General features: G+C 72.8%; 99 protein-coding genes and 1 pseudogene (1 of these 100 cut by a window edge). 37 read left to right on the forward strand and 63 right to left on the reverse strand.

The window, feature by feature from the left end:
- The 3 genes in view from P2F65_RS16735 to P2F65_RS16745 are tightly spaced (each overlapping or abutting the next) and all read right to left on the reverse strand, a layout consistent with a single transcriptional unit that may run on beyond the window.
- Positions 1–206 carry the 5' end (the start) of an alpha-ketoacid dehydrogenase subunit beta gene (locus P2F65_RS16735; protein WP_275810339.1) on the reverse strand. It extends 802 nt beyond the left edge of the window, so only the first 206 of its 1,008 coding nucleotides appear in the window; it begins with the start codon at positions 204–206; the stop codon falls past the left edge of the window.
- A complete protein-coding gene (locus P2F65_RS16740; protein WP_275810341.1) occupies positions 194–1,195 on the reverse strand; it encodes a thiamine pyrophosphate-dependent dehydrogenase E1 component subunit alpha in 1,002 nt (333 codons plus the stop codon). The genes P2F65_RS16735 and P2F65_RS16740 overlap by 13 nt, the downstream gene beginning before the upstream one ends.
- Positions 1,192–2,508: a Xaa-Pro peptidase family protein gene (locus tag P2F65_RS16745; RefSeq protein WP_275810344.1), complete on the reverse strand. Its 1,317-nt coding sequence runs from the start codon at positions 2,506–2,508 to the stop codon at positions 1,192–1,194. The genes P2F65_RS16740 and P2F65_RS16745 overlap by 4 nt, the downstream gene beginning before the upstream one ends.
- Positions 2,509–2,692: 184 nt before the next feature.
- Here P2F65_RS16745 and P2F65_RS16750 point away from each other — a divergent pair, with 184 nt between their 5' ends.
- The 3 genes from P2F65_RS16750 to P2F65_RS16760 all read left to right on the forward strand — a co-directional run bounded on the left by P2F65_RS16750 (position 2,693) and on the right by P2F65_RS16760 (position 5,442).
- Positions 2,693–3,394, forward strand: coding sequence for an XRE family transcriptional regulator (locus P2F65_RS16750; protein WP_275810347.1), 702 nt, complete (start codon positions 2,693–2,695; stop codon positions 3,392–3,394).
- Positions 3,395–3,518: 124 nt separating this feature from the next.
- Positions 3,519–4,025, forward strand: coding sequence for a SigE family RNA polymerase sigma factor (locus tag P2F65_RS16755; RefSeq protein WP_275810350.1), 507 nt, complete (start codon positions 3,519–3,521; stop codon positions 4,023–4,025).
- Positions 4,018–5,442, forward strand: coding sequence for a hypothetical protein (locus P2F65_RS16760; protein WP_275810353.1), 1,425 nt, complete (start codon positions 4,018–4,020; stop codon positions 5,440–5,442). Before P2F65_RS16755 ends, P2F65_RS16760 begins: the two co-directional genes overlap by 8 nt.
- A gap of 96 nt (positions 5,443–5,538) precedes the next feature.
- On the opposite strand, the gene sucD is transcribed toward P2F65_RS16760, so the two are convergent.
- From sucD to P2F65_RS16785, 5 genes are all read right to left on the reverse strand, one after another.
- Positions 5,539–6,432 carry a succinate--CoA ligase subunit alpha gene (gene sucD / locus P2F65_RS16765; protein WP_275810356.1) on the reverse strand — a complete coding sequence of 298 codons (894 nt, stop codon included), beginning with the start codon at positions 6,430–6,432 and terminating at the stop codon, positions 5,539–5,541.
- A gap of 13 nt (positions 6,433–6,445) precedes the next feature.
- Positions 6,446–7,621 (reverse strand): ADP-forming succinate--CoA ligase subunit beta, encoded by a 1,176-nt coding sequence (sucC, locus tag P2F65_RS16770; RefSeq protein ID WP_275810359.1) that lies wholly within the window; start codon positions 7,619–7,621, stop codon positions 6,446–6,448.
- A 134-nt stretch (positions 7,622–7,755) separates the two neighbouring features.
- A complete protein-coding gene (locus P2F65_RS16775; RefSeq protein ID WP_275810362.1) occupies positions 7,756–8,724 on the reverse strand; it encodes a DUF3048 domain-containing protein in 969 nt (322 codons plus the stop codon).
- 35 nt (positions 8,725–8,759) lie between these two features.
- Positions 8,760–9,803, reverse strand: coding sequence for a DUF3048 domain-containing protein (locus P2F65_RS16780; RefSeq protein WP_275810365.1), 1,044 nt, complete (start codon positions 9,801–9,803; stop codon positions 8,760–8,762).
- A 157-nt stretch (positions 9,804–9,960) separates the two neighbouring features.
- A complete protein-coding gene (locus P2F65_RS16785) occupies positions 9,961–12,021 on the reverse strand; it encodes a M4 family metallopeptidase (protein WP_275810367.1) in 2,061 nt (686 codons plus the stop codon).
- 391 nt (positions 12,022–12,412) lie between these two features.
- Between P2F65_RS16785 and P2F65_RS16790 the strand changes: the two genes are divergently transcribed.
- Positions 12,413–14,305, forward strand: a complete 1,893-nt coding sequence (locus P2F65_RS16790; RefSeq protein ID WP_275810370.1) for an alpha/beta fold hydrolase — start codon at positions 12,413–12,415, stop codon at positions 14,303–14,305.
- Between the two features lie 81 nt (positions 14,306–14,386).
- Here P2F65_RS16790 and P2F65_RS16795 read toward each other — a convergent pair whose 3' ends face one another.
- A complete protein-coding gene (locus P2F65_RS16795) occupies positions 14,387–14,788 on the reverse strand; it encodes a cobalamin B12-binding domain-containing protein (protein ID WP_275810373.1) in 402 nt (133 codons plus the stop codon).
- A gap of 151 nt (positions 14,789–14,939) precedes the next feature.
- On the opposite strand from P2F65_RS16795, the gene P2F65_RS16800 reads away from it, so the two are divergent.
- Entirely contained in the window at positions 14,940–15,980 is a 1,041-nt protein-coding gene (locus P2F65_RS16800; RefSeq protein ID WP_275810376.1) for an alpha/beta fold hydrolase, read from the forward strand.
- Positions 15,981–16,161: 181 nt separating this feature from the next.
- Positions 16,162–16,965 carry a M23 family metallopeptidase gene (locus tag P2F65_RS16805; protein ID WP_275810379.1) on the forward strand — a complete coding sequence of 268 codons (804 nt, stop codon included), beginning with the start codon at positions 16,162–16,164 and terminating at the stop codon, positions 16,963–16,965.
- Between the two features lie 114 nt (positions 16,966–17,079).
- Here the strand turns inward: P2F65_RS16805 and pcrA are convergent, their stop codons facing one another.
- A complete protein-coding gene (pcrA, locus tag P2F65_RS16810) occupies positions 17,080–19,503 on the reverse strand; it encodes a DNA helicase PcrA (protein ID WP_275810382.1) in 2,424 nt (807 codons plus the stop codon).
- A 45-nt stretch (positions 19,504–19,548) separates the two neighbouring features.
- Positions 19,549–20,835, reverse strand: a complete 1,287-nt coding sequence (locus P2F65_RS16815; protein ID WP_275810385.1) for an FUSC family protein — start codon at positions 20,833–20,835, stop codon at positions 19,549–19,551.
- A 102-nt stretch (positions 20,836–20,937) separates the two neighbouring features.
- Here P2F65_RS16815 and P2F65_RS16820 point away from each other — a divergent pair, with 102 nt between their 5' ends.
- Genes P2F65_RS16820 through P2F65_RS16840 form a run of 5 tightly spaced genes read left to right on the forward strand, consistent with a single transcriptional unit; the run spans position 20,938 to position 25,790 of the window.
- A complete protein-coding gene (locus P2F65_RS16820; RefSeq protein ID WP_275810388.1) occupies positions 20,938–22,239 on the forward strand; it encodes an MFS transporter in 1,302 nt (433 codons plus the stop codon).
- The gene (locus P2F65_RS16825; protein ID WP_275810391.1) at positions 22,236–23,063 is read left to right on the forward strand and encodes a uracil-DNA glycosylase; all 828 of its coding nucleotides are present in this window, start codon (positions 22,236–22,238) and stop codon (positions 23,061–23,063) included. The genes P2F65_RS16820 and P2F65_RS16825 overlap by 4 nt, the downstream gene beginning before the upstream one ends.
- Before the next feature lie 26 nt (positions 23,064–23,089).
- The gene (locus P2F65_RS16830; RefSeq protein WP_275810394.1) at positions 23,090–23,647 is read left to right on the forward strand and encodes a GNAT family N-acetyltransferase; all 558 of its coding nucleotides are present in this window, start codon (positions 23,090–23,092) and stop codon (positions 23,645–23,647) included.
- A gap of 43 nt (positions 23,648–23,690) precedes the next feature.
- Positions 23,691–24,674 (forward strand): quinone oxidoreductase, encoded by a 984-nt coding sequence (locus P2F65_RS16835; protein ID WP_275810397.1) that lies wholly within the window; start codon positions 23,691–23,693, stop codon positions 24,672–24,674.
- A gap of 30 nt (positions 24,675–24,704) precedes the next feature.
- Positions 24,705–25,790, forward strand: a complete 1,086-nt coding sequence (locus P2F65_RS16840; RefSeq protein WP_275810400.1) for a DNA polymerase IV — start codon at positions 24,705–24,707, stop codon at positions 25,788–25,790.
- Between the two features lie 13 nt (positions 25,791–25,803).
- On the opposite strand, the gene P2F65_RS16845 is transcribed toward P2F65_RS16840, so the two are convergent.
- From P2F65_RS16845 to P2F65_RS16855, 3 genes are read right to left on the reverse strand one after another with little or no spacing between them, the layout of a single operon-like run.
- Positions 25,804–26,148, reverse strand: a complete 345-nt coding sequence (locus P2F65_RS16845; protein WP_275810403.1) for a hypothetical protein — start codon at positions 26,146–26,148, stop codon at positions 25,804–25,806.
- Positions 26,149–26,163: 15 nt separating this feature from the next.
- Positions 26,164–26,841 (reverse strand): response regulator transcription factor, encoded by a 678-nt coding sequence (locus P2F65_RS16850; protein ID WP_275810405.1) that lies wholly within the window; start codon positions 26,839–26,841, stop codon positions 26,164–26,166.
- Entirely contained in the window at positions 26,828–28,219 is a 1,392-nt protein-coding gene (locus tag P2F65_RS16855) for an ATP-binding protein (RefSeq protein ID WP_275810408.1), read from the reverse strand. Before P2F65_RS16855 ends, P2F65_RS16850 begins: the two co-directional genes overlap by 14 nt.
- A 125-nt stretch (positions 28,220–28,344) precedes the next feature.
- Between P2F65_RS16855 and P2F65_RS16860 the strand changes: the two genes are divergently transcribed.
- Together P2F65_RS16860 and P2F65_RS16865 are read left to right on the forward strand one after the other, a co-directional pair.
- Positions 28,345–29,850 carry a PspC domain-containing protein gene (locus P2F65_RS16860; protein ID WP_275810411.1) on the forward strand — a complete coding sequence of 502 codons (1,506 nt, stop codon included), beginning with the start codon at positions 28,345–28,347 and terminating at the stop codon, positions 29,848–29,850.
- Positions 29,851–29,854: 4 nt separating this feature from the next.
- Entirely contained in the window at positions 29,855–30,244 is a 390-nt protein-coding gene (locus P2F65_RS16865; RefSeq protein ID WP_275810414.1) for a hypothetical protein, read from the forward strand.
- 64 nt (positions 30,245–30,308) lie between these two features.
- Here the strand turns inward: P2F65_RS16865 and P2F65_RS16870 are convergent, their stop codons facing one another.
- Together P2F65_RS16870 and P2F65_RS16875 are read right to left on the reverse strand one after the other, a co-directional pair.
- Complete coding sequence (locus P2F65_RS16870; protein WP_275810417.1) at positions 30,309–31,031, reverse strand: NUDIX domain-containing protein; 723 nt, start codon at positions 31,029–31,031, stop codon at positions 30,309–30,311.
- The gene (locus P2F65_RS16875) at positions 31,028–32,158 is read right to left on the reverse strand and encodes a glycosyltransferase family 4 protein (protein WP_275810420.1); all 1,131 of its coding nucleotides are present in this window, start codon (positions 32,156–32,158) and stop codon (positions 31,028–31,030) included. The genes P2F65_RS16870 and P2F65_RS16875 overlap by 4 nt, the downstream gene beginning before the upstream one ends.
- A gap of 35 nt (positions 32,159–32,193) precedes the next feature.
- Between P2F65_RS16875 and P2F65_RS16880 the strand changes: the two genes are divergently transcribed.
- Together P2F65_RS16880 and P2F65_RS16885 are read left to right on the forward strand one after the other, a co-directional pair.
- Positions 32,194–33,015: a PIG-L family deacetylase gene (locus P2F65_RS16880; RefSeq protein WP_275810423.1), complete on the forward strand. Its 822-nt coding sequence runs from the start codon at positions 32,194–32,196 to the stop codon at positions 33,013–33,015.
- On the forward strand, positions 33,012–34,121 hold the full coding sequence (locus tag P2F65_RS16885) for a lysylphosphatidylglycerol synthase transmembrane domain-containing protein (protein WP_275810425.1): 1,110 nt from the start codon (positions 33,012–33,014) through the stop codon (positions 34,119–34,121). Before P2F65_RS16880 ends, P2F65_RS16885 begins: the two co-directional genes overlap by 4 nt.
- Here P2F65_RS16885 and P2F65_RS16890 read toward each other — a convergent pair.
- The gene (locus tag P2F65_RS16890) at positions 34,054–34,878 is read right to left on the reverse strand and encodes a cobalamin biosynthesis protein CobB (RefSeq protein WP_345803709.1); all 825 of its coding nucleotides are present in this window, start codon (positions 34,876–34,878) and stop codon (positions 34,054–34,056) included. The genes P2F65_RS16885 and P2F65_RS16890 overlap by 68 nt on opposite strands.
- A complete protein-coding gene (locus P2F65_RS16895) occupies positions 34,875–36,203 on the reverse strand; it encodes a Mur ligase family protein (RefSeq protein WP_275810428.1) in 1,329 nt (442 codons plus the stop codon). The genes P2F65_RS16890 and P2F65_RS16895 overlap by 4 nt, the downstream gene beginning before the upstream one ends.
- A gap of 208 nt (positions 36,204–36,411) precedes the next feature.
- Here P2F65_RS16895 and P2F65_RS16900 point away from each other — a divergent pair, with 208 nt between their 5' ends.
- The gene (locus P2F65_RS16900) at positions 36,412–36,684 is read left to right on the forward strand and encodes a serine hydrolase (protein ID WP_275810431.1); all 273 of its coding nucleotides are present in this window, start codon (positions 36,412–36,414) and stop codon (positions 36,682–36,684) included.
- Here the strand turns inward: P2F65_RS16900 and P2F65_RS16905 are convergent.
- Together P2F65_RS16905 and P2F65_RS16910 are read right to left on the reverse strand one after the other, a co-directional pair.
- The gene (locus tag P2F65_RS16905) at positions 36,681–38,096 is read right to left on the reverse strand and encodes an HNH endonuclease signature motif containing protein (protein WP_275810434.1); all 1,416 of its coding nucleotides are present in this window, start codon (positions 38,094–38,096) and stop codon (positions 36,681–36,683) included. The genes P2F65_RS16900 and P2F65_RS16905 overlap by 4 nt on opposite strands.
- A gap of 102 nt (positions 38,097–38,198) precedes the next feature.
- The gene (locus P2F65_RS16910; protein WP_275810437.1) at positions 38,199–39,128 is read right to left on the reverse strand and encodes a hypothetical protein; all 930 of its coding nucleotides are present in this window, start codon (positions 39,126–39,128) and stop codon (positions 38,199–38,201) included.
- Positions 39,129–39,262: 134 nt separating this feature from the next.
- Between P2F65_RS16910 and P2F65_RS16915 the strand changes: the two genes are divergently transcribed.
- The gene (locus P2F65_RS16915) at positions 39,263–40,081 is read left to right on the forward strand and encodes a hypothetical protein (protein WP_275810440.1); all 819 of its coding nucleotides are present in this window, start codon (positions 39,263–39,265) and stop codon (positions 40,079–40,081) included.
- 44 nt (positions 40,082–40,125) lie between these two features.
- Positions 40,126–40,653, forward strand: coding sequence for a cupin domain-containing protein (locus tag P2F65_RS16920; protein WP_275810442.1), 528 nt, complete (start codon positions 40,126–40,128; stop codon positions 40,651–40,653).
- A 16-nt stretch (positions 40,654–40,669) separates the two neighbouring features.
- On the opposite strand, the gene P2F65_RS16925 is transcribed toward P2F65_RS16920, so the two are convergent.
- The 5 genes from P2F65_RS16925 to P2F65_RS16945 all read right to left on the reverse strand — a co-directional run bounded on the left by P2F65_RS16925 (position 40,670) and on the right by P2F65_RS16945 (position 44,940).
- Complete coding sequence (locus P2F65_RS16925; RefSeq protein WP_275810445.1) at positions 40,670–41,380, reverse strand: hypothetical protein; 711 nt, start codon at positions 41,378–41,380, stop codon at positions 40,670–40,672.
- 9 nt (positions 41,381–41,389) lie between these two features.
- A complete protein-coding gene (locus P2F65_RS16930) occupies positions 41,390–42,139 on the reverse strand; it encodes a lysophospholipid acyltransferase family protein (RefSeq protein ID WP_275810448.1) in 750 nt (249 codons plus the stop codon).
- Positions 42,140–42,143: 4 nt separating this feature from the next.
- Positions 42,144–43,727 (reverse strand): glutamine-hydrolyzing GMP synthase, encoded by a 1,584-nt coding sequence (guaA, locus tag P2F65_RS16935; protein WP_275810705.1) that lies wholly within the window; start codon positions 43,725–43,727, stop codon positions 42,144–42,146.
- A gap of 77 nt (positions 43,728–43,804) precedes the next feature.
- A complete protein-coding gene (locus P2F65_RS16940; RefSeq protein ID WP_275810451.1) occupies positions 43,805–44,143 on the reverse strand; it encodes a DUF3817 domain-containing protein in 339 nt (112 codons plus the stop codon).
- The gene (locus P2F65_RS16945; RefSeq protein ID WP_275810454.1) at positions 44,140–44,940 is read right to left on the reverse strand and encodes an SURF1 family protein; all 801 of its coding nucleotides are present in this window, start codon (positions 44,938–44,940) and stop codon (positions 44,140–44,142) included. Before P2F65_RS16945 ends, P2F65_RS16940 begins: the two co-directional genes overlap by 4 nt.
- Before the next feature lie 70 nt (positions 44,941–45,010).
- On the opposite strand from P2F65_RS16945, the gene P2F65_RS16950 reads away from it, so the two are divergent.
- The 3 genes from P2F65_RS16950 to P2F65_RS16960 all read left to right on the forward strand — a co-directional run bounded on the left by P2F65_RS16950 (position 45,011) and on the right by P2F65_RS16960 (position 49,288).
- Positions 45,011–46,729: an ABC transporter ATP-binding protein gene (locus P2F65_RS16950; RefSeq protein WP_275810457.1), complete on the forward strand. Its 1,719-nt coding sequence runs from the start codon at positions 45,011–45,013 to the stop codon at positions 46,727–46,729.
- 1 nt (position 46,730) lies between these two features.
- Positions 46,731–48,539: an ABC transporter ATP-binding protein gene (locus P2F65_RS16955; protein ID WP_275810460.1), complete on the forward strand. Its 1,809-nt coding sequence runs from the start codon at positions 46,731–46,733 to the stop codon at positions 48,537–48,539.
- A gap of 266 nt (positions 48,540–48,805) precedes the next feature.
- Positions 48,806–49,288 carry an Hsp20/alpha crystallin family protein gene (locus P2F65_RS16960; RefSeq protein WP_275810463.1) on the forward strand — a complete coding sequence of 161 codons (483 nt, stop codon included), beginning with the start codon at positions 48,806–48,808 and terminating at the stop codon, positions 49,286–49,288.
- Between the two features lie 73 nt (positions 49,289–49,361).
- Here the strand turns inward: P2F65_RS16960 and P2F65_RS16965 are convergent, their stop codons facing one another.
- The 3 genes from P2F65_RS16965 to ppk2 all read right to left on the reverse strand — a co-directional run bounded on the left by P2F65_RS16965 (position 49,362) and on the right by ppk2 (position 53,530).
- Positions 49,362–51,059, reverse strand: coding sequence for a GMC family oxidoreductase (locus tag P2F65_RS16965; RefSeq protein WP_275810465.1), 1,698 nt, complete (start codon positions 51,057–51,059; stop codon positions 49,362–49,364).
- Positions 51,056–52,648, reverse strand: a complete 1,593-nt coding sequence (locus P2F65_RS16970; protein ID WP_275810468.1) for a succinic semialdehyde dehydrogenase — start codon at positions 52,646–52,648, stop codon at positions 51,056–51,058. Before P2F65_RS16970 ends, P2F65_RS16965 begins: the two co-directional genes overlap by 4 nt.
- A gap of 81 nt (positions 52,649–52,729) precedes the next feature.
- Entirely contained in the window at positions 52,730–53,530 is an 801-nt protein-coding gene (ppk2, locus tag P2F65_RS16975) for a polyphosphate kinase 2 (protein ID WP_275810471.1), read from the reverse strand.
- Between the two features lie 151 nt (positions 53,531–53,681).
- Between ppk2 and P2F65_RS16980 the strand changes: the two genes are divergently transcribed.
- The gene (locus P2F65_RS16980) at positions 53,682–54,791 is read left to right on the forward strand and encodes a ScyD/ScyE family protein (RefSeq protein WP_275810474.1); all 1,110 of its coding nucleotides are present in this window, start codon (positions 53,682–53,684) and stop codon (positions 54,789–54,791) included.
- Positions 54,792–54,877: 86 nt separating this feature from the next.
- Here P2F65_RS16980 and P2F65_RS16985 read toward each other — a convergent pair whose 3' ends face one another.
- Entirely contained in the window at positions 54,878–55,999 is a 1,122-nt protein-coding gene (locus tag P2F65_RS16985) for a GuaB3 family IMP dehydrogenase-related protein (protein ID WP_275810477.1), read from the reverse strand.
- A gap of 339 nt (positions 56,000–56,338) precedes the next feature.
- Positions 56,339–57,856: an IMP dehydrogenase gene (gene guaB / locus P2F65_RS16990; RefSeq protein WP_275810481.1), complete on the reverse strand. Its 1,518-nt coding sequence runs from the start codon at positions 57,854–57,856 to the stop codon at positions 56,339–56,341.
- Positions 57,857–58,077: 221 nt separating this feature from the next.
- Between guaB and P2F65_RS16995 the strand changes: the two genes are divergently transcribed.
- Complete coding sequence (locus P2F65_RS16995) at positions 58,078–58,374, forward strand: WhiB family transcriptional regulator (RefSeq protein WP_275810483.1); 297 nt, start codon at positions 58,078–58,080, stop codon at positions 58,372–58,374.
- A gap of 16 nt (positions 58,375–58,390) precedes the next feature.
- Positions 58,391–58,615: an RNA-binding S4 domain-containing protein gene (locus P2F65_RS17000; protein WP_275810486.1), complete on the forward strand. Its 225-nt coding sequence runs from the start codon at positions 58,391–58,393 to the stop codon at positions 58,613–58,615.
- Positions 58,616–58,631: 16 nt separating this feature from the next.
- Here the strand turns inward: P2F65_RS17000 and P2F65_RS17005 are convergent, their stop codons facing one another.
- From P2F65_RS17005 to P2F65_RS17015, 3 genes are read right to left on the reverse strand one after another with little or no spacing between them, the layout of a single operon-like run.
- Positions 58,632–60,041: an FtsX-like permease family protein gene (locus tag P2F65_RS17005; RefSeq protein WP_275810489.1), complete on the reverse strand. Its 1,410-nt coding sequence runs from the start codon at positions 60,039–60,041 to the stop codon at positions 58,632–58,634.
- Positions 60,038–60,748 (reverse strand): ABC transporter ATP-binding protein, encoded by a 711-nt coding sequence (locus P2F65_RS17010; protein ID WP_275810492.1) that lies wholly within the window; start codon positions 60,746–60,748, stop codon positions 60,038–60,040. The genes P2F65_RS17005 and P2F65_RS17010 overlap by 4 nt, the downstream gene beginning before the upstream one ends.
- Positions 60,745–61,281, reverse strand: coding sequence for a PadR family transcriptional regulator (locus P2F65_RS17015; RefSeq protein ID WP_275810495.1), 537 nt, complete (start codon positions 61,279–61,281; stop codon positions 60,745–60,747). The genes P2F65_RS17010 and P2F65_RS17015 overlap by 4 nt, the downstream gene beginning before the upstream one ends.
- Before the next feature lie 76 nt (positions 61,282–61,357).
- Between P2F65_RS17015 and P2F65_RS17020 the strand changes: the two genes are divergently transcribed.
- Entirely contained in the window at positions 61,358–61,834 is a 477-nt protein-coding gene (locus P2F65_RS17020; RefSeq protein ID WP_275810498.1) for a hypothetical protein, read from the forward strand.
- Between the two features lie 93 nt (positions 61,835–61,927).
- On the opposite strand, the gene groL is transcribed toward P2F65_RS17020, so the two are convergent.
- On the reverse strand, positions 61,928–63,544 hold the full coding sequence (groL, locus tag P2F65_RS17025; RefSeq protein WP_275810512.1) for a chaperonin GroEL: 1,617 nt from the start codon (positions 63,542–63,544) through the stop codon (positions 61,928–61,930).
- 128 nt (positions 63,545–63,672) lie between these two features.
- Entirely contained in the window at positions 63,673–63,969 is a 297-nt protein-coding gene (gene groES / locus P2F65_RS17030) for a co-chaperone GroES (RefSeq protein WP_275810514.1), read from the reverse strand.
- A 225-nt stretch (positions 63,970–64,194) separates the two neighbouring features.
- On the opposite strand from groES, the gene P2F65_RS17035 reads away from it, so the two are divergent.
- Together P2F65_RS17035 and P2F65_RS17040 are read left to right on the forward strand one after the other, a co-directional pair.
- Positions 64,195–65,427: a class I SAM-dependent methyltransferase gene (locus P2F65_RS17035; protein ID WP_275810515.1), complete on the forward strand. Its 1,233-nt coding sequence runs from the start codon at positions 64,195–64,197 to the stop codon at positions 65,425–65,427.
- Between the two features lie 165 nt (positions 65,428–65,592).
- Positions 65,593–66,309: a hypothetical protein gene (locus P2F65_RS17040; protein ID WP_275810517.1), complete on the forward strand. Its 717-nt coding sequence runs from the start codon at positions 65,593–65,595 to the stop codon at positions 66,307–66,309.
- A gap of 42 nt (positions 66,310–66,351) precedes the next feature.
- Here P2F65_RS17040 and P2F65_RS17045 read toward each other — a convergent pair whose 3' ends face one another.
- On the reverse strand, positions 66,352–67,185 hold the full coding sequence (locus P2F65_RS17045; RefSeq protein ID WP_275810519.1) for a PfkB family carbohydrate kinase: 834 nt from the start codon (positions 67,183–67,185) through the stop codon (positions 66,352–66,354).
- Entirely contained in the window at positions 67,185–68,171 is a 987-nt protein-coding gene (locus P2F65_RS17050; protein ID WP_275810521.1) for a nucleoside hydrolase, read from the reverse strand. Before P2F65_RS17050 ends, P2F65_RS17045 begins: the two co-directional genes overlap by 1 nt.
- A gap of 57 nt (positions 68,172–68,228) precedes the next feature.
- On the opposite strand from P2F65_RS17050, the gene P2F65_RS17055 reads away from it, so the two are divergent.
- On the forward strand, positions 68,229–69,536 hold the full coding sequence (locus P2F65_RS17055) for a glycoside hydrolase family 3 N-terminal domain-containing protein (protein ID WP_275810523.1): 1,308 nt from the start codon (positions 68,229–68,231) through the stop codon (positions 69,534–69,536).
- Positions 69,537–69,556: 20 nt separating this feature from the next.
- Here the strand turns inward: P2F65_RS17055 and tsaD are convergent, their stop codons facing one another.
- Genes tsaD through glmS form a run of 9 tightly spaced genes read right to left on the reverse strand, consistent with a single transcriptional unit; the run spans position 69,557 to position 78,374 of the window.
- Complete coding sequence (tsaD, locus tag P2F65_RS17060; protein ID WP_275810525.1) at positions 69,557–70,606, reverse strand: tRNA (adenosine(37)-N6)-threonylcarbamoyltransferase complex transferase subunit TsaD; 1,050 nt, start codon at positions 70,604–70,606, stop codon at positions 69,557–69,559.
- Positions 70,603–71,073, reverse strand: a complete 471-nt coding sequence (gene rimI / locus P2F65_RS17065) for a ribosomal protein S18-alanine N-acetyltransferase (protein ID WP_275810527.1) — start codon at positions 71,071–71,073, stop codon at positions 70,603–70,605. The genes tsaD and rimI overlap by 4 nt, the downstream gene beginning before the upstream one ends.
- Position 71,074: 1 nt before the next feature.
- Positions 71,075–71,776, reverse strand: a complete 702-nt coding sequence (gene tsaB, locus P2F65_RS17070; protein ID WP_275810528.1) for a tRNA (adenosine(37)-N6)-threonylcarbamoyltransferase complex dimerization subunit type 1 TsaB — start codon at positions 71,774–71,776, stop codon at positions 71,075–71,077.
- A 5-nt stretch (positions 71,777–71,781) separates the two neighbouring features.
- Complete coding sequence (tsaE, locus tag P2F65_RS17075) at positions 71,782–72,264, reverse strand: tRNA (adenosine(37)-N6)-threonylcarbamoyltransferase complex ATPase subunit type 1 TsaE (protein WP_275810530.1); 483 nt, start codon at positions 72,262–72,264, stop codon at positions 71,782–71,784.
- The gene (locus P2F65_RS17080; protein WP_275810532.1) at positions 72,251–73,432 is read right to left on the reverse strand and encodes an alpha/beta hydrolase; all 1,182 of its coding nucleotides are present in this window, start codon (positions 73,430–73,432) and stop codon (positions 72,251–72,253) included. The genes tsaE and P2F65_RS17080 overlap by 14 nt, the downstream gene beginning before the upstream one ends.
- Complete coding sequence (alr, locus tag P2F65_RS17085; protein WP_275810534.1) at positions 73,429–74,610, reverse strand: alanine racemase; 1,182 nt, start codon at positions 74,608–74,610, stop codon at positions 73,429–73,431. The genes P2F65_RS17080 and alr overlap by 4 nt, the downstream gene beginning before the upstream one ends.
- 54 nt (positions 74,611–74,664) lie before the next feature.
- Positions 74,665–76,134: a bifunctional ADP-dependent NAD(P)H-hydrate dehydratase/NAD(P)H-hydrate epimerase gene (locus tag P2F65_RS17090; RefSeq protein ID WP_275810536.1), complete on the reverse strand. Its 1,470-nt coding sequence runs from the start codon at positions 76,132–76,134 to the stop codon at positions 74,665–74,667.
- Between the two features lie 13 nt (positions 76,135–76,147).
- Positions 76,148–76,498 carry a holo-ACP synthase gene (locus tag P2F65_RS17095; protein WP_275810539.1) on the reverse strand — a complete coding sequence of 117 codons (351 nt, stop codon included), beginning with the start codon at positions 76,496–76,498 and terminating at the stop codon, positions 76,148–76,150.
- A 16-nt stretch (positions 76,499–76,514) separates the two neighbouring features.
- Complete coding sequence (gene glmS / locus P2F65_RS17100; protein ID WP_275810542.1) at positions 76,515–78,374, reverse strand: glutamine--fructose-6-phosphate transaminase (isomerizing); 1,860 nt, start codon at positions 78,372–78,374, stop codon at positions 76,515–76,517.
- Between the two features lie 68 nt (positions 78,375–78,442).
- Here glmS and coaA point away from each other — a divergent pair, with 68 nt between their 5' ends.
- Positions 78,443–79,402, forward strand: a complete 960-nt coding sequence (gene coaA / locus P2F65_RS17105; protein WP_275810545.1) for a type I pantothenate kinase — start codon at positions 78,443–78,445, stop codon at positions 79,400–79,402.
- A 20-nt stretch (positions 79,403–79,422) separates the two neighbouring features.
- Entirely contained in the window at positions 79,423–80,844 is a 1,422-nt protein-coding gene (locus P2F65_RS17110; protein WP_275810548.1) for a class II fumarate hydratase, read from the forward strand.
- A 9-nt stretch (positions 80,845–80,853) separates the two neighbouring features.
- Here P2F65_RS17110 and P2F65_RS17115 read toward each other — a convergent pair whose 3' ends face one another.
- From P2F65_RS17115 to P2F65_RS17125, 3 genes are all read right to left on the reverse strand, one after another.
- The gene (locus tag P2F65_RS17115; protein WP_275810551.1) at positions 80,854–81,615 is read right to left on the reverse strand and encodes a hypothetical protein; all 762 of its coding nucleotides are present in this window, start codon (positions 81,613–81,615) and stop codon (positions 80,854–80,856) included.
- Positions 81,616–81,848: 233 nt separating this feature from the next.
- Positions 81,849–83,222 (reverse strand): PhoH family protein, encoded by a 1,374-nt coding sequence (locus tag P2F65_RS17120; protein ID WP_275810553.1) that lies wholly within the window; start codon positions 83,220–83,222, stop codon positions 81,849–81,851.
- 250 nt (positions 83,223–83,472) lie between these two features.
- A complete protein-coding gene (locus tag P2F65_RS17125; RefSeq protein WP_275810556.1) occupies positions 83,473–84,234 on the reverse strand; it encodes an isoprenyl transferase in 762 nt (253 codons plus the stop codon).
- A gap of 160 nt (positions 84,235–84,394) precedes the next feature.
- Between P2F65_RS17125 and P2F65_RS17130 the strand changes: the two genes are divergently transcribed.
- The gene (locus tag P2F65_RS17130) at positions 84,395–85,084 is read left to right on the forward strand and encodes a hemolysin III family protein (protein WP_275810559.1); all 690 of its coding nucleotides are present in this window, start codon (positions 84,395–84,397) and stop codon (positions 85,082–85,084) included.
- A 1-nt stretch (position 85,085) separates the two neighbouring features.
- Here P2F65_RS17130 and P2F65_RS17135 read toward each other — a convergent pair whose 3' ends face one another.
- From P2F65_RS17135 to mca, 3 genes are read right to left on the reverse strand one after another with little or no spacing between them, the layout of a single operon-like run.
- Positions 85,086–85,514, reverse strand: coding sequence for a VOC family protein (locus tag P2F65_RS17135; RefSeq protein ID WP_275810562.1), 429 nt, complete (start codon positions 85,512–85,514; stop codon positions 85,086–85,088).
- A 13-nt stretch (positions 85,515–85,527) separates the two neighbouring features.
- Positions 85,528–85,851: a hypothetical protein gene (locus P2F65_RS17140; RefSeq protein ID WP_275810565.1), complete on the reverse strand. Its 324-nt coding sequence runs from the start codon at positions 85,849–85,851 to the stop codon at positions 85,528–85,530.
- A complete protein-coding gene (gene mca, locus P2F65_RS17145) occupies positions 85,848–86,780 on the reverse strand; it encodes a mycothiol conjugate amidase Mca (protein ID WP_275810568.1) in 933 nt (310 codons plus the stop codon). Before mca ends, P2F65_RS17140 begins: the two co-directional genes overlap by 4 nt.
- A gap of 136 nt (positions 86,781–86,916) precedes the next feature.
- On the opposite strand from mca, the gene P2F65_RS17150 reads away from it, so the two are divergent.
- Together P2F65_RS17150 and greA are read left to right on the forward strand one after the other, a co-directional pair.
- Positions 86,917–87,282 (forward strand): DUF4307 domain-containing protein, encoded by a 366-nt coding sequence (locus tag P2F65_RS17150; protein ID WP_275810572.1) that lies wholly within the window; start codon positions 86,917–86,919, stop codon positions 87,280–87,282.
- A 201-nt stretch (positions 87,283–87,483) separates the two neighbouring features.
- Positions 87,484–87,975: a transcription elongation factor GreA gene (gene greA / locus P2F65_RS17155; protein WP_275810575.1), complete on the forward strand. Its 492-nt coding sequence runs from the start codon at positions 87,484–87,486 to the stop codon at positions 87,973–87,975.
- A gap of 72 nt (positions 87,976–88,047) precedes the next feature.
- Here the strand turns inward: greA and P2F65_RS17160 are convergent, their stop codons facing one another.
- From P2F65_RS17160 to P2F65_RS17200, 9 genes are all read right to left on the reverse strand, one after another.
- Positions 88,048–88,590 (reverse strand): GNAT family N-acetyltransferase, encoded by a 543-nt coding sequence (locus P2F65_RS17160; RefSeq protein ID WP_275810578.1) that lies wholly within the window; start codon positions 88,588–88,590, stop codon positions 88,048–88,050.
- Complete coding sequence (gene ilvA / locus P2F65_RS17165; protein WP_275810581.1) at positions 88,590–89,810, reverse strand: threonine ammonia-lyase; 1,221 nt, start codon at positions 89,808–89,810, stop codon at positions 88,590–88,592. The genes P2F65_RS17160 and ilvA overlap by 1 nt, the downstream gene beginning before the upstream one ends.
- A 41-nt stretch (positions 89,811–89,851) precedes the next feature.
- On the reverse strand, positions 89,852–90,703 hold the full coding sequence (locus P2F65_RS17170) for an ABC transporter permease (protein ID WP_275810584.1): 852 nt from the start codon (positions 90,701–90,703) through the stop codon (positions 89,852–89,854).
- Complete coding sequence (locus tag P2F65_RS17175; protein ID WP_275810587.1) at positions 90,700–91,677, reverse strand: ATP-binding cassette domain-containing protein; 978 nt, start codon at positions 91,675–91,677, stop codon at positions 90,700–90,702. The genes P2F65_RS17170 and P2F65_RS17175 overlap by 4 nt, the downstream gene beginning before the upstream one ends.
- A 66-nt stretch (positions 91,678–91,743) precedes the next feature.
- A complete protein-coding gene (locus P2F65_RS17180) occupies positions 91,744–92,160 on the reverse strand; it encodes a VOC family protein (RefSeq protein ID WP_275810590.1) in 417 nt (138 codons plus the stop codon).
- Positions 92,161–92,169: 9 nt separating this feature from the next.
- Positions 92,170–93,498, reverse strand: a complete 1,329-nt coding sequence (locus tag P2F65_RS17185) for a glutamate mutase L (protein WP_275810593.1) — start codon at positions 93,496–93,498, stop codon at positions 92,170–92,172.
- Between the two features lie 6 nt (positions 93,499–93,504).
- A complete protein-coding gene (locus P2F65_RS17190) occupies positions 93,505–94,695 on the reverse strand; it encodes a cystathionine gamma-synthase (RefSeq protein ID WP_275810595.1) in 1,191 nt (396 codons plus the stop codon).
- A gap of 31 nt (positions 94,696–94,726) precedes the next feature.
- Entirely contained in the window at positions 94,727–95,731 is a 1,005-nt protein-coding gene (locus P2F65_RS17195; RefSeq protein ID WP_275810598.1) for a GNAT family N-acetyltransferase, read from the reverse strand.
- A 17-nt stretch (positions 95,732–95,748) separates the two neighbouring features.
- The gene (locus P2F65_RS17200) at positions 95,749–96,387 is read right to left on the reverse strand and encodes a hypothetical protein (RefSeq protein WP_275810600.1); all 639 of its coding nucleotides are present in this window, start codon (positions 96,385–96,387) and stop codon (positions 95,749–95,751) included.
- Positions 96,388–96,452: 65 nt separating this feature from the next.
- Here P2F65_RS17200 and msrA point away from each other — a divergent pair, with 65 nt between their 5' ends.
- From msrA to P2F65_RS17220, 4 genes are all read left to right on the forward strand, one after another.
- Positions 96,453–97,130 carry a peptide-methionine (S)-S-oxide reductase MsrA gene (gene msrA, locus P2F65_RS17205; RefSeq protein ID WP_275810603.1) on the forward strand — a complete coding sequence of 226 codons (678 nt, stop codon included), beginning with the start codon at positions 96,453–96,455 and terminating at the stop codon, positions 97,128–97,130.
- A 45-nt stretch (positions 97,131–97,175) separates the two neighbouring features.
- Complete coding sequence (locus P2F65_RS17210; RefSeq protein ID WP_275810606.1) at positions 97,176–97,646, forward strand: GNAT family N-acetyltransferase; 471 nt, start codon at positions 97,176–97,178, stop codon at positions 97,644–97,646.
- A gap of 79 nt (positions 97,647–97,725) precedes the next feature.
- Positions 97,726–98,148, forward strand: coding sequence for a hypothetical protein (locus tag P2F65_RS17215; RefSeq protein WP_275810609.1), 423 nt, complete (start codon positions 97,726–97,728; stop codon positions 98,146–98,148).
- 62 nt (positions 98,149–98,210) lie between these two features.
- Positions 98,211–98,702: a GNAT family N-acetyltransferase gene (locus P2F65_RS17220; RefSeq protein ID WP_275810612.1), complete on the forward strand. Its 492-nt coding sequence runs from the start codon at positions 98,211–98,213 to the stop codon at positions 98,700–98,702.
- Positions 98,703–98,718: 16 nt separating this feature from the next.
- Here the strand turns inward: P2F65_RS17220 and P2F65_RS18480 are convergent, their stop codons facing one another.
- A complete protein-coding gene (locus P2F65_RS18480) occupies positions 98,719–98,976 on the reverse strand; it encodes a hypothetical protein (RefSeq protein WP_345803710.1) in 258 nt (85 codons plus the stop codon).
- Between the two features lie 26 nt (positions 98,977–99,002).
- A pseudogene (locus tag P2F65_RS18485) lies at positions 99,003–99,149 on the reverse strand (HNH endonuclease); the annotation flags it as partial.
- Position 99,150 lies beyond the last annotated feature (1 nt).

Below are 99,150 nucleotides of genomic sequence, written 5' to 3' on the forward strand. Positions count from 1 at the left end.
GAGATCGGGGTGTCCCAGACCCGCTCGGGGCCGAACTCGTCGAACAGCCCGACGGTCGTCTTGAACACGCCACCCGCCGCGCCGATGTCCTCGCCGAGGCAGACGACCCGCTCGTCGCGCCGCATCTCGCGGGCGATGCCCTCGGCGACCGCGTCGCGGTAGGTCGTCACGTCGGAGTCCCCGGCGCCGGTTCTCACGTTCGCCATGCCGCACCTCCGTCAGCCCACACGTCGGTGTACGCGTCGGCGGGGTCCGCCGGCGGGGCCGCCTGGGCCGCCCGGACCGCGGCCGTGACCTCGGCGGCGGCGCGCTCGGCGGCCGCGTCGAGCTGCGCCTCGGTCGCCCCCTCCCCGAGGAGACGGCTGCGGGCCACCAGCAGCGGGTCGCGGGCCATCCACTCCTCGACCTCCTCGACGGGCCGGTAGGTCGCCGGGTCGGTGCGGCTGTGGCCGAAGTGCCGGTAGGTCAGAGCCTCGACGACCGTCGGGCCCGCACCGCTGCGTGCCCTCTCGACAGCCCGGGCCACCGCGTCGTGCACGGCCACCACGTCGTTGCCGTCGACGACGACCCCCGGCATGCCGTTGGCGGCCGCCCGGTCGGCAGCGGGGTTGGGCACCGCCGTGACCGTGTGGATCGCGGTGTACTCCATGTAGCGGTTGTTCTCGCAGACGAAGAGCACCGGCAGCTTCCACACCGCCGCGAGGTTGAGCGCCTCGTGGAAGGCCCCGATGTTGGTGGCACCGTCACCGAAGAACGCCACCGCGACCTGGCCGCTGCCCCGCAGCTTCGCCGACCAGGCCGCCCCGGCGGCCATCGGCAGGTGTGCACCCACGATCGCGTAGGAGCCCATCATCCCGTGGTCCGCCTGCGTGAGGTGCATCGAGCCGCCCTTGGCCCGGCACACCCCCGTATGCCGTTGCATCAGCTCGGCGAGGCAGCCCTCGGGCGTCGCGCCGCGGGCGATCGCGTGGTGGTGGCCCCGGTAGGTGGCGAACACGTAGTCGTCGGGCCGCAGCGCGGCACTCGCGCCCACCGCGACCGCCTCGTGCCCGGCCGCGAGGTGCGTCGTGCCCTTGACGAGCCCGCGCAGGAACAGGTCGTGCGCGGCCTTCTCGGTGCCGCGGATGACGGCCATCTGCTCGTACCAGCCGAGCAGCGTGGCGGCGTCGACCGGGGCGGCGGCCTCGGTGCTCACGACTCCCCCCGTCCCTGGGCGGTGTTGAGGTGCGACTGCGACTCGCGGACCGGCGCCAGCGGGCCGGCGACGGTCCAGTACCGCTGCCCGGCGATGAGCAGGTCCTCGGCCGGGAACTTGGTGATGACCTCGCAGCCGTCAGCGGTCACCACGACCTCCTCCTCGATGCGGGCGGCCGACCAGCCGTCGCCGGCGGGCCAGTAGGTCTCGAGCGCGAAGACCATGCCCTCCTCGAGGGTCTCCGGGTGCTCGAGCGAGACCAGGCGGCTGAAGATCGGCTTCTCCCAGATGCTCAGGCCCACGCCGTGGCCGTACTGCAGCGCGAACGCCGCCTCCTCGCTGGCGAAGCCGAACTCCTGCGCGGTGGGCCAGACCTCGACGATGTCGGCGGTGGTCGCGCCGGGCCGCACGCGGGCGATGGCCAGGTCCATGTACTCCCGGCACCGGGTGTAGGCGTCGCGCATGGCCGGCGACGCGCTGCCGACGGCGAAGCAGCGGTAGTAGCAGGTCCGGTAGCCCAGGTGGCTGTGCAGGATGTCGAAGAACGCCGGGTCGCCGGGCCGCACGATGCGGTCGCTGTAGACGTGCGGGTGCGGCGCGCAGCGCTCCCCCGAGATGGCGTTGACCCCCTCGACGAACTCGCTGCCGAGGTCGTAGAGCACCTTGCTCACCAGGCCCACGCACTCGTTCTCGCGCACGCCCGGCCGCAGGAAGCCGTAGAGCTCCTCGTAGGCGGCGTCGACCATGGAACAGGCCTGGGTCAGCAGCCCGATCTCGTCGGCGGTCTTGATGCGGCGGGCCTCGAGGAACACCTGCTGGCCGTCGACCACGTCGATCCCCTCGGCCCGCAGCGCCGCCAGGATCGGCATCTCGACGAGGTCGACGCCGAGGGGCTCGCCGTCCATGCCGTGCTCGCGCAGCACCGTGGCGACCTTGCGGGCCACCTCCTCGGCGGTGCCCGAGTCCGGGTGGAAGGCGCCGCGCAGGGTGGAGATGCCGGCGCGGGCACGCTTCTCGCCGTCGAGCCACGGGTTGAACAGCTGGTGGTGGCGCGCGGCCGAGCCGAAGTCCCACAGCACCGGCTGGCCGCCACGCGGCAGGACGGCGAACCGGATCAGCTTGTCGAGCGCCCAGGTGCCGATGTGGGTGGAGGTGAGGTAGCGGATGTTGGAGAAGTCGAAGCACAGCAGCCCGCCGAGCGATGAGGCCTCGAGCCCGGCCGTGATCCGCGCCAGGCGGTCGTGGCGCAACCGGTCGAGGTCGATGCGCTGCTCCCAGTCGACCGCATTGGGGCCGTAGGTCCGCACTGCCATGGTGACCCGCCTCACACTCGTCTCGGCTACCTGCGATTACGCCACCGGACCGAGCGGGGTGTCAAGTATTACTTCACAATACGTATGCCGTCGGGCACGCGCTCCGGCACACCGCGCGGCGGGTGTACAGTCACACTGCACGCGGGCCGCCCGCGCACCCGGCTGCGGAAGGGACTCGAACCCGATGCCCGAACCCACTCCCCCGTCGGCCCCCTCCGGCCCCGAGCCCACAGCCGAGAACCTCGGCGCCGCCCTCCGCGCGGCCCGGGAGGCACGCGGCCTGTCCCTGCGCGAGGTGGCTCGCCAGGTCGAGGTCTCGCCGAGCTTCGTCTCCCAGGTCGAGCTCGGCAAGGCCAAGCCGTCGGTGGGCACCCTCTACGCGCTGGTGTCGGTGCTCGGCATCTCGCTGAACGAGCTGCTCGGTGCCGGCCCGGCCGATGGCCCCGCCCCCGACGCCCCCACGCCCACCCCCGCCGCCTGGCCGCGGATCGACGCGCCGGTCGTGCGCGCCGGCGAGCGGCGGCGGGTGCAGATGTCGGGGGTCGTGTGGGAGCGGCTCACCGCCGACGACCCGCTCGTCGACTTCCTGCACGTGGAGTACAGCCCCGGCAGCGCCTCCTGCCCCGAGGACGACATGGTCCGGCACGGCGGGCGCGAGTACGGCGTCATCGTCACCGGCCGGCTCGAGGTGCAGGTCGGCTTCGAGACCTACTCGCTCGGGCCGGGTGACTCGATCCACTTCGACTCCTCGACCCCGCACCGGCTCAGCAACCCGCACGGGCAACCCTGCACCGCGGTGTGGTTCGTCCTCGCCCGTCGCGACGACGCGCGCGTCCCGCCGACCGCGACCCCCGCCGCCTGGGCGCACCTGCCGGGGCTGCTCTGACCGCCGGCGAGAAACTGCGGGCGGACCGCAACCCTCGCGGTGGGGCCGCGCGTCTGGTGGGGTGAGGGGGGGCGAGCAGCCCGACCAGATCCGACTGCACCAGGAGAGGGCGGCGAGGACAGCGATGCCGACGCAGGGCACCGAGGCCGACTTCGACGCGTTCTACCGCGGCACCGCACGACGCGTCGTCCACCTCGTCTACGCCACGACCGGTGACCTGACCCTCGCCCATGACTGCACGCAGGAGGCCTACGCCCGGGCCTGGCAGCAGTGGGGGCACGTGCACACCTACGACGACCCGCTCGCCTGGGTGCGCACCGTGGCCCGGCGGTTGGCGATCTCGGCCTGGCGCAAGCAGTCGAGCCAGGACCGCGCCTACGAGCGGCACGGCGAGAGCACGGCGGCGGCCACCGGCCCACCCACCGAGGACCGGGTGGCGGTCATCGCCGCCCTGCGCACCCTGGCCGAGCCCGTGCGCGAGGCCGTCACGCTCCACTACATCGGCGACCTGAGCATCGAGCAGATCGCCCACGAGACCAACACTCCCGCAGGAACCATCAAGGCCCGCCTGCACCGAGGCCGCGCCCAGCTGGCGGCGGCCCTGCGCCACGAGGAGTCCCACCATGGCTGAGACCGACACCTGGACTCCGGCCGACGACGAGTACGTCCGGCGGTCGCTGGGCACGCTGAAGGCCGACGTCGACACGCTGCCGCTGGCGGACGTGCGGTTCGTCAAGGCCCGGGGCAGCGCCCGCCGGCGGCGCACCATGCTGGGCTGGACCGCGGGTGCCGCGGCCGGGGCCCTGGTGGCTGCCGTGGTCGGCTTCTCGGCCCTCGGCGGTGACAACGCCAGCCAGCCCGTCCCGCCCGCGACCAGCACGACCACCACCGCGGCTCCCACCACCCCGGTTGACCGCGAGGCCGTCTCCCCGTTCCTGCGCGAGCCCGGCGCGCTGCCGCTGGCCAAGGAGTGGAAGCTGGCCCTCGGGTGGTCGAGCGACTTCGACACCGAGGCGGTCACCAGCTACGAGGCGGACCCCTGCCTCGGCTCCACCCAGCTGGGCAGGCCCGTCCAGGCGGAGACCCTGCTCTCGGCGCAGGGCAACATCCAGGGCGGCCAGACCCGGTGGGCGGCGACGTCGGGCTCGGCGTCGGGCGCTGCTGCCGCGGTCGCGCGCGCGATCGGCTCCTGCCAGCAGGGCGAGTTCGCGGTGACGCCCGTGCAGACCGACTCCTGGCCGCGGCTCTACTCCTACAAGGCCGGCGGCGCCGGATCAGGCTGGTATGCCGTGGCCACGGCCGGGAAGCACCTCGCCGTGGTCACCGTGACCGAACCCGACCACCCATCGAGCGAGTTCTCCCGCGAGCAGGTAGAGCGCCTCGCGGCCATCGCCACCGAGCGGCTGGAGCAGTACGGCGACACCAGCCCCACGACCGCGGGACCGTCACCGACGACCACTTCCGGCGAGGACCTGCCCGTGGTGGGATCCGAGCCGCTCCCGCCGTCGAGACTCTTCCTACCGGCGTCGCAGTGGTCGTCGAAGCTCCTGGGCAAGGGCCAGCGCACGTATGCCGGCCCCGGCGACCAGGAGGGCTCGGCGTCGATCGTGCAGTGCGAGACCGACGAGTTCCTGGCCGGCATCGGGGGCCGGTGGGGCGTCGTGTCGATCCGCGCGGGCAGCGGCGACGCCAACTACATCGGCAAGCAGCGGGTGCGGCTGTTCGAGGACATCCAGGGCTACGAGCTCGTGCAGGCCGACATCAAGCGCCTCGACACCCTGGTCATGAAGGGCTGCGGCACGGCGGAGGCGCGCACCACCGCCGAGCGCGGACCCGTGCCCCAGACGTGGCTGCTGACCACCCGGGTGAGCGGACCGGACGCGAGCGGCACGATGTACCAGTGGGTCGGGATGACGGGAATGCAGACCGAGGGGGCCGTCAGCACCCTCGTCTTCCACGGCACCGACGACGGCCGGGGCTTCACCGGCACCAAGGCGCAGGGCTTTGCCGAGCTCGAGCGCCTCATGGACCTGGCCCGCCTGCCCTAGGCGCGCCCGCGGCATACGCGTTGTGCCACAGCGACGAGCGGCCGGCCACCTCATCGAGGTGACCGGCCGCCGTCGTGGAAGGCCTTGCGGCAGAACCTACTTCTGCAGGCCCTGCATGATCTCGCGCATGAGCTGGGCGGTCTCGGACGGCGTCTTGCCGACCTTGACCCCGGCGGCCTCGAGGGCCTCCTTCTTGGCCTGTGCGGTGCCCGAGGAGCCGGAGACGATGGCGCCGGCGTGGCCCATCGTCTTGCCCTCCGGGGCGGTGAAGCCCGCGACGTAGCCGACGACCGGCTTGGTCACGTTCTCCTTGATGTAGGCCGCGGCCCGCTCCTCGGCGTCGCCGCCGATCTCGCCGATCATGACGATCGCGTCGGTCTCGGGGTCGTTCTGGAACGCCTCGAGGCAGTCGATGTGGGTGGTGCCGATGATCGGGTCACCGCCGATGCCGACGGCCGAGGAGAAGCCGAACTCCTTGAGCTCGTACATCATCTGGTAGGTCAGCGTGCCCGACTTGGAGACCAGGCCGATGCGTCCGCCGCCGGCGATGTCGGCGGGGATGATGCCGGCGTTGGACTTGCCGGGGCTGATGAGGCCGGGGCAGTTCGGGCCGACGATGCGGGTGGTGCCCTTGTCCTGCGCGTAGGCGAAGAACTCGGCGGTGTCCTTGACGGCGATGCCCTCGGTGATGACGACCGCGAGCGGCATCTCGGCGTCGATCGCCTCGACCACGGCCGACTTGGCGAACGCCGGCGGCACGAAGATGACCGACACGTTGGCGCCGGTCTCCTTCATCGCCTCGGCGACGGTGCCGAAGACGGGCACCGTGGTGCCGCCCTCGAAGTCGACACTGGTGCCGGCCTTGCGCGGGTTCACGCCGCCGACGATGGCGGTGCCGGACTTGAGCATGCGCTGGGTGTGCTTCATGCCCTCGGAGCCGGTCATGCCCTGGACGATGACCTTGGAGTTCTCGTCGAGAAAGATTGCCATTGGTGTGTATCCCTTACTTCGACGCCAGCTCGGCGGCCTTGCGGGCGGCGCCGTCCATGGTCTCTTCGATGATCACGTGCGGGTGGTTGAACTCGGCGAGGATGCGCCGGCCCTCCTCGACGTTGTTGCCGTCGAGCCGGACGACGAGCGGCTTGTTCTCCTCGTCGCCGAGCTTCTTGAGGGCGCCGACGATGCCGTTGGCCACCGCGTCGCAGGCGGTGATGCCGCCGAAGACGTTGACGAACACCGACTTCACCTGCGGGTCGCCGAGGATGATGTGCAGGCCGTCGGCCATGACCTCGGCCGAGGCGCCACCACCGATGTCGAGGAAGTTCGCGGGCTTCTGCCCGCCGAACTCCTCACCGGCGTAGGCCACGACGTCGAGGGTGGACATGACCAGCCCCGCGCCGTTGCCGATGATGCCGACGGAGCCGTCGAGCTTGACGTAGTTGAGGTCCTTCTCCTTCGCGGCGGCCTCGAGCGGGTCGGCCGCGGCCTTGTCCTCGAGCGCGGCGTGGCCGGGCTGGCGGAAGTCGGCGTTCGCGTCGAGGGTGACCTTGCCGTCGAGGGCGATGATCTCGCCGTCCTCGGTCTTCACCAGCGGGTTGACCTCCACCAGGGTGGCGTCCTCGTCGCGGTAGACCTCCCAGAGGGACTTCAGCACCGGGACGATCCTGGCGCCCGTCTCGGCGTCGAAGCCCGCCGCGTCGACGATCTCCTGGGCCTTGGCGTCGTCGATGCCGGTGTTGGGGTCGACCGCGACCTTGGCGAGCGCCTCGGGGCGCTCCACCGCGAGCTGCTCGATCTCCATGCCGCCCTCCTTGCTGCACATGGCGAGGTAGGAGCGGTTGGCGCGGTCGAGCAGGAGCGAGAAGTAGTACTCCTCGGCGATGCGGGCGCCCTGGGCGATCATCACGGTGCCGACGGTGTGGCCCTTGATGTCCATGCCGAGGATGGCGCGGGCGTGCTGCTCGGCCTCGTCCGCGGTCTTGGCGACCTTGACGCCGCCGGCCTTGCCGCGACCGCCGGTCTTGACCTGGGCCTTGACGACGGTGACGCCGCCGCTCCTGGGGCCGATCTCCTCGGCGGCCGCGCGGGCCTCCTCGGGAGTGGTCGCGGTCTTGCCGGCAAGCACCGGCACTCCGTGCGCCTCGAACATGTCGCGCGCCTGGTACTCGAAGAGATCCACGGGTGAATCCGTCCTCATCTGCGAAGGGGGTGGTCCGCGCCCGAGACTAGCCCTGTGCCGGACGAGGGCGCCTCTCCGGGTCGTGGGAAGGGACCAATCTCACGCTACCGGCGGGTATGCCGCCGGTAGCGGGCTCAGCGGACCGTGACCGCCTGCCCCGGCGCCACGAGCAGCACCCACACGGTGCCGGCAGGGTCCATCGTGAGAGCCGTGCCGCCGGAGGCGAACGAGGTCGGGGCGGCGTTGCCCTCGCGCGACCAGGTGCCCGGCCACGCCCTGCCGCCGCGCAGGACCGTGGCCTTGCCCTCACCGGTGAGCTGCACCACGGGGGTGGCGGCCCCGGTCACGTCCTTGTTCTTCGAGGCCGTCGTCCTGACGACCTGCACCACCACGGTCGCCGCTCCGTGCTGCTTCCCCTCCGGGTCGACGTCGGGCTTGCCGTCCGTGGAGAGCAGGTACTCCTTGCGCCCGGCGTCCCAGGCGAACGCCACCTGCGTCGCGGGCCACCGCACGGACACGGAGGTGGCCGGGGCGCCTCCCTCCGGCGCCGGCCCGAACGTCAGGCCCGGATCGGCGGGACGGGCACTGCCCTTCGCACGGGCGAGGAGCGCCTCGGGGTCGCCGATGACGTTGTAGGGCGCCGGCCTGGACCTCTCGCGGCGGTAGCCCTGGCCCGACTCGGCGTAGCTGAGGTTGACCTGCTCCCCCTTGTCGAGGAGGCGGTTCGTGTAGGACGAGGCCCCCGAGTACGCGAAGGCGATGGGCCCGTAGTTCCCGAGGATCGCCAGGTCGGACTCGCGGGCGCTGCGCACCGGGCCGACCTCCTTCGGCATGGTGCTGGAGTAGACAGCCAGCAGCCTCGTCAGCCCGCCCTCCACGGGCTCGACGTAGACGACGTCGGCCTCCGCCTTGCCGAGGTGGGGGTGCGCCTTGGTCGTGTTGTCGATCTTGACCGCGAGGGCCGGCCCGCTCAGCGGCCCGGTCGGGGTGGGCGTGGAGGTGGCCGGGCTCGGGGTGCGGCTCGGCTCGCCGCCATCGGAGCAGGCTGCGGCGCCGAGGGCGACCAGGACCGTGAGGCCGGCAGCGACCGCACGCGCGCTCATGGTCGAAGGATAGGCCGCCACTGCCGGGCCCTCCCTCAGCCGACCGTCATGCCCTGGCCCGGGGGGACGAGCAGCACCCAGACCGGCCCGCCAGGGGCCAGGGTGATGGGCTTGCCGCCCGCCGTGAGGCTGGTCGGCGCCGTGGCGCTCGCACGCTTCCACGTGCCGGACCACGCCTTCCCGTCGCGCAGGACGACGACCTTGCCCTTGCCGGTCAGGTCCACGAGCGGTGTGGGCATCCCGTTGACGTCGCGGTTGCCCGACAGGTGGCTCCCGACGTACTGGACCACCACCGTCGAGGCCCCGTGCTGGCGGCCGTCAGGCCCGACGTCTGCCTTGCCGTCCGTGGTGACGAGGTACTGCCGCCGCTTGGCGTTCCAGGCCAGGCTCACCCGGCTGGCGGGCCACCGTGCGGTCACCGACGCCGCCGCGGTGCCGCCCTTGGCGGCAGGGCCGAAACGGAAGCCGATGTCTTTCGGCGTGACGCTGCCTCCGGCCCGGGCGAGGAGGGCCGCCGGGTCGCCGATGACGTTGTAGGGCGCGGGTCGCGAGCGTTCGCGGCGGAAGCCCTGGCCCGACGCGTCGTAGCTGAGGTTGACCTGGCGGCCCCTGGCCAGCGCCCGCACCGTGTAGGCCGAGCCGCCCGAGTAGGCGAACGCGACCCGGCCGTAGTTGGCGACCAGGTCGATGTCGGACTCACGGGCGCTGCGCACCGGGCCGACCTCCTTGGGCAGGCGGCTGGAGAACACCGCCAGCAACCGGGTCAGTCCGCCCTCGACCGGCTCGACGTAGACGACGTCCGCGACGTCGAGGCCGACCCGCGGCCGGGCGCTGGGCGTGTTGTCGATCTTCACCGCGAGCACGGGGCCGCCCCGCAGCGGCACCAGTGCCGGCGTCGGGGTCGGCCTGGCCGTCCGGGTGGGGGCGGCAGTGGTCGAGGGCGATGTGGGGGCGGCAACTCGGGCCGGCTCCTCGCCACCACAGGCGGCGAGGGCCACCGCACCCGTCAACACGGTGGTGACTGCAGCAGCGGCGGCGCGGCGCCGGGCGTTCCTTCGGCGCCCGCGGTCAGACGTCATGGCCCCGCAGGGTAGGGCGCGCTGCCCCGGATCCCGGTGAGGCACGACGGAGGCGGTTCGCGATCCGGCCGAAGGGACCGGGTGCGGAGCCTCCAGCACGCGCGAGGAACCCCGCCCCACGTCGGGCGACGTGGGGCGGGGTCCCTCCTGACGAGCGTCAGCCGACCGTCAGTGCGGTGTCGTCGACGACGAAGGACGTCTGGAGCGAGGAGTCCTCGTTCATGAGGAACTTCACCGAGATCGTCCTGCCCTTGTAGGCGATGACGTTGAACGACTTCTGCGTGTAGGTCGAGTTGGTGCCCACGTTGGAGTAGGTCGCCAGCGTCGACGTCGTGGAGCCGTCGACGACCTGCACCTTCATGGTGTCGTAGACCGTGCTGCCGGACTCGGCGGTGTCGGTGCGGAGCCAGAAGCTCAGGGTGGCCGACGTCGCCGTGGACGGGATGGTGACGCTCTGCTGCTCGGTCTCGGTGCTCGTCGAGCCGTTGCCCCCGAGCCACATCTTCCACGAGCCGGTGCGTGCCGGGCGCCCGGTGTTGCTGGTGATCGGGCCGGCGGTGCCGGTCCAGCTCACCGCTCCCGACTCGAAACCGGGGTTCTGCAGCAGGTTGCTGCCCGAGGGCGGCGGGGTCGAGCCGCCGCAGGTCTCGGCGCCGGCCGGTACGGAGATCGCGGTGAACGCCTTCTCCACCGCGGCGCAGGTCGCGCTCGTCGCGCCGTAGAGCTCCTTGGCCGAGGCGATGGCGCCCTCGCGGGCGGCGGAGTAGGTGCTGCCCGACGTGAGCTTCGTGGCCAGCGTCCGGTACCAGACCTTGGCGACGTTGTCCCTGCCGGCTCCGGTGACGGCCGGGGCGCCGCCGCACGTCGTGCTGGTGTAGCTGACGCCGTTGATGGTCTTCGAACCCGAGCCCTCCGAGGCCAGGTAGAACCAGTGGTTCAGGGGCCCCGACGAGTAGTGCGGGTCGAGGTTCTTGGTGTTGGTGGTCCAGCAGTCCTGGCTCTGGCCGTCCCGGCTCGGGCGGTCCATGTAGCGCAGGGGCGTGCCGTTGCCGTTGATGTCGATCTTCTCGCCGATGAGGTAGTCGCCCACGTCCGCGCCGTTGCTGGCGTAGAACTCCACCGAGGCGCCGAAGATGTCCGAGCTCGCCTCGTTGAGGCCGCCGGCGTCGCCGGAGTAGTTGAGGTTCGCCGTGTTCTCGGTGACGCCGTGGGCCATCTCGTGGGCAGCCACGTCGATCGAGGTGAGCGGCTTGGTGTTGCCCGACCCGTCGCCGTAGGTCATCTGGGTGCCGTCCCAGAACGCGTTGACGTAGGCGTTGCCGTAGTGGACGCGGCTGCGGGCACCGGTGCCGTTGTTCCAGATGCCGTTGCGGCCCTGCACGTTCTTGAAGTAGGCGAAGGTCTTCTCCGCGCCGTACTGCGCGTCGACGCCGGCGGTCTGCCGGTTGCTCGGCGAGCCGGTGCCCCACGTGTTGTCGGCGTCGGTGAACTGGGTGCCCGTGCCGGACGTGGCACCGTTCAGGTCGGTCGTGTAGTTCCCGACGCTGTCGCGCAGCTGCCAGGTCGAGCCGGACGAGATGGTGTTCAGGGTGACGGTGCCGGAGTACTGCGAGTTTCCGGTGCCGTTCTTCACCTCGTCGTATGCCGTGATGACGACGCCGCTGTCCGCGTCGACGATGGTGTGCAGCCGGCTGGGCGTCTGGTCGGCCCGCACACCCTCGGTGAGGACGTCCCAGGCCAGGCGGGGTGCCTTGTCGTTCGCCCAGACGACCAGCTCGCCGTCGTTGCTCCTCGGTGAGTAGCCCGCCCGGCGCGCAGCGGAGCGCTCCGCCTCGGACTCGGCGACCGCCGGTGCGGTGGAGGCGACTGTGGCCTTGCCGCTGGCGTTCCACCACACGCGCTCGGTCGAGCCGGCCGCGCTCTTGCGCACGACGAAGTCGCCGCCGAGGACCCGCAGCCCCCGGTACGTGCGGTCGTAGCGCACGTGGCGGGTGCCGTCGGCGTCGACGACCACGTCGCGCACGGTCAGCTTCTCGTCGCTGGACAGGCCCATGGACTGGCGCTGGCGGTCGGCCTGGGCCTGCTCGGCGGCGACGGCCGGCCGGGTGTCGGGCGAGGGGGTCGCGGCGGGGGTTGCTGCGGCGCCCGCAACGGGCGCGGCGGCCACAGCCGCGGCGACGGCGACGCCGAAGGCGGCACCGGTGGACAGTCGGATCACGGGTGGGTCTCCTCGATGGATGGGTCCGGCCTTGGGTGTCGCGGACCTGAAGGAACGTCGCGCCCCCTCCTGACTCGGCGTCGTTCACCGCGGGGTTCGGCGTGGTGGTGACCCAATCGACCCGCCCATGCGGAGGTCAATGCTCCTTGCGAAGACTTTGCCAAACACGTGGGAAGGCAAGGCAGACAACGGTTTTCGGCCCCGGATCGTCAGCACCGGGCAAAGGCCCGGTCACCTCTCCGCGCCGACCACGCGAGCAGCGTCCACGTCGTGGTCGCCACATCTCAGGAACCGGACGGCTCGGGCCGGCCCGTAACCGACCGCGCCGCGACGTCGTTGTCCGACCAGAGGGCAGCGCCAGCGTCGGCCCGCCCCTGTCCGGGAGGTACCCATGCCGCATCGCCCGAAGACCGTCCGCACAGCTCTGGCCGTGCTCACCGCCGTGGCCTCGGCCGCGGTCGTGGCCACGCAGCCGGTGACGGCGGCACCCCGGGAGCGACAGCAGGCACTCGACGCGGTCGACACCTTCACCGGCCTGTCCTTCACCGTGCCCGCCGGCAGGGACGACCTCGGCCGGCCGCAGAGCTGCACCATCGACGCCGACCTCTACCGGCCGCACTCCGCCGGTCCAGACCACCGGGTGCCCGCGATCCTCACCACCAACGGCTTCGGCGGGAGCAAGGCCGACCAGGCCGGCATCGGCCGGGCGTTCGCCCAGCGCGGCTACACCGTGCTCTCCTACACCGGCCTCGGCTTCCCCGACAGCGGCTGCAAGATCTCGCTCGACGACCCCGGCGTCGACGGTGTGGCCGCGAAGTCCCTGGTGACGTTCCTCGGCGGCGGCTCGTCCGCGGCATACGACTCGGCGAACCTCGGTGGCGTGCCCGCCGGGCCGGGCACCCTGACCGTCGACTTCACGACGCTCGACGACGCCGCCACCCACGACCCGCGGGTCGGGATGATCGGCGGCTCGTACGGCGGACAGATCCAGTTCGCCACCGCGGCCGTCGACGACCGGGTGGACACCCTGGTGCCCCTGATCACGTGGAACGACCTGCGCTACTCGCTGGCCCCCAACAACACGAGCTTCACGGCGGGCACGACCTACGCCGGCTCCAACCCCGGCACCCAGAAGGTCGGATGGGTCTCGCTGTTCTTCGGCGTCGGCATCGCCGACGGCATCACCGGGGCGAGCATCGACCCCACCCGCAACGTCGGGTGCCCCAACTTCGTCCTCGAGGCGTGCCGGGCCAAGGCCACCCTCGACACCCTCGGCTTCCCCACCGACGACACCTACCGCCTGACCGACCGGGTGTCCGTGGCGCACTACCTCGACGACGTGGAGGTCCCCACCTTCCTCATCCAGGGGCAGAACGACACCCTCTTCAACCTGCAGGAGGCGGTGGCGACCTACCGCGGGCTCAAGGAGCGGGGCGTGGAGGTCTCGATGGCGTGGCAGTCGTGGGGCCACTCGGGCGGGGCGAACGGCAACAGCGGCGCCGCCCCCGGCGAGCTCGACCTGAGCGGCGCCGACATCGAGGGCACCTACCTCGGCCGGCGGATCAAGGACTGGTTCGACCACCACCTCAAGGGCACCACGGCCGACGCGGGCCCGGAGTTCGCCTACTTCCGCGACTGGGTCGACTACAGCGGGAGCGCGGAGCCGGCCTACGGCACGGCGGACTCCTACCCGGTCGGCACGCGGCAGACGTGGTACCTCTCGGCGGCGGACGAGCTCGTGCCCTCCCGGGCCGCGGTGCTGCCCGGCTCGAAGAGCTGGTCCAACCCCGGGGGCGGCGCGTTCGCGTCCTACTCGGAGGTCTCCGCCCTCGAGGGTGCCGTCGACCTCCCGGACGACGTGACCACGCCGAGCGACGCCCCCGGCACCTTTGGCGCCTGGACCACCCCCGCCCTCTCCGCGCCCACGACCATCGTCGGCGCGCCGACCCTCGACGTCCGCTTCGAGTCGCCGGTCGTCGCGGCCACCCAGGCGACGGGACCGGCCGGGCAGCTGCAGGTGTTCGCCAAGATGTACGACGTCGCGCCTGACGGCACCCAGACCCTCGTGCACAAGCTCATCAGCCCGGTGCGGGTCGCCGACGTGACCCAGCCCCTGCGCATCGAGCTGCCGGCCATCGTGCACCGGGTCGAGGCGGGTCACCGCGTCCGCCTCGTCCTCGCGAGCACCGACGCCGCCTACAAGAACGCGTATGCCGTGCAGCCGGTGACCGTCCGCGCGAACCCCCTCGAGCCGGCCCGCTTCACGCTGCCGGTGGTGCCCTGACCGGCCCGCCCAAAGCACCGGTGGACGGCGAAGGGGCCCGGCAACGTGCCGGGCCCCTTGCGCTGCGCGGGGTGGGAACGCTCAGTCGGTGGTGACGGTGGAGCGCACCCAGTCGACGATCTCGGTGGTGGTGGCGCCGGGCGTGAAGACCTTGGCGACGCCGAGCTTCTCCAGCTCGGGGATGTCGTCCTCGGGGATGATGCCGCCGCCGAAGACGACGATGTCGCTGGCGTCACGCTGCTTGAGCAGCTCGACGACCTTGGCGAAGAGGGTCATGTGGGCGCCCGAGAGCACCGACAGGCCGACGGCGTCGGCGTCCTCCTGGATGGCGGCCTCGACGATCTGCTCGGGCGTCTGGTGGAGGCCGGTGTAGACGACCTCCATGCCCGCGTCGCGAAGTGCGCGGGCGACAACCTTGGCGCCACGGTCATGGCCATCGAGGCCGGGCTTGGCCACCACGACACGCACTGGGGTCTCAGTCATGGGCCGCAGACTAGCCGTCCCGGCAACCCCCCGGCAGCCGGGGTGAGGGCCGCCACCGCCGCGTGGCACCGGCTGCTCCGCCGCGACACGTCCGAATCGTGACCTTTTGCCCGCGCGCAGTGGCCCGGCAGGGGCTACCGTCGGCGGAGCCATGTCGCAGAACATCTGCAGCTCCCGCCCTCGCCGGAGGGCCGCCGCACCGAAGCGGCCCGCACGGGCCGCGCACGCACGCGGCGCGTCCCTGTGGGGCCGGGCCCTCTCCGGTGCCGGTGACGCCGTCCGGGCCGTCGGCAGCACCGCTGCCGCCGCCAACGACATCGTCGGAGGCGCGGTGCGGGCCCTGGCGACGCCGACCGGGGTGGTCGGCGCTGCGGTCGAGGCCGCCTGGCTCACCACCCACCTCGCGCTCTACCCGTCGGGCCTGCTGTTCCGCCACGGCGCCGACAGCCAGCACGGCTACCGCGTCGAGCACCTGCCGCCGGTGCAGCGCGGACTGGTCATCTCGGACGTCGAGGCGGCCGGGACGCCGATCCTGCTCGTGCACGGCATGGTCGACAACCGCTCCATCTTCACCCTGCTGCGCCTGGGCCTGCGGCGGCGCGGGTTCGGCCGCGTCACGACGATGAACTACTCGCCGCTCACCACGGACGTGCGGGCCGCGGCGGCACGCCTCGCCGAGGAGGTGGAGGCGCTGGTGGCCGAGACCGGCTACGAGCGGATCCACGTGGTCGGGCACAGCATGGGCGGCCTGATCGCCCGCTACTACGTCACCCGGCTCGGCGGCGACGAGCGGGTGCACACCCTCGTCACCCTGGGCACGCCCCACCAGGGCACCTACACGGCATACGGCTGGCACAACCAGCTCACCCGGCAGCTCCGCCCCGGCAGCGGTCTCATGCGCGAGCTCGACCAGCCGGTGCCCCACTGCCGGACCCGCTTCGTGGCCTACTGGTCCGACCTCGACCAGATGATCTTCCCGCAGCGCAACGCCGCCCTCGAGCACCCCGACCTCAGCGTGCGCAACATCGACCTGCACGGCGTGGGCCACATGTCGCTGCCCATCCTCGGCAGCGTGGTGCACGGGATCTCCACGACCTTGGCCCACCTCGACTCCGAGGGCCACACCGTCACGTCGGGGGTCACGCCCCTGCCGCTGCGCCGCGCGGCAGTCGGTGACCAGGCCGTCCGGTAGCCCGATCGGACCATGACGCTCGTCACCCGTTCGGAGGAGGGGAAGACCTCGATCGGGTGAGGTGAACCCACCGAAAAGGGACAAAAGGAAGGGGAAACCCCGGGGGGCTCTTTGCGTAACGACTAGGTAACGCACTAGTCTCGCAGTTCCCGTGTCCCCTGCACGTGAAGGTAAACCCTCTGTGAGTTCTCGTTACCAGGGCCGCCACCGCGGCTCGAGCAACGGACGACGCCGAATCCCCCAGAGTTTCAGTTCCGGCTTCGCCCTGCCCACCGCCGCGGCGGCCACCTTGGTGCTGACCGCCACCGGGGCCTCGGTCGCCGAGTCCGCCCCCATCCAGCTGGACCTGACCGGCGCCGAGGCCCGCGCCAGGGCCGACGCGGCCGCCTTGGAGCGCGCCGAGGCCACCGAGGAGCGCCAGGCCTTCGAGCTGAAGATGGCTGCCGCCCAGGCCCGCGTGGCCGAGGAGCAGCGAGCCTCCCGCGAGCGCGCCCGCACCGCCCTGCTCAAGAAGCAGAAGGATGCCGCCGCCAAGAAGGCTGCCGCCGAGGCCAAGGCCAAGGCCCTGGCGGCCGCCGAGGCCAAGCGCAAGGCCGAGCGCAAGTGGATCTCGCCCATCGCCGGCGCCACCTTCACCTCGGGCTTCGGCATGCGCTGGGGACGCATGCACAACGGCAACGACTTCGCCTGCCCCGTGGGCACCCCGCTCATGGCCATGTCGCAGGGCACCGTCATCTTCGCGGGCCAGGAGGGCGGCTACGGCAACAAGGTCGAGATCGAGTACTGGGACGGCACCGTCTCGTACTACGCCCACATGGACACCATCAGCGTCACCGTCGGCCAGCAGGTCGCCGTGGGCGACCAGGTGGGCACGAGCGGCAACACCGGCCACTCCACCGGCCCGCACCTGCACCTCGAGATCCACCCCGGCGGCGGCGGCGCGGTCGACCCCGAGCCGTGGCTGCGCGAGCGCGGCGTGCAGTAGCAGCACCGCAGATATGTGAAGCGCCCCCTCGGACCCGGTCCGAGGGGGCGCTCGCGTGTCAGCTGCGGGCCGTGTCAGTTCCGGGCCGTGTCGCCCCGGGCCCGGCCGGCGACGTCAGAGCTTCTCGAGCGGGGCGTAGCGCAGGAGCAGCCGCTTGACGCCGGTGTCGGCGCCGAAGTCGACGTGGGCCATCGCCTTGTCCCCCTCGCCCTCGACCCGCACGACGGTGCCCAGGCCGAACGAGTCGTGGGTGACGCGGTCGCCGGCGTCGAGGCTGATGACCTTGCGGTTGCCCGGCGAGCGCACCCCGGGGCGCGCGGCGAGCCTGGCCACGGCGGGGGCCGAGCCGCGGGAGGCCAGCTGGGTGTCGCCGGTGCGCTGCCAGTCGACGAGGTGCTCGGGGATCTCGTCGAGGAACCGGCTGGCCGGGTTGTACTGCGGGGCGCCCCACGCGGAGCGGACCGCCGCCCGCGAGATGTGCAGCCGCTCCCTGGCCCGGGTGATGCCGACGTAGGCGAGCCGGCGCTCCTCCTCGAGCTCGCGGTTGTCAGCGAGCGCCCGCATGTGCGGGAACGTGCCGTCCTCCATGCCTGTGAGGAACACGACCGGGAACTCGAGGCCCTTGGCGGTGTGCAGCGTCATCAGCGTGACCACGCCTTGGTCCTCGGCCTCCTCGCTGTCGGGGATCTCGTCGGCGTCGGCCACGAGGGAGACCTGCTCGAGGAAGTCCTCGAGGGTGGCGACCTCACCGGTCTCGGCGCGGTTCTCGTCGAACTCCCGGGCGACGGCGACGAGCTCGGCGAGGTTCTCGATGCGGGTCTCGTCCTGCGGGTCGTGGCTGGCCCTCAGCTCGGCGAGGTAGCCCGTCTTCTCGACGATCGCCTCGAGCAGGTCGCCCACTCCGGTGTCGTCGCGCTCGGCCACCTCCCGCAGCTCCTCGAGCAGGGTGGTGAAGCCCTTGATGGCGGTGACGGACCGCGTCGCGATGGCCGGGGCGTCCTCCGGACGGCCCAGCGCGGCGATGAACGGGATCCGCTCCCGCTCCGCGAGGGCGGCGATGCAGGCCTCCGCCCGGTCACCGATGCCGCGCTTGGGCACGTTGAGGATGCGGCGCAGGTTGACCGTGTCGGTCGGGTTGGAGATCACCCGCAGGTAGGCGAGCGCGTCCTTGACCTCGCGGCGCTCGTAGAACCGGGTGCCACCGACCACCTTGTAGGGCAGGCCGACCCGGACGAAGACCTCCTCCAGCGCACGGGACTGCGCGTTGGTGCGGTAGAAGACCGCCACGTCCTTGGGCTTGACGCCGTACTGGTCGCCGAGCTGGTCGATCTGCCGCGCCACGAAGGATGCCTCGTCGTGCTCGTTGTCACCGACGTAGCCGACGATGCGGGCGCCGGCGCCGGAGTCGCTCCACAGGTTCTTCTTGCGGCGCTCGGGGTTCTTGGCGATGACCGAGTTCGCCGCCTGCAGGATGGTCTGCGTCGAGCGGTAGTTCTGCTCGAGCAGGATGGTCCGGGCGTCCGGGTAGTCCTCCTCGAACTCGACGATGTTGCGGATGGTCGCGCCACGGAAGGCGTAGATCGACTGGTCGGCGTCACCGACCACGACGAGCTCGGCCGGCGGGACGCTGGGCCCGTCGGCCGGCACCCGCGCGTCAGCGGTGCCGCCCACCAGCTCGCGGACGAGCTGGTACTGCGCGTGGTTGGTGTCCTGGTACTCGTCGACGAGCACGTGGCGGAAACGGCGGCGGTAGTGCTCGGCCACCTCGGGGAAGGCCTGGAGGATGTTGACCGTCGTCATGATGAGGTCGTCGAAGTCGAGCGCGTTGGCCTGGCGCAGGCGGCGCTGGTAGCCCGTGTAGGCCTCGGCGAGGGTGCGCTCCTGGTGGGTGCCCTCGGCGACCCGGGAGGCGTAGGTCTCCTCGTCGACGAGCTCGTTCTTGAGGTTGCTGACCTGGTGACTGAACGAGCGCGGCGGGTAGCGCTTGGGGTCGAGGTCGAGGTCGCGCATCACCATCGACATCAGCCGCTGGCTGTCGGCGGCGTCGTAGATGGAGAAGGTCGACTTCATGCCGACCTTGGCGGCCTCGCGGCGCAGGATGCGCACGCACGCGGAGTGGAAGGTCATCACCCACATCGAGCGGGCGCGCGGGCCGACGAGGGCGGCGACCCGCTCGCGCATCTCGGCGGCCGCCTTGTTGGTGAACGTGATCGCCAGCACCTGGCCGGGCTGCACGCCGCGGGCGCCGAGCAGGTAGGCGATCCGGTTGGTGAGCACCCGGGTCTTGCCGGAGCCTGCTCCGGCGACGATGAGCAGCGGCGTGGCCTCGTGGAGCACCGCCTCCCGCTGCTGCGGGTTGAGTCCCGCCAGCAGCTCCTCGGGGTCGGTGTGCCGTGCGCCCGGGCCGTCGGGCCCCCCACCTGCCGCCGCGGCAGCAGCCCAGGTGGGGACGCCTGCGGCGTCCACCTCGGTGTCGCGGGCAGCCTCCGTGGTGGAGGTCGGGCGGGGGAAGGGCAGGTCGTCGAAGAGCGTGCTCATGTTGCTGCCCAGCCTACGGTGCGGCGGCGACACCGACCTCATCGCTCACCGGGCGCGGCGGCCCCGAGGCAGGCGCACCTCCAGACCCGTCAGCAGGGGCAGGGTCAGGGCCGAGCGGCGCTGCCACTCCTCGCGCTGGCGCACCCGGCGCTCGAGGTCGAGCTCGACGAGCACCTGCTCGACCGCGGCCAGGATCGTGCCGCGCAGCAGCCAGAGGCCGGCGTCGCTGCTCGGCCGGCTGATGAGCAGCTCGGAGAGGATGGCGCGGGTCTCGCGCAGGATCTCGAGGCTGCTGGCGAGCGCGCGCTCGGCCTCCTCGAGGTTGCCCTCCGCCTCGGCCCGCACGAGCTCGCCGAAGCCGCGCAGGCAGTCGGCGACGTCGCTGAGCACGACGGCGAACGCCTGGCGGGCGTCCTCGTCGTAGGCCGGTGAGCCGGGCCGGTCGGGACGCTGCTCGGCCGCCGGTGGCTCGTCGGGCAGCTCCTGCAGCAGCACGGCGAACAGGGCGCGGACCGCCAGCACGCAGCCCTCGAGGCGGTCGAGCCCGCTGCGCAGCACCGGGGCCACGCTCTGGGTGCCGAGCGCCCGGGGGTTGAGCTTGCGGGACTCCTCCACCTGGCTGACCGCGCGCGACGCCGTGGCCAGCGGCCCGGAGACGGCCCTCGCCTGCTCGGCCCACTGGGCGAGGTCGGCCCGCCTGACCTGCCCCTCCGCGAGCGTGCGTGAGGCGCCCTCGAGGCAGTCGGCAGCCGCGTAGGCGACCCGCAGCACCTCGGAGCCGGCCCGGCGGTTCGGCACCGCGGCCGGCAGGAGGAGGTTGAAGGCCACGCCGACCGCGGCCCCGACGAGGGTGTGCGCCACCCGTGCCTCCGCCACGAGGTCGGGCGAGGTCACCCCGAGGATCAGCATGGCGCTGATCGGCACCTCGAGGGCCTGGGCGCCGAGCCGGAAGACCTTGGCCAGCAGCAGCGAGGCGGCGATGACGAGGGCGAGGCTCCACCAGGTCAGGCCCGCCAGCGTCGAGATGGCGACGGCCACGAGCACGCCGGTCAGCACCGCCCCGACCCGCAGCAGACCCATCCGCACGGTGGAGAAGGCGGAGGCCTGCAGGACCAGCAGGGCCGTCAGCGCGCTCGTCAGGTCATACTTCGCGCCGGTCACCTGCCACGCGAGCAGCCACGCGAGCACCGCCGCCGTGGTCAGCCGCAGCACCTCCGAGAGGGTGCCGCGCAGCCGGCCCGGCAGGTCGCGCCAGGCACGCGGGCGGGTCGGCCAGGCGACGTCGGCGGCACGCTCCGCCGCCTGCTGCCACCGCTGCCGCCGGTCCGCCACGGGCACGAGCGTGGCACGCGGGGCGGCGCTGCGCACGGTTGTCGTGGCCGAAGCCCGTGCGCGTGCCGAATTCCGGTTGCGGCCGCCCGTAGCGTGGGGACCGTGCACGACTACCGCAGCGACGTGGCGATCCTCCGCGACCGCCGTTTCGCGTTCCTGTTCGCCGCACGCACCCTCTCGATGCTCGGGATCGCCTTCGCCCCGGTGGCCCTGGCGTTCGGCATCCTCGACCTGCCCGGTGCCACGCCCACGACCCTGTCGCTGGTGCTCGCGGCCGAGTCGGTCGCCATCGTGGTGCTCACGCTCGCCGGCGGGGTCATCGCCGACCGGTACCCGCGTCACCGCGTGCTGCAGGCTGCGGAGTGGGTCAACGCCCTGGCCCACGTGGGCCTGGGCCTGATGATCCTGGGCGAGCAGGCGCCGACGTGGGCCCTGGCCACCGCCGCTGCGGTCTCGGGCACCGCGACCGCAATGGTCTGGCCGGCCCTCACCGGCATCGTGCCCGACGTCGTGCCGGCCGCCCACCTCCAGCAGGGCAACGCCCTGTTGGGGCTCGGCGGCAACGTCGCCCGCGTGGCCGGTCTCGTGGCTGGCGGTGTGGTCGTCGTTGCGGTGGGTGGTGGCTGGGCGCTGCTCATCGCCGCTGCGCTGTTCGGCGCGGGCGGCCTGCTGATCTCCCTCCTCGCCCTGCCGCGAGCCCGGGCCCACGAGGAGGTCTCCGGCACGATCCTCGGCGACCTGCGAGACGGCTGGCAGGAGTTCCGCAGCCGGCAGTGGCTCTGGGTCGTCGTCGTGCAGTTCTCGGTGCTCGTGATGGTGTGGCAGGCCGCCCACCTCGTGCTCGGCCCGGTCGTCGCGAGGCAGGAGCTCGGCGGGCCCAAGGCGTGGACCGCGGTCCTCACCGGCGAGGCCATCGGGCTGATCGTGGGGGTGCTCATCGCGATGCGGATCCGGCCCCGCCGCCCCATCCTCGCGGTGACGCTCCTGAGCTTCGGGGCGGCCCCGCCCTACCTCCTCCTCGGCGGCAGCGCGCCCCTGTGGCTGGTCGTCGCGAGCGCGTTCGTGCTCGGCGTGTGCTTCGACCTCTTCACCGTGCTCTGGCAGACCACCATGCAGCGGGAGATCCCGCCCGCAGCGCTGTCCCGGGTGAGCTCCTACGACGCCCTGGGCTCGCTGATGCTGGGCCCGCTCGGGCTCATCCTGGCCGGCCCGGCCGCCGAGTCCTTCGGTCCGCACCCGGCGCTGATCGGCTGCGGGGTCGTCATGGTGCTCACCACCCTGTTCGCCCTCAGCTTCCCCGGTGTCCGCAGCCTGACGGCGCCGCCCGCCGCGCCTGCGGGCGCAGCGCTGTCGCCCGACCTCCCCGCGGCCGGGCCATCCGGAGCGCCGGGGGTCCGTCCGTGAGCGTGCCGCTGCCCCACCCGGTCACCGGGCAGGTGTTCCCCTCCCCCGTGCCACCGGGCACCGGCTGGCCTGGCGACCCCGCCGGCGCCGACACCCCCGTCGCCCGCACCCCTGCCCAGGTGGCCCGGCTGGCGTCCAGCGCGCCGACCACGGCCGAGCTCGACGCGCGGGTCTCGGTGTGCCGCGCCTGCCCTCGCCTCGTGGCCTGGCGCGAGGAGGTCGCCGTGAGCGGTCGCCGCGCGTCGTTCGCCGACCAGCCCTACTGGGGCCGCCCCGGTCCGGGTTTCGGAGACCCCGACGGCGAGGTGCTCGTCGTGGGCCTCGCACCGGCGGCCAACGGCACCAACCGCACCGGGCGCATGTTCACCGGCGACCGCAGCGGCGACTGGCTCTACGCCGCGCTCCACCGCGGCGGCTACGCGAGCCAGCCGCGCTCCTGGGCGAGCGGCGACGGGCTGGCGCTGCACGGCATGCGGATCGTCGCGGCGGTGCGCTGCGCGCCGCCGGCCAACAAGCCGACCACCACCGAGCGACAGACGTGCGGCCACTGGCTCGACCGCGAGCTGGAGCTGGCCGCCCCGCGGCTGCGGGCGATGCTGGCCCTCGGCTCCATCGGCTGGGACGCCGCGCTCGCGAGCGCCCGCCGGGTGGGCTGGGACGTGCCGCGCCCCAAGCCGCGGTTCGGCCACGGCGCCGAGACCCTGCTCACCACGGGCGACGGCCGACCGGTGCGGCTCGTCGGCAGCTACCACGTCAGCCAGCAGAACACCTTCACGGGCAAGCTCACCGAGGCGATGCTCGACGAGGTCATCGCGCGCCTCTGACGTCCGATGCCCCCTACCGTCGTGCCATGACCGAGCTCGCCACCCCGCACGTGCGCTTCCACCGCTCCTTCCTCGCCGCCATCGACGAGTTCCTCGACGCGGGCGAGGAGGCCTACAGCGGCGTGCTGGTGTGGCCCGCCGACGAGCGCTTCCCCGGCATCACGTTCACGCGCGAGGGCCTGGATGACCCCGCCGAGTTCGCCCGGCTGGTGCGGCTGAAGGTCGACGACGCAGAGCCCCACAGCCCCCGTCCGACCGGCTGGGTCCCCGCCACGCACCTGTGGATGGCTGACGGCGACGAGTACCTCGGCCAGATCTCGTTGCGGCACAGCCTCGACAACCCGTTCCTCGCCGAGCTCGGCGGGCACATCGGGTATGCCGTGCGCCCGGGCGCGCGTCGGCGCGGGCACGCCACCGACGCGCTGCGCGCGGTGCTGCCGGTCGCCGCGCGCAGGGGCCTCGACCGGGTGCTCGTGACCTGCGACCTCGGCAACACCGCCTCGGCGCGCACCATCGAGGCGTGCGGGGGCGTCCTCGAGGACGAGCGCTCCGGCAAGCGGCGCTACTGGGTCACAACGGGCTGAACCGGCCGAGCGGCGGCCGGCCGCGCGGCCTACAGTCAGGCAGGTGAGCACGACAGCGCGCGCCCTGGTGGTCCCCCGCAACGGCGACTCCTCGGTCCTGGAGGTCCGTGACGTCGAGGTGCCGGATCCGGGGCCCGGCGAGGTGCAGGTCGAGGTGGCTGCGGTGGGCGTCAACTTCATCGACGTCTACCAGCGCGAGGGCGTCTACCCGATCGCCACGCCGTTCGTCTCCTGCTCCGAGGGCTCCGGCACCGTCACCGCCGTCGGCGACGGCGTGGCGGACGTCTCGGTCGGCGACCGCGTCGCGTGGGGGCAGGGGCTGGGCAGCGCCGCCACCACCGTCAACCGCCGCGTCGACGACCTGGTGCCCGTGCCCGACGGGCTCGGCCTCGACATCGCCGCCGCGGCGATGCTGCAGGGCATGACCGCGCACTACCTGGTCAACAGCACGTATGCCGTGGGGCCGGGGACCGTGGCCCTGGTCCACGCCGCGGCCGGCGGGGTCGGGCAGCTGCTCGTGCAGTTGGTCACGGCCAAGGGCGGGCGGGTCATCGCCACCGCCGGGTCGCCGCAGAAGCTCGAGATCGCCCGCCGGCTCGGTGCCGCGACGGTCATCGACTACTCGCAGACCGACGACCTGGCCGCGGCAGTGCGGGCCGCCAACGGAGGAGCCGGGGTCGACGTCGCCTACGACGGTGTCGGCAGGGCGACCTTCGACGCCTCGCTCGCCTCGCTGCGACCCCGGGGGATGATGGTGCTCTTCGGCGCCTCGAGCGGCCAGGTGCCACCCTTCGACATCCAGCGGCTCAACCGGGGCGGCTCGCTGTTCCTCACCCGTCCGACGCTCGGGCACTACGTGGCGACCCGCGCGGAGCTGCTCGAGCGGGCCGGCTCGGTGCTGGGCGACCTGGCTGCGGGGCGGCTGCACCTCGAGGTCGGTGGCCGGCACCCGCTGGAGGACGCGGCGCGGGCCTACGACGAGCTCGAGGGCCGGCGCACCACCGGAAAGCTGCTGATCGTGCCCTGAGCCGTCGGCGCGACCGGGCAGACTGTCGCCATGGCGCCCTGGGTGCTGCACGTCGACCTCGACCAGTTCATCGCGGCGGTCGAGCTGCTGCGGCGCCCCGAGCTGCGGGGCCGGCCGGTCATCGTCGGCGGCCGCGGCGACCCGGCGGAGCGCGCGGTGGTCTCGACCGCCTCCTACGAAGCCCGCGAGTTCGGGGTCAGCTCGGGCATGCCGCTCAAGGTGGCGGTCCGCAGGTGCCCGCAGGCCGTGCTGCTGCCCGTCGACGCGCCCCTCTACGAGGCGGCCTCGCAGCAGGTGATGGACACCCTCCGCGGCATCGAGGGCGCCGTGGTGGAGGTGCTCGGCTGGGACGAGGCGTTCGTCGGCGTCGACACCGACGACCCCGAGGCCTTCGCGCGGCGCATCCAGTCACAGGTGCTGGCAGCCACCGACCTGCACTGCTCGGTCGGCGTCGGCGACACGAAGATCCGGGCCAAGATCGCCACGGACTTCGGCAAGCCGCAAGGGGTGTTCCGGCTGACCCGCGACAACTGGTTCGAGGTGATGGGTGAGCGGCCGACCAGCGCCCTGTGGGGCGTCGGGAAGCGCATCTCGACCCGGCTGGCCGGCCTGGGCATCGCCACCGTGGCCGACCTCGCGGCAGCGGAGCCTGAGCGCCTGGCAGCAGAGTTCGGCCCGGCCATGGGCCCCTACTACGGGCGCCTCGGGCGCGGAGTCAGCAGCGCCCACGTCGACGACACGCCCTACATCCCGCGCGCGCACGGCCGCGAGGTCACCTACCAGCAGAACCTCAGCGACGCCGACGAGATCGCCTCAGCCGTGGCCACCCTCGCCGAGCAGGTCGTGAAGGACATTGCGGCGGAAGGGCGGCCGTGCATGCGCGTGCACCTCAAGGTGCGCTTCGCGCCGTTCTTCACGGTCGCCCGCAGCCGCAAGCTCGCGGAGCCGACCTTCGACGCGACCCTGATCGGCGACACCGCCCTCGACCTGCTGCGCGGCCTCGCCGACGAGCGCCCCATCCGCCTGCTCGGCGTGCGAGCCGAGATGGTCCCGCCCGAGGGCGGCTACGACGACGAGGGCCGGCGCGCCGCACGCGACCCGCGGGCGGCCGGCTGAGGTCCCCGCCCGCCTACCAGAGCACCGCGATCGCCGTGTTGAGGACGGCGAGCGCGCCCGCGGCGCCCACCAGGGTGGGGTTCGGCTCACCACGCTTCTGGCGGGCGTTGGCGATCTCGGCGCACGCCGCCACGGCCAGGGCGACGAGCAGCTTCACGCCGACCTTGCCGTTGTTCACGGGGTCGTCGTTCATCTCGAGGACGCCGACGAGCAGCAGGCCGGTGAGCACCTGCGCGCGGGCGCCCCACAGGATGGCGGGGATGACCTTCGGGGCGCGAACCACGGCGAGCCAGCCACCGACGACCGCAGCCATGCCGAGCAGGTGCACGAGGACGAGCAGGTGCTTGAGGAAGTCCATGGCCCGGAGCCTAGTTCACAGCAGCCGGCGCCCCATCGCCCAGGCCGTCAGCTCGTGGCGGGACGACAGCTGCAGCTTGCGCAGCACCGAGGAAACGTGTGTCTCAACGGTTTTCACCGAGATGAACAGCTCCTTGGCCACTTCCTTGTACTGGTAGCCGCGCGCGATCAGCCGCATGACCTCACGCTCACGCGCACTGAGCCGGTCGAGCTCCTCGTCGACCTCCGCGATCTCTCCCGCGGCCGCGCCGAAGGCATCGAGCACGAAGCCCGCCAGCCGCGGCGAGAAGACCGCGTCACCATCGGCGACCCGCCGGATCGCCGAGGTCAGGTCGGTCGCGCTGATGGTCTTGGTGACGTAGCCCCGAGCCCCGGCGCGGATCACCGCGATGACGTCCTCCGCCGCGTCCGACACCGAGAGCGCGAGGAACCGCACGGGCTGGCCACTGGCCGTCTCGAGGCCGCGGCAGCCGTGCAGCACGTCGACACCCCCGTGGCCGGTGCCGCCCGGCAGGTGCACGTCGAGCAGCACCACCGCGGGGCGGGTCTGCGTGATGACGTCGACGGCAGCCTCGACGTTCGAGGCCTCCCCCACGATGTCGACCCTGTCACCGATCTCGGCGCGCACGCCGGAGCGGAACATCCGGTGGTCGTCGACGAGCACGACCTCGACGTGGGGCTCACGGGGTTGCATGGGAGGCCTCCGCAGGGGGTTGGGGCTGAGTCCGGACGGGTTCGGCGGGGCCGCCGTTGGTCGTGAGCGGTGGCAGGGTCAGGCACACCTCGGTGCCGTTCTCGAGCCGGCGCACCCGAGCGCTGCCGCCGTGGCGCTGCATCCTGCCGAGGATGGACTGCCGCACCCCGAGCCGGTCGTCGGGCACGTCGTCGAGCTCGAAGCCGTCACCGTGGTCGCGCACGAAGGCCTCGACCCCGGCGGTGCCGATCTCGACGTACACCGACACCGGCGGCCTGCCGTGCCGCACCGCGTTGAGCAGCGCCTCCCGCACCGCGCGCACCAGGGCGGTGCCGCCGTCGTCCAGCGGACGGTCGCCGGTGGCGACGAGCTCGATGGGCGTGCCGTGCACGTCCTCGACCTCGTGCGCCACCCCTGCGACCGCGGAGGCGAGCGTGGAGTCGGAACCGGCCTGGCCGGCATACAGCCAGGAGCGCAGCTCGCGCTCCTGGGCGCGGGCCAGCTGCGCCACGGCGGTGGGGTCGTCGGCGCGGCGCTGGATGAGGGCGAGGGTCTGGAGCACCGAGTCGTGCAGGTGCGCGGCGATGTCGGCGCGCTCGGTGGCGCGGGCCCGCTCGGCCTGCTCGCGCCGCAGGTCTCCCCACAGGCGCAGGCCCCAGGGGGCGGCGATGAGCACGAACCCGGCCACGACGGCCAGGGAGGCCAGGGCGATGTCCCAGATCGCCGAGAGGGAGCGGCCACGAGTCGCCACGATCACCAGGCCCGTCAGGGCCAGGAGGGCACCGAACACCAACCGTGCCACGCTGAACCGCCGAGGCCCCTCCGAGGAGCCGAGCCAGCGCCCGCGCTGGGCGTCGTCGAGCTGGGACCACGCGATCACCGCTCCGACGGCGACGATGAGCAACGGCACCAGGAAGCCCAGGCGGAGGTTGAAGCCGGCACTCTGCGCCACGGCCACGAGACCTGCCACCAGGAGGATGCCACCCGCGAGCAGGGCACGCGTCGCCGAGCGCTCCTGCTCGTCGGTGGCGGCGCCCACCGCCGAGGCGGCCTCCCCCACCGGCACTGCCGGACCCGACGGGCGGGCCGGGTCGACGGGCACCCGGCCGTCATCGCCCTCGACCACGCCCTGCACCGACTGCGGCGTCAGCGCCCAGAGGAACAGGTAGGCCGCGAGGCCCGCACCGCCGGGCAGTGCCAGCAGCACGAACACGATGCGGACCAGCCGCACCGGCGCACCGAGGTGCTCGGCCAGACCGGCGCACACCCCGGCGACGACCCTGCCCTCGACGGGGCGGTGGAGGGTGCGCCGCGGCGGGCGCTGCTCCGCGGCCCCTGCCTCAAGGGCAGTGGCGGGCCGCTCGTACGGGGTGGGCATGTGCCCATCTTGGACCACCCCGACTGGCGCAAACACCGTATTCAGGGGCGGAGGGCTCTACTTCAGGGTCCCGTCAGGGTCGACCCTCATGGCGAGGGACCCAGCCCACAGGAAGCATGGTTGGCATGACGCAGAACCCTGGCCAGACCGCTGGCACTCCGCAACAGAGCTCGGGGATGGACCGCTTCTTCGGGTGGCTCCGAGAGCTCGACCTCCGCCGGGACACCGAGGACAAGTGGCTGGCCGGCGTGTGCTCCGGCATCGCCAACCGCCTCGGCGTCGACCCCCTCGTCATCCGGGCGGTCCTCGTGGTCCTCATCCTCCTCGGAGGCCTGGGGGTCACGCTCTACCTCATCGCGTGGGCGTTCGTGCCCAACGACAAGGAGGAGATCGTGGCGGAGCGCGGCCTGCGCCACGGCGACTTCTGGGGCATCGCGCTCCTCGTGCTGATCGCCCTGTCGCTGGTCGGCGGGTCCGGGTTCGTCGACGGCAACGGCTGGGGCCTGTGGTGGCTCTGGTGGGTCGCGATCCCGGTCGGCATCGTCATCTGGCTCGTGACCCGCAACCGCGGCGACGACGAGGCTCGCCGCCAGCAGGTCGCCCAGTGGGGGCAGCAGGCGGGCCAGTGGGGCCAGCAGGCCGGCGCGCAGGGAGCGGCCTGGGGCGAGAGCGTGGGCCAGAAGGCCACGGCCTGGGGTCGTGGTGAGGGCGGCGCGCCGGAGGCAGGACAGCAACCGCCCGGGACTGCCCAGCAGCCGCCCGTCGCCGGACAGCGGTCACCCGGCGCCCCCGGTGCTGCGCAGCTGCCGCCCGGCGCCCCCGGTGCTGCGCAGCTGCCGCCCGGCGCCCCCGGTGCTGCGCAGCTGCCGCCCGGCGCCCCCGGTGCTGCGCAGCTGCCGCCCGGCGCCGTGGTGCCCGGTGGCCCGGGCAGGTACGCACCTCCTCCCCCACAGCCCCCGCTGCCGCCCCGCCCGCCGCGACCCCGTCACCGCACCGCCGGCTTCCTCGCCGCCGTGGTCGTGTCGGGCCTGGCGCTGGCCACCTACGGCCTCACCCTGTGGATGCACGCCGAGTATGCCTGGTCGGGCGACGACCACGTCGTCAGCCTGGCTGCCGCCCTGACCGTCGTCGGCGTCGCTGTCCTGGGCATGGGCCTGGCCGGCTTCCGCTCCGGCCTGACCGGTGTGCTCGCGGTGCTCCTGGCCATCACCACCTGGTTCGCCTCGATCGTGCCCGGTCTGCAGATCAGCGGCGGCGTGGGCGACCGGGAGTGGCGCCCGACCGAGGCGTCCTCCTCGCAGGAGTACTCCTTGGGCATCGGGTCCGCGAACCTGCACCTCGGCGACTACCCGACCGACCCGGCCACGCCCGGCGAGATCGATGCCAGCGTCGGCGTCGGTGAGCTGCGGATCTACGTGCCCGACGACCTCACGGTCGAGGTCCGCAGCGACGTGAACGTCGGCGAGGTCAAGGAGGCCGGCGGTTGGGGCCTGGACGAGAACAACCAGTGGTCCCAGGAAGGGCCCGGCGGCCGCACCCTGAGCAGCACCGAGGTCATCGGCAGCGGCCCCACCGACCTTGTGGTCAACGCCCACGTCGGTGCCGGCGAGATCATCATCGGCAAGGAGTGACCAGATGAGCGACAACATCCCCGAGCAGGACCGCACGAAGGCCCTGCCCACCCAGCCCACCCAGCCCGCCGCTGACCGGACCGAGTCCGTGCCCGCCCCCACGGCGGCGAGCGCCACCACCGCGAGCGCCACCGCGACGAGCGCGACCGCCGCCCCCCGGGGCGCCGGCCCGTATGCCGCCCCCGAGCCGGAGCCCGTCAAGGGCCCCTACCTCGCCCCGGTCATCCTGGGCCTGGTGTGCCTGCTCGTGGCGGCCGCAGCCTTCGCCCAGGAGCTGGCGGACTGGAGCATCGACTGGGGCAACGTCGGCCCGTTGGGCATCGTGGCGGCCGGCGCGCTCCTGGTGGTGCTGGGGGTGCTGGGCCTGCTCTCCTCGCGGCGGCGCAGGCGCTGAGCACCCCACGGCAGGCGGCAGGGCCCGGGTTCGCCTCGAACCCGGGCCCTCGTCGTGCGTCCGGCTACAGCTCGAGCCAGGTCGTCAGGTGCGGCGCGAAGGAGCGGGTCAGCCGGTAGCCGCCCACCTCCTCGCGGCGCACCCAGCGCACCGCCGCGGTCGAGCCCCCCACGTCGTGCACGACGGGATCGGTGGGCGACGGGCAGTGGGCCGTGAAGATGATGCGCACCGCGTGGAAGTCCTCGAGCCGGCCGCTGGGCGCACGTCCGACCCAGTGCTGGGTGTGGATGTCGAGCACCACCGGCTCCTCGATCCGCTGGCCGCTCTCCTCCCACACCTCGCGGTGCAGGGCCTCGAGGGGCGACTCGCCGGGGTCGATGCCACCTCCGGGCAGCGTCCACCGTCCTGCGGCGTTGGTGGCCTCCGAGAGCTGGGTCAGCAGGATCCCGCGGGCGCTCGTGACCAGGCCGTAGGCGGCGGCCCGCTGGTAGGGGTGCACCTGCTCACCCGGTTCCCGCACGAGCCCCTCGTCGGTGGGCACGGCGGCACGCGCCCGAGGCGCGTCCTGCGGGGATGCCGGCCGCACGGCATACCGGAGGGTGAGGGCGTGGTCGGGCTCGGAGACGGTGTCGACGCCGCAGATCGACTCGGCCACCCACCCGTGCTCGAACAGCACCCCCACCGGGTCGGCCCCGTGGGCGAGGCGGAAGGAGACCGCGGCCGCGCCGCGCTCGTCGACCCCCACCACGTGCAGCGTCGGGGTCGGTGGGTGCCGGCGCCCGCTCATCCGCCGGCTCCGGCCCTGGCGTACTCCGCCTCCACCAGGTCGAGCACCGAGGGCCAGGCCTGCGCCGGCGGCGCGGTGGCGCTGTGACAGGCCATCTCGGTGCGGCGGCGGTCGTCGACCACGAGCATCGCAAGCGCCTCGGCCAGGGCGTCGTCGTCCTCGGCGAGGATGCCGTGCACCCCGTCCTCCACGAAGTCGGCCACACCGGTGCCGGAGCGGGCCAGGATGGGCAGGCCCGCAGTGCGTGCCTCGAGGGCGGCGATGCCGAAGGCCTCCAGCCGGGCGGGCGTGAGGTAGAGGTCGGACTCCCAGTAGCGCTGCCGCAGTTCCGTGCGTGAGACCCGCCCGGGCAGCCGCAGCCACGATTCCATGTGGCGGGTCCTCGCGAAGTGCTGCAGCCGGGGCAGCTCCGGCCCCTCCCCCATCAGCTCGAGCGTGAACGGGATGTCGGCCGGCACGATCTCGCGGGCGGCGGCCGCGACCTCGAGCACGGCGATCGGTCGCTTGCGGGCCGCGAGCCGCATCGCCGCGACCACGTGCACGGGAGCCCCGGCGGGCTTGACCCTCGGGTGGGGCGGCGCCCACAGCCCGACGTCGATCCCGTTGGGCAGCACCTCGACCCTGGGCCGCCCGCCCACGATGCCGTGCACGGAGGCGGCCGTCACGGCCGAGACGGCGCTGAGCGCCGCACCACGCCGGTGCCACCGGCGCGCGTGGCCGGTGAGCCGGAACAGCGGCCGCGACCGCTCGACCAGGCAGTGCCAGGTGATCGCGGTGGGCAGGCCGACCTCGAGGGCGGCGTCGGCCATGTCGGTCGCGAAGGGGCTGACCACGCCCATGTGCACGTGCGCCACGTCGAAGCCCCCGTCACGCAGCCGCCGGCGCACCTCGGGGGGCGCGAGGGGGTTGACCGGCAGCTCCCACGGCAGCCGCAGGGCCATGCGGTGCACCCGGGTGCCGTCGATGGTCTCGATGAAGCCGTGCCGCTCGCCGTGGCTGCCGGGGGTGGCGGTGAACACCTCGACCTCGTGGCCGCGAGCGCGCAGCTGCGCGGCCAGGTCGTGGACCTGGACCTCGATCCCGCCCAGCCGGGGCAGGTAACAGTCCGACAGCAGCGCCACCTTCACGGGCTAGAGCCTGCCATGCGACAGGATGGCAGGTGATGAGCCATACCCTGGTCGCCTTCCACGCCCACCCCGACGACGAGGCCCTCCTGACCTCGGGGACGATGGCGCGTGCCGCCGCGGAGGGGCACCGCGTGGTGCTGGTCGTGGCCACCGACGGCGACCTGGGCCTGGCGTCGGGTGCGTATGCCGGTGACGGCCTCCTCGGTGAGCGCCGCCTCGGCGAGCTGCGCGCCTCCGCGCAGCGGCTCGGCGTCGCACGGGTGGAGCACCTCGGGTACGCCGACAGCGGGCTCGGGCCCGAGCTGACCGCCGACCCGCCCGGGCGCGTCCGTTTCGCCCGCGCCTCCGACGAGGAGGCTGCCGAGCGGCTCGCCGCGATCCTGCGCGAGGAGCGGGCCGACGTGCTGCTCGGCTACGACCGCAACGGCGGCTACGGGCACCCCGACCACGTCAAGGTGCACCGCGTGGGCATGCTGGCGGCCGAGCTGGCCGGGACGCCGAGGGTGCTGCAGGCGACGGTGCCGCGCGACACCATCTGCCGGGCGATCTCACTGGCATCGCGGGTCTACCGGTTCCCCCCGGAGTTCGACCCCACCTCGTTCCAGCGGGCGTTCAGCGCGCGGTCGCAGATCACCCACCGCGTCAGCGTGTGGCGGTATGCCGCCGCGAAGCGGGCCTCCATGCGCGCCCACGCCTCCCAGGCGAGCGCGGACGGCGGCGCCGACCGGACACTGGCGGCGTTCCTGCGCATCCCGCGCCCCCTCTACGACGTGGTGTTCGGGCGCGAGTGGTACGTCGACGCCTCGCGTCCGCCGGGGTCGCCCGTGGCGCGCGACGTGTTCGAGGGGCTGCCGTGAGCCGGAGGTCACGCACCCGCCAGGTCGCCCAGGTCGTCCTCGGCCTGGGCCTGGCCGTCAGCCTGCTCGTGTGGGGCCTTCCCTACTTCGCCAAGACGAGCTGGGCCGACGTCTTCGCCGTGCTGGGCAGCGTCGCGCCGGCGACCGCGGCTGGCCTGCTGGTCCTGGTCGTCCTGGGCCTGTGGTTCTACACCTTCACGCTCACCGGGTCGCTGCACGGCCTGCGCCACTGGCAGGCGCTCATCGTCAACGTCGCCGGATCGTCCGTGGGCAACCTGCTGCCGGGGGGTGGCGCCGCCGGCCTCGCGGCGACCTACACGATCTGCCGCTCGTGGGGCTTCTCCCGGCGTGACATCTCCACCTCGGCGATCGTCACCGGCGTCTGGAACGTCATGGCGCGCATCGCGCTGCCGGTCGTGGCGATCGCCGGGCTCTACTCCGGCGCCGAGGACGTGCCCTCCCCGCTGCGGGACGCCGCCCTCGCCGCGACTGTGAGCGGCCTGGCCATCCTCGCGGTCTTCGTCTCCATCCTCGTCTCCGAGCGGGCGGCCCTGGTCATCGGCCAGGGCATCGACCGCGCCATCAGGCCGTTCACCCGCCGCACGGCCCGCACCATGAGCGTCCGCGACCTCGTCATCGACCTGCGGGCACGGATCAGCGACATCGTGCGCACCGGCTGGCTCAAGATGACGCTCGGACTCACCGGCTTCTTCGCCGTCTACTTCGTGCTGTTCGTGCTGTGCCTGCGCATCACGGACGTCGACATGTTCTACGGCCAGGTGTTCGCCGCGTACGCCATCGGGCGGCTGCTCACCGCCGTGGGCGTGACCCCGGGTGGGCTCGGCGTCACCGAGACGGCGACCGCGGCGGCCCTGGTGGCGTGGGGCGCCGACCCGGCCAATGCGACGGCCGCGGTGGTGCTGTTCTCCGTCTACACGCACCTGATGGAGGTCCCGCTGGGCGCGCTGGGGTGGCTCGCCTGGTCGGTGAGCCCCAAGACGGCACCGGCGGACGAGCCCGTCCCCGAGGCTGCGCTCCCTACGCCTTCACCAGGCGGCGGACCTGACGCATCCGGGCCTGGTCGGCCACGGCGTCGTCCTGGCTGACCGGCTCGAACGGCCGGCCGGTCGCCCGTTCGGCGGCCAGCCCGATGAGCGCGTCGGCAAGGGCGGGGTTGGCGGGCAGGATCGGGCCGTGCAGGTAGGAGCCGATCACGTTGTGCAGGCGGGCACCCTCGGTGCCGTCGCTGCCGTTGTTTCCGAACCCGGCCCGCACCTTTCCGAAGGCCGCCTGCCCGGCGCCGAGGGTGGTCGAGCCCGAGTGGTTCTCGTAGCCCACGACCTCGCCGAACTCGGTGTCGAGGACGACCGGCCCGATCATCCGCTTGGCGTTGCCCTGGGTGGTCACGTCGAGGATGCCCAGGCCCGGCAGGCGCTGGCCCTCGACGGTGATGAAGGCGTTGCCGAAAAGCTGGTACATCCCGCAGATCATCAGCATGGGGATGCCGCCCTCGGCCAGCTCGCGGAGCCGGTCGCCGATGCGCTCGAGGTCGGCCTCGACCCGCACCTGGCCGGAGTCCTGCCCCCCACCGCCCACCAGCAGGTGGGGCTCGGCCGGGAACTCGGCGCCCGGGTGGTGCTGGTGCACGACCGGGCTGTAGCCGTGGCGTCGGATACGGGCGGCCAGGCAGCGGGTGTTGCCGAGGTCGCCGTAGATGCTCATCTCGCGCGGGTAGAGGTGCACGAGGTTGATGACGCCCTTGCCCGCGCGGTCGGCGCTGGGCACCCGGGCCGAGCCCTCGGGCTCGCCGGGGATGGCGACGTCGACCGGTGCCGGGTGGGCGTGGAACACGGAGTCGGTCACGAGGCCTCCTCGCCGATGTCGGGCAGGTCGTAGCGCGCGGCGAGCACCCGGCGCAGGCTCATCATCGCCGTGTAGGTGCAGAAGATGCGCATCGGCTGGTCACGGTGGCCGGCCAGGAACGCGTCGAGCGCCTTCTCGAGGTCGGGCTCGATGGCGTCGACCGGCACATCGTCGTACTGGAGCCTCAGGGCCATGTCGTAGGCCCGCACACCGCTGGTCATCGCGACCCCGCGCTCCCGCAGGCTGTCGAACGAGACGTCGTAGAGCCACGAGACGTCGCGGCCGTCGGCGTAGTTGTCGTTGATGGCGATCATCGTGCTGACCGGCGTGCTGCCGTAGGTGCCGAGCGCCACCGTGAAGCCGGCCGGGTTCTTGACGAGCACGAGCTCGAGCGGCTGGCCGTCGACCATGACGACCTCGCCGCGGCCGAACGGCGGCGTCACCGCCCGCAGGGCGGCCTCGGCCTTGGCAGCGTCAAAGCGTGACCCGAGCAGCATCCGGGCGGCGGTCGTGGCGGCGGTCGCGTTGATCATGGCCGCGAGACCGCGCTGCTGGAGCTCGAGCGGCCCGACGTTCTGGCCGGTCCCGTCGCCGTCCTGCCCGGGCTCGCCGAACAGGACCTCGAAGGTGCGCTCGTCGCCCGGTTTGAGCAGGCCGTCGTCCGGACCGGGCTTCGGCGGCACGAAGTCGTCGTCGAAGCGGACGTCCTGCTCCTGGATCTCGGGCAGCCGGTCGGCGATCGACGCGTCGACCCCGAAGTACCGGACCGCGACGTCGTCGTCCACCTTGTCGCGGATCCGGGAGATGAAGGAGTCGTCGATGTTGAGCACGACCCCGGTGGTGGCCTGCTCCGCGAGCGAGGCCAACAGCTGTGCGGTGTGGTCGATCTCGGCGAAGCGGTCGAGCTGGTCACGGGCGACGTTGAGCAGCAGCGCGTGCGTCGGCCTGACCGCGGCGGCGAACTTCAGGGCGTGCGCCTCGTCGAGCTCGAGCACCGCCATGTCGGCCTTGAGCCGGCCACTGACAGGGAGCTCGCCGAGCATCGAGGAGATGACGCCGCGGGTGAAGTTGCTGCCCGTCGGGTTGGTGAAGACGACGAGGCCGTGGGCGCGCAGGACGGCCACCAGCATCTTGGTGGTGGTGGTCTTGCCGTTGGTGCCGCTGACGACCACGATGCCCCGCGGCACGTCGGCCAGGGCGTGGGAGAGGAACCCGGGGTCGACCTTCTCGGCGACCAGGCCCGGCAGCGCCGACCCACCGCCTCGAAGGCGCGAGGCGGCCCGCGCCGCCTTGCCTGCCAGTACCGCCGCCGTCGTCCTCAGCACGCATCAACCCTAATGCGTGGCGCAGGGCCGGGGCCGCGCGGCATACCGGGTCGTCCGCGAGTGGAAGGGTGCCATGACGATCGCGGAGATTCTCGGCGAGGTGGGTGCACCGGCTCGGTGCACGCCGCGTCTGTCTCCGGCGGTGCGGAGTGGGGCCACTGTCAGGACGAGCCGATGGCGCCGGCGTCGGTCATCAAGGTCGCGGCTCGTGTGGAACGACCAGGCGGCTGCGCCGGAGGCCTGCGCCACCCTGCGCCGCACCATGGGTCGGCAACTGGTGCGCACCCGGCTCGCGTCCGGCTTTGCGAGCAGCGCACGCGTTGCCGCCAAGAGTGGCGCGCTCACGGGGATTGCCCGCAACGAGGTCGGCGTCGTCACGTTGCCGGGCGGTCGGGCCCATGCAGTCGCCGTCTTCACCCGCTCGCTGCCGGACCAGTCGACGGACGGGCGCGCCGTCGACGCGCTGGAGAAGAGGATCTAGGAAGCCAGGTCGCGGACGCCGAGGTGGTCGACCGGCCAGGTCGTGAACCGGTCCCCGAGCGGGGTGGTCCAGGTGACCACCCCGTCCGGAGTCATCTCCACAGCCCAGCGTTCCTGCTGCTTGAGGCGGTGGTGGTGCCGGCACAGGCACATCAGGTTCTCCTGCTCGGTCGGCCCGCGCGGGTGGGCGATGACGTGATCGACGTCGCAGCGCCGGGCCGGGACGGTGCACCCGAAGAACCGGCACGTCCCGTCCCGGGCCCTGACCAGCCGGACCAGCCACGACGGCGGCCGGTACGCCGCGCAGGTCTCGGACGCCAGGGTGCCGGACCGCCAGTCGCACAACGCCAGCACCGCCCGGGTGCCGAAAGCGGCAGCCAAGCCGCGCACCACCTCCCCGGGCACCTCCCCAACCCCGGGCACCTCGACCACCGGCAACACACCCGCCGCCGGCACCGGCTCCCCGGCCACGTCACAGACCCCGGCCGGCAGACCCGGGGCACCCGGAAGGCCCGAGCCCGGCACGCCCGGCTCGGCGACGGGCAGCCCGAGCGGGGTCAGCTGGCCCGGTGTCGACGGGCCGCTCCCGGACGGGCCCGGCCAGCCGGTCGGCACGGCCGGGACCGTGAACATCACCGTGGTGGTCACCGTCGCGTTGCCGAGCACCACGTCGGCCATCGCGTCGGCCCGGGCCTGGTCCAAGGTCCGGGCGTCCCCGTCGCCGCGGTACCGGCGGGCCAGCTCGTCGACCGCCGCCCAGCACGCCGCCGAGGTCTCGTTCGGCAGCACCGCCAACCACTCCGACACCCCCGGCTCCCCGGGCCGGCGCCACAACCCCCGCTCGGCCCGGTTCGCCTCCACCCTGCGCCGCAACGCCTCGGGGTCCAGCCGGGCCAGCGTCCGCCGCACCGCCGCCCGCAGCTGCGCCGCCGTCCACCGGGGTGCGCGCGGCAACACGGCCGCCTGCACCGCGGCCGCCACCTCGACGTCGGCGTCGGCCAGCTCGGCCACCAGCACCGATGCCCGGTAGTCGTCCAGGTCCCCGGCCGCCATCACACGCAACGTCGGCCGGAACCGCGCCGCCAACCGCGCCGAGAGGGCCACCTTCCGGTCCGCCCCGGCCGGCGACAACCCCAACCGCGGCCCGACCACCCCGGCCGCGAACGCGCTCACGTGCCCCAGCCCGCGGTCCTGCTGCCCCAGCGTGCCGTCCTCGAACCGCACGTCCTCCCGGGCGGCGTACTGCGCCACCCGCTGCACCTGCACCGCCTGCGCCATGTTCGCCACCCGCTGCGCCGCCTCCACCCGCTCGGCCAGCTCGGCGTCCGACAGCGACACCGCGCCACCGGGACGGCAGGAGCCCTCGAACTCCTCCCACAACAACCGCTGCGCCTCCGCAAGTCGATCGAACATGTGTTCGATCTTAAACGGAGGCACCTACACCCATGTGCAGTCATCCACAGACGACAGACGAGGACTCGCCCGACGGAAGTCAGGACGGCGCGAAGCGCTCTGTCACTGTGCGGCCAGGCGCTTCTTCAGCACTCCCGCCAGGTAGTTCATCTGCTGCACGTGCGCTTCGTCCCCGTCGGTCTGGACCACCGCCGGGCCCACTCCCGCGGTGATGATGGCCACGGCATACCCGTCGACGATGCCCATCTGCCGGGTCTCGGTGTCGCCGCGCAGCCAGCCGCCCTTGAACGGCCCGCCGCCGATGGTCCCCAGCCCCCACCGGTGCTGCGGGATGGGCCGCATCACTCCCAGGATGTGCACGCTCGCAGCCTTGGAGACCACCCGTCCGCCATGGAGCGCAGCCATGAACTTCACCTGCTGGCGGATGGTCCACTGCATCGACCCCTGGGAGCGGTCGGGCGCCACGGTGGTCGTGTCCCCCACCGACCGCAGCACAGCGGTGATCGCCGCGCCGGGGCTGCCGGGGATCTGGTCGCGCAGGGCGATGGTCGAGTCCATGTGCGACTCGGTCAGCGCCCGGGTGATCTGGGTGCGCTGCGTGGAGGTGAGCCTGCTGGGGTCGCCGTCGACGACGGTGTCGAGGAAGGCTGCCACCACGAGCACCTTGGAAGTCGACCACGCCCGATAGCTGGGCACCGATCCCTCGATGGTCACCGCCGAGGGGTTGGACAGCGGCGCGAAGGCCAGGGCGTTGCGGGTGTCCCCCACCAGTCCGACGGGACGGGGCTCGGGCTTCGGCGACGGCTTCACGGTGGCGGTCTTCTTCGGGGCGGGCGGCGTCGTGGTGGTCCGCTTCATGGTCGGTGTGGCGGTCCGGGTGGTGGTGCGACTCGTCGTCGAGGAGCTCGGCGCCGAGGTGGAGGGAGTCGTCGACGGTGTCGCGCTGGTCGTCCCCACGGCTCGACCAGCTCCTCCTCCGCCGCAGGCAGCGAGGAGAAGGGCCACGAGGGTGATCCAGATGGTGTGCCGCACGGGCACCGAGGGTAACCCGGGTGCCGCCCGCTGGCGGGGTGGGCAGAACGGTGGACCGGGCCGGCGATCGGGAGGTGCGTCACTGCGCCCACGCCTACGGTGTGCCGCACGCACCCGCCGAAGAGGGGACGACGATGCACTACCGGGAAGCGCCGTGGCTCATCGAGTACGCCAGCCACCCCGAGCTGATCCTCGCGTACATGGACGCCGGCCTGCTGGCGGCCGGCTGCCTGGTGCTCGACGACGGCACCGACGGCACGATGGCCTGGGCCGAGGCCTACGACGACGAGACCAACGCCTACTTCCTCAGGAACCTCGAACGGCCGGCGCCGGTGCTGGCCACCCCCGACGGCACCACGCTGGTCGAGATCAGCGACATGCACGGGTCGCCCAGTGTCCGTGCCCGCAGCGTCCTGGCCGACGGCACCCTCGTCGAGACCCTGCTGCGGTGGCCGGAGGTCCCGCCCTGGCCGCGCCGCATGCAGAAGGCACGCGGGCTGACCGACGTCGAGGCCGAGATGACACGGCAGGCGGCGCGCGGTCGCGTGACCAGGGTGGTCGAGGGCGGGCCGGTGGAGGTCCTCGCCAGCCACTTCGCCTCGGTCGCCGACATCGAGGAGGGCAGCGGTACCGAGGCCGTTGAGCTCACCACCATGGAGGAGGTGGTCGCGGTCTGGAACGCCGCGCTGCTCCACGGCCAGCAGGTCGAGCGCGCCAACCTGGTGCTCACGGGCCTCACCCAGATCGGCGCCTTTCTCCTGGGCGTGGCGCTCGCCCTGGTGGGCTGGCTGGTCCTGGACTCGTGGTGGCCCGCCCTGGCCGGCGTGGCGCTGACGGCCGCGGTCTGGTGGGCTTCGCCATTCCTCCTCGTGCTGTACCGGCGGTCGGGTCGCCGGCGGCCGCCGTTCCCGTGGGTCGTGCGCGAGCGGGTCATCCCCCTCGACCCGCGGTAGGTCGAGTCGCCTGCAAGGACCACGAGCCTCTGCCAAGGTGGAACGTGCCCGGCCCGCGAGTGGACGCGGCCGGCAGCGTCGACCGGGGGGTACCCGTGGGCATCGAGGACATCGGACCGCAGCCGCAGAGCTTCGACCTGGAGCGCGCAACGCTGGACCACCGCAACTATCGGTCGGTGGCGTGGTCCGGGAAGTACCTGCAACTGACGCTGATGTCGATCCCCGTGGGCGAGGACATCGGCCTCGAGGCCCACCCGGAGACCGACCAGTTCCTCCGCCTCGACGGCGGCCGCGGTCGCGTGCAGATGGGACCGGCCAAGGACCGGCTGGACTTCGACCGCGAGGTCGAGGACGGCTGGGCCGTGTTCGTGCCCGCGGGCACGTGGCACAACATCACCAACATCGGTGACGAGCCGATGCAGCTGTATGCCGTGTACGCGCCCGTGCACCACGCCGCGGGCACGGTGCACCCCACCGCCGCCGACGCGGAGGCTGACGAGGAGGCAGGGACCGACGAGCCCCCGCAGTGGTCGGTCCGGCCGCGGACCGACGTCCCCGACCAGCACGCCTGACCGACACCAGACGCCCTCAGCGGCGCACCCACACGCGCAGGCGGCCGACCGGCACGAACCCGGCCGCCACCGCCTCGGCGAGGTCGGCGCCCCGCTCGTAGCCGGCCACCGGACGCCCGGGAAACAGCCGGGAGGCCGCTCCCCCGAGCGTCTCCCACACCCCGGACGCACCGGACCAGACGTTGCTCACGCCGACCACCCCGGCGCCCAGGCACAGAGCAGCCCGGCCCACCACCTCGCCCGGAGCCCGGGCGGTGAGGAAGCGCACCGCCGGGTCCGCCAGGAGGGCGGGCGGGAACGTGCCGCGCTGGCCGCTGGCCACGGCCCACTCCTCCAGCGCCGCCTGGTCGACGACCTCCACCCAGGTGGTGGCCCCCGCCGGCGGCGACCCCGCGGCCGGTGTCGCAGCCTCGAGCCAGAGCCACTCCGCCTCGAACAGCACCTCGAAGCCCTGACCTCCCAGCTCCACGTCGCCGAAGCTGTCCTTGACAGAGGCGCCGTCCCGGCGCGGCACCGCCTCGGCCACTGCTGCGGCCTCCAACCCCGGGGACGATGTCACGACATCGGGGAAGAACGGCGGGGGCAGGCCACCGGCCAGCCACAGGCCGTGGGTGACCGACCCCGGTGTGCCGTGCCCACGGCATACCGTCTCGCACCAGGCCACGTTGACGGCCGCCGCACGAACCGCCCGCGGATCGGGCAGGACGTCGGCCAAGGGGTCGGGCAAGGGTCGGGCTCAGGCGCTGCTGGGCTCGCGAGCAGCCAGCTCGGCCTTGACGTCGCTGGCATAGCGGCCGGACCGCTCCTGACCGCTCATCTCACCGATCGCATCCATGACGGTGTCGGTGATGGCGCGCAGGAGCGCTGCCTTCTGGTGGCGCTGCGACAGGGCGTCGACGTCGATGGGCGGGCCGAACCGCACGGTGACCTTCGCGGGGCGCAACCCCTTGGACCCCGGCGGCTGGACCCGGTCGGTGCCAATCACCGCACACGGGACCAGGGTGGCGCCGCTGCTGAGGGCCATCCTGGCCACGCCCGTCCGTCCCCGGTGCAGGCGCCCGTCGGGCGAGCGCGTGCCCTCCGGGTAGACCCCGAAGGCGTCTCCGCGGCGGAGCACCTGCTCACCGAGCTCGAGGGAACGGGCGGCCGCACGGGCGTCGGCGCGGTCGACCGGGATCGTCCCGGCCGTCGAGTGGAACCAGCGCACCGTCGCACCACGCAGACCGGTGCCCTGGAAGTACTCCGCCTTGCCGAGGAAGTGGACCTGACGGCCCGAGGCGAGCGCGATGACGATCGAGTCGATGAACGACAGGTGGTTCGAGGCGACGATGAGCGGCCCCGTCGGCGGGACGTGCTCGCGGCCCTCGACCCGCATGCGCGTCGCCAGCCTCAGCGGCGGCCCGATCACGACGTGCCGCATCACCGCGCGGCTGAGGCTGCCCTGCCGCACCGTGCCGCCGAGGTCCCGGGCCTCCCCCGCGGTCATCGGCTCACTCCCACTCGATGGTGCCCGGCGGCTTGCTGGTGACGTCGAGGACCACGCGGTTGACCTCGGGCACCTCGTTGGTGATGCGCGTCGAGATCTTGGCCAGCACCTCGTAGGGCACCCGGGTCCAGTCAGCGGTCATCGCGTCCTCGGACGACACCGGCCGCAGCACGATGGGGTGGCCGTAGGTGCGGCCGTCGCCCTGCACGCCCACGGACCGCACGTCGGCGAGCAGCACGACGGGGCACTGCCAGATCTCGCGGTCGAGACCGGCAGCGGTCAGCTCCTCACGCGCGATCGCGTCGGCCGCCCGGAGGGTCGCGAGCCCATCGGCGGTGACCTCGCCGACGATGCGGATGCCGAGGCCCGGCCCGGGGAAGGGCTGGCGCCAGACGATGCCCTCGGGCACTCCGAGCTCGAGGCCGACCTGGCGCACCTCGTCCTTGAACAGCGAGCGCAGCGGCTCGACGAGCTTGAACTGCAGGTCCTCCGGAAGGCCCCCGACGTTGTGGTGCGACTTGATGTTCGCCGCGCCGGTGCCGCCACCGGATTCGACCACGTCGGGGTAGAGCGTCCCCTGCACGAGGAACTCGACCGGGTGGTCGTTCTCGCCGCGGTGCTCGCCGACGATGTCGCGGGCGGCCTGCTCGAAGACGCGGATGAACTCGCGGCCGATGATCTTGCGCTTCTCCTCGGGGTCGGAGACACCGGCGAGCGCCGACAGGAACCGGTCGCGCGCGTCGACCACGACGAGGTCGACACCGGTGGCCGCCACGAAGTCCTTCTCGACCTGCTCGGCCTCTCCGGCCCGGAGCAGGCCGTGGTCGACGAAGACGCAGGTCAGCTGGTCGCCCACGGCCTTCTGCACCAGGGCCGCCGCCACCGACGAGTCGACGCCGCCGGAGAGCGCACACAGCACCCGGGACTCGCCGACCTGCTCGCGGATCGCCTCGACCAGCTCGTCGACGACGTTGGCGGCCGTCCAGTCACCCTCGATGCCGGCGCCACGCCAGAGGAAGTTCTCGAGCACCCGCTGGCCGAACGTGGAGTGCATGACCTCGGGGTGCCACTGCACGCCGTAGAGCTTGCGCTCGTCGTCCTCGAAGGCCGCGACGGGGGCGCCGGCCGTGGAGGCGGTCACCCGCATGCCCTCGGGCGCCTCGGTCACCGAGTCGCCGTGGCTCATCCAGACCGACTGCTCGTCCGGCTGCCCGTTGAAGAGCACCGAGGACGTGTCACTGATGCGCGCGGGCGTCGCGCCGTACTCGCCCAGCCCGGTCTTGGCGACGGTGCCGCCGAGCGCCTGGACCATGGCCTGGAAGCCGTAGCACATGCCGAACACGGGGACCCCGGCATCGAGGAGCGCGCCGTCGAGGGAGGGGGCGCCCTCCTCGTAGACCGAGGACGGCCCACCCGACAGGATCACCGCCGCCGGGTCCTTCGCCAGCATCTCCGACACCGGCATCGTGCTGGGCACGACCTCGCTGTAGACGTTCGCCTCGCGCACCCGGCGGGCGATGAGCTGCGAGTACTGCGCGCCGAAGTCGACGACGAGCACCGGACGGGCCTGGAGCTCGATCTCGGGCACCGCCGTGTCGTCGGCCGTGGTGGCCTCCACACGGTCGTCGTCCTGGGCCTGGGTCACGTCCGCGGCTGCTGCATCAGTCACGAGGCAAGGCTACCCGCGAGCTGCCCCTCGACCTCCCTCGCCACCGACCGCTCGACCCAGAACGAGAGGAACGGCACACACCCGGCCAGCATGACCAGCACCATCTTCCCGAGCCCCCAGCCCACCTTGAACCCCAGGTTGGCGGTGGCGACGAGGTAGACCATGTAGATGAAGCCATGCGGTTGCGGCCACCAGTCGAGGGCGTGGTTGTCGAAGCCGTAGTTGAGGATCATCTCGGCCACCAGGACGAGCAGGCCCACACCGACGATGAAGGCCATCACCTTGAAGAACGTGAGGGCCTTCTGGGCTGCCTGCGGGTCGCGGATCTCGTTCACGTGCTGCTCTTCTCCTTCTCGGGGGCTGTCACCGGCTCCGCCTCCCGGCGGTCGCGCTCCGCGTCGTCGCGGACCATCCTGAACCACATGTAGGCCGCGAAGGCGGCGAAGATCCACCACTGCAGCGCGTATGCCGCGTTGCGCCACGACAGCCCCGCCTCACCGATCCGGGGCGGTGGCACCCGCTCGAGCGGGGCCGGGTCGAGGGGGGCACCGTCGGCGCCGCGCTCCTCGGTGCCGAACACGAAGGCGTTGAAGAGGTCGCCCTCCCACTGGTTCACCAGCACGGCGAGGTCGATGGAGCCCGCCAGGGGGTGGGCCGGCGCGACGCCGGCCGGCGGGGCGGGCGCCTCGGCGGGCGACTCCCCGGGAGCGAGGGACCCCACCAGGGTGAGCGTGCCGGCGGGCGGGTCGGGCACGGCTGCCGGGTCGGTCGTGAAGCCGCGGACCACGGCGAGGGTGCCGCTGGTGCCGTCGACGAGGAACGGCGCCACCACCCAGTACCCCGCGCGGCCGGCGAGGAGCCGGGGCGCGACGAGCAGCTGGCCGTCCGCGGCATACGAGCCGGTGGCCCGGACCAGGCGCCCGGACCCGTCGTCGGGGAACTGCTGGTGCGGGCCCACCACGGTGATGAGGTCGACGACGGGCTGCGCCGGCGCCTTCTCGACCGCCTCGGCACGGCCCCGGTCCCGAGCGACGTCGAGCTGCCACAGGCCCAGCCAGGTGAACGACACGAGGATGGCGACGAGCACCGCGAACAGGCCCAGCCAGCGGGGCTTGAGGGCGGTTCGCAGCACCTCCACAGGCTACGTGAGCCCGGAAAACCAGTGTCGTCCAGGCCCGCCGGACACCTACCGTGGCAGCCTGATGCACACGCCACTGACCCACGACCCCGGAGCCCCGGACACCCGGGGCCCGTTGCGGTTCCTGCTGTGGCTCGCCTTGCAGCAGTGGCGGATCCAGCTGCTCGTCCTGCTCGCCGGGGCGACCTGGATGGTGTCGCTGGCGCTCATGCCCGCGGCCGTCGGCAACGGCATCGACGAGGGCATCGTCCCGGGAGACTGGAGCGGGCTGGCTCGCTGGGCCCTGGTGATCACCGGGCTCGGCGCCCTCGCTGCGGCGGCCGGCGCGACCCGGCACTACCTCGCGGTGCACAACTGGCTCGAGGGCTCCTACCGCAGCGCGCGGCTCACGGCGCGGGGCATCGAGCAGGCGGGGCCCGCCCTGACCCGCACCATCCCCGCCGGTGAGGTCATCGCCGTCTTCGCCAACGACGTCATGCGCATCGGCGGCCTGTTCGACGTCGCCGGCCGCTTCACCGGCGCGCTCGCGAGCTACGTCGTGGTGGGCTCGATCCTCCTGGCCGCCTCGCCGCCCCTGGGCTGGCTGGTGCTCGTCGGCGGGCCCGTGCTGCTCTCGTGCCTGTCCTTCATCGTCCGCCCGCTGCAGCGCCGCCAGGCCGACCAGCGCGAGCAGACCGGCCGGCTCACCACCCTCGGCGCCGACACCGTGGCGGGCCTGCGGGTGCTGCGCGGCATCGGCGGCGAGCAGACCTTCCTGCGCCGCTACGAGGAGCAGTCGCAGCAGGTGCGGCGCGTCGGGGTGCGGGTGGCCGGCGTCCAGGCGGCCCTGGACTCGGCACAGGTGCTGCTCCCCGGGGTCTTCGTGGTGCTGGTGACGTGGATCGGCGCGCGGTTCGCGCTCGACGGCCGCATCACCGCCGGCCAGCTCGTGGCCTTCTACGGGTATGCCGCGTTCCTCACCATGCCCCTGCGCACCGTCACCGAGTTCGTCGACCGCTTCATCCGGGCGCACATCGCCGCCCGGAAGGTGCTGCGGATCCTGGCCGTCGAGCCCGACCAGGAGCCAGGTGTCTCCGACGAGGCCCCCTCGCCGGAGACGTCGGGCGACCTCGTCGACCCGCTCTCCGGGGTCCGCGTGCGCGCGGGAGCCCTGACCGCCCTGGTCTCCGCCCGACCGGAGGAGACCGCGGCGATCGCCGACCGGCTGGGTCGGCACGGGCCCGGACGCCACGAGACGACCTGGGACGGTCAGCGCCTGGACGCACTCCCCCTTGCCGAGGTGCGCCGCCGCATCGTCGTCAGCGAGGCCGACCCGCGCCTGTTCACCGGAACACTGCGCGAGGGGCTGCTCGCCGGCCGGGCCGGCACCCCCGACCAGCAGGTGCACGCGGTGCTCGAGGTGGCCAGCGCGCTCGACGTGCTCGAGGCGGTGCCCGACGGCCTCGACGGGCTCGTCGAGGAGCGCGGCCGCTCCTACTCCGGCGGCCAGCGCCAGCGGCTCGCCCTGGCCCGGGCGCTGCTGGCCGACCCCGAGGTGCTCGTGCTCGTCGAGCCCACCAGCGCGGTCGACGCGCACACCGAGGCACGCATCGCCAGCCGCCTCGCGGTGGCCCGCAGGGGCCGCACCACCGTCGTCACCACGGCCAGCCCGCTGGTGCTCGGCGGGGCCGACGAGGTGCTCCTCGTCGAGGACGGGGTGGTGACCGCCACCGGAACCCACCACGAGCTGCTGGCCGGGCACCCGGCATACCGCTCGATCGTGACCCGCGGGGAGGAGGACTGACATGGGCATGGTGACCGACCACGCGCGGCGGACGCTGCCGATCGCCGACACGGCCGCCGTCGTGCGGCACACGCGCGGGCTCGTCCGGCAGCACCGGCGCTACCTGTCCGTCGTGCTCGGCCTGCACGCCCTCGCGGCGCTGGCCGCCCTCGCCGGGCCGTGGCTCGTCGGCCGCCTCGTCGACACGGTGACCGGCGACGGCACGCTGGCCGAGGTCGACCGGCTCGCCATGATGCTGGCCGGTGCGGTGGTGCTCCAGACCGGCCTCACCTGGGCGGCCCGGCGCGCCTCGCTGGTGCTCGGCGAGACCGTCTTCGCCGAGCTGCGCGAGCAGTTCATCGGCCGCGCGGTGAACCTGCCGCTGTCGACGGTCGAGCGCGCCGGCACGGGCGACCTCGTCGCGCGGACCACCAACGACGTCGAGGCCCTCTCGCACGTCGTGCGGTTCGGCATCCCGTCGATCTTCGTCGCCGCCGTCACCATCGTCATGACGGTGGTGGCCGCGCTGCTGACCTCACCGCTGGCCACCTTGCCGATGCTGCTCGGCCTGCCGTTCTACTGGTTCTCGACCCGGCGCTACCTGCGCTTCGCCGGCAAGGGGTACCTGTGGGAGCGCGCCACCTACGCCAGCCTCAACGGGGTCGTCTCCGAGACGGTCGACGGCGCCCGCACCATCGACGCGCTCTCGCTCGGCCCGGCCCGTCGGCGCCGGTTCGAGGAGAGCCTCGGCGACTGCTTCGAGGCCGAGCGCTACACCCTAGGCCTGCGGCTGCGGTGGTTCCCCTTCGTCGAGCTCGGCTACTTCTTCCCCGTCGCCGGCTCGGTGCTGTGGGGTGGCTGGCTGGCGATGAACGGCCACATCACCGCCGGCGCGGCCACCGCCGTCACCCTCTACATCCACCAGATGGTGGGACCGCTCGACGAGGTGCTCATGTGGCTCGACGAGATCCAGGTGGGCGCCACCTCGCTCGCCCGCGTCATCGGCGTGGGCGAAGTGCCACCGGACCGCTTGGCCACCGGGGCGCGCCCGGACGGGGACCGGCTCGACGTCGAGGACGTGCACTACGCCTACCGCAGCGGCCGCGACGTGCTGCGCGGGGTCAGCCTCGACCTCCGGCCCGGCGAGCGCCTCGCCATCGTCGGCCCGTCCGGCGCGGGCAAGTCGACGCTGGGCCGCCTCATGGCCGGCATCGACGGCCCCCGCACGGGTGTGGTCTCGGTGGGCGGCGTGCCGCTGGTCGACCTCGAGCTCGGCGACCTGCGCACCCAGGTGGCCCTGGTGACCCAGGAGCACCACGTCTTCGTCGGCACGCTGGCCGACAACCTGCTGCTGGCCCGCCCGGGCGCCGACCGGGGCACCCTGCTCGCGGCGCTCACGGCGGTCGACGCCGCCGGCTGGGCGCTGGCACTGCCCGACGGCCTCGACACGGTGGTGGGCAGCGGCGGCCACCGGCTCAGCGAGGCGCAGGCCCAGCAGGTGGCCCTGGCCCGGCTGGTGCTGGCCGACCCGCACACCCTGGTGCTCGACGAGGCGACCTCGCTGCTCGACCCCCGCGCGGCCCGACACCTCGAGCGCTCACTGGCCGCGGTGGTCGAGGGCCGCACCGTGGTCGCGATCGCCCACCGGCTGCACACGGCCCACGACGCCGACCGGGTCGCGGTGGTCGAGGACGGCCTGGTCAGCGAGATCGGCGCCCATGACGAGCTGCTGGCCGCCGAGGGGCCGTATGCCGCGCTGTGGCACTCGTGGCGCGACGAGCGTTCCCGGACTGCCGACCGACCTGCGAAAAAAGTTCCGTACCGCACGTAACCCGCGTCACAGCACCCTCGTTGTGCTGGGTGGTGCGGCTGGAGAACCATCCCCGGCTCATCTCCAGCCGCACCCACCTCCACCCAGCCCGCATGAGCGCCCCTGTGCCGCAGCGGAATACACCTGTTGCGCTCCGCGTTGTCCGAGGCAGAATGGTCCTGACCCGTCAGGGGGGCGGTCGGCCGGACGGGACCCGGTCGACCCCAACGCCACAAGACCCGGTTCGCCGCGGTGGCGGACCGGACTGGACGCAGGAGGTGTTTCTGGTGGCTGTTGTCTTCGATCCCTTCCGTGAGATGGACCGGCTCACCGCCCAGATGTGGGGCGGCCCGTCGGCGACGCGGGCACCGCGCTGGATGCCGATGGACCTCTACCGAGCCGGCGACCACTACGTCGTCAACATCGACCTGCCCGGCGTCGACCCGGGCTCGATCGACGTCGACATGGACGGGAACACCCTCACGGTGCGCGCGGAGCGCACGCTGCGCGGCGAGGAGCAGGCCGAGTGGATCGCCCAGGAGCGGCCGTCGGGCAGCTACATGCGCCAGCTCAGCCTGGGCGAGGGGCTCGACCTCGAGAACATCCACGCCCACTACGAGAACGGCGTGCTCTCGATGACCATCCCGGTCTCGGAGAAGGCCAAGCCCCGCAAGATCGAGGTGCAGAGCCGTGGCGGCCAGCAGCAGATCGGCGCCTCGGAGGGCCGCGCGGCCAGCACCGAGACGGTCGAGGGCAGCGTGTCGAGCTGACCCGCAGCGAGGAGGGGCCCGGCAGCAACCGGGCCCCTCCTCTGCCCAACCTGGTCAGGCCTGTCCGGCCAGCTCAGGCCTGCGCGCTCTCGTGCGTGAACCTCGGCACGGCAGGTCGCTGCGCCCGCACGGGCTCGAGCCGCTGGTAGGCCTCGCCCTGGGCCGGCCGCGGGTCGGGCTCGCCCCGGTTGGGCCACAGCGACATGGCCCGCTCAGCCTGGGCGGTGATGGTCAGCGACGGGTTGACGCCGAGGTTCGCCGAGACCGCCGAGCCGTCGACGACGTGCAGCCCGGGGTAGCCCCAGACCCGGTGGTAGGGGTCGACGACCCCCTGCTCGCGGTCGGCTCCGATGACCGCGCCGCCGAGGAAGTGGGCGGTCATCGGCACGTCGACGATCTCGCCGAGCGAGCTGCCAGGGAAGGCCCGCAGCCCCGTGGCCTGCGACAGGCGCCGGGCGAGCGCGACGATCGAGCGGTGCCCTGCCGGGATCCACGTGGGGTTCGGCTCGCCGTGGCCCTGGCGCGAGGTCAGGGTGCGGCGACCGAGCAGCCCCCGGCGCCCGGAGACGGTCAGCGAGTTGTCGCGGCTCTGCATGACGAGCCCGATGACCGTGCGCTCGCTCCAGCGGTACAGCGACAGCGAGCGGAGGAAGACCACCGGGTGGCGCACGGCCTCCAGGAGGAACTTCACCGGCCGCGGCACCGACCCTCCTCCGTCGACGAGGATGGTCGCGAGCGCACCCATGGCGTTGGAGCCCTTGCCGTAGCGCACGTTCTCGACGTGGGTGTCGGGCGCCGGGTGGAACGAGGAGGTGATGGCCACACCCTTGGTGACGTCGACCCCCTCGGGCGCCTTCTGCAGCATCGCACCCCCGAGGGCCTCGGAGTTGGTGCGGGTCAGGTGACCGAGACGGCCGGACAGCGCCGGCAGGGCACCGGTGTCCTTGAGCGTGTGGAGCAGCCGCTGGGTGCCCCAGGCGCCTGCCGCGAAGACCACCTGGTCGGCGGTGACGGTGCGCCGGTGCCTGCGCAGCCAGGCGCCGGTCGCCTCGGTCGTGACCCGGTATGCCGTGCCGCCCGGCTCCGGGCGCACGTCCACCACGGTGCGCATCGGCTCCACGGTGGCGCCTAGACGCTCGGCGAGCGCGAGGTAGTTCTTCACCAGGGTGTTCTTGGCGCCAACCCGGCACCCGACCATGCAGTTGCCGCACTCGGTGCAGCCGGTGCGGTCCGGGCCGGCCCCGCCGAAGTACGGGTCGGGGACCTGGACCCCCGGCGCACCGAAGAAGACGCCGACGGGCGTCTTGCGGAAGGTGTCGGCCACCCCGAGGTCCTCGGCGGTCTGGCGCATGACCTGCTCGACCGGGCCCTCGCAGGGGTTGGTGACGACGCCGAGCATGCTGGAGGCCACCCGGTAGTGCGGCGCGAGCTCGGACTGCCAGTCGGTGATGTCACGCCACTGCGGGTCACGGAAGAAAGGCGTGGGCGGCACGTAGAGCGTGTTGGCGTAGTTGAGCGAGCCGCCACCGACCCCCGCCCCGGCGAGCACCACGACGTCCGGGAGGCGGTGGATGCGCTGGACCCCGAAGCACTTCAGCCGCGGGGCCCAGAAGTAGCGACGCAGGTTCCACGAGGTCTTGGCGAAGTCCTCGTCGGCGAACCGGCGTCCCGACTCGATGACGTGGACGCAGTAGCCCTTCTCCGCCAGCCGCAGGGCGCTGACCGAGCCGCCGAAACCCGAGCCGACGACGACGACGTCGTAGTCGCTCACGGGCGGCCCACAGCCTTCAGCACCCGCAGCGCCGCCGTCATGCCCTTGACCCAGGTCTGCTCGGACATGCCGAGGAACGGCCGCAGGGGCACCAGGCGCTGCACGGCCACGGTCTGGGACTCGGTGTACTTCATGATCCCCTCGGCGCCGTGCCGGCGGGAGACGCCGGAGGCCCTCATCCCGCCCATCGGGGCAGCCACGCTGCCCCAGGCGGCGCCGTAGGGCTCGTTGATGTTGACCGTGCCGGCGGTGATCTGTGCCGCGAGGCGGCGACCGCGCCGCACGTCGCGGGTGTACACCGAGGCGTTGAGGCCGTAGTCGCTGTCGTTGGCCAGCCGGACGGCCTCCTCGTCGGAGCCCACCTCGAAGATGCTGACCACTGGGCCGAACGTCTCCTCGTCACGGCAGGCCATGGCCGCGGTGACCCCGGTGAGCACCGTGGGCTCGTACACGAACGGACCCACGTCGGGGCGAGCCCTGCCGCCGGTCAGCACGGTGGCACCCTTGGAGCGGGCGTCCTCGACGTGCGCCTGCACCCGGGCCAGCTGCTCGGCCGAGACCAGGGAGCCCATGTCGGCTCCGAAGGACAGGTCGGCGCCGAGGCGCATGCCCTTCACGGCCTCGACGAAGCGCTCGGTGAACTCCGCTGCGACCGCCCGGTGGACGAGGATGCGCTCCTTGGAGATGCACAGCTGGCCCGCCGAGGCGAAGCAGCCTCGCACCGCGCCCTCGACCGCGCGCCCGAGGTCGGCGTCCTCGGCGATGTACATGCTGTTCTTGCCGCCGAGCTCGAGGCTGGCCCCGACGAGCCGCGCCCCGGCCGACGCGGCGACGTGGCGTCCGACGGCCGTGGAACCGGTGAAGCTCACGTAGTCGGTGAGGTCGACGACCGCCTGCCCCACGGTGGGCCCGTCCCCGAGCACGACCTGCAGCACCGACTCGGGCAGCCCCGCCTCGGTCAGCATCGCCACCGCCTGGAGCGCCGTGAGCGACGCCTGCACGTCGGGCCTCAGCACCACGGCGTTGCCCGCCATGAGGGCCGGGATGGCGTCGGAGACCGCCAGCGTCAGCGGGTAGTTCCACGGCGAGACGATCCCCACCACACCCTTGGGGTGGTGCAGCTCCCAGGCCTGGGTCAGCACCGGGAAGAGGCCTGGCCGGCGGCGGGCCCGCAGGTGGTCCTTGCCCGTCCTGGCGTAGTAGCGCGATACCAGCGCGACGTCGGCGACCTCCTCGAAGGCCTGGCGCCGGGTCTTGCCCGACTCGAGCTGCACGAGGTCGAGCAGCTCCGCCTGCCGGTCTAGCACGAGGTCGTGGTAGCGCAGGAGCACCCGCTCCCGCACGTGCATCGGCGTGCGGGCCCAGGCCCGCTGGGCGTTGCGCGCCTGGTCGACGGCGGCCTGCACGTCCCGGGGGGTCGACATCGGCAGCGAGGCCAGCGGTGCTCCACCCATGGGCGAGCGGGTCAGGCGGTGCTCGGCCCGCGGGGAGCACACCACGCGCGCGGTGAGCCGGCGAGCGAGCGCCGGGTCCACGGCATACGTCGCAGTGGGGTCGGTTTCCGGGTCAGCCAGGATGTCCGGGGCCATAGCGGAAGGGTAGGTCGGCGTCCGCCAATTTACTAGCGGTAAGTTACTGGTGAGACACCAGCCACAGCCGGCCGTGGGCCGCTAGTGACTCAGGCGCGCCGCGTGGTCCGGGACCTCGTGCAGGAGGGACCGGTCGGGCCGCACGTAGCCTCGCGACGGCGGCCGGGCGGGCAGCTCGAGGAGGGGCGCCTCGACGTCCTCGTAGGGGATCCGCGAGAGCAGGTGGGCGATCATGTTGATCCGCGAGCGCCGCTTGTCGTCGCTCTCGACGACGTTCCACCGCGCCTCGGGGATGTCGGTGTGCACGAGCATCTCGTCCTTGGCCCGCGAGTAGTCCTCCCAGCGCGTGATCGACTCGAGGTCGGTGGTCGAGAGCTTCCACCGGCGCATGGGGTCGGTCAGCCGCGACTCGAAGCGGCGCTGCTGCTCGACGTCGCTGACCGAGAACCAGTACTTGTGCAGCCGGATGCCGTCCTCGACCAGCATCCGCTCGAAGATCGGGCACTGGCGCAGGAAGCGCTGGTGCTCATCGGGCGTGCAGTAGCCCAGGACGCGCTCGACGCCGGCGCGGTTGTACCAGCTGCGGTCGAAGAGCACGATCTCGCCGGCTGCGGGGAGGTGCTCGACGTATCGCTGGAAGTACCACTGGGTGCGCTGCCGCTCGGTCGGCGTGGGCAGCGCGACGATGCGGGCCACGCGAGGGTTGAGGTACTGCGCCACGCGCTTGATGGTCGAGCCCTTGCCCGCTGCGTCGCGGCCCTCGAACACCACCACGACCCGTTCGCCCTCGCGGCGCACCCACTCCTGCACCTTCACGAGCTCGGCCTGCAGCCGGAACAGCTCGGCCTCGTAGACCGACTTCTTCAGCCGCCCGCCGTCCATAGCGCTCATGGTGCCACGACCTGCGCGGACGGCCTCCGGGATCGCCCCGTGACCGCCGCGTTCGCGCGCTGACTAGGACATCGGGCGGTCCGCCGCCCCCTGCTTCTGCTGGACGCTGGGAGGCATCCCCCACCTCCGAAGGAGGGCCCCAATGGCCAGCATCCGCACACGAGTGCTCGCGCTGGTGGCGGCCGGCGGCGCCGGCGTAGGCATCGCTGTCGCGCCGGCCCAGGCCGAAACCAGCCGCACCACCGTCGTGGCCTCAGGCCTCGACAGCCCCCGCCTGCTCAGCTTCGCCCCGAACGGCGACCTCTACGTCGCCGAGTCCGGGAAGGGCGGCTCCGGACCGTGCGCCACCCACCCGGAGCTCGGCAAGTTCTGCTTCGGCGAGAGCGGTGCCATCACCCGGGTGAACCCCCACGGACCGGACCGCCGTGTCGTGACCGGCCTGCCATCCCTCGGCGGTGCCGAGGACTCCATCGGCCCCATGGACGTCGACGTCCGTGGTGACCGGTACGTCGTCAGCATCGGACTGGGCGCCCACCCGGACTTCCGCAAGAAGTTCGGGTCTGACGGTGCCCACCTCGGGACCCTGCTGACGGGCAAGCTCAGTGACAGCGAGCACTCCCTGCTCGCGGACATCGCCGCCTACGAGGCCGAGGCCAACCCCGACCGCACCGACCTCGACAGCAACCCGGCAGGCATCTCCCGCCGCGGCGGCGGCTACGACGTGGCCGACGCGGGCGGCAACTCCGTGGTCCGCACGACCCGCAAGGGCGACGTCAGCAAGGTGGCGGTGCTCCGACCGGTGCCGACGACCGCGGCCATCACGCTGGGCCCAGAGACCATTCCGGCCGGCTTCCCCCAGGACGCGGTGCCCACCTCGGTCGTCCGCGGCCCCGACGGCGCCCTCTACATCAGCCAGCTCACCGGCTTCCCGTTCCAGAAGGGGACCTCGAGCATCTGGCGGGTCGAGCCCGGCGGCCACCCCAGGAAGTGGGCGACGGGGCTGACCAACGTCACCGACCTCGCCTTCGACGAGGACGGGCACCTGTATGCCGTGCAGATCGCCTCCGAGGGCCTGCTCAAGGGGCCCGTCGGAAGCCTGGTCAGGGTCAAGCGCGGCAGCAGCTCGCACCACACCGTGGTGGGCGGGCTGACGGCGCCCTACGGCGTCGCGATCGACGGTGACGACGCCTACGTGACCACGTGCTCGGTATGCGTGGGCAAGGGACAGGTGGTGCGGGTGTCGCTGGACTGACGGCCCCCGCGGCACTGACCGGCTGACGGGCGAGGGGCCCTGCACCGCAGGGCCCCTCGTCCTGTCCGCTCAGCTGCGCTGTCCGGTCAGCTGCGCTGGTAGGGCGCCACCACGACCTCGACGCGCTGGAACTCCTTGAGGTCCGAGTAGCCGGTGGTCGCCATGGCGCGCTTGAGGGCACCGACGATGTTCGTCGTGCCGTCGGCCAGGCGGCCCGGCCCGAAGAGGATCTCCTCCAGCGGCGCGACCCCGCCGACGCCGACCCGCTCGCCGCGCGGCAGCTGCGGGTGGTGGGCCTCCGGACCCCAGTGGTAGCCGCGGCCGGGGGCGTCGGTGGCGCGTGCCAGCGCGGCCCCGAGCATGACGGCGTCGGCACCGCAGGCCACGGCCTTGACGATGTCGCCGCTGCTGCCGACGCCACCGTCGGCGATGACGTGCACGTAGCGGCCGCCGGACTCGTCGAGGTAGTCGCGGCGGGCCGCGGCCACGTCGGCGATCGCCGAGGCCATCGGGGCGTGGATGCCGAGGGTCCGGCGGGTGGTGTGCGCCGCTCCCCCGCCGAAGCCGACGAGGACACCGGCGGCGCCGGTGCGCATCAGGTGCAGCGCGGCGGTGTACGAGGCGGCGCCACCGACGATCACCGGGACGTCGAGCTCGTAGATGAAGCGCTTGAGGTTCAGCGGCTCGGCGCGACCCGAGACGTGCTCGGCCGAGACGGTCGTGCCCCGGATCACGAACAGGTCGACGCCGGCGTCGACCACGCTCTTCCAGAGCTGCTGCGTGCGCTGCGGGCTCAGCGCGCCGGCGACCGTGACGCCGGCATCGCGCACCTGGCGCAGGCGTTCGGTGATGAGCTCGGGCTGGATCTCGGCCGAGTAGATCTCCTGCATCCGCGAGGTCGCCAGGTCGGGGTCGAGGCCGCAGATCTCCTCGAGCAGGGCCGTCGGGTCCTCGTAGCGGGTCCACAGGCCCTCGAGGTCGAGGACGGGGAGCCCACCGAGCCGGCCGAGCGCGATCGCCGTGTCGGGCGACATGACCGAGTCCATCGGTGCCGCGATGACGGGGATGTCGAAGTGGTAGGCGTCGATCTGCCAGGAGACCGAGACCTCCTCCGGGTCGCGGGTGCGGCGTGAGGGCACCACGGCGATGTCGTCGAAGGAGTAGGCCCGACGGCCCCGTTTGCCTCGGCCGATCTCGATCTCAGTCACCGGCCGATCGTATCGGTCGGCTCATCCGCGCCGACACGGCTGCCCGACCGGCACACGGGCGGTTGGGCAGCCCACGCACCTGCGAGGGGCGGGCAGACAGGCAAACTGACGCCCCGCCGCCGGGTGAGGGGGCGGCCAGCGGCGGAGCGCCAGTGTGTTCGCCGGGCGGTCAGCTGCCCGCGGCGGCGAGGTCTCGCGAAAGTCCCCCTCCCGGCTGGCTGCCCTTGCGGGCATGTCCCCACGGTAGGGCGGCGCGGCGCCGAGTCCATCGGGCAGAAGGCGTAACTGTGGAACGGGCCCGCCTACGCAGATCCGGTCCGTCGGCGCGCGGCGCCTGCGTCAGCGACCGGAGTAGTTGGGGGCCTCCACCACCATCTGGATGTCGTGGGGGTGGCTCTCCTTCAGACCTGCCGGGGTGATCCGCACGAAGCGGCCCTTGGCCTGCAGCTCGGGCACCGTCGCGGCGCCGACGTAGAACATCGACTGGTGCAGACCACCGATGAGCTGGCGCGCGACGGCCGAGACCTGGCCCTTGTAAGCCACCCGGCCCTCGATGCCCTCGGGGACGAGCTGGTCGTCGCTGGTGACATCGGCCTGGAAGTAGCGGTCCTTGGAGTAGGACTTCTTCCCGCGCGACGACATGGCGCCGAGCGAGCCCATCCCGCGGTAGGACTTGTACTGCTTGCCGTTGACGAGCACGAGGTCGCCCGGGCTCTCCTCGCAGCCGGCCAGCAGCGACCCGACCATCACGGTGTCGGCCCCCGCGACGAGCGCCTTGGCGATGTCGCCGGAGTACTGCAGGCCGCCGTCGCCGATGACCGGCACGCCCGCCGGCTTGCACGCCTGCGCGGCCTCGTGGATCGCGGTGACCTGCGGGACACCGACGCCGGCCACGACCCGGGTGGTGCAGATCGAGCCCGGGCCGACGCCCACCTTCACGGCGTCGACGCCGGCGTCGACGAGCGCCTGGGCGCCCTCGCGGGTGGCGACGTTCCCGCCGACGACCTGCACGTGCGCGGTGGCGCTGTCGGCCTTCAGGCGCCTGACCATCTCGAGCAGCAGGCTGGCGTGGCCGTGGGCGGTGTCGACGACGAGCACGTCGACGCCGGCCTCGATGAGGGTGGTCGCGCGCTTCCAGGCGTCGCCGAAGTAGCCGACGGCGGCGCCGACGAGGAGCCGGCCCTGGGCGTCCTTGCTGGCGTTCGGGAACTGCTCGGAGCGGACGAAGTCCTTGACGGTGATGAGCCCGGCGAGACGGCCGTCGTCGTCGACCAGCGGCAGGCGCTCGCGCTTGTGCTGGCGCAGCAGCGTCGTGGCGGTCTCGCGGTCGATGTCGGCCGGTCCGGTGACGAGCGGCATCGCGGTCATCACGTCGCGCACGCGGGTGGTGCCCCACTCCGAGACCGGCACGAAGCGCAGGTCGCGGTTGGTGATGATCCCGAGCAGCATCTGGTCGTGGTCGACCACCGGGAGCCCGGAGACGCGGTACTGGCCGCACACCTGGTCGAGCTGCTCGAGGGTGGCGTCCGGGCCGATCGTCACCGGGTTGGGTATGCGCCCGGTCTGCGTCCGCTTCACGAGGTCGACCTGGTAGGCCTGGTCCTCGATCGAGAGGTTGCGGTGGAGCACGCCGAGGCCGCCCTCGCGGGCCATCGCGATGGCCATCCGCGCCTCGGTGACGGTGTCCATCGCGGCCGAGACGAGCGGCACCCGCAGGCTGATCTCACGGGTGAGGCGCGAGGTCGTGTCGACCTCGCTGGGGATCACGTCGCTCAGGCCCGGCAGCAGGAGGACGTCGTCGTAGGTCAGGCCGATCTCGGCGAACGGAGCCGGGACTGAGGACGATCCGTTGCTCATTGCCCAATCGTAAGGCAGCCCAGCAGTGCCTCCGGCCACCCCGGCCCCTCGTCGCACCCGTCACCAGAGGGTCCGGCGGGGCTGGGTGAGAGTCGTGGGAAAGCCGGGTCAAAAGTGTTCACACTTGAACAAGTTTTGACCATCGTGAGGCTGTTTACGCAGGTCAGGCGGGGGTAACTTGCCTCTCATGCGGCACGGTGCCGCGGGGAGGTGGGGACGAAATGGCTGAGCTGTCGAGACTGCCCGGACCTGTTGCCGACCTCTGGGACTGGCAGCTGGAGGGCTCCTGCCGCCAGGTCAACCCAGACGTGTTCTTCCACCCCGAGGGTGAGCGGGGCTCGGCCCGCCGTTCCCGGGACTCGGCGGCCAAGGAGGTCTGCCTCGGCTGCCCGGTGCTCGTGCAGTGCCGCGAGCACGCCCTGCGGGTCCGGGAGCCCTACGGCGTCTGGGGCGCCATGACCGAGGACGAGCGCGAGGCCTGGTACGCCGGCCACCGCACCGTCTCCGAAGCCAGCTGAGACCTAGACTCGGGGCGTGAGCAGCCCCGCAGAGGTCCCCATTCGCGACGAATCCATCCGGCTCGGCCAGCTCCTGAAGCTGGCCGGCCTGGTCGAGGACGGCGCGATGGCCCGTGCCGTCATCGAGGCCGGCGAGGTGACGGTCGACGGCGAGGTCTGGTCGCGCCGCGGCCAGCAGGTGCGCCCGGGCATGCTCGTGTCGTATGCCGGCGAGACCGTGCGCGTGGTCAGCGGCGCCTGAGCTGCGATCCGCCCACCTAGGCCGCGACCCTCAGCTCCTCCGGACGGGTCGCCTCGCGCAGGGTGACCGACGACAGCATGGTGGTCACCACCACCAGCGCCACCGACCCGAGCACGAGCACGGACAGGTCCAGCCACGGCACGGCGGCCACCCGGGACCCCTCGTCCATGCCGGCGCCGGTGGCGAATCCCGCGGCCACGCCGGCTGCCACGGCCGCTGCCACGACCACCATCGGCACCAGCGGCGCCAGCACCTCGAGGAGGGTCGCGCGCACCAGCACGCCGCGCGGGGTGCCCGCCGCCACCAGTGCGGCCAGCGACCGGCGTCGTGACACCAGCGCCTCTGCCTGGAGCACGAAGAGCCCGGCACAGGCGAGCACCAGCCCGACCGCGACCGCGAGGTACACCACGTCGTAGGACTGGCGGAAGAAGGTCGCCGAGTGCAGCTGCGGGTTGCCGAGGGTGTCCGCGCGCAGAACGGTCGCCGCGGCACCTGCGACGACCCCGAGGATGATCGAGGCGGTCACCTTGGTGGCCTCGAACGGGTTCGCGACCAACCTCCGCCCCGCGACGATCCCGGCGACGCTGTCGGCGTGGGCCGACAGCAGGCGCCCGGCGAGCAGCGCCACCGACGCCGAGCCGAACAACAGGCCCACCAGGGCGGTCCCCACGAAGACCCACAGCGCGAGGGAGTGGACGCGGTGGTCGAGGACGCCGAACCGGGCCAGCAGCGGCTGGACGACGGCGACGCCCACGGCTCCGACGAGCACCGCCAGCGCCGGGGGCAGCGCCGGTGCGCGCCGCGGCCCTCCGGTCGTCACGCCGAACGGCGTCATCACCACCCGGCGCAGCGCCACCACGCCGAAGAGCGTCGCGCCGACCGGGACCAGCGCGAGCGCCAGCACGGCTGCCACAGGGTGCGGCCAGACGTCGGTCGGCCACGAACGGGCGTACCCCACCGCGAAAGCCCCCTCCACCCCCGTCGGCAACGGCGCCCGGATCGGCTCGTCGAGCACACCGCGCAGCAGGAGGAAGGCCGCGCCGCCCACCAGGGAGCCGAGCATCGCCGCGAGACCGGTCTCGAGCGCCACGATCCCGCGGACGTCGGCCGGCGTCGCACCGGCGAGCCGCAGCGCCGCGAGCCGGCGGTCGCGGGCCGGAGAGCCCAACCGTGAGCTCAGGCCGGTGAAGACCAGGACGGGCAGGGTGAGCAGCAACAGGGCGGCGACGACCCCGACCCGCAGCCCGCTCTCGTTGAGCAGCTGGATCCGGTAGGCGGCGGTGTACTCACCGCGGATCGACAGCACCACGCCGGTCACGAGCAGCAGCAGGGCGGCCGCCGCCGCCCCCACCGCGGTGAAACCGATCCGCAGCGCGTCTCCGCGACCGCCGGCTGCCGCCAGCCGGAGCCGCTCGGCTGCCCTCACGAGCCCTCCCCGAGGGTGTGGACGGCATCCCCGGCAGGCACGCTGTCGTCGAGGACGACACCGTCGCGAACCTCGACGTCGCGGTCGCCGTACGCCGCCACCCGTGCGTCGTGGGTGACGAGCACGACGCTCGTGCCCTGGTCGCGGGCGGTCTCGATGAGCGCCGCCATCACGTCCTCCCCGGCCAGCGAGTCCAGGGCTCCGGTCGGCTCGTCGGCGAACAGGACGGCCGGCTCGGTGACGAGCGCGCGCGCCACGGCGACGAGCTGCGCCTGCCCGCCGGACATCTCGCGCGGCCGTGCCCCTGCCAGGGCGGCCACCCCGAACCGGTCCAACCACGAGCGCGCCACCTCCTCGGCAGACGGCCGCGGCGCCCCGCCGAGCAGCAGTGGGAGCGCGACGTTGTCGAGGGCGGTCAGCTCCGAGACGAGCTGGCCGTACTGGAACAGGACCCCGAACTCAGAACGCCGCAGCGCCGAGCGCTCCCTTTCAGGCAACGAGCTGACGACGCGGTCGCCCCAGCGCACCGCCCCGGCGTCCGGCACGAGCACCCCGGCGAGGCACAGCAGCAGTGAGGACTTGCCCGATCCCGACCGCCCGGTCACGGCGAGCACCTCCCCCGGCTCCACCCGCAGGTCGACCCCCCGCAACGCCGGCCGGCGCCCGTAGTCGAGCACCAGTCCCCTAGCGCCCAGCACTCCGCTCATGCGCCCAGCTCCTTCTTGAGTGTTCCCATGCGGTCCCGTGCCGCGTCCATCCACCGCAGGTCGGCGTCGAGGTGCGCCAGCGCGTAGTCGGCGGCGAGCACCTGCTCGAGCGTGGCAGCCTCCCGGGTCTTGACCGCGGTCAGCTCGCGCATCCGCCGGAGGTGGGCGGCCCGCTGCGCGCGCAGGTATGCCGCGGCCCGCGGCTCGTCGTCGAGCAGCAGGGCGATGGCGACCTTGAGCGCGAACGGGTTCGCGACGTGCGCAGCCGGCTCCTCGGGCGCAGCGAGCCAGCTGTTCAGCTCGTCGCGTCCGGCGTCGGTGATCTCGTAGACGGTGCGGTCGGGCCCGTCGACCCGCTGCACCGCCGACGGGCGGACGTGCCCGCGGCGGTGCAGCCGGTCGAGCGACGCGTAGACCTGGCCGAATGCCAGCGGCTTGGCGTGCGGGAACCGCGCGTCATGGTCCCGCTTCAGGTCGTAGCCGTGCCGCTGCCCCCTGCTCAGCAGCCCCAGCAGCACGTGCCCCGTCGACATGCTGATCACTATTCACTCGGTGAATAGCACGCGTCAAGCATCCCGCACCAACCGGGCCCTGTGGGAGCCTGCCGACATGACGGTCATCGACGCCCTCGCCCGCACCGCGGGCACCTGGCAGGGGACCAACGGGTTCCGGCTTATGCCGACCGACGGCCTCTTCACCGCGCCGGCCACGGCAAGCGTCGCCGTCGCTGCCGGCGGGCACCTGGTGATGGTGGGCTACACGTGGAGGCACCCCGACGACGGGGAGCAGCAGGGCCTGCTGGTCGTCGGGCACGGCGACGACGCGGCCGAGCCGGCTCGTGCCACCTTGCTCTGGGCCGACTCGTGGCACCAGCAGGCGGCGCGGGCCGTCGACGGCTCGGCCGACGGCGAGACGCTGGCCTTCGAGTACGACTACGGCGGCGGCTGGCGCTGGCGCGTGCAGGTGTCCCCCGCAGACCACGAACTCGCCGTCCGGATGCTCAACGTGGTCCCGGAGAGCGCCGACACCGGCACACCCCCGGTCGGGGCCTACGAGGCGATGGTGATGGACCTCCGGCGCACCTGACCTCCGGCCGGCGCGCGCCACGGCATACGGATGGGGACGCGCGAAGGCCCGCCCCCGCTGTGGGGACGGGCCTTCGAGAGGTGGCAGTGAGGGTCAGTGACCGTGGCCGTGGCCGTGGCCGCCGGCGGCCTCCGGCTCCTCTTCCTTCTTCTCCACGACGAGGGTGTCGGTGGTGAGGACCATCGACGCGATCGACGCGGCGTTGCGCAGGGCGGAGCGGGTGACCTTCACCGGGTCGATGACGCCGGCCTTGACCAGGTCGACGTACTGGCCGGTGGCGGCGTTGAGGCCGTTGCCCGGCTCGAGCTCGGCGACCTTGGAGACGGCGACGTAGCCCTCCATGCCGGCGTTCTCGGCGATCCAGCGCAGCGGCTCGGCCGCGGCCTTGCGCACGATGTTGGCGCCGGTGGCCTCGTCACCCTCGAGCCCGAGGGCGTCGATGGCCGTGGAGGCGTGGACGAGGGCGGAGCCGCCACCGGCGACGATGCCCTCCTCGATGGCCGCGCGGGTCGCCGAGATGGCGTCCTCGATGCGGTGCTTCTTCTCCTTGAGCTCGACCTCGGTGTGGGCGCCGACGCGGATGACGCAGACACCGCCGGCCAGCTTGGCCAGGCGCTCCTGCAGCTTCTCGCGATCCCAGTCGGAGTCGGTGCGCTCGATCTCGGCCTTGATCTGGTTGACCCGGCCCTCGACCTCGTCGGGCTTGCCGGCGCCGTCGATGATCGTGGTGTTGTCCTTGGTGACGACGATGCGGCGGGCCTGGCCCAGCACGTCGAGGTCGGCCTGGTCGAGCTTGAGGCCGACCTCCTCGGAGATGACCTGGCCACCGGTGAGGACGGCCATGTCCTGCAGCATCGCCTTGCGGCGGTCACCGAAACCGGGGGCCTTGACCGCCACGACGTTGAAGGTGCCGCGGATCTTGTTGACCACGAGGGTCGAGAGCGCCTCGCCGTCGACGTCCTCGGCGATGACCAGCAGCGGCTTGCCGGCCTTGACGACCTTCTCGAGCACCGGGAGCACCTCGGCGATGGCCGAGATCTTGCCCTGGTTGATGAGGATGTAGGCGTCCTCGATGACGGCTTCCATGCGCTCGGGGTCCGAGATGAAGTACGGGGAGATGTAGCCCTTGTCGAACTGCATGCCCTCGGTGAACTCGAGCTCCGTGGTCGCGGTCGAGGACTCCTCGACGGTGATGACGCCGTCCTTGCCCACCTTGTCGAAGGCGTCGGCGATGGTGGTGCCGATCGTCTCGTCCTGGGCGGACAGCGAGGCGACCTGGGCGATCTCGTCCTTGCCCTCGATCTCGCGGGCGTTGTCGAGCAGGCGGGCCTGCACGGCCTCGACGGCCTGGTCGATGCCGCGCTTGAGGCCGGCCGGGGCGGCGCCCGCAGCGACGTTGCGCAGGCCCTCCTTGACCATGGCCTGGGCGAGCACGGTGGCGGTGGTGGTGCCGTCACCCGCGACGTCGTTGGTCTTGGTCGCGACCTCCTTGGCGAGCTGGGCGCCGAGGTTCTCGTAGGAGTCCTCGAGCTCGACCTCGCGGGCGATGGTCACGCCATCGTTGGTGATCGTGGGAGCGCCCCACTTCTTGTCGATGACCACGTTGCGCCCCTTGGGGCCGAGGGTCACCTTGACGGCGTTCGCGAGCGCGTCGACGCCGCGCTCGAGTGACTTGCGAGCGTCGTCGTTGAACTCCAGCGTCTTAGCCATGAAAGTCCTTCACCTACTTGATGTTCGTGGGCACGCCGACTGGTTGGACGGCGTGCAGGGGATGTGCGCACGCCCCGGCGCGGACCCGGTGCGGGCCGCGCCGGGGCGTGGGCTTCAAGAGCGGTGCGTCAGCCGACGATGGCGAGCACGTCGCGCGCCGAGAGGATGAGGTACTCCTCGCCGCCGTGCTTGATCTCGGTGCCGCCGTACTTGCTGTAGAGCACGCGGTCGCCGACCTTGACGTCGAGCGGGATGCGCTCGTCGCCGTCCTCGTTCCAGCGACCGGGGCCGACCGCGAGGACCTCGCCCTCCTGGGGCTTCTCCTTCGCGGTGTCCGGGATGACAAGACCGGACGCGGTCGTCTGCTCGGCCTCGACGGACTTGACGACGATGCGGTCTTCGAGCGGCTTGATGGAAACCGACACGATGTTGACCTCCCCTTTGGGAATGTCGAAGTGGACAATGGGCTACTGCTTGGTGCGGTCGTGCCCGTCGCCGTCGCGGGGGTCGATGAGCGCCGACTGCGTTAGCACTCGGCAAGCCGGAGTGCCAATGGCAAATCTAGGACCGCGGTTAGCACTCGGTCAACTCGAGTGCCAGACGTTCGCCCACGGCTGATCACACCCGCTCGATGGGCCAGAATGCCCGCCATGGACCTCGACCTCCTGCGCCGCCTGACGACCGGTGAGGGGTGGGGCCTGCTGCAGGCGCTTCCGCCGTACGAGCCGGGCTCCGAGCTGAGCCTGCAGCAGCGCCTGCGCGACGCCGGCTTCGAGCCGGACCTGGTGGCCGCAGCCGTCAACCAGACCCGGCTGCGCGCGAAGGCGGTGGCCAAGTTCGGCTCGTTCGCCCAGGGCATGGTGCTCACCAGCGACGGCCTCGAGCAGGCCACCCGCCTGGAGGTGGCGGCCCGGCACGCCGAGCGCTTCCGCGCCGCCGGCATCCACACCGTCCACGACCTCGGCTGCGGCATCGGCGCCGACGCGATGGCCATGGCCGGCCTCGACCTGCGGGTGCGCGCCATCGACGCCGACGAGGTCACCTCCGCCGTCGCCGCGGTGAACCTGCGGCACTGGCCCGACTCCACGGCCACCCAGGGGCTGGCCGAGGAGTTCACCCCGCCCGCCGGCGAGGGCGCCCGGGGGGTCGGCGCCTGGCTCGACCCCGCACGCCGCACGCCGGGCGTGGCGGACGTCAGCGGCCGCACCAGACGGGTCTTCCGGCTCGACGCCATCTCCCCGTCCTGGGAGCAGGTCCAGGAGATGGCCCGGGCACTGCCCGCCACCGGCGCCAAGCTGAGCCCCGCGTTCCCCCACGCCGCCCTGCCCGCCGGCGGCGAGGCCCAGTGGACCTCCTGGGACGGCGAGGTGCTCGAGTGCGTGGTGTGGTGGGGCCCGCTGGTCCGCCAGTCGGGGCGCACCGCCGCGGTGCTGGGGCGCGGTGGCGTTCAGGCGGTCGTGACGGAGCCGCAGGCGGACCCCGACCCCGAGCCACTGTCGAGCCTGGCGGAGCTCGGCCCGTGGCTCTACGAGCCCGACCGTGCCGTGCTGCGCGCCGGCCTGGTGGGGGCGGTGACGGCGGCCACGGGCGGCGCCGAGCTCGACGCCGGCGTCGGCTACGTCTGTGCGCCCGGCCCGCACGACCTGCCGTTCGCACGCCGGTATGCCGTGCTGGAGGCCATGCCGTTCAACGTCAAGGCGCTGCGGGCCTGGCTTCGCGACCACGGCATCGACCGCCTGACGGTGAAGAAGCGCGGCGTCACCCTCGACGCCGACCAGCTGCGTCACCAGCTGCGGCTGCCGGCGCGGGGGCGCACCGAGGCCGTCGTGGTCATCACGCGGGTGCGCAGCCAGCAGGTGGTCCTGGTCGTCCAACCTGCCTGACGCGCCAGTGGGGCAGCCGGGGCGGAACGGCGCCACGCCGTTACCGGAATGTGACGAATCGCGGGCCATCCCCTACGGTGGGCGATCGCGGCTCGGACCCCGCCGCACCCCAAACCCGACAGAAGCACCCCGACAGCACCGCAGAACGTCCCGAGGATCCACGCCGTGACCGACGCTCACCCCACCAGGGCAGGACGCCACCGCCAGCCCCGACCCGCCCGCCTGCGCCGCCTGCGCCCCTCAGCCGGCACGGGCCGCAACCTGCTCAAGTCGCTGGCCGTCGGCACGACCGCCAGCGGGGTCGTCACCGCCCTCGTCCTCCCCTCCGCCCCGGGCCTGGCCTACGCCCCGGCATCGGCGGAGTCACCGGCCGTGGCCGTCTCCGCCCCGGCCGTCGCGGCCCCCGCCCGAGCGGACTCCTTCGGCCTGATCGGGTTCAGCGCCACCGCGAAGCCCCAGCCCAAGCCGAAGCCCGCCCCGACGCCGACAGCGACCCCCACCGAGCAGCGGGTCGAGCAGCGCGCCTCGCGTTCGGCGGACTACTCGCGGGCCGGCCTCGCGATGAGCGGCATGTCCGACAACGCCGTGGCCGTCGTCAACGAGGTCGAGCGGGCCTTCCCCCACCTCAAAGACATCGGCGGCTACCGGGCGGGCGACCCCGGCGACCACGGCTCCGGCAACGCGGTCGACGTGATGTGCGGCTCCTCCGACGGCGACGCGCTCGCCGAGCACCTGCAGGGGATGGCGGACACGCTGAACATCAAGTACATCATCTGGGAGCAGCGGATCTGGTACCCCGGCGGCGGGGGCTGGGAGCCCATGGAGGACCGTGGCGACCCCACCCAGAACCACATGGACCACGTCCACGTCTCGGTGAACTGACCGCTCGGTGAGCTGACCGGCCGGCCCTGACCTGAGCGGCGGTCAGAGCAGCGGGTCGGCCTGCGCTCCCGGGCGCCGCACCGCCTCGGCCCCCGCCCGGCTCGCGGCCTCCACCGCGGCAGCTCGGTCGGCACCACCGGCCAGGGCGGCGACCAGCGCGCCGCAGAACGCGTCGCCCGCACCGGTGGTGTCGACGACCTCCTCCAGCGGCACCTCCACGCCCTCGAAGCGCTCACCGTCCCAGGAGCAGCCCTCGCCCCCGAAGGTCACCAGCACCGAGGTGGGCACGGCGTCGGAGTCGGCCAGCATCAGGGCCTCGTGCTCGTTGACCACGAGCGGGTCGGCCACGGCCGCCACGTCGTGCGGCAGGGCGGCATACGGCGCGGCGTTGATGACGACGCGGGCGCCGCGCGCCCGGGCGCGGCGGGCGGCCAGGGCCACCACCGGGACCGGCACCTCGAGCTGGGCGAGCAGCACGTCTGCGGCCGAGAGGCCGTCGAGCGGGGCGAGGTCATCGGCGCCCACCTGCGCGTTGGCGCCGGGGATGACGACGATGGCGTTCTCGCTGTCGGCGTCGACCGTGATCCAGGCCTGGCCCGTGGCGACGCCCGGCACCAGCCGCAGGGCCGAGGTGTCGACCCCGCGCCCCTGCAGCCGTTCGAGGTAGCGGTGGCCGTCGGCGTCGTCGCCCAGGCAGCCGACCATCACCACCCTCGCCCCGGCCGACGCCGCGGCAAGGGCCTGGTTGGCGCCCTTGCCCCCGGCACACCGCGTGAGCGGCCCGGTGGCCAGCACGGTCTCTCCCGGGCGGGGGTGGCGCTCGACCTCGGCGACGAGGTCGACGTTGAGGGAGCCGAGCACGACGACGCGGCCCATCAGCCTTCCCCGCCCGTCAGCGTCTCGACCCAGATCCCGGCGAAGCGGTCGGCGTCGACGTCGAGGCACACGTCGACCAGCGACGGCGCCGCGCCATGCGGGTCGTGCGCCAGGTCGCCCGACCAGTCGCGCCGGTCGACGATGGTGCGGCCGCGGGACCAGGTGCCGGCGAGCTCCACGCGCACGGGAAGCCGCTCCGTGCGCACCCCGGCGGGGTCGATGACCACGCAGACCGCGCCCGTGTCGCCGATGGTCGCCGCCGTGCTGTCGAAGCGCTCGCACTGGAAGCCGATCAGCCGGCCCCCCAGCTCGGCCGCGCCCCCACCGCCGAGCGCCACCATCGACTGCGCCTGCTCGCGGGACACCCGGGGGTCGTAGAACACGTCGAGGCCGTACATCGTCACGTTGACGCCCAGCTCGCCGGCGGCGTCGAGCACGACGGCGGCGGCCTCGGGGTCGTGGAAGACGTTGAACTCGGCGGAGGCCGTGGCATTGCCGACGTGGGCCGCGCCGCCCATGAAGACGATCTCGCGCAGGCCCGCGGCCGCGTCGGGGTGGGTGCGCAGCAGGAGCGCCACGTTGGTCAGCGGCGCGAGCGGGACCAGGGTGACCAGGTCGTCGGGGTCGCCGGTCGCGGCGGCCTCGAGGAGCAGGTCGCGCAGCAGCTCCACCGCGTGGCGCGGATCGGGCGACGCCTGCGACTTCGGCCAGTCGAGGTCGCCCATGCCGTCGGCCCCGTGCACGTGGGCGGCGCCCACCGGGTGCTCCAGCAGCGGACGCGCGGCGCCCCGGGCCACGGGGACGTCGAGGCGGCCGGCGGCCTCCAGCACGGTGAGGGTGTTGGTGACGACGGCGTCGACCGGCGCGTTGCCACCGACGCAGGTGACGGCGCGCAGGTCCAGCGCAGGGTGACGGGCCGCCAACAGCACGGCGCAGGCGTCGTCGACGCCCGTGTCGACGTCGAGGATGACCGGTCGCGTTCCCATGGCAGCGGAGCCTACGCGTTTGGGTGCTGGGCAGCGGGCCGGGATAGGTTCGACCGGATGCCTGCGACGACCAGCCCCCGACCCGCTCGCCCGCGCCCCGCCAGCCGCGTCGTGGGCGCCTCGGCCCTGGCCCTCACGCTGCTCGGTGCCGCGGCCTGCGCGGGGGGCGAGGACGCTGGGCGTGCCGCCAGCAGCCCCACGGCGAGCACGTCGACCGGGCCCTCGAGCCCGCCCCGCTCGGCGTCGTCGTCGACGACCCGCACCCCGACCACCACCAGCGCGACGACCACGACGGCCGCCCCCTCGTGCGCCGAGCGGATCGCCGCCACGCTGACACCGGCCCAGCGGGTGGGGCAGCTGCTCATGGTGGGGCTCCAGCCGACGGGCAGCTCGCGGGCGCTGGCGGCCCAGGTCGCCCGCGACCACCTCGGCGGGGTGATCTACCTCGGCGGGTGGGAGGGGGCGTCGACGGTGCGCCTCGCGTCGAAGCGGCTCCAGCAGGCCACCCGGAGCAGCAAGGCGGCCACCGGTGGCGTCGGCCTCCTCGTCGCAGCCGACCAGGAGGGCGGGGCGGTCCAGCAGCTCGAGGGCGCCGGCTTCTCCCCCATCCCGTCGGCGCGCACCCAGGCGACCCTCGGCGCCAAGAACCTCCAGGCGGAGGTGCGCAGCTGGTCGCTCGAGCTCGCCGCGGTGGGCGTCAACGTCAACCTCGCCCCGGTGGCCGACACCGTGCCCACCTCGCTGGGGGCGGCCAACGACCCGATCGGCCGCCACCGGCGCGACTTCGTCCCCGGCGACCCCGAGGCCAACGGCCGGTATGCCGCGGCGTTCGTCCGCGGCTCGCTCGCCGCCGACGTGGCGCCGACGGTCAAGCACTTCCCCGGCCTCGGCCGCGTCACCGGCAACACCGACCTGACCGCCTCGGGCACCACCGACCGCACGGCCTCGGTGAAGGACCCCTACCTCGCGCCGTTCCGCGAGGGGATCGAGGCCGGCACCCCGATCGTGATGGTCTCCTCCGCCCGCTACCCCGGGCTCGACCCGGAGAACCGGGCCATGTTCTCCCCGGCCATCGTCACCGACCTGCTGCGCAAGCGGCTCGGCTTCGACGGCGTCGTCATCACCGACGACGTCGGCGCCGCGGCATCGGTCGCCTCGGTGCCCGTCGCCGAGCGGGCGACCCGGTTCGTCGCAGCCGGTGGCGACATCGTCCTCACCGCGAACGCAGCGCAGGCCCCCGCCATGCGGGCCGGGATCACGCAGAGGATGAAGGCGAGCCCGTCGTTCGCGAGGCAGGTGGACGCCTCCGTGGAGCGCATCCTCGAGCTGAAGGTCCGGCTCGGCCTGGCCTCCTGCGGAGGCTGAGCCGCGAGAGCAGGCGCGGCTCAGGCCTGCACGGCCGTCACCGGCATCGACGAGTCGGCCGGCAGGGACAGCTCCGAGGGCGTGCGGCCCTTGAGCACCATCTGGGCCCCGAGCGCGGCCACCATGGCGCCGTTGTCCGTGCAGAGGCCGGGCCGGGGCACCCGAAGCATGATGCCGGCCGCGTCGCAGCGCTCCTGTGCCATCGCCCGCAGCCGCGAGTTCGCGGCCACGCCGCCACCGATCTGGAGGTTCTCCACGCCGTTCTCCCGGCAGGCCAGCACCGCCTTGCGGGTCAGCACGTCGACGACCGCCTCCTGGAAGCTGGCAGCGACGTCGGCCACCGGGACGGGCTCGCCCGAGCGCTCGCGCGCCTCGACCCAGCGGGCCACCGCGGTCTTCAGGCCGGAGAAGGAGAAGTCGAAGCGGTGGCGCTCCATGTCACGCCCCGACGTCAGCCCGCGGGGGAAGTCGATCGAGACGGCGTCGCCCTCGCGGGCAGCGCGGTCGATGTGCGGGCCTCCGGGGAAGGGCAGCCCGAGCACTCGGGCGACCTTGTCGAACGCCTCCCCCGCTGCGTCGTCGATCGAGGCGCCGAGCGACCGGACGTCGTGGGTGACGTCGGGCACCAGGAGCAGCGAGGAGTGGCCGCCGGAGACGAGCAGCGCCAGCGTCGGCTCCGGCAGCGGACCGTGCTCGACGATGTCGACCGCCACGTGGGAGGCCAGGTGGTTGACGCCGTAGAGGGGGACGCCGAGGGCCACGGACAGCGACTTCGCCGCCGCGACGCCGACCATGAGCGCGCCGGCGAGGCCCGGGCCCGAGGTCACGGAGATGGCGTCGAGGTCGGACAGCCGCACCCCGGCCTGCGTGCAGGCCCGCTCGATGGTCGGCACCATCGCCTCGAGGTGGGCCCGGCTGGCCACCTCGGGCACGACGCCGCCGAAGCGGGCGTGCTCGTCGACGCTGCTGGCGATCGCGTCGACGAGCAGCTCCTCGCCGCGCACGATGCCGACGCCGGTCTCGTCGCACGAGGTCTCGATGCCCAGCACCAGGGGCTGGTCGGCACTCACGCTGTCTCCTCCTTCGAGGTCGTCTCGCCCAGGGTCAGCCGCAGGATGTGCGCGTCCACGTCCCCCGGCTGGTAGTAGCGCCGCCGCGTGGTCAGCAGCTCGAAGCCCGCCCGCTCGTACAGCCGTCGGGCCGGGAGGTTGTCGTCGCGCACCTCGAGCATGAGGTACTCCGCACCCCGGCGCCGGGCCCGGTCGACGAGCTCCTCGAGCAGGGTGCGCCCGAGTCCCCGTCCCTGGGCGCGTGGCGCGACCGCGATGGTCATCACGTCGGCGACCTCGCTGCCCACGTCGAGGCCTGCGTAGCCCGCGATGCCCCCGGCGTCCTCCTCCACCACGTAGTCGCGCCGGGGCCGCCCGGCGAGCTCGGACCACCAGGTCGGCTCGGACCACGCGTCGTGCGGGAAGAGCTCGCGCTCGAGGGCGGCCAGCTCGCCGATGTCGGTCCAGCGCAGCTCGCGCAGGACCATCTCAGGACCTCCCGTGGGGCACGGCCTGCGTCACCGGCTTGCGCGGGTGCGACGGCGCGGCGTCCGGCCGGCGCAGGTAGAGGGGCTCGACAGGCAGGGTGCGGCCCTCCTCGATCGCCGTGACCGCCACGGCCGCGAGGTGGCCGGCACTGACGTCGAGCGGTCCGGCCGGTGGCGCCAACAGGTCGGGGTAGAGCAGCGCACCCCGGCCGACGACCGGCGCGCCGCCGAGCAGGTCGGCCACGGTGGACGGGTAGTCCACGGCAGGGTCCGTGAGGCGGATAGCCCGCGTGCCCCCGTCGGTGGGCTCCACGGCATACCGGGCCCAGTAGACCTCCTTGCGCCGCGCGTCCGTGGCCACCACGAGCTCGCCCCGCACCGCGCCGGTGACCGCAGCCTCGTGGGCCAGCGCGTCGAGGCTGCAGACGCCGTGCACCGGGATGCCGCGGGCGTGCGCGAACACCGTGGCGGTCACCATCCCGACCCGCAGGCCGGTGAATGGACCCGGTCCCACACCGACCGCCACCGCGGTCACGCCCGCGGCGCTGCGGCCGGCCTCCTCGAGCACCGCGGTGATGCTGGGCGCGACGTGCTCGGTGTGGCGGCGCACGTCGAGGGTGGAGCGTTCGGCGACGACACGCTCACCGTCGTGGAGGGCGACGGCGATCGCGGAGGTGGAGGTGTCGATGGCGAGCAGCAGCACGGCGTTCAGGGTACGTCGACCAGCTCGCCGAGCAGGGCACGGGCCTGCTCGTGGGCCCAGCGGGGGCCGGAGGCGGTGATGGTGGCCCGGCGCTCGTCGTCGCCGGTCAGGGTGACCTCCAGCCGGTCCTCGGCGAGTCCCTCGGCGAGCCCGTGGCCCCACTCGACGATCGTGACCGAGTCCTCGATGGAGGCGTCGAGGTCGAGGTCGTCGAGCTCGGCAAGGCCGCCGAGCCGGTAGGCGTCGGCGTGGACGAGGGCCGGGCCTCCCACGAGCGAGGGGTGGACGCGGGCGATGACGAACGTCGGCGAGGTGATGGGGCCGCGCACGCCCAGGCCCTCGGCGATGCCCTGGGTCAGCGTCGTCTTGCCGGCACCGAGGTCGCCGGTCAGCACCACGAGGTCGCCCGCGCGCAGCACCCGGCCGAGCCGCTCGCCCCAGGCACGCGTCTCCTCGGCCGTGCGCAGCACGACCTCAGTGCGCCTCATGCCGCCCCCGTCCCCGGGCCCGCGCGACCTTGCGGCGCTTGGCCACGTCGGTGAGGGTGCGGCGCACCCGCGGCTTGTCCTCGACGTGCAGACCGGTCTCGGCGGCCCTGAGGCCGCGCTCGACCAGCGAGAGCAGCAGCCCCGTGATGACCTCGGGGTGCTCGAGCATGATGATGTGGCCGGCCTCGTTGATGACGACGTGCTCGGCGCCGGGGATGAGCCGGACGATCTCCTCGCTGTGGTCGGGCGGGGTCAGCAGGTCCTGGCTGCCGTTGACCACGAGCGTCTCGATGCCGTGGAACTTGGCGAGGGCCTCGCGCTTGTCGTGGATGTCGATCGAGGGCAGGAAGTCCGACATCACGGTGAACGGCGTGCTGAAGATCATGTCGCCGGTGTAGCGGACCGCGGCCGGGGAGACCGGTGAGGCGAAGCTGTACCTCTCGACGACGAAGTCCTCGAGGTCGCGCCCGACGTGTCGCACGTTGTTGAGCCAGTCCTGCCGGGTGCCGAGGCGGTCGAGGAGCCGGGGGCCGACCCGCCCGAGGACGCGGCCGAGGAACTGCCCGAATCCGAGCGAGACCATGTTGCGCCCGCCCGCGCTGGTCGCCACGAAGGCGGCGGCGATGACCCGCTCGCGGACCAGGTCGGGGAACTGCTCGGCCATCGCCATGACCGTCATGCCGCCCATCGAGTGCCCGACGAGCACGAGCCGGCCCTCGGGCACGACCTCGCTGACGACGCTGTGCAGGTCCTGGCCGAGCTGGTCGATCGTGCAGGCCTCCCGCGAGCTCTTCTCCGACTGGCCGTGGCTGCGCTGGTCCCACAGCACGACGCGGTAGCCGGCCTGCACCAGTGCGCGGCGCTGGAGCACCCACGCCTTGAGGCTGAGCGTGTAGCCGTGGCTGAAGACGATGGTCGGGTGGTCCGGGTGGGCCGCCGCCGGCTCGGGCTCGTCGACCTCCACGTGCAGAGGCACGCCGTCGCTGGCGATGACCACCAGCTCCTTGTCGGGCGTGTGCTCGTAGAGCCCCTCGGGCGTCAGGGTCAGCAGCGCCTTGCGGCGGCTCTTGGTCACCCGCTCGGCGGCGATGCCCGCGGCGGTGGCGGCGCCCGCAGCGGCCAGGCCGAGGCCCAGGCCGAGCGCGCCGTTGCCGGTGCGAGGGCTCATGCGCAACCCTCTCCCAGGTAGACGCGGGGCACCCGGGCTCCCACCCGCGTGACGATCTCGTAGTTGATGGTGCCCGTGGCGACGGCCCAGTCCTGCGCCGTCGGCTCGCCCGCGGCGCCCCGGCCGAACAGCACCACCTCGTCGCCCGCGGCCCCCGGGTAGTCGGGGCCGAGGTCGAGCACGAACTGGTCCATGCAGACCCGCCCGGCGATGGCCAGGCGCCGGCCGCCCACGAGGGCCGGGCCCACGCTGCTGGCGTTCCTGGGTATGCCGTCGGCGTACCCCATCGGCACCAGGCCGAGCTGGGTGTGGGTCGTGGTGGTGTAGGTGTGGCCGTAGGAGACGCCCTGGCCGGCCGGGCAGGGCTTGACCGACGCCAGGTGAGCGGTCAGGCGCATGGCCTCCCGCAGTCCGTAGTGCTCGGGGGCGCCGAGGTCCGGCACCGGCGAGAGGCCGTAGACCGCCAGGCCTGGCCGCACGAGGTCGTAGTGCGCGGATGGGTTGGTGAGGGTCGCGGCGGAGTTGGCGAGGTGGCGCACCTGGGGGCTGAGCCCGGCGCGCTCGAGCTCGGCCAGCACCTCGGCGAAGCGCTCCTGCTGCGCCCGCACCGTGGGGTGCTGGGGGGCGTCCGCGTAGGCGAAGTGGGAGAACACCCCCACCAGGGCGAGCACCCCCTCGGCCTGGAGCCGGCCCAGGGAGGCCACCAGCGCGTCGAGCTCGTCGCCCCAGGCGCCGTTGCGCCCCAGCCCGGTGTCGACCTTGAGGTGGACGCGGGCCGTCGCGCCCTCCACGCGCGCCGTGGTGGCGATGGCGTCCAGCGCCCACTGCGTGGAGACCGACAGGTCGATGCCGAGCCGCACCGCCTCGGTGAAGTCCTGCCCCGGCACGTGCAGCCAGCTGAGCAGGGGCACGTCGATGCCTGCCTGTCGGAGCTCGACCGCCTCGGGCAGCTGGGCGACCCCGAGCCAGCTGGCGCCCCCGCGGAGCGCGGCGCGGGCGGCCGGCAGCAGCCCGTGGCCGTAGGCGTCGGCCTTCACCACGGCCATCACCTCGGCCCGCCCGGCCAGCTCCTTCAGCGTCGCGACGTTGTCCGCGATGGCGTCGAGGTCGACCTGCGCGCAGGCAGGGAGGCCCGGTGGTGCCGGGGCAAACGTGCTGGTCAGTGCATCGGCGCTCATCGCGTCCAGTCTGTCAGACCCACGTCTGGGTGCTTCGCCGGGAGGTGGGTCGTCTCAGCGCGCGAGCAGTGCCGCGACCGTGCCCGGTATGCCGTGGGCCACGGCCACCGCGCGCACCGGCCCGCCGGGGTTGGCGGCGTCCGCCGCGACCCCGTGCACGAGGGCGGCGAGGCTCGCCGCGTCCCACGGCTCCAGACCGGCCGCGAGCAGCGTGCCGGCCAGTCCGGCGAGCACGTCCCCGGCGCCGGCGGTGGCCAGCCAGGCGGGGGCGTCGTTCTGCGAGCGCACCGGCCGCCCGGTGTCCGCCGGGGGCACGACCAGGGTCGTGGAGCCCTTGAGCAGCACGGTGGCCCCGGTGGTGTCCGCCGCCTGGCGCGCGTGGTCGAGCGGAGCCGCCTGCACCTCCTCGCGGGTCACCTCGCGGTCGCCCAGCCGCGTCAGCAGCCGGGCCAGCTCGCCCGCGTGGGGCGTCAGCACGGTCGGCGCCAGCCGCCGGCCCCAGAGCAGGTCGATCCCTCCCGCGTCGAGCAGCACCGGGAGGTCGGAGGCGAGGGCGCGTCCGGCCACCTCCAGCTGGCGTTCGGCTCCGTCCCCGGTGGCCGCGGAGTCCAGGCCGGGTCCGATCACCCAGGCCTGCACCTGCCCCTCGCCCACCACGGCCTCGGGAACGGCCGCACGAACCAGCCCCGTCGGCGTGGGCGGCCCGACGTAGCGGACCATGCCCACCCCGCTGGCGACGGCTGCCGTACAGCACAGGACGGCTGCGCCGGTGTACTGCTCTCCCCCGGCGACGACCCCGAGCACGCCGCGGGAGTACTTGTCGTCGGCGGCGGTCGGCACCGGCCACAGGCCCGGCACGTCGTCCCTGGTGACGCGCTGCACGGCCGGCGCGGCGTCGACCTCGAGGCCGATGTCCACCACGGTGAGCCGCCCCACCGCCGGCTCCGTGGCGGGCAGCAGGTGCACGGGCTTGACCACCCCGAAGGTGACGGTCTCGTCGGCGTAGACCGCGTCCGGCACGGCCTGCTGCCCGGCCGGGTCCTGCCCCGAGGGCAGGTCGACGGCCAGCACGTAGGCGTCGTCGGGCACCGCGTCGACCCAGGGCTGGGCCTCCTCGGGGAGCCCCGGGCGGCCCCCGATGCCGAGGATCCCGTCGAGCACCAGGTCGGCCTCGGCCAGCAACGCCTGCCAGTCGTCGCCTGCGTCCTCCTCCGGCCCGACGACGAGCACACCGGCGTCGCGGGAGGCCGCCAGGCCGCCTTCGTGCACGGGCCAGTCGGCCCGCACGGCCGCTACGGCGAACCCGTGGTCGGCGAGGTGCGCCGCGGCATACAGGGCGTCGCCCCCGTTGTTGCCGGGACCTACGAGGGCCACCACGCGGCTGCCGCCGCGCTCCTCGAGGCGGGCGGCGGCGACCTCGGCCAGCCCGGCGGAGGCACGGGCCATGAGCTCGCCCTCCGGCAGCGTCTCCATCAGGGCCGCCTCGGCGGCCCTCACCTCGTCGGCACCCCAGGCCTCGATCACGGCGTGCTCCTCCTCAGCCCTCGGCCACGACGACGGCCGAGGCGACCCCGGCGTCGTGCGACAGCGAGACGTGCAGGGCGTGCACGCCGAGGGCCTCGGCGCGCGCGGCGACGGTGCCCGAGACCTGCAGGTGCGGCCGGCCGTCGTCACCGCGGTGGACGGTGCAGTCGTGCCAGTGCAGCCCGACGGGGGCGCCGAGCGCCTTGGCCAGGGCCTCCTTCGCCGCGAACCGGGCCGCGAGCGAGTTCAGCGCCAGCTCGCGCTCGGCCTCGGTGAACAGGCGCTCCCGCAGGGTGGGGGTGCGCTCCAGCGTCTGCCCGAAGCGCTCGACGTCGACCACGTCGATCCCCACCCCGATGATCACCGCGCTCCCCGCTCGCCTACTCGACCGTGACGCTCTTGGCGAGGTTGCGCGGCTGGTCGACGTCGAGGCCCTTGGCCGTCGACAGGTGCAGCGCGAAGACCTGCAGCGGCACCACGCTCAGCAGCGGCGCGAGCAGCGGCGAGGACTGCGGGATGCGGATGACCTCGTCGGCGAACGGCACCACGTCCTCGTCGCCGTCCTCGGCGATGACCAGGGTGCGGGCGCCCCGGGCGCGGATCTCCTGGATGTTGGAGACCACCTTGCCGTGCAGCCCGTGCGGGGTGTCGGGGCTCGGCACCACGATGAAGACCGGCTGTCCGGCGTCGATCAGGGCGATGGGACCGTGCTTGAGCTCGCCGGCGGCGAAGCCTTCGGCGTGGATGTAGGCGAGCTCCTTGAGCTTGAGCGCGCCCTCCATGGCGACGGGGTAGCCGACGTGTCGGCCGAGGAAGAGCACCGAGCGGGTGTCGGCCATGAACCGGGCGATCTCCTTGACCCGGCCCATCCGGCCGAGCAGGTCCTCGATCTTGGCCGGGATGCCCTGGAGCTCCTTCATGACGGCCTGCGCCTCGTCGGCGTAGGTGCCGCCGCGCAGCTGGGCGAGGTAGAGGCCGAGCACGTAGCTGGCGGTGATCTGGGCCAGGAAGGCCTTGGTCGAGGCGACCGCGATCTCCGGGCCGGCGTGGGTGTAGAGCACCGCGTCGGACTCGCGCGGGATGGTCGAGCCGTGCGTGTTGCAGATCGACAGGGTGCGCGCGCCGAGCTCGCGGGCGTGGCGCACGGCCATCAGGGTGTCCATCGTCTCGCCCGACTGCGAGATGGACACGACGAGGGTGTGGTCGTTGACGACCGGGTCGCGGTAGCGGAACTCGTGGGCGAGCTCGACCTCGACGGGGATCCGGGTCCAGTGCTCGATGGCGTACTTGGCCACCATGCCCGCGTAGGCCGCCGTGCCGCACGCGATGATGACGATCTTGTCGATCGTGCGCAGGTCGTCCTCGGAGATCTCCATCTGGTCGAGGACCAGGCGGCCGTCCTCGTCGGTGCGGCCGAGCAGGGTGTCGCCCACGGCGTGGGGCTGCTCGTTGATCTCCTTCTCCATGAAGGTGGCGTAGCCGCCCTTCTCGGCGGCGGCCGCGTCCCAGGTGACCTCGTAGTGCTTGCCCTCGGCGGGGGTGCCGTCGAAGTTGATGACGGTGGCGCTCTCCGGGGTGATCGTGACGATCTGGTCCTGGCCGAGCTCGAGCGCGTTGCGCGTGTGCCCGATGAAGGCGGCGACGTCGGAGCCGAGGAAGTTCTCGCCCTCGCCGAGGCCCACGACCAGCGGGCTGTTGCGGCGGGCGCCGACGACGACGCCGGGGGCGTCCTCGTGCACGGCGAGCAGGGTGAAGGCGCCCTCGAGGCGGTTGACCACGGCCCGCATCGCCTCGGTCAGGTCGCCGCACTCCCGGTAGGCGCCGGCCACGAGGTGGGCCACGACCTCGGTGTCGGTCTCCGAGCGGAAGGCCACCCCCTTGGCGACGAGGTCCTTCTTGAGCGCGTGGAAGTTCTCGATGATGCCGTTGTGGATCAGCGCCAGCCGGTCGTCGTCGCCGCCGCGGTGCGGGTGGGCGTTGGCGTCGGTGGGGCCGCCGTGGGTCGCCCAGCGCGTGTGGCCGATACCGGTGGTCGCCGGCGGCAGCTGGTCGGCCTCGAGGGCCTCCCGGAGGTTCGCGAGCTTGCCGGCGCGCTTCTCGGAGGCAACGCCGTCCGTGGTGACGAGCGCGACACCCGCCGAGTCGTACCCGCGGTACTCGAGACGGGCCAGGCCCTCCATGACGACGTCCAGGGCCTTGCCGTCGACGCTCGGGCCGACGTAGCCAACGATTCCACACATGGCCGCAAGCCTAACGGCACGGTCGACCTCGTCTGCGCCCCGACGGGCGGTGGGCAAGAATGGCGCGCGTGACGCACCCTGCCGGCACCGCGACCATCCCTTCGCCCTACGTCGAGCTCGACCGGGCGGCGTGGGCCAGGCTGCGCCAGAACCACCCCCTGAGCCTGTCGGCCGACGACGTGGCCCGCCTCCAGGGTCTCGGCGACCGGCTCGACCTCAGCGAGGTCGAGGAGGTCTACCTACCGCTGTCGCGGCTGCTCAACTTCTACGTCGGCGCCACCGCCGGTCTGCACCGCATCACCAGCGACTTCCTGGGTGAGAGCCCGGCCAAGACCCCGTTCATCATCGGCGTGGCGGGCTCCGTCGCGGTCGGCAAGTCCACGACCGCCCGCATCCTGCGCGAGCTGCTCCGCCGCTGGTCGGGCACGCCGCGCGTGGAGCTGATCACCACCGACGGGTTCCTCTACCCCAACAGCGAGCTCGAGCGCCGCGGCATCCTGCAGCGCAAGGGGTTCCCCGAGTCCTACAACCGCCGGGCTCTGCTGCGCTTCGTGGCGGAGGTCAAGGCGGGCCGGGCCGAGGTCTCCGCCCCCGTGTACTCGCACCTCACCTACGACATCGTGCCGGGCGAGCGCACCGTGATCCGCCAGCCCGACGTGCTCATCGTCGAGGGCCTGAACGTGCTGCAGGCCCCCCGCGTCCAGCCCGACGGCCGCACCGGACTCGCGGTCAGCGACTTCTTCGACTTCTCCGTCTACGTCGACGCGCGCACCTCGCACATCCGGCAGTGGTACGTCGAGCGGTTCCTGCGGCTGCGCGAGACCGCCTTCGCGGACCCGCACTCCTACTTCCACCGGTATGCCGCGTTGTCCGACGACGAGGCGCGGGCCACCGCGACGGGCATCTGGGAGCGGATCAACGAGCCGAACCTGCGCGAGAACGTCCTCCCCACCCGTGGGCGGGCCTCGCTGGTGCTGGGCAAGGGCCAGGACCACAGCGTGCGCCGCGTGCGGCTGCGCAAGCTCTAGGCCCCGAGCATCATGGGGGCATGAGCCAGCCGGAGCAGACGAGTACGACCGCCCCTGCCACGCGCACCGAGCACGACTCCATGGGCGAGGTGCAGGTGCCCGCCGACGCGCTCTGGGGGGCCCAGACGGCGCGGGCGGTCGACAACTTCCCGATCTCCTTCCAGCCGGTGCCCTCGGGCGTCGTGCACGCGCTGGCCCTGCTCAAGGGTGCGGCGGCCGAGGTGAACGCCGAGTTGGGGGTGCTCGACCGCGAGCGCGCCGACGCCATCGGGGCCGCCGCACGCGAGGTGGCTGAGGGCCGGCACGACGAGCAGTTCCCGGTCGACGTGTTCCAGACCGGCTCGGGCACCTCCACCAACATGAACGCGAACGAGGTCATCGGCCGGCTCGCCCACCTCGCGACGGGGCTGGCGGTGCACCCCAACGACCACGTCAACTACGGCCAGTCGAGCAACGACACCTTCCCCAGCGCCCTGCGCATCGCCGCCACCCTGGCGGTGCGCCAGCAGCTCGCTCCTGCCCTCGTCCGCCTGGCCGAGTCTCTGGCGGCCAAGGAGCGCGAGCTCGCCGACGTGGTGAAGTCGGGCCGCACCCACCTCATGGACGCCGTGCCGGTCACCCTCGGCCAGGAGTTCGGCGGCTACCGCCGGCAGGTCGAGCTCGGCCTGCAGCGGGTCATGGTCGCGGCGCAGGCCACCGCGGAGCTGCCGCTGGGCGGCACCGCGGCAGGCACCGGCATCAACGCGGCCCCCGGCTTCGCCGCGCGGGTCATCGCCCTGGTCAGCGAGCGCACCGGGGTGGAGTTCCGCGAGGCGGAGAACCACTTCGAGGCTCAGTCCGCCCAGGACGCCGTGGTGGAGCTGAGCGGGGCGCTGAAGGTGGTGGCCGTCAGCCTCACCAAGATCTGCAACGACCTGCGCTGGATGTCCTCGGGCCCGCGGGCCGGGCTGGGCGAGATCCACCTGCCCGACCTCCAGCCGGGGTCGAGCATCATGCCCGGCAAGGTCAACCCGGTCGTGTGCGAGGCGACCCTCATGGCGTGCGCCCAGGTCATCGGCAACGACGTGACCATCACGACGGCGGGCGCGGCCGGCAACTTCGAGCTCAACGTCATGCTGCCGGTGATGGCCAAGAACGTGCTCGAGTCGACGCGGCTGCTCAGCGCGACGAGCCGCCTGCTCGCGGACCGTTGCATCGACGGGATCGAGGCGGACGTGGAACGCTGCCGCGAGCTGGCGGAGGGCTCACCCTCGATCGTCACCCCGCTGAACCGCTACATCGGCTACGAGGCCGCCGCTGCGGTGGCCAAGCAGTCGGTCAAGGAGCGCCGCTCGATCCGCGACGTCGTCATCGAGCGGGGGCACCTCGCCTCGGGGGAGCTCAGCGAGCAGCAGCTCGACGAGGCCCTCGACGTGCTGGGGATGACCCGGCCGGAGGGCTGAGCCTCTGGCTCAGTACCAGTGCGGCGACCGGCTCTGCCAGGACGACCAGGCGTTGCAGGGGCTGCCGTAGGAGCTCTTGATGTACTCCAGCCCCCACTTGATCTGGGTGGCGGGGTTGTCGCGCCAGTCGGGGCCGGCGCTGGCCATCTTCGAGGCGGGCAGCGACTGCGGGATGCCGTAGGCGCCCGATGAGGGGTTGGTGGCCTTGTAGTCCCAGTTGCTCTCGCCGACCCAGAGGTTGTCCAGGCAGGAGAACTCGCCCTCGCCCCAGCCGTAGTCGGCCATGAGCAGGCGGGCGACGGCGCGGGGGTCGGCCTTGGCGCGGTCCAGCACCGCCTGGCGCTTCTTCTCCAGGGCGGCGCGCTCCTTGGCACGGGCGGCGCGCTCGGCGGCCTCCTTGCGAGCCTTCGCGGCGGCCGCCTCGGCAGCCAGCTGGTCGCGCCGGCTCTTCTCCTGCGCTGCCGCGAGGCTGAGGTTCGCGTCGCTGCGGGCGCTGGCGAGACGGGCGTCGTTCTCGATCTGGGTGTCGGCCAGCTCGTTGGCCTGCTCGACGGCCTCGGCGGAGACGGTGAACCCCGCCTGCCCGGTGCCGTCGCCCTTGGCCTGGTAGCCGGCGGCGGTGGTCGCCACCACGGCCAGCACGAAACCGGCGGTCAGGGCGGGTCGCCCGACGGCCCTGGCGACGACGACGCTGCGGGAGCGGTGCGATCCACCAGCGGGTCGTGCGGGGGCCTGGGCACCGCGGTGCCGACCCTCGTAGGGCTTGCTCATCCAGTTCCTCCAACGCAGAGGCCACCTTGGGCAGGTGGCCTCAGTTGCCGTGCAGTTGCCGTGCGAACACCGCCCGTATGGCCCGAAGTGACCAGGGCGGCGCGTTACGAAACCGAGATGTTAGCGCATTCAAAGCGGGCGAAAAGGGGCACAGCAGCAGATGAGCACGGCCGGGTGGGCGCCGTCACACCCGGCCGCGCTCACCGGTGACTAGTCCGGACTAGTCACCGCCGCTAGACCTCGAGGCCCTCGAGGAGGTCGGTCACCAGGGCCGCGATCGGGCTGCGCTCGCTGCGGGTGAGGGTGACGTGCGCGAACAGCGGGTGGCCCTTGAGCGCCTCGATGACCGCCGCGACTCCGTCGTGCCGGCCGACCCTGAGGTTGTCGCGCTGGGCGACGTCGTGGGTGAGCACGACCTTCGAGTTCTGGCCGATGCGCGAGAGCACCGTGAGCAGCACGTTGCGCTCGAGGGACTGCGCCTCGTCGACGATGACGAAGGCGTCGTGCAGCGACCGTCCGCGGATGTGCGTCAGGGGCAGCACCTCGAGCATGCCGCGGTCCATGACCTCCTCGACGACCTCGCGCGACACGAGCGCCCCCAGCGTGTCGAACACCGCCTGGGCCCAGGGGCCCATCTTCTCGGCCTCGCTGCCCGGCAGGTACCCGAGCTCCTGGCCGCCCACGGCATACAGGGGACGGAAGACGACGACCCGGCGCTGCTGGCGGCGCTCCATGACGGCCTCGAGGCCGGCGCACAGGGCCAGCGCGCTCTTGCCGGTGCCGGCCCGGCCACCGAGGCTGACGATGCCCACGTCGGGGTCGAGCAGCAGGTCGAGGGCGATGCGCTGCTCGGCGCTGCGGCCGTGCAGCCCGAAGGCGTCACGGTCGCCGCGCACCAGCCGGACCTGCTTGTCGGCCCCGACCCGCCCCAGACCGCTTCCCCGCGGCGAGAGCAGGACCAGTCCGGTGTGGCAGGGCAGCTCTGCGGCTCCGGCGTGCTCGACGCGGCCGTGCTCGTAGAGGGCGTCCATCTCCTCGGTGGTGACGTCGAGCTCGGTCATGCCGGTCCAGCCGCTGTCGACGGCGAGCTCGGCGCGGTACTCCTCGGCCGCCAGGCCGACCGCGGAGGCCTTGACCCGCATGGGCAGGTCCTTGCTCACCACGGTGACGTCGTGACCCTCGTTGGCGAGGTTCTTGGCCACCGAGAGGATCCGGGTGTCGTTGTCGCCGAGCCGGAAGCCGGCCGGCAGCGAGCTCGGGTCGGTGTGGTTCAGCTCGACCCGCAGCGTGCCGCCGTCCTCCCCGACGGCGACCGGTGCGTCGAGCCGGCCCTCCTTGATGCGCAGGTCGTCCAGCATCCGCAGGGCGGTGCGGGCGAAGTAGCCGAGCTCGGGGTGGTGCCGCTTGGCCTCCAGCTCGGTCACGACCACGACCGGCAGGACGACCTCGTGCTCGGCGAACCGCAGCATGGCCCTCGGGTCGGACAGCAGCACCGAGGTGTCGAGGACGAAGGTCCGGTATGCCGGGGGCGCCCCTCTGCGGGGTCGGGCTGCGGTGCTCGTGGTGGTGCGCACGCTGGTGGTCTTGCCACTCGATGTCGAGGCCATCTCACTCCATCCGGCACAGCGCGCTCCCCGGCGCGGTGCGCCTACTCGCGAACGAGGTGCCGGGACCGGGCCATCGCAGTGCGGTGGTGCCGGGTCCGGCCCTCCGCTCGGAGCTGCTTACGCTCCATGTGATGGCCTTCCCGAACGCGGTGCGGGTGCTCCGCGTCACAGCCGACGGTAGGGCTGGCCGGGGCCGAAGGTCGGTAACTGCAGGGCGTGTCGCCGACAGTTCACCCGGCGGACACGGGGGTCAGCTGCCGAAGCGGCGGTGGCGCTCGGAGTAGGCCCGCAGCGCCCGCAGGAAGTCGACGTGCCGGAAGTCGGGCCAGTAGGCCTCGCAGAAGTAGAACTCGCTGTGCGCGCTCTGCCAGAGCAGGAAGCCCGAGAGCCGCTGCTCGCCGGAGGTGCGGATGACCAGGTCGGGGTCGGGCTGGCCCTTGGTGTAGAGGTGCTCGGCGATGTGCTCGACCTCGAGGCTCTCGGCGAGCTCCTCGATGCTCGTGCCGTTGGCCGCGTGCGACATGAGCATCGAGCGCACCGCGTCGGTGATCTCCTGCCGGCCGCCGTAGCCGACGGCCACGTTGACGACCATGCCCTGGACGTCCTCGGTGGCGTCCGCGCTCTCCTTGAGGCGCCGGGCCGTCTCGGCAGGGAGCAGGTCGGGCGCGCCGACCGGGTTGATCCGCCAGCGGCGGGTCTCGGCGAGGTCGGCCACCGCGTTCTCGATGATGGTCAGCAGCGGGGTGAGCTCGGCGGGCGGGCGGCTGAGGTTGTCGGTCGAGAGCAGCCACAGGGTGACGACCTCGACGCCGGCCTCCTCGCACCAGCCCAGGAAGTTCGCGATGTTGTCGGCGCCGGCCTGGTGGCCCTCCTTGGTCGCCGCCCCTCGCTCGCGGGCCCAGCGCCGGTTCCCGTCCAGCATGACGCCCACGTGGCGGGGCAGCGGCGCGTGGGCGAGGCTGCGGCGCAGCCGGCGCTCGTACGCGGCATACAGCAGGTCACGCAGACCCACATGGCCTCCTGGGGAACCGACGGGGAGTGGCACGGCGGTCCGCGCGGACCGCTCTGCACACGCTACCCCCCTGCGGCCCGGTCCCCGTCCCCAGCCGCTCGGCGATTTCCCGCAACCTACGATCGCGTAAGTTACGTTTGCGTAGGTTATGCTGCTCCGCATGGCCACGACATCCGACCGCCACGAGCGCGGCCCCCTCGAGACCGTCGTCGACGCCGTCAAGCCCAAGCTGCGCGGCTGGCTCCACGCCGCGATGGTCCCCCTGACCGTGGCCGCCGGCATCGTGCTCATCGCCCTTGCCCCGAACACGCCGGCCCGCATCGCCGCCGCGGTGTTCTCGGTGACGGCCTGGCTCCTCTTCGGCACCTCCGCGGTCTACCACCGAGGCAACTGGTCCCCCAGGGTGGCCGGGGTCCTCAAGCGGCTGGACCACTCCAACATCTTCCTCATCATCGCCGGCAGCTACACCCCCTTCGCGCTGCTGCTGCCGGGCGACCAGGCCCGCACCATGCTCACGATCGTGTGGACGGGCGCCATCGCGGGCGTGCTGTTCCGCGTGCTGTGGGTGCACGCGCCACGCTGGCTCTACACGCCGATCTACGTCGCCCTCGGGTGGGTGGCCGTGTTCTACCTCGGCCCGCTCCTGCAGCACGGCGGACCCACCATCGTGGCCCTGATCGCCACCGGCGGCCTGCTCTACACCGTCGGGGCGCTGGTCTACGGCATCAAGCGGCCGAACCCGTCACCGCGCTGGTTCGGGTTCCACGAGATCTTCCACAGCCTCACCGTGGCCGCCTTCATCGCCCACTACGTCGCGGCGTCGATGAGCGTCTACAGCGCCGGGGCCTGACCTACACCTCGTAGTCGGCCCCCGACCGGCCACCCTGCGGCGCCTCGCCCTGCCGGGCTGCGGTCTGCCACAGACCCATGACGTTGCCCTCGGGGTCGCTGAAGTAGGCCGTCCAACCCATGTCGCCGACCGGCTGGCGCTCCACCAGGGTCGAGCCGCCGCGCTCGGCCACCGCCGCCAGCGTGGCGTCGATGTCGTCGACGTCGATGGTCACCACGGGCCGCTCCACCGGTCCGCCGCGCTGGGTCATACCGCCGTTGATGTACCCCGGCTCGGTCGACCCGCGCTCGTCCACCGGCCCGGTCATCACCAGCGAGTAGTCCATCCCCGGCACATCCTGCAGCTGCCAGCCGAACAGGTCGGCGTAGAACGACCGGGCCCGGGCCCCGTCGTCGAAGGGGAGCTCGAAGTGGACGACGCGACCGCTCATGGCGACCTCCTGGCTAGGGGCGTGTCCGGCCAGTCTGTCCCTCGGTCGGGCCCTCGTCATCAGCCTGCGGGGTGACGCCGTCTGCCGTGCCTGCACCGCCGACCTCGCCCGCGTCGGTCCCGTCGGTCCCGTCGGCCCCGTCGGCCCCGTCGGCCTCGCCGGTCGGCCGGCGCTCGCCCTCGGCCTGCGCCTGTCGCTGGGCCTCCTCGGCGCGGTAGGACATCCGCCGCATGCGGGCGTTCATGTTCCGCATGAGCAGCCACAGCGCCACCGCGAGCGCGAAGAACGCGAGGAAGGCGCCGATGCCCGGCGAGACGACGGTGCTCGGGGTGTTCATGCGGGGTCCTTCCGTCCGTCGTACGCGACCTCGAGGCCACCCGAGACCGCCAAGGCGTCGGCGTCGAGCCCCCGCAGGCCCGCGAACAGGTCGTCCTCGATCGGCTCGACGGGCACGTAGGACAGCGCGGCCTCGTACTCCTCGGTGGGCCAGACGCGCTGCTGCACCTCCCGCGGCACCCGGAAGAAGCTGCCGTCGGGGTCGATCTGGGTGGCGTGGGCGAGCAGCGCCCGGTCACGCCGGTCGAACCAGTCGGCGCACTCGATCCTGGTCGTCACCGTGCGCGGTTTGCGGTCCTGCCAGTTCTCGAGCCACTCTTCGTAAGGGCTCTCCTCCTCGAGGGCCAGCAGCGCCTCGTGGAAGGCGACGATGCGCTCACGGCTGAAGGTCTGGTTGTAGTAGATCTTCAGCGGCTGCCAGGCCTCGCCCGCGTGCGGGTATGCCGTGGCGTCGCCGGCCGCCGAGAAGGCCGCCATTGAGACGGTGTGGCACATGATGTGGTCGGGGTGCGGGTAGCCGCCGTTCTCGTCGTAGGTCGTCATGACGTGTGGGCGGAAGCGACGGATCTCGCGGACGAGGGCCTCCGTGGTGACCTCGAGGGGCTCGAGGGCGAAGCAGCCGGCCGGCAGGGGCGGCAGCGGGTCGCCCTCCGGGAGCCCGCTGTCGACGAACCCGAGCCAGGTGTGCTGGACGCCGAGGATCTCCTGGGCTCGCGCCATCTCCTCGCGGCGCACCCGCGGCAGGTCGCGCTGGATGTGGATGTCGTTCGCCAGCTTGGGGTTGAGGATGTCGCCCCGCTCGCCCCCGGTGCACGACACCACGAGCACCTCATGGCCCTCGTCGACGTACCTCGCCATCGTCGCCGCACCCTTGCTGGACTCGTCGTCGGGGTGCGCGTGCACCGCCATCAGGCGCAACCGGTCAGCCACCTGCAAACCTCTCTCGGTCCATCGTCGACAATGGGGCCACCGGTCATCCTCTCACCTGCGTCCGGGCCCGCCTCCCGCGGCCACCGGCGCGGCGCCGGCTGCCGAAGACCCCGACCACCGGAAAGGCCCCCACCGCATGCCCCTCCCCCGTCCTGCGCCGGGCACCGGCAAGTGGTGGGCCATCGGCGTGCTCGGGTGCGCCCTGGGCGTGGCCCTGGCCACCTGGCTGGCCCTGGTCAACACCGTCGGCAAGGTGACCTGGACCGACACCGGCTACCGCGTCGTGGACGACCGCACGGTCGTGGTGGACTTCGCCGTCCACCGTCCCGACGGGAGGGCCGCGACCTGCCTCGTGCGGGCCCTCGACCAGGGCTTCGGGGTGGTCGGCGCGGTCGAGGTGGCCATCCCGGCCTCCTCCGAGCGCACCGTGGAGCGCCGAGTCACGATCCGCACCACGACCCGGGCGGTGACGGGGGCGGTCCGCAGCTGCAGCGCCCGGTAGGCCGATCGGGCCCGGCCCGCTCCGCCGTCGGTCTCGTTCCCACCCATGGAATGGACCACGTCGGGCGGACGTTGTTACCCTTGTACTTTCACGAAGCGGTCTGGACCGAGGGCCCGAAGAGGCTCGAGGTCCGGGCCGTCTTGCGTAACGCCCCCCGGTCGCGTCTGCTGCCGGCCGAGGATCGATCAAGGAGTTTTTCACGTGAGCGACATCGCGACCCCCGCACAGAGCTACCTCACCCAGGAGGCCTTCGACCGCCTCAAGGCTGAGCTCGACCAGCTCTCCGGTGAGGGCCGTACCGAGATCGCGAAGAAGATCGAGGCGGCCCGCGAGGAGGGCGACCTGAAGGAGAACGGCGGCTACCACGCCGCCAAGGAGGAGCAGGGCAAGATGGAGGCCCGCATCCGCCAGCTCACCCAGCTCCTCGAGAGCGCCAAGGTGGGCGAGGCCCCCGCCGACGACGGCATCGTCGAGCCCGGCATGGTGGTCACCGTCGACATGTTCGGCGACGACATGACCTTCCTCATGGGTTCGCGCGAGATCGCCGACGCCGACCTCGAGGTCTACAGCGAGAAGTCCGCGATGGGCGTCGCCATCAACGGCAAGAAGGTCGGCGACACGGTCTCCTACGAGGCCCCCAACGGCAAGACCATCGAGGTCACCATCAAGGACGCCAAGCCGTACGCCGGCTGAGCGCCACACAAGCACATCCTGGCGACGGGCCGCTCCCCTGGGGGGCGGCCCGTCGTGGTGCCTGCGGGCTGCTCAGTCCTCCACCGGGTTGAGCAGCTCGAAGAGGACGTGGTCGCGCCAGTCGCCCGCGATCTTCAGGTACCGCCGGGCGAGGCCGAACTGCGCGAAGCCGCTCTTCACCAGCACCCGCTGCGAGCGGTGGTTGTCGACGAGGGTGCCAGCCTGGATGCGGTGCAGGCGCAGGTCGTCGAAGGCCACCTCGACGATGTGCCGCACGGCGGCGGTCGCCAGCCCGCGTCCGCCCGCCTCCTGCGCCAACCAGTAGCCCAGGCTGCACGACTGGAGCGGGCCCCGGACGATCTCGTTGAGGGTGATCCGCCCGACCACCGTGCCGTCCTCGTCGAGGATGACGTGCGGCAGCGAGCGGTCCTGCGCGTGCAGCGTCAACAGCCCGCGCACGAGGGCACGCTGGCCCTCGACCGTGTAGTACTCCTCGCTCCGGAACGGCTCGTAGGGCGCCATGAACTCACGGTTGGTGCGCGCCAGCTCGGCCAGCACCGGCGCGTCGGCCAGGCTGACGAGCCGCGTCACCAGCCTGCCTGCCCCCTCCGCCATCAGCCGAACTTCAGCTCGTAGCCCTTGGTCCGCAGCGCCCGCAGGACCTGCTCGCAGTGCTCGTGGCCGCGGGTCTCGAGCTGGAGGCCGATCTCCACCTCGTCGACGCGGATCGTGGTGCCGGTGCGCACGTGCTCGACCTCGAGGACGTTGGCGTCGGCAGCGGCGAGGTCGGCCAGCAGCCCGGCGAGGGAGCCCGGCTTGTCCGGCACCCGCACCCGAAACTGCAGGTAGCGCCCGGCCGAGGCCATGCCGTGCCGGATGATGCGCAGGAGCAGCAGGGGGTCGATGTTGCCGCCCGAGAGCACCGCGACGACCGGGCCGTCGACGTGGCGGCCGGCCGTGCCGAGCAGGTGCGCCACGGCAGCCGCTCCGGCCGGCTCGACGACGAGCTTGGCGCGCTCGAGCAGGAACAGCAGAGCTCGCGAGAGCGCCTCCTCGCTCACCGTCTCCATGCCGTCGACGAGCTCGCGGACCAGCGCGTAGGGCACGTCGCCCGGCATACCCACGGCGATGCCGTCGGCCATGGTCTGCATGTTCTCGAACGCGACCGGCTTCCCGGCGGCGAGCGAGAGCGGGTAGGCGGCGGCCTGCTCGGCCTGAACGCCGATGATCCGCACGTCGGGCTTGAGCGCCTTGACCGCCGTGGAGATGCCCGCGAGGAGCCCGCCGCCTCCGGCGCTCACCACGATGGTCCGCACGTCGGGGCACTCCTGGAGGATCTCCAGCCCGCAGGTGCCCTGCCCGGCCACGATGTCGGGGTGGTCGAACGGGTGGATCAGCACCGCCCCGGTCTCCGCCTCCCACTCGCGGGCCTTGACCAGGCACTCGTCGATGGTCGTGCCCACCTGCTCGATCTCGGCCCCGTAGGCGCGGGTCGCGACGAGCTTGGGCATCGGGGCCCCGTGCGGCATGTAGACCTTGGCCCTGATGCCGAGCATCTGCGCCGCGAGGGCCACGCCCTGGGCGTGGTTGCCGGCGCTGGCCGCCACCACTCCCCTGGCCTTCTCCTCGTCCGAGAGCCGGGACATGCGGGTGTACGCCCCACGGATCTTGAAGGAGCCGGCCCGCTGGAGGTTCTCGCACTTCAGGAACACCTCGGCCCCGACCCGGTCGGCGAGGGCGCGGCTGTACTCCAGCGGGGTGGGGCGGACGACGCCGCTGAGCAGGTCCTGCGCAGCGCGGACGTCGTCCAGGGTGACGGACAACGGAGATGCCATGGGCGGCAGGGTATCTGCCGCCCATGGCACCGTGGCACCTGCTAGTCGTTGGTGCGCCGGTTGAAGGCCCGCACTGCGAGCGGCGCCACCAGCACCGCGATGAGGATCGACCAGCCGGCCGCGAACAGCTCGGGGTGGCGCAGCGGCAGCGCGGCGTCCGGAGGCGCCGGCGGGGTGTTGCCCCACAGCTCTCGCATGGCCTGGACCAGCGAGGAGATGGGGTTCCACTCGGCGATGGTGCGCAGCCAGGGCGTCATGTTCTCGGAGGGCGCGAAGGTGTTGGCCAGGAAGGTGATCGGGAAGATCGTCGTGAACATCAGGCCGTTGACCGCCTCGATGGAGCGCATGGCGGAGCCGACGAGGATGCCGATCCAGATCATGGCGAACCCGAAGAGCAGCAGCAGGCCGTAGGCGAGCAGGCCCTCAGCCACCCCGTTGTGGATGCGCCAGCCGATCGCCAGACCCGTCAAGGACATGACGACGATGCCGATGCTCGAGTGGATGAGGCTGGAGATGCTGCGGCCGATGAGCACCGAGGACCGGGCGATGGGCAGCGACCGGAACCGGTCGACGATGCCCTTGTCGATGTCGGTGTTCAGGCCGATGGCGACGACGAAGGAGGCGAAGGCCATCGTCTGCGCCATGATGCCCGGCAGCAGCCACTCGCGGTACTCGCTGCCCTCGGTCTGGATCGAGCCGCCGAAGACGAAGGCGAAGAGCACGACGAACATGATCGGCTGGATCGTGACGTCGGTCAGCGCCTCCGGCTGGCGCCTGATGTGGCGCAGGTTGCGGCGCACGATGGTCCACGACTGGTGCAGCAGCCCTGTCTGGCGCAGCTCGGGCCGGTCGCTCTCCCGGGTCGCGGCGGCGGTGGTCGTCTCGGTCGTCATGACGCCTTCTCCTCCAGGGTCTGCTCGGAAGCGTCCTCGGCGCGGTGGCCGGTCAGGTGCAGGAACACGTCGTCGAGGCTGGGACGCTTCAGCCCGAGGTCGTCGAGCTCGATCTCGCTGTGCTCGAAGACGGCCGCGATGCGGGTCATGTCCCGCAGGCCGTCGGCCGGGGCCGTGAGCTGACGCGCCGCCTCGTCGACGTGCACGGTGGGCACGTGCTGGCGGAGCATCTGCTCGGCGAGCGGCAGGTCGGCGGCCCTGGAGACGGTCAGGACGATGGCGGCCTGCCCGCTCTGGTCCTTCAGCTCGAGTGCCGTGCCCTCGGCGATGACCTTGCCGTGGTCGATGACGATGATGCGGTCGGCGAGGTGGTCGGCCTCCTCGAGGTACTGCGTCGTCAGCAGCAGGGTGGTGCCGTCGCGGACGAGCCCCCGCAGCACCTCCCACAGCTCGACCCGGCTGCGGGGGTCGAGCCCGGTGGTCGGCTCGTCGAGGAAGAGCACGGGCGGCGTCGCGACGAGGCTGACCGCGAGGTCGAGCCGGCGGCGCATGCCACCGGAGTACGTCTTGACGATGCGGTCGCCGGCGTCGGTCAGTGAGAAGCGCTCGAGCAGGTCGTCGGCGGCGGTGCGGACGTAGGACGAGCTCAGGCCGTAGAGCGCCCCGATGAGGCGGATGTTCTCCCTGCCGGTGAGCAGCTCGTCGACCGTCGCCGCCTGGCCGGTGAGCCCCATGCTGCGGCGCACCGCGTCGGGCTCGCGCAGCACGTCGTGGCCGTTGACCCGGGCCGTGCCGCTCGTCGGCGTCGTCAGCGTCGTCATCATCCGCACGGTCGTGGTCTTGCCCGCCCCGTTGGGCCCGAGGAGGCCGAGGACCGACCCCCTCGGGACGGAGAAGCTGACGCCTTCGACGGCGACCGTCTCGCCGAAGTGCTTGACCAGGTTGTCGGCCTCGATGGCCATGCCGTTTGACATGCCTTCGAGCCTAGGCGGGGGGTCTGACAACCCCAACCGATTAATTCGGCGGATCTGCGGAGTCGTTCAGCTCCTGCACAGGCAGAAGGGGTGCCCGGCGGGGTCGAGGTAGACCTTGAAGCTGCCGCTCTCCGACGGCTGGTGCTCGGCCACCGTGGCACCGGCGGCCAACACCCGCGGCTCGGCCGCCTCGATGTCGGCGACGTCGAAGTCGAGGTGGAACTGCTGCGGCCGCGGGCCCTCCGGCCAGGTCGGGGCCTGGTAGCTCTCCACCTTCTGGAAGGCCAGGCTGACGTGTCCGCGGGGGTGGTCGGCGCTGATGCCGCCCCCCGGCGGCTCGAGCGTCACCCAGTCGTCCTCCGCCGACTCGATCCCCCAGCCGAGGATCTTGGCGTAGAACTCGCCCAGCGCCCGGGGGTCGGGGCAGTCGAGGACGATGAGGTCGAGACGAGGCATGCCCAGCGCAATGTGAGAGTCACTCATGGGCCCAACCTAGGACTCCGCGCCGACAACGCGCTCGGCCAGCGAGCGAGCGGCGTCCGGGTGATCCTCGGCCAGCAGCCCGACGGCGAAGAGCAGGTATGCCGTGTCGGTCGCCACCCGCGCCTCCCGGGGCACCCGCCACCCGCCCGCATGGTCGCCGGTCACGGCGCGCAGCACCGCGCGCTGGTCGTCGTCCTCGGCGTGCCGCAGCACACCGCCCGAGCCGATGACGTGCACGACGTCGGCCAGGGGGCGCGGGCTGGCCCCCGGCGAGGCTGGGCGCGCGTGGCGCCGGACGGCGACCACCGCGGCGAGCCGGGCGAGCTCGAGGTCGAGGGCCTGCTCGGCCGCATCGGCTGGGAGGTGGGCCGTGTCGCGGGCCACGCGCGCGGCATACCCGGGCAGTCCGTCGGAGACGGGCAGCGCCTCTCGCTGGGCTGCCTCGAGCACACCCTCGGCGCTCCACCGCATGCCGAGGTCGGCCTCGACGGTGCGCGACTGCCACAGGGGGGCGACGACGTCCTTGGCGAGGCCGGCGTCCTCGCCCTGCGGCTGCAGCGCGGAGTAGACGTCGCTGGTGGCTCCGCCGACATCGACCACCAGCACGTCGCCCTCGACCGAGTCCGCGAGCACCTGTACGCCTGCCAGAACGGCGTCGGGCGTCGCGGCACGCACCATGTCGACGAACTCCGTCCCCTTCGACAGGTGCTTACCGCCGATGACGTGGTGGAGGAAGGCTGCGCGGATCGCGGCTCGGGCCCCCTTCGGGGCGATGACGCCGATCTGGGGCAGCACGTTGGCGGTGACCTCGAAGCGCCGGCCGGTGGAGGCCAGCACGGCGGCCACCTCGTCGGCGGCGTCGGCGTTGCCGGCCACCACGATGGGGGCCGCGACGCGCATGTGGGCGAGGCGCTCGGCGTTGTGCAGCAGCACGTCGGCGTTGCCGCCGTCGGTGCCGCCGACGAGCAGCACGATGTCGGGCCGGGCCGCGCGCAGGTCGTGCACGTCGGGTCCCGACAGCCGTCCGGACGCGACGTGGACGACCTTGGCCCCGGCGCTCAGGCCCACGCGGTAGCCGGCCTGGGCCGTGACCTCCCGCTCGTAGCCGACGACCGCCAGCCGCAGCCCGCCGCCGGCGCTGGAGCAGGCGAGCACGCCCTCGGGCTCCGGGAGTGCCTCGGCCGCCAGGGACTCCCGGATGACCCGGTAGCCGTCGAGGACGTCCGTGCCGATCGTCGTCGGCACCTCACGGGTGGCGAGCAGCTCGCCCTCCGCGGCGTCGACGAGCGCGGCCTTGGTGAAGGTCGAGCCGAAGTCGACGCAGAGGAGGCGTGCCATCGTGGTTCAGGCGAGCCGGTCGAGGGCCTGGGAGAGGTCGGCGATGAGGTCGGCGACGTCCTCGATGCCGACCGAGAGGCGGATGAGGTCGGCGGGCACCTCGAGCTCGGTGCCGCGGACCGACGCGTGGGTCATGCGTGCGGGGTGCTCGATGAGCGACTCGACGCCGCCGAGCGACTCGCCCAGGGTCCACACCTGGGTCTCGGCGCAGACCTTGACGGCGACGTCCTCGCCGGCCTTGAGCTGGAACGAGATCATGCCGCCGAAGCGCTTCATCTGCTTCTTGGCGACCTCGTGGCCGGGGTGGCTCGGCAGGCCCGGGTAGTGCACGGCGCTGACGGCCGGGTGGCCCTGCAGGAACTCGACGACCTTCTCGGCGTTGTCGCAGTGCCGCTCCATGCGGACCGCCAGCGTCTTCAGACCGCGCAGCACGAGCCAGGCGTCGAACGGTCCGGCGACGGCACCCATCGAGTTCTGGTGGAAGGCAATGCGATCCGCCGCGTCCTCGAAGCCGGGGACGGAGATGCCGTGGCCGACCACGACCGCGCCGCCGACGACGTCGCTGTGGCCCCCGGAGTACTTCGTCGTCGAGTGGCAGACGATGTCGGCGCCGAGCGCGAGCGGCTGCTGGAGGTAGGCGGAGGCGAAGGTGTTGTCGACGACGAGCAGGGCGCCGGCCTCGTGCGCGATGGCGGCGAGCGCCTCGATGTCGGCGATGCCGAGCAGCGGGTTGGTCGGCGTCTCGACCCACAGCATCTTGGTCTGGCCCGGGCGGATCGCGGCGCGCACGGCGTCGACGTCACCCATGGGGGCGATGGTGTGCTCGACGCCCCAGGGCACGAGCACCTTGTTGAAGAGGCGGTAGGTGCCGCCGTAGGCGTCGGAGGGCACGACGACGTGCTCCCCCGGCTGGAGCAGGGCGCGCAGGAGGGTGTCCTGCCCGGCGAGGCCGGAGGCGAACGCGAAACCGCGGGCGCCGCCCTCGAGCGCGGCGAAGCACTCCTCGAGCGCGGAGCGGGTCGGGTTGGCCGAGCGGCTGTACTCGTAGCCGCCGCGGAAGCCGCCGATGCCGTCCTGCTTGTAGGTCGACACCTGGTAGATCGGCGTGATCACGGCGCCGGTGCTGGCATCCGGCTCCTGCCCGGCGTGGATCGCCCTGGTCGAGAAACCGCCCTGCCCGCTCTGCTGCTCGCTCATGCGGGCAAGGCTAACGGCAGCCCCTCGCCCGTCAGCCCAGCACCTTCTGCCACTCGCGCCTGTGGGCGTCGACCGCGTAGCCGAGCCGCTGGTTGACCGCGAGCATGTGGGCGTTGTCCTCGGCGTTCCACGTGCGGATGCCGGTCAGCTCCGGCAGGTGCTCCATCACCGCGAGGGTGTTGGCCGCCTTGAGCCGCAGGCCCAGGGCGTGGCCGCGGTGCTCGCGCACCACGAGGGTGTCCTGCTGGTAGCCCAGCGTCGGCGTCTCCGGCGAGAACTGCACCTGGGTGTAGCCGACGAGCCGGCCGGACGGGAGGTGCCGGGCCACGGTCTCCACGACGCGACGGCCCATGGAGGCGAGCACGTCGTACTCGCCCCGCATCCGCGCGGCGTCCCAGTCCTCCTCCTCGAGCTGCAGGTCACCGAGCGGCACGTCGGTGCTCATCCGGCGCTGCAGCTCAGCCCGGTCCTCCAGCCACGAGCCGGGTATGCCGTCGACGCTGGTCTCGAGGGTGTAGTCACCGTCGTCTGCGGCGACGTCGCCGACGGTCGCGTCGTCCACGGGCAGCAGGAGGGTGCTGCGCAGGACGTGCTGCGCCGCTGTGTAGCCGTGCCCCCGGGCGAAGCCCTCGCCAGAGACGTCTTTGGCCCCAGCCGGCCACTCGGTCTCGGCGATGAAGACGCTGCGTCCGTGCTCGACAGCCCGGGCCTCTGCCCAGCGGAGCAGCTCGCTGCCCACTCCCCGGAGGCGGTGGTCGGGGTGCACCGCCAGTGACAGGAAGGCCACCCGGGGGTTCTCCCGGGTGCGGAGCACGACGAGCACCGCGCCGGCCACCTCGCCGTCCGGCTGCACCGCTGCGGCGGCGATCGTGCGGCGGTGCGGGTTGCGCTCCAGCTCGCGGAGCTCGTCGGCGCCCCACGCGGTGTGCTCGTCGCCGAACACGGCGCGGCCGGACGCGGCATACACCTCGGCCCACCGCGTGAAGAGGTCGCGCTGGGAGTCGTCGAGGCCGCTGACCGGCACGAGGGTGACCATGGCCGCATCCTGCCGGACTACAGCGGCGAGTCCGGCAAGGGCTCGTCCGGTGGCACCGGCGCCTCGGGCACGGTGAGCAGCGGGAGCGCCACGTGCACGACCGGCCCGATCGCGATCGCGAAGAGCACGGTGCCGACGCCGAGGTTGCCCCCGAGCAGCCAGCCGATGACGACGACCGCGACCTCGATGCCGGTGCGCACCACTCGCACCGACCAGCCGCGGGTGCGCACGAGACCGGTCATGAGGCCGTCGCGCGGGCCGGGACCGAGTCGGGCGCCGATGTAGGCCGCGGTGGCCACGCCGTTGATGAGGATGCCGGTCACGAGGAACAGCGCACGCACCCAGACCGAGCCCGGTGTCGCCAGCAGGCCGAGGAAGACGTCGAGGGCGGCACCGATGACGATGACGTTGCTGATGGTGCCGAGCCCGGGTCGCTCGCGCAGTGGGATCCACAGCAGCAGCACGACGGCGCCGATGATGATCGACCACTGGCCGATGGTGAGGCCGAACTGCTGGACCAGGCCCTGGTGCAGCACGTCCCAGGGGATGACCCCCAGGGAGGCACGCACGATGAGGGCCTCGCCGAACGCGAAGACGAGCAGGCCGGCATACAGCTGGATCACGCGCCGCGGGAGGCGACGGGCGGCAAGGGGCATGGGCGCACCGTAGCCCCGCGTGTTCCAATGGATGGGTGCTGTTCGGATCGCGAGCGAAGACCACCATGCCCACCGCCGAGACGGCCCTGAAGGGCCGCTCCAGCAGGCCGTATGCCGTGCCCGCCCGGCACGAGGTGCTCGGCACCCCGCTCGAGGGGCCGTGGCCGCAGGGCACCGAGGTGCTGTACGTCGCCATGGGGTGCTTCTGGGGCGCCGAGCGGATCTTCTGGCGGCTGCCCGGCGTCGTGACGACCGCGGCCGGCTACATGGGCGGGTTCACGCCGCACCCGACCTACGAGGAGACCTGCACGGGCATGACCGGGCACGCCGAGACGGTGCTCGTGGCCTACGACCCGACGCAGACGACGCCCGAGCTGCTGCTCAAGGAGTTCTGGGAGAACCACGACCCGACGCAGGGCAACCGGCAGGGCAACGACATCGGCACCGCCTACCGCTCGGCGATCTACTGGACGACCGACGAGCAGGAGCGGGCCGCCCGCGCCACGCGTGACGCGTTCCAGAAGGTGTTGACCGACAACGGGTTCGGCCCCATCACCACCGAGCTGCGGTCGGCGGAGGACGCCGGGACGTTCTACTGGGCCGAGGACTACCACCAGCAGTACCTGCACAAGAACCCCGGCGGCTACTGCAACCACGGCCCCAACGGGATGACCTGTCCCGTGGGCCTGCTCAAGCAGGACGAGGTGCCGTCGCAGCAGGACATCCTGCCGCCCAGCGCCTGAGTCGCCTGCGCCGGAGCCCGGCGGCCGGCACCATAGGGTCCGGGTGTGATCAGCTCCGGACTCAGCGACAAGCTCGGTCGCGTCGTCACCCTGCGCCCGATCGCTGACGACTGGCGCGCGGTGGCCGACGTGGCGCCTGCCGACGACCAGCGGGACTTCGTCTACGCCCTTGCGGGGCGGTACATGCTCATGACCGAGCGCGGCGGGCCGTGGACCTCGCTCGGCGTCTACGCCGACGAGACCGTGGTCGGCCACGTGATGTGGGGCCTCGACGACGACGGCTCGCACTGGATCGGCGGGCTGGTCATCGACCGGTCCCACCAGGGTCATGGACTCGGCCGGGCGGTGACGCAGACCCTGGTCGACTGGTTCCGCGCCCAGCCGGGCCACTGGGTGACCCGGCTGACCTACCACCCCGACAACACCGCGGCCGCAGCGCTGTACGCCTCGCTCGGGTTCGTGCCGACCGGCGAGGTCGACGAAGGCGAGAGCGTCGCCGAGCTGCGCCGAGGCTGAACGACCGCACCAGCGCCGGCTGGTCGTGAATTCGGCCTGTCAGACCTCCTTCCTAGCGTGACCCACAAGGAGGTAAGTCATGAGAGTTCTACGGGCCACGACGGCGACCAACGGCGACGTCGCAGGTGACTACACGGCGGGTGTACCGGGTGAGCTGGTCTACCTGGGATTGGTGTGCGCGACCGACCGGAACGACCCCGACGGCGGCTGCGGCTGCGGGCGCGGTTTCAGCGGGCTCAACTCCGCACGCGCAACGACCACTGCCGTGGTCGTCGACGTGCCGCTCTCTGAGGTCGAGGTTCGGGAGGCGTACCGGTCCGGCCTGACCGCCCAGGGCTGGATCAACTCGCGGATGAGCGAGGCAGAGGTCGACGAGTTCCTCGACGAGGTCGTGGGCGTGGTCACCCGCATCGCGGAGCACTTCTCTGTCGGCTCGGTGCTCGGTCGACGGCTGGACCAGGTGGTCTCGCGCGGCTTCTCGTTGCGCGACGTGGTCGCCTGAGGCCCGCTGCCCGGCCGGTTTCTCGGTTGCCGGCTGCGGCTGGGACTGTCTAGCGTCGCGGCGTGCTGATCCGCGAGGCCACTGACGCTGACCTGCCCTCCATCGCCCCGTTCTTCCGCGAGATCGTCGCGGACGGGGAGAGCTACGCCTTCCCCGAGGGCCTTGACGACGAGGGCGTCAGGGCGTGGTGGTTCGAACAACCCCCGGGACGGACGGTCGTGGCGGTCGACGACGACGGGACCGTGCTGGGCACCGCCAAGATGGGCCCCAACCGGCCGGAGCGCGGCTCACACATCGGCACGGCCAGCTTCATGGTCTCGCCCTACGCCCGTGGCCGCGGGGTCGGACGTGCCCTCGGCGAGCACGTCGTCGCCTGGAACCGCGAGCAGGGCTACGACGGCATCCAGTTCAACGCCGTCGTCGAGACCAATACGGCGGCGGTCGCGCTCTGGAAGAGCCTGGGGTTCGAGGTGCTGGCCACCGTGCCGGGCGCGTTCGAGTCGCACCGGCACGGAAAGGTCGGCCTGCACCTGATGTTCCTGCCCCTTCGCTAGAGCAGACGGCTCGCGGTCAGGCGCTGTCGAGCAGGTCGGGCAGCCGGTCTCTGTCCGCCCAGCTGAGGGTGATGACGTTGTCCCGCCAAGGGTGCGGGTGCGCCCGGCGCGGGTCGCCCCGGGTGGGCAGGAGGGGTGGGGCGGTGGAGTCGTAGGTGTGTCCGGTGGGGGTGGTGGTGCGGACCCGGTGCGGTGGCGCGTGCGGGTCGGCGGCGGTCGGGCCCGGGTCGGTGGTGACCGGGACCAGCCGGGGGCCTCCTTGGCGTGGTTGCACGCCTCGCACAGCCCCTGACCGTTGGTGGCGGTGGTGGGGCCGCCGGACCGGTCGGGGACCACGTGGTCGGCGTGCCGGATCGGGGCGTCGCACCACGGGGTGCGGCAGCTCTGGTCGCGCAGGGTGAGGAAGCGGCGCAGCTGGCCGTCGAAGACCCGGCGCCGGGAGTCCATC

This window comes from Knoellia sp. p5-6-4 (assembly GCF_029222705.1).
Taxonomy (GTDB): domain Bacteria; phylum Actinomycetota; class Actinomycetes; order Actinomycetales; family Dermatophilaceae; genus Pedococcus_A.

Excerpts from the sequence above, each read along its gene's own strand:
- P2F65_RS17135 (WP_275810562.1), bottom strand. The coding sequence starts at position 85,514 with ATGAGCGGTCGCGTCGTCCACTTCGAGCTCCCCTTCGACGACGGGGCC.
- P2F65_RS16850 (WP_275810405.1), bottom strand. The coding sequence starts at position 26,841 with ATGCAACCCCGTGAGCCCCACGTCGAGGTCGTGCTCGTCGACGACCAC.
- ppk2 (WP_275810471.1), bottom strand. The coding sequence starts at position 53,530 with ATGGACGGCGGGCGGCTGAAGAAGTCGGTCTACGAGGCCGAGCTGTTC.
- P2F65_RS17185 (WP_275810593.1), bottom strand. The coding sequence starts at position 93,498 with ATGGCACGCCTCCTCTGCGTCGACTTCGGCTCGACCTTCACCAAGGCC.
- P2F65_RS16845 (WP_275810403.1), bottom strand. The coding sequence starts at position 26,148 with ATGGACTTCCTCAAGCACCTGCTCGTCCTCGTGCACCTGCTCGGCATG.
- P2F65_RS17200 (WP_275810600.1), bottom strand. The coding sequence starts at position 96,387 with ATGCCCCTTGCCGCCCGTCGCCTCCCGCGGCGCGTGATCCAGCTGTAT.
- P2F65_RS16840 (WP_275810400.1), top strand. The coding sequence starts at position 24,705 with ATGGCGCCCTGGGTGCTGCACGTCGACCTCGACCAGTTCATCGCGGCG.
- P2F65_RS16745 (WP_275810344.1), bottom strand. The coding sequence starts at position 2,508 with ATGGCAGTGCGGACCTACGGCCCCAATGCGGTCGACTGGGAGCAGCGC.
- P2F65_RS16930 (WP_275810448.1), bottom strand. The coding sequence starts at position 42,139 with ATGACCGCGGGGGAGGCCCGGGACCTCGGCGGCACGGTGCGGCAGGGC.
- P2F65_RS17045 (WP_275810519.1), bottom strand. The coding sequence starts at position 67,185 with ATGGGCCGCGTCGTCGTGCTCGGCTCCCTCAACGTCGACCTCGTCGCC.
- P2F65_RS16995 (WP_275810483.1), top strand. The coding sequence starts at position 58,078 with ATGGCTGAGCTGTCGAGACTGCCCGGACCTGTTGCCGACCTCTGGGAC.
- P2F65_RS17020 (WP_275810498.1), top strand. The coding sequence starts at position 61,358 with ATGACGGTCATCGACGCCCTCGCCCGCACCGCGGGCACCTGGCAGGGG.
- groL (WP_275810512.1), bottom strand. The coding sequence starts at position 63,544 with ATGGCTAAGACGCTGGAGTTCAACGACGACGCTCGCAAGTCACTCGAG.
- P2F65_RS16830 (WP_275810394.1), top strand. The coding sequence starts at position 23,090 with ATGACCGAGCTCGCCACCCCGCACGTGCGCTTCCACCGCTCCTTCCTC.
- P2F65_RS16950 (WP_275810457.1), top strand. The coding sequence starts at position 45,011 with ATGCACACGCCACTGACCCACGACCCCGGAGCCCCGGACACCCGGGGC.
- P2F65_RS17150 (WP_275810572.1), top strand. The coding sequence starts at position 86,917 with ATGCCCCTCCCCCGTCCTGCGCCGGGCACCGGCAAGTGGTGGGCCATC.
- P2F65_RS16800 (WP_275810376.1), top strand. The coding sequence starts at position 14,940 with ATGTCGCAGAACATCTGCAGCTCCCGCCCTCGCCGGAGGGCCGCCGCA.
- P2F65_RS17130 (WP_275810559.1), top strand. The coding sequence starts at position 84,395 with ATGGCCACGACATCCGACCGCCACGAGCGCGGCCCCCTCGAGACCGTC.
- rimI (WP_275810527.1), bottom strand. The coding sequence starts at position 71,073 with ATGGTCCTGCGCGAGCTGCGCTGGACCGACATCGGCGAGCTGGCCGCC.
- P2F65_RS16750 (WP_275810347.1), top strand. The coding sequence starts at position 2,693 with ATGCCCGAACCCACTCCCCCGTCGGCCCCCTCCGGCCCCGAGCCCACA.
- P2F65_RS16915 (WP_275810440.1), top strand. The coding sequence starts at position 39,263 with ATGCACTACCGGGAAGCGCCGTGGCTCATCGAGTACGCCAGCCACCCC.
- P2F65_RS16865 (WP_275810414.1), top strand. The coding sequence starts at position 29,855 with ATGAGCGACAACATCCCCGAGCAGGACCGCACGAAGGCCCTGCCCACC.
- guaB (WP_275810481.1), bottom strand. The coding sequence starts at position 57,856 with ATGAGCAACGGATCGTCCTCAGTCCCGGCTCCGTTCGCCGAGATCGGC.
- P2F65_RS17015 (WP_275810495.1), bottom strand. The coding sequence starts at position 61,281 with ATGTCGACGGGGCACGTGCTGCTGGGGCTGCTGAGCAGGGGGCAGCGG.
- P2F65_RS16880 (WP_275810423.1), top strand. The coding sequence starts at position 32,194 with ATGAGCCATACCCTGGTCGCCTTCCACGCCCACCCCGACGACGAGGCC.
- P2F65_RS17110 (WP_275810548.1), top strand. The coding sequence starts at position 79,423 with ATGAGCCAGCCGGAGCAGACGAGTACGACCGCCCCTGCCACGCGCACC.
- P2F65_RS17170 (WP_275810584.1), bottom strand. The coding sequence starts at position 90,703 with ATGACGACCGAGACGACCACCGCCGCCGCGACCCGGGAGAGCGACCGG.
- pcrA (WP_275810382.1), bottom strand. The coding sequence starts at position 19,503 with ATGAGCACGCTCTTCGACGACCTGCCCTTCCCCCGCCCGACCTCCACC.
- sucD (WP_275810356.1), bottom strand. The coding sequence starts at position 6,432 with ATGGCAATCTTTCTCGACGAGAACTCCAAGGTCATCGTCCAGGGCATG.
- P2F65_RS17180 (WP_275810590.1), bottom strand. The coding sequence starts at position 92,160 with ATGAGTGACTCTCACATTGCGCTGGGCATGCCTCGTCTCGACCTCATC.
- P2F65_RS16870 (WP_275810417.1), bottom strand. The coding sequence starts at position 31,031 with ATGAGCGGGCGCCGGCACCCACCGACCCCGACGCTGCACGTGGTGGGG.
- P2F65_RS17215 (WP_275810609.1), top strand. The coding sequence starts at position 97,726 with ATGAGAGTTCTACGGGCCACGACGGCGACCAACGGCGACGTCGCAGGT.
- P2F65_RS16795 (WP_275810373.1), bottom strand. The coding sequence starts at position 14,788 with ATGACTGAGACCCCAGTGCGTGTCGTGGTGGCCAAGCCCGGCCTCGAT.
- P2F65_RS17190 (WP_275810595.1), bottom strand. The coding sequence starts at position 94,695 with ATGAGCGAGCAGCAGAGCGGGCAGGGCGGTTTCTCGACCAGGGCGATC.
- P2F65_RS16970 (WP_275810468.1), bottom strand. The coding sequence starts at position 52,648 with ATGGCCCCGGACATCCTGGCTGACCCGGAAACCGACCCCACTGCGACG.
- P2F65_RS17195 (WP_275810598.1), bottom strand. The coding sequence starts at position 95,731 with ATGGTCACCCTCGTGCCGGTCAGCGGCCTCGACGACTCCCAGCGCGAC.
- P2F65_RS17115 (WP_275810551.1), bottom strand. The coding sequence starts at position 81,615 with ATGAGCAAGCCCTACGAGGGTCGGCACCGCGGTGCCCAGGCCCCCGCA.
- P2F65_RS16905 (WP_275810434.1), bottom strand. The coding sequence starts at position 38,096 with ATGTTCGATCGACTTGCGGAGGCGCAGCGGTTGTTGTGGGAGGAGTTC.
- alr (WP_275810534.1), bottom strand. The coding sequence starts at position 74,610 with ATGAGCGCCGATGCACTGACCAGCACGTTTGCCCCGGCACCACCGGGC.
- P2F65_RS17140 (WP_275810565.1), bottom strand. The coding sequence starts at position 85,851 with ATGAACACCCCGAGCACCGTCGTCTCGCCGGGCATCGGCGCCTTCCTC.
- P2F65_RS17175 (WP_275810587.1), bottom strand. The coding sequence starts at position 91,677 with ATGTCAAACGGCATGGCCATCGAGGCCGACAACCTGGTCAAGCACTTC.
- P2F65_RS16760 (WP_275810353.1), top strand. The coding sequence starts at position 4,018 with ATGGCTGAGACCGACACCTGGACTCCGGCCGACGACGAGTACGTCCGG.
- P2F65_RS17160 (WP_275810578.1), bottom strand. The coding sequence starts at position 88,590 with ATGGCGGAGGGGGCAGGCAGGCTGGTGACGCGGCTCGTCAGCCTGGCC.
- P2F65_RS17080 (WP_275810532.1), bottom strand. The coding sequence starts at position 73,432 with ATGAGCCCTCGCACCGGCAACGGCGCGCTCGGCCTGGGCCTCGGCCTG.
- P2F65_RS17050 (WP_275810521.1), bottom strand. The coding sequence starts at position 68,171 with ATGGGAACGCGACCGGTCATCCTCGACGTCGACACGGGCGTCGACGAC.
- P2F65_RS16855 (WP_275810408.1), bottom strand. The coding sequence starts at position 28,219 with ATGCCCACCCCGTACGAGCGGCCCGCCACTGCCCTTGAGGCAGGGGCC.
- P2F65_RS16860 (WP_275810411.1), top strand. The coding sequence starts at position 28,345 with ATGACGCAGAACCCTGGCCAGACCGCTGGCACTCCGCAACAGAGCTCG.
- ilvA (WP_275810581.1), bottom strand. The coding sequence starts at position 89,810 with ATGGCATCTCCGTTGTCCGTCACCCTGGACGACGTCCGCGCTGCGCAG.
- P2F65_RS16780 (WP_275810365.1), bottom strand. The coding sequence starts at position 9,803 with ATGACGTCTGACCGCGGGCGCCGAAGGAACGCCCGGCGCCGCGCCGCC.
- msrA (WP_275810603.1), top strand. The coding sequence starts at position 96,453 with ATGCCCACCGCCGAGACGGCCCTGAAGGGCCGCTCCAGCAGGCCGTAT.
- glmS (WP_275810542.1), bottom strand. The coding sequence starts at position 78,374 with ATGTGTGGAATCGTTGGCTACGTCGGCCCGAGCGTCGACGGCAAGGCC.
- P2F65_RS16955 (WP_275810460.1), top strand. The coding sequence starts at position 46,731 with ATGGGCATGGTGACCGACCACGCGCGGCGGACGCTGCCGATCGCCGAC.
- tsaE (WP_275810530.1), bottom strand. The coding sequence starts at position 72,264 with ATGAGGCGCACTGAGGTCGTGCTGCGCACGGCCGAGGAGACGCGTGCC.
- P2F65_RS17010 (WP_275810492.1), bottom strand. The coding sequence starts at position 60,748 with ATGAGCGGAGTGCTGGGCGCTAGGGGACTGGTGCTCGACTACGGGCGC.
- P2F65_RS17055 (WP_275810523.1), top strand. The coding sequence starts at position 68,229 with ATGCCTGCGACGACCAGCCCCCGACCCGCTCGCCCGCGCCCCGCCAGC.
- P2F65_RS16755 (WP_275810350.1), top strand. The coding sequence starts at position 3,519 with ATGCCGACGCAGGGCACCGAGGCCGACTTCGACGCGTTCTACCGCGGC.
- P2F65_RS17035 (WP_275810515.1), top strand. The coding sequence starts at position 64,195 with ATGGACCTCGACCTCCTGCGCCGCCTGACGACCGGTGAGGGGTGGGGC.
- P2F65_RS17120 (WP_275810553.1), bottom strand. The coding sequence starts at position 83,222 with ATGGCCTCGACATCGAGTGGCAAGACCACCAGCGTGCGCACCACCACG.
- P2F65_RS16980 (WP_275810474.1), top strand. The coding sequence starts at position 53,682 with ATGGCCAGCATCCGCACACGAGTGCTCGCGCTGGTGGCGGCCGGCGGC.
- P2F65_RS16775 (WP_275810362.1), bottom strand. The coding sequence starts at position 8,724 with ATGAGCGCGCGTGCGGTCGCTGCCGGCCTCACGGTCCTGGTCGCCCTC.
- P2F65_RS16790 (WP_275810370.1), top strand. The coding sequence starts at position 12,413 with ATGCCGCATCGCCCGAAGACCGTCCGCACAGCTCTGGCCGTGCTCACC.